Annotated in this window: 115 protein-coding genes, 1 tRNA gene and 1 pseudogene (2 of these 117 cut by a window edge); 62 read left to right on the top strand and 55 right to left on the bottom strand. The window is 65.8% G+C overall.

Translation table 11 applies throughout. From position 1 onward, the window contains the following. Together AAG813_RS06050 and AAG813_RS06045 are read left to right on the top strand one after the other, a co-directional pair. Positions 1-55 (top strand) — tRNA-Ala (locus AAG813_RS06050) (it extends 21 nt beyond the left edge of the window). A 25-nt stretch (positions 56-80) separates the two neighbouring features. Further along, positions 81-746: a GDSL-type esterase/lipase family protein gene (locus AAG813_RS06045; RefSeq protein WP_341912873.1), complete on the top strand. Its 666-nt coding sequence runs from the start codon at positions 81-83 to the stop codon at positions 744-746. 155 nt (positions 747-901) lie between these two features. Here the strand turns inward: AAG813_RS06045 and AAG813_RS06040 are convergent, their stop codons facing one another. The 4 genes from AAG813_RS06040 to AAG813_RS06025 form a co-directional block, all read right to left on the bottom strand. Next, the gene (locus tag AAG813_RS06040) at positions 902-1,504 is read right to left on the bottom strand and encodes a hypothetical protein (protein WP_341912871.1); all 603 of its coding nucleotides are present in this window, start codon (positions 1,502-1,504) and stop codon (positions 902-904) included. Between the two features lie 370 nt (positions 1,505-1,874). Continuing rightward, positions 1,875-2,468 (bottom strand): carboxymuconolactone decarboxylase family protein, encoded by a 594-nt coding sequence (locus AAG813_RS06035; RefSeq protein ID WP_341912869.1) that lies wholly within the window; start codon positions 2,466-2,468, stop codon positions 1,875-1,877. 34 nt (positions 2,469-2,502) lie between these two features. Further along, positions 2,503-3,444, bottom strand: coding sequence for a DHHA1 domain-containing protein (locus AAG813_RS06030; protein ID WP_341912867.1), 942 nt, complete (start codon positions 3,442-3,444; stop codon positions 2,503-2,505). Between the two features lie 45 nt (positions 3,445-3,489). After that, a complete protein-coding gene (locus AAG813_RS06025) occupies positions 3,490-3,885 on the bottom strand; it encodes a hypothetical protein (protein WP_341912865.1) in 396 nt (131 codons plus the stop codon). A 288-nt stretch (positions 3,886-4,173) separates the two neighbouring features. On the opposite strand from AAG813_RS06025, the gene AAG813_RS06020 reads away from it, so the two are divergent. Next, entirely contained in the window at positions 4,174-4,641 is a 468-nt protein-coding gene (locus tag AAG813_RS06020) for a TerB family tellurite resistance protein (RefSeq protein WP_341912863.1), read from the top strand. 167 nt (positions 4,642-4,808) lie between these two features. Here AAG813_RS06020 and AAG813_RS06015 read toward each other — a convergent pair whose 3' ends face one another. Together AAG813_RS06015 and AAG813_RS06010 are read right to left on the bottom strand one after the other, a co-directional pair. Further along, complete coding sequence (locus AAG813_RS06015) at positions 4,809-6,842, bottom strand: ATP-binding protein (protein WP_341912861.1); 2,034 nt, start codon at positions 6,840-6,842, stop codon at positions 4,809-4,811. Positions 6,843-7,168: 326 nt separating this feature from the next. Continuing rightward, positions 7,169-9,508 carry a xanthine dehydrogenase family protein molybdopterin-binding subunit gene (locus AAG813_RS06010; protein WP_341912859.1) on the bottom strand — a complete coding sequence of 780 codons (2,340 nt, stop codon included), beginning with the start codon at positions 9,506-9,508 and terminating at the stop codon, positions 7,169-7,171. A 218-nt stretch (positions 9,509-9,726) separates the two neighbouring features. Here AAG813_RS06010 and AAG813_RS06005 point away from each other — a divergent pair, with 218 nt between their 5' ends. Both AAG813_RS06005 and AAG813_RS06000 read left to right on the top strand, forming a co-directional pair. After that, the gene (locus tag AAG813_RS06005; RefSeq protein ID WP_341912857.1) at positions 9,727-9,927 is read left to right on the top strand and encodes a hypothetical protein; all 201 of its coding nucleotides are present in this window, start codon (positions 9,727-9,729) and stop codon (positions 9,925-9,927) included. A gap of 291 nt (positions 9,928-10,218) precedes the next feature. Next, entirely contained in the window at positions 10,219-10,581 is a 363-nt protein-coding gene (locus tag AAG813_RS06000; RefSeq protein ID WP_341912855.1) for a response regulator, read from the top strand. 13 nt (positions 10,582-10,594) lie between these two features. Here AAG813_RS06000 and AAG813_RS05995 read toward each other — a convergent pair whose 3' ends face one another. From AAG813_RS05995 to ylqF, 3 genes are all read right to left on the bottom strand, one after another. Then, entirely contained in the window at positions 10,595-11,029 is a 435-nt protein-coding gene (locus AAG813_RS05995; RefSeq protein ID WP_341912853.1) for an Hsp20/alpha crystallin family protein, read from the bottom strand. A gap of 36 nt (positions 11,030-11,065) precedes the next feature. Continuing rightward, positions 11,066-11,506, bottom strand: coding sequence for an Hsp20/alpha crystallin family protein (locus AAG813_RS05990; protein WP_341912850.1), 441 nt, complete (start codon positions 11,504-11,506; stop codon positions 11,066-11,068). Positions 11,507-11,774: 268 nt separating this feature from the next. Next, entirely contained in the window at positions 11,775-12,728 is a 954-nt protein-coding gene (gene ylqF / locus AAG813_RS05985) for a ribosome biogenesis GTPase YlqF (protein ID WP_341912848.1), read from the bottom strand. Between the two features lie 221 nt (positions 12,729-12,949). Between ylqF and AAG813_RS05980 the strand changes: the two genes are divergently transcribed. Then, the gene (locus AAG813_RS05980; RefSeq protein WP_341912846.1) at positions 12,950-13,639 is read left to right on the top strand and encodes a type 1 glutamine amidotransferase domain-containing protein; all 690 of its coding nucleotides are present in this window, start codon (positions 12,950-12,952) and stop codon (positions 13,637-13,639) included. Positions 13,640-13,669: 30 nt separating this feature from the next. On the opposite strand, the gene gshA is transcribed toward AAG813_RS05980, so the two are convergent. Then, positions 13,670-15,262: a glutamate--cysteine ligase gene (gene gshA, locus AAG813_RS05975; RefSeq protein WP_341912844.1), complete on the bottom strand. Its 1,593-nt coding sequence runs from the start codon at positions 15,260-15,262 to the stop codon at positions 13,670-13,672. Positions 15,263-15,545: 283 nt separating this feature from the next. Beyond that, positions 15,546-16,208 (bottom strand): alpha/beta hydrolase, encoded by a 663-nt coding sequence (locus AAG813_RS05970; RefSeq protein ID WP_341912842.1) that lies wholly within the window; start codon positions 16,206-16,208, stop codon positions 15,546-15,548. Positions 16,209-16,394: 186 nt separating this feature from the next. Here AAG813_RS05970 and AAG813_RS05965 point away from each other — a divergent pair, with 186 nt between their 5' ends. Then, complete coding sequence (locus tag AAG813_RS05965) at positions 16,395-16,631, top strand: hypothetical protein (protein ID WP_341912840.1); 237 nt, start codon at positions 16,395-16,397, stop codon at positions 16,629-16,631. An 11-nt stretch (positions 16,632-16,642) separates the two neighbouring features. Here AAG813_RS05965 and AAG813_RS05960 read toward each other — a convergent pair whose 3' ends face one another. After that, a complete protein-coding gene (locus tag AAG813_RS05960) occupies positions 16,643-17,389 on the bottom strand; it encodes a GDSL-type esterase/lipase family protein (RefSeq protein ID WP_341912838.1) in 747 nt (248 codons plus the stop codon). Next, entirely contained in the window at positions 17,389-17,799 is a 411-nt protein-coding gene (locus AAG813_RS05955; RefSeq protein ID WP_341912836.1) for a TspO/MBR family protein, read from the bottom strand. The genes AAG813_RS05960 and AAG813_RS05955 overlap by 1 nt, the downstream gene beginning before the upstream one ends. Before the next feature lie 226 nt (positions 17,800-18,025). On the opposite strand from AAG813_RS05955, the gene AAG813_RS05950 reads away from it, so the two are divergent. The 3 genes from AAG813_RS05950 to AAG813_RS05940 all read left to right on the top strand — a co-directional run bounded on the left by AAG813_RS05950 (position 18,026) and on the right by AAG813_RS05940 (position 19,551). Beyond that, positions 18,026-18,241, top strand: coding sequence for an oxidoreductase-like domain-containing protein (locus tag AAG813_RS05950; RefSeq protein ID WP_341912833.1), 216 nt, complete (start codon positions 18,026-18,028; stop codon positions 18,239-18,241). Positions 18,242-18,333: 92 nt separating this feature from the next. After that, positions 18,334-18,987, top strand: a complete 654-nt coding sequence (locus tag AAG813_RS05945; RefSeq protein ID WP_341912831.1) for a hypothetical protein — start codon at positions 18,334-18,336, stop codon at positions 18,985-18,987. Between the two features lie 225 nt (positions 18,988-19,212). Then, entirely contained in the window at positions 19,213-19,551 is a 339-nt protein-coding gene (locus AAG813_RS05940; protein WP_341912829.1) for a hypothetical protein, read from the top strand. A 318-nt stretch (positions 19,552-19,869) separates the two neighbouring features. Here AAG813_RS05940 and AAG813_RS05935 read toward each other — a convergent pair whose 3' ends face one another. The 3 genes from AAG813_RS05935 to AAG813_RS05925 all read right to left on the bottom strand — a co-directional run bounded on the left by AAG813_RS05935 (position 19,870) and on the right by AAG813_RS05925 (position 22,325). Then, entirely contained in the window at positions 19,870-20,589 is a 720-nt protein-coding gene (locus AAG813_RS05935) for a hypothetical protein (RefSeq protein WP_341912827.1), read from the bottom strand. A 99-nt stretch (positions 20,590-20,688) separates the two neighbouring features. After that, positions 20,689-21,000 carry a hypothetical protein gene (locus tag AAG813_RS05930; RefSeq protein WP_341912825.1) on the bottom strand — a complete coding sequence of 104 codons (312 nt, stop codon included), beginning with the start codon at positions 20,998-21,000 and terminating at the stop codon, positions 20,689-20,691. A gap of 410 nt (positions 21,001-21,410) precedes the next feature. Beyond that, positions 21,411-22,325 carry an SDR family NAD(P)-dependent oxidoreductase gene (locus tag AAG813_RS05925; protein WP_341912823.1) on the bottom strand — a complete coding sequence of 305 codons (915 nt, stop codon included), beginning with the start codon at positions 22,323-22,325 and terminating at the stop codon, positions 21,411-21,413. 121 nt (positions 22,326-22,446) lie between these two features. Between AAG813_RS05925 and AAG813_RS05920 the strand changes: the two genes are divergently transcribed. Beyond that, positions 22,447-23,325 carry an NUDIX hydrolase gene (locus AAG813_RS05920; protein WP_341912820.1) on the top strand — a complete coding sequence of 293 codons (879 nt, stop codon included), beginning with the start codon at positions 22,447-22,449 and terminating at the stop codon, positions 23,323-23,325. Here AAG813_RS05920 and AAG813_RS05915 read toward each other — a convergent pair. The 5 genes from AAG813_RS05915 to AAG813_RS05895 form a co-directional block, all read right to left on the bottom strand. Further along, a complete protein-coding gene (locus AAG813_RS05915; protein ID WP_341912818.1) occupies positions 23,317-24,237 on the bottom strand; it encodes a tRNA-dihydrouridine synthase in 921 nt (306 codons plus the stop codon). The two genes, AAG813_RS05920 and AAG813_RS05915, sit on opposite strands and share 9 nt — an antisense overlap. Before the next feature lie 309 nt (positions 24,238-24,546). Further along, complete coding sequence (locus AAG813_RS05910) at positions 24,547-25,938, bottom strand: efflux transporter outer membrane subunit (RefSeq protein WP_341912816.1); 1,392 nt, start codon at positions 25,936-25,938, stop codon at positions 24,547-24,549. Positions 25,939-25,970: 32 nt separating this feature from the next. Next, positions 25,971-29,216 carry a multidrug efflux RND transporter permease subunit gene (locus tag AAG813_RS05905; protein WP_341912814.1) on the bottom strand — a complete coding sequence of 1,082 codons (3,246 nt, stop codon included), beginning with the start codon at positions 29,214-29,216 and terminating at the stop codon, positions 25,971-25,973. Positions 29,217-29,260: 44 nt separating this feature from the next. Then, the gene (locus tag AAG813_RS05900; RefSeq protein ID WP_341912811.1) at positions 29,261-30,496 is read right to left on the bottom strand and encodes an efflux RND transporter periplasmic adaptor subunit; all 1,236 of its coding nucleotides are present in this window, start codon (positions 30,494-30,496) and stop codon (positions 29,261-29,263) included. A gap of 56 nt (positions 30,497-30,552) precedes the next feature. Beyond that, complete coding sequence (locus tag AAG813_RS05895) at positions 30,553-31,434, bottom strand: alpha/beta hydrolase (protein WP_341912809.1); 882 nt, start codon at positions 31,432-31,434, stop codon at positions 30,553-30,555. 172 nt (positions 31,435-31,606) lie between these two features. Between AAG813_RS05895 and AAG813_RS05890 the strand changes: the two genes are divergently transcribed. Then, positions 31,607-32,572 carry a LysR family transcriptional regulator gene (locus tag AAG813_RS05890; protein WP_341912807.1) on the top strand — a complete coding sequence of 322 codons (966 nt, stop codon included), beginning with the start codon at positions 31,607-31,609 and terminating at the stop codon, positions 32,570-32,572. A 430-nt stretch (positions 32,573-33,002) separates the two neighbouring features. Here AAG813_RS05890 and AAG813_RS05885 read toward each other — a convergent pair whose 3' ends face one another. Both AAG813_RS05885 and AAG813_RS05880 read right to left on the bottom strand, forming a co-directional pair. Next, a complete protein-coding gene (locus AAG813_RS05885) occupies positions 33,003-33,512 on the bottom strand; it encodes a DUF1993 domain-containing protein (RefSeq protein ID WP_341912805.1) in 510 nt (169 codons plus the stop codon). Between the two features lie 172 nt (positions 33,513-33,684). Beyond that, positions 33,685-34,614, bottom strand: coding sequence for a DUF808 domain-containing protein (locus AAG813_RS05880; RefSeq protein WP_341912803.1), 930 nt, complete (start codon positions 34,612-34,614; stop codon positions 33,685-33,687). 103 nt (positions 34,615-34,717) lie between these two features. Between AAG813_RS05880 and AAG813_RS05875 the strand changes: the two genes are divergently transcribed. Continuing rightward, positions 34,718-35,131 carry a DUF2177 family protein gene (locus tag AAG813_RS05875; RefSeq protein ID WP_341912801.1) on the top strand — a complete coding sequence of 138 codons (414 nt, stop codon included), beginning with the start codon at positions 34,718-34,720 and terminating at the stop codon, positions 35,129-35,131. A 78-nt stretch (positions 35,132-35,209) separates the two neighbouring features. Continuing rightward, complete coding sequence (locus AAG813_RS05870; protein ID WP_341912799.1) at positions 35,210-36,361, top strand: metallophosphoesterase; 1,152 nt, start codon at positions 35,210-35,212, stop codon at positions 36,359-36,361. 19 nt (positions 36,362-36,380) lie between these two features. Here AAG813_RS05870 and AAG813_RS05865 read toward each other — a convergent pair whose 3' ends face one another. Both AAG813_RS05865 and AAG813_RS05860 read right to left on the bottom strand, forming a co-directional pair. Continuing rightward, positions 36,381-36,743, bottom strand: a complete 363-nt coding sequence (locus AAG813_RS05865) for a hypothetical protein (protein WP_300516272.1) — start codon at positions 36,741-36,743, stop codon at positions 36,381-36,383. 189 nt (positions 36,744-36,932) lie between these two features. Continuing rightward, complete coding sequence (locus AAG813_RS05860) at positions 36,933-37,484, bottom strand: methylated-DNA--[protein]-cysteine S-methyltransferase (protein WP_341912797.1); 552 nt, start codon at positions 37,482-37,484, stop codon at positions 36,933-36,935. A gap of 254 nt (positions 37,485-37,738) precedes the next feature. Here AAG813_RS05860 and AAG813_RS05855 point away from each other — a divergent pair, with 254 nt between their 5' ends. Next, positions 37,739-37,894, top strand: coding sequence for a hypothetical protein (locus AAG813_RS05855; protein WP_300516277.1), 156 nt, complete (start codon positions 37,739-37,741; stop codon positions 37,892-37,894). 17 nt (positions 37,895-37,911) lie between these two features. Here the strand turns inward: AAG813_RS05855 and AAG813_RS05850 are convergent, their stop codons facing one another. Then, entirely contained in the window at positions 37,912-38,430 is a 519-nt protein-coding gene (locus AAG813_RS05850; RefSeq protein ID WP_300516280.1) for a GNAT family N-acetyltransferase, read from the bottom strand. A gap of 134 nt (positions 38,431-38,564) precedes the next feature. Continuing rightward, positions 38,565-39,326, bottom strand: a complete 762-nt coding sequence (locus tag AAG813_RS05845; protein WP_341912791.1) for an SDR family oxidoreductase — start codon at positions 39,324-39,326, stop codon at positions 38,565-38,567. 107 nt (positions 39,327-39,433) lie between these two features. On the opposite strand from AAG813_RS05845, the gene AAG813_RS05840 reads away from it, so the two are divergent. The 4 genes from AAG813_RS05840 (at position 39,434) to AAG813_RS05825 (ending at position 42,268) form a co-directional block, all read left to right on the top strand. Beyond that, a complete protein-coding gene (locus AAG813_RS05840) occupies positions 39,434-39,730 on the top strand; it encodes a 2Fe-2S iron-sulfur cluster-binding protein (protein ID WP_341912789.1) in 297 nt (98 codons plus the stop codon). A 144-nt stretch (positions 39,731-39,874) separates the two neighbouring features. Further along, positions 39,875-40,954 (top strand): M14 family zinc carboxypeptidase, encoded by a 1,080-nt coding sequence (locus AAG813_RS05835; protein ID WP_341912787.1) that lies wholly within the window; start codon positions 39,875-39,877, stop codon positions 40,952-40,954. After that, entirely contained in the window at positions 40,951-41,700 is a 750-nt protein-coding gene (locus AAG813_RS05830) for an alpha/beta hydrolase (protein WP_341912785.1), read from the top strand. Before AAG813_RS05835 ends, AAG813_RS05830 begins: the two co-directional genes overlap by 4 nt. A gap of 163 nt (positions 41,701-41,863) precedes the next feature. Further along, positions 41,864-42,268 carry a hypothetical protein gene (locus tag AAG813_RS05825; RefSeq protein ID WP_341912783.1) on the top strand — a complete coding sequence of 135 codons (405 nt, stop codon included), beginning with the start codon at positions 41,864-41,866 and terminating at the stop codon, positions 42,266-42,268. On the opposite strand, the gene AAG813_RS05820 is transcribed toward AAG813_RS05825, so the two are convergent. Further along, the gene (locus AAG813_RS05820) at positions 42,265-43,707 is read right to left on the bottom strand and encodes a PLP-dependent aminotransferase family protein (protein ID WP_341912781.1); all 1,443 of its coding nucleotides are present in this window, start codon (positions 43,705-43,707) and stop codon (positions 42,265-42,267) included. The two genes, AAG813_RS05825 and AAG813_RS05820, sit on opposite strands and share 4 nt — an antisense overlap. 145 nt (positions 43,708-43,852) lie before the next feature. On the opposite strand from AAG813_RS05820, the gene AAG813_RS05815 reads away from it, so the two are divergent. The 5 genes from AAG813_RS05815 to AAG813_RS05795 all read left to right on the top strand — a co-directional run bounded on the left by AAG813_RS05815 (position 43,853) and on the right by AAG813_RS05795 (position 48,456). Further along, positions 43,853-44,608: a cytochrome C gene (locus AAG813_RS05815; RefSeq protein ID WP_341912921.1), complete on the top strand. Its 756-nt coding sequence runs from the start codon at positions 43,853-43,855 to the stop codon at positions 44,606-44,608. After that, positions 44,605-45,882 (top strand): cytochrome c, encoded by a 1,278-nt coding sequence (locus tag AAG813_RS05810; RefSeq protein ID WP_341912779.1) that lies wholly within the window; start codon positions 44,605-44,607, stop codon positions 45,880-45,882. The genes AAG813_RS05815 and AAG813_RS05810 overlap by 4 nt, the downstream gene beginning before the upstream one ends. Before the next feature lie 782 nt (positions 45,883-46,664). After that, entirely contained in the window at positions 46,665-47,972 is a 1,308-nt protein-coding gene (locus AAG813_RS05805; protein WP_341912777.1) for an NAD(P)/FAD-dependent oxidoreductase, read from the top strand. Between the two features lie 38 nt (positions 47,973-48,010). After that, entirely contained in the window at positions 48,011-48,154 is a 144-nt protein-coding gene (locus AAG813_RS05800) for a hypothetical protein (RefSeq protein WP_293593498.1), read from the top strand. A gap of 8 nt (positions 48,155-48,162) precedes the next feature. Then, a complete protein-coding gene (locus AAG813_RS05795; RefSeq protein WP_300515140.1) occupies positions 48,163-48,456 on the top strand; it encodes a VF530 family protein in 294 nt (97 codons plus the stop codon). Here the strand turns inward: AAG813_RS05795 and atpE are convergent. Beyond that, positions 48,453-48,695, bottom strand: coding sequence for a F0F1 ATP synthase subunit C (gene atpE / locus AAG813_RS05790; RefSeq protein ID WP_293593500.1), 243 nt, complete (start codon positions 48,693-48,695; stop codon positions 48,453-48,455). The genes AAG813_RS05795 and atpE overlap by 4 nt on opposite strands. Before the next feature lie 41 nt (positions 48,696-48,736). Here atpE and AAG813_RS05785 point away from each other — a divergent pair, with 41 nt between their 5' ends. From AAG813_RS05785 to AAG813_RS05775, 3 genes are all read left to right on the top strand, one after another. Continuing rightward, positions 48,737-49,438 carry a pseudouridine synthase gene (locus AAG813_RS05785; protein ID WP_341912771.1) on the top strand — a complete coding sequence of 234 codons (702 nt, stop codon included), beginning with the start codon at positions 48,737-48,739 and terminating at the stop codon, positions 49,436-49,438. A 79-nt stretch (positions 49,439-49,517) separates the two neighbouring features. Further along, positions 49,518-50,165 carry a protocatechuate 3,4-dioxygenase gene (locus AAG813_RS05780; protein ID WP_341912768.1) on the top strand — a complete coding sequence of 216 codons (648 nt, stop codon included), beginning with the start codon at positions 49,518-49,520 and terminating at the stop codon, positions 50,163-50,165. Between the two features lie 50 nt (positions 50,166-50,215). Beyond that, positions 50,216-50,971, top strand: a complete 756-nt coding sequence (locus AAG813_RS05775) for an SDR family NAD(P)-dependent oxidoreductase (protein ID WP_341912766.1) — start codon at positions 50,216-50,218, stop codon at positions 50,969-50,971. 704 nt (positions 50,972-51,675) lie between these two features. Here the strand turns inward: AAG813_RS05775 and AAG813_RS05770 are convergent. From AAG813_RS05770 to AAG813_RS05740, 7 genes are all read right to left on the bottom strand, one after another. Next, positions 51,676-52,113 (bottom strand): universal stress protein, encoded by a 438-nt coding sequence (locus AAG813_RS05770; protein WP_341912764.1) that lies wholly within the window; start codon positions 52,111-52,113, stop codon positions 51,676-51,678. A gap of 39 nt (positions 52,114-52,152) precedes the next feature. Next, on the bottom strand, positions 52,153-52,434 hold the full coding sequence (locus AAG813_RS05765; RefSeq protein ID WP_293593505.1) for a DUF427 domain-containing protein: 282 nt from the start codon (positions 52,432-52,434) through the stop codon (positions 52,153-52,155). A gap of 201 nt (positions 52,435-52,635) precedes the next feature. Then, complete coding sequence (locus AAG813_RS05760) at positions 52,636-53,352, bottom strand: glycine zipper 2TM domain-containing protein (RefSeq protein WP_341912758.1); 717 nt, start codon at positions 53,350-53,352, stop codon at positions 52,636-52,638. A 167-nt stretch (positions 53,353-53,519) separates the two neighbouring features. Continuing rightward, positions 53,520-54,035 (bottom strand): cupin domain-containing protein, encoded by a 516-nt coding sequence (locus tag AAG813_RS05755; protein WP_341912756.1) that lies wholly within the window; start codon positions 54,033-54,035, stop codon positions 53,520-53,522. 28 nt (positions 54,036-54,063) lie between these two features. Further along, on the bottom strand, positions 54,064-55,245 hold the full coding sequence (locus AAG813_RS05750) for a serine hydrolase domain-containing protein (protein ID WP_341912753.1): 1,182 nt from the start codon (positions 55,243-55,245) through the stop codon (positions 54,064-54,066). Positions 55,246-55,256: 11 nt separating this feature from the next. Beyond that, positions 55,257-56,291, bottom strand: coding sequence for a methionine synthase (locus tag AAG813_RS05745; protein ID WP_341912751.1), 1,035 nt, complete (start codon positions 56,289-56,291; stop codon positions 55,257-55,259). A gap of 41 nt (positions 56,292-56,332) precedes the next feature. Beyond that, positions 56,333-57,337 carry an LLM class flavin-dependent oxidoreductase gene (locus AAG813_RS05740; protein ID WP_341912919.1) on the bottom strand — a complete coding sequence of 335 codons (1,005 nt, stop codon included), beginning with the start codon at positions 57,335-57,337 and terminating at the stop codon, positions 56,333-56,335. Between the two features lie 105 nt (positions 57,338-57,442). Here AAG813_RS05740 and AAG813_RS05735 point away from each other — a divergent pair, with 105 nt between their 5' ends. Further along, a complete protein-coding gene (locus tag AAG813_RS05735; RefSeq protein WP_300562038.1) occupies positions 57,443-58,000 on the top strand; it encodes a YaeQ family protein in 558 nt (185 codons plus the stop codon). A gap of 11 nt (positions 58,001-58,011) precedes the next feature. Here the strand turns inward: AAG813_RS05735 and AAG813_RS05730 are convergent, their stop codons facing one another. Continuing rightward, entirely contained in the window at positions 58,012-58,905 is an 894-nt protein-coding gene (locus AAG813_RS05730) for an ion transporter (protein ID WP_341912748.1), read from the bottom strand. A 162-nt stretch (positions 58,906-59,067) separates the two neighbouring features. Continuing rightward, positions 59,068-60,759 carry a long-chain fatty acid--CoA ligase gene (locus AAG813_RS05725; RefSeq protein ID WP_341912917.1) on the bottom strand — a complete coding sequence of 564 codons (1,692 nt, stop codon included), beginning with the start codon at positions 60,757-60,759 and terminating at the stop codon, positions 59,068-59,070. Positions 60,760-61,028: 269 nt separating this feature from the next. Here AAG813_RS05725 and AAG813_RS05720 point away from each other — a divergent pair, with 269 nt between their 5' ends. The 4 genes from AAG813_RS05720 to AAG813_RS05705 all read left to right on the top strand — a co-directional run bounded on the left by AAG813_RS05720 (position 61,029) and on the right by AAG813_RS05705 (position 64,418). Then, the gene (locus tag AAG813_RS05720) at positions 61,029-62,036 is read left to right on the top strand and encodes a tripartite tricarboxylate transporter substrate binding protein (RefSeq protein ID WP_341912746.1); all 1,008 of its coding nucleotides are present in this window, start codon (positions 61,029-61,031) and stop codon (positions 62,034-62,036) included. A gap of 251 nt (positions 62,037-62,287) precedes the next feature. Next, positions 62,288-63,454: an MFS transporter gene (locus tag AAG813_RS05715; RefSeq protein ID WP_341912744.1), complete on the top strand. Its 1,167-nt coding sequence runs from the start codon at positions 62,288-62,290 to the stop codon at positions 63,452-63,454. Next, positions 63,451-63,735 (top strand): hypothetical protein, encoded by a 285-nt coding sequence (locus tag AAG813_RS05710; protein WP_341912742.1) that lies wholly within the window; start codon positions 63,451-63,453, stop codon positions 63,733-63,735. Before AAG813_RS05715 ends, AAG813_RS05710 begins: the two co-directional genes overlap by 4 nt. After that, on the top strand, positions 63,732-64,418 hold the full coding sequence (locus AAG813_RS05705; protein WP_341912740.1) for a DsbA family protein: 687 nt from the start codon (positions 63,732-63,734) through the stop codon (positions 64,416-64,418). Before AAG813_RS05710 ends, AAG813_RS05705 begins: the two co-directional genes overlap by 4 nt. Here AAG813_RS05705 and AAG813_RS05700 read toward each other — a convergent pair. Next, a complete protein-coding gene (locus tag AAG813_RS05700) occupies positions 64,415-64,888 on the bottom strand; it encodes a Cd(II)/Pb(II)-responsive transcriptional regulator (RefSeq protein ID WP_341912738.1) in 474 nt (157 codons plus the stop codon). The genes AAG813_RS05705 and AAG813_RS05700 overlap by 4 nt on opposite strands. Positions 64,889-64,958: 70 nt before the next feature. Here AAG813_RS05700 and AAG813_RS05695 point away from each other — a divergent pair, with 70 nt between their 5' ends. The 13 genes from AAG813_RS05695 (at position 64,959) to AAG813_RS05635 (ending at position 73,358) form a co-directional block, all read left to right on the top strand. Beyond that, positions 64,959-65,603, top strand: coding sequence for a cation transporter (locus AAG813_RS05695; protein WP_341912736.1), 645 nt, complete (start codon positions 64,959-64,961; stop codon positions 65,601-65,603). Between the two features lie 137 nt (positions 65,604-65,740). Further along, entirely contained in the window at positions 65,741-66,187 is a 447-nt protein-coding gene (locus AAG813_RS05690; RefSeq protein WP_341912734.1) for a hypothetical protein, read from the top strand. 111 nt (positions 66,188-66,298) lie between these two features. Then, positions 66,299-66,613, top strand: coding sequence for a hypothetical protein (locus tag AAG813_RS05685; RefSeq protein WP_341912732.1), 315 nt, complete (start codon positions 66,299-66,301; stop codon positions 66,611-66,613). An 8-nt stretch (positions 66,614-66,621) separates the two neighbouring features. Beyond that, positions 66,622-68,040, top strand: coding sequence for a TolC family protein (locus tag AAG813_RS05680; protein ID WP_341912730.1), 1,419 nt, complete (start codon positions 66,622-66,624; stop codon positions 68,038-68,040). A 1-nt stretch (position 68,041) separates the two neighbouring features. Beyond that, a complete protein-coding gene (locus AAG813_RS05675; protein WP_341912727.1) occupies positions 68,042-69,460 on the top strand; it encodes a copper oxidase in 1,419 nt (472 codons plus the stop codon). Positions 69,461-69,474: 14 nt separating this feature from the next. Beyond that, entirely contained in the window at positions 69,475-70,059 is a 585-nt protein-coding gene (locus tag AAG813_RS05670) for a periplasmic heavy metal sensor (protein ID WP_341912725.1), read from the top strand. Between the two features lie 18 nt (positions 70,060-70,077). After that, positions 70,078-70,578 carry a cupredoxin family protein gene (locus AAG813_RS05665; RefSeq protein ID WP_341912723.1) on the top strand — a complete coding sequence of 167 codons (501 nt, stop codon included), beginning with the start codon at positions 70,078-70,080 and terminating at the stop codon, positions 70,576-70,578. Positions 70,579-70,598: 20 nt separating this feature from the next. Continuing rightward, entirely contained in the window at positions 70,599-71,066 is a 468-nt protein-coding gene (locus AAG813_RS05660) for a DUF411 domain-containing protein (protein ID WP_341912720.1), read from the top strand. A 26-nt stretch (positions 71,067-71,092) separates the two neighbouring features. Continuing rightward, positions 71,093-71,386, top strand: coding sequence for a copper-binding protein (locus AAG813_RS05655; RefSeq protein WP_341912915.1), 294 nt, complete (start codon positions 71,093-71,095; stop codon positions 71,384-71,386). A 67-nt stretch (positions 71,387-71,453) separates the two neighbouring features. Continuing rightward, the gene (locus AAG813_RS05650) at positions 71,454-71,822 is read left to right on the top strand and encodes a hypothetical protein (protein WP_341912717.1); all 369 of its coding nucleotides are present in this window, start codon (positions 71,454-71,456) and stop codon (positions 71,820-71,822) included. Positions 71,823-71,908: 86 nt separating this feature from the next. After that, positions 71,909-72,568, top strand: coding sequence for a hypothetical protein (locus AAG813_RS05645; protein WP_341912716.1), 660 nt, complete (start codon positions 71,909-71,911; stop codon positions 72,566-72,568). 86 nt (positions 72,569-72,654) lie between these two features. Then, positions 72,655-72,960, top strand: a complete 306-nt coding sequence (locus tag AAG813_RS05640) for a heavy metal-associated domain-containing protein (protein ID WP_341912713.1) — start codon at positions 72,655-72,657, stop codon at positions 72,958-72,960. Further along, positions 72,960-73,358 carry a hypothetical protein gene (locus AAG813_RS05635; protein WP_341912711.1) on the top strand — a complete coding sequence of 133 codons (399 nt, stop codon included), beginning with the start codon at positions 72,960-72,962 and terminating at the stop codon, positions 73,356-73,358. Before AAG813_RS05640 ends, AAG813_RS05635 begins: the two co-directional genes overlap by 1 nt. A gap of 65 nt (positions 73,359-73,423) precedes the next feature. Here the strand turns inward: AAG813_RS05635 and AAG813_RS05630 are convergent, their stop codons facing one another. Further along, positions 73,424-74,464 carry a cytochrome D1 domain-containing protein gene (locus tag AAG813_RS05630; RefSeq protein WP_341912709.1) on the bottom strand — a complete coding sequence of 347 codons (1,041 nt, stop codon included), beginning with the start codon at positions 74,462-74,464 and terminating at the stop codon, positions 73,424-73,426. A gap of 515 nt (positions 74,465-74,979) precedes the next feature. After that, positions 74,980-75,426, bottom strand: a complete 447-nt coding sequence (locus AAG813_RS05625; RefSeq protein WP_341912707.1) for a hypothetical protein — start codon at positions 75,424-75,426, stop codon at positions 74,980-74,982. A gap of 290 nt (positions 75,427-75,716) precedes the next feature. Here AAG813_RS05625 and AAG813_RS05620 point away from each other — a divergent pair, with 290 nt between their 5' ends. The 3 genes from AAG813_RS05620 (at position 75,717) to AAG813_RS05610 (ending at position 80,880) form a co-directional block, all read left to right on the top strand. After that, positions 75,717-78,422: an HAD-IC family P-type ATPase gene (locus AAG813_RS05620; protein WP_341912705.1), complete on the top strand. Its 2,706-nt coding sequence runs from the start codon at positions 75,717-75,719 to the stop codon at positions 78,420-78,422. Then, positions 78,419-79,426, top strand: a complete 1,008-nt coding sequence (locus AAG813_RS05615; protein WP_341912703.1) for a sodium:calcium antiporter — start codon at positions 78,419-78,421, stop codon at positions 79,424-79,426. The genes AAG813_RS05620 and AAG813_RS05615 overlap by 4 nt, the downstream gene beginning before the upstream one ends. Positions 79,427-79,536: 110 nt before the next feature. Next, positions 79,537-80,880, top strand: coding sequence for a TAXI family TRAP transporter solute-binding subunit (locus tag AAG813_RS05610; protein WP_341912701.1), 1,344 nt, complete (start codon positions 79,537-79,539; stop codon positions 80,878-80,880). Positions 80,881-80,893: 13 nt separating this feature from the next. Here the strand turns inward: AAG813_RS05610 and AAG813_RS05605 are convergent, their stop codons facing one another. From AAG813_RS05605 to ettA, 3 genes are all read right to left on the bottom strand, one after another. Then, the gene (locus AAG813_RS05605; protein ID WP_341912699.1) at positions 80,894-81,106 is read right to left on the bottom strand and encodes a DUF2892 domain-containing protein; all 213 of its coding nucleotides are present in this window, start codon (positions 81,104-81,106) and stop codon (positions 80,894-80,896) included. Positions 81,107-81,244: 138 nt separating this feature from the next. Then, positions 81,245-81,787 (bottom strand): DUF1415 domain-containing protein, encoded by a 543-nt coding sequence (locus AAG813_RS05600; protein WP_341912697.1) that lies wholly within the window; start codon positions 81,785-81,787, stop codon positions 81,245-81,247. Between the two features lie 129 nt (positions 81,788-81,916). Next, complete coding sequence (gene ettA, locus AAG813_RS05595; protein ID WP_341912695.1) at positions 81,917-83,578, bottom strand: energy-dependent translational throttle protein EttA; 1,662 nt, start codon at positions 83,576-83,578, stop codon at positions 81,917-81,919. 337 nt (positions 83,579-83,915) lie between these two features. On the opposite strand from ettA, the gene AAG813_RS05590 reads away from it, so the two are divergent. Continuing rightward, on the top strand, positions 83,916-85,637 hold the full coding sequence (locus AAG813_RS05590; RefSeq protein WP_341912692.1) for a DEAD/DEAH box helicase: 1,722 nt from the start codon (positions 83,916-83,918) through the stop codon (positions 85,635-85,637). Positions 85,638-85,683: 46 nt separating this feature from the next. After that, positions 85,684-86,208 carry an epimerase gene (locus AAG813_RS05585; protein ID WP_341912690.1) on the top strand — a complete coding sequence of 175 codons (525 nt, stop codon included), beginning with the start codon at positions 85,684-85,686 and terminating at the stop codon, positions 86,206-86,208. Positions 86,209-86,298: 90 nt separating this feature from the next. Here AAG813_RS05585 and AAG813_RS05580 read toward each other — a convergent pair whose 3' ends face one another. The 7 genes from AAG813_RS05580 to AAG813_RS05550 all read right to left on the bottom strand — a co-directional run bounded on the left by AAG813_RS05580 (position 86,299) and on the right by AAG813_RS05550 (position 92,223). Further along, entirely contained in the window at positions 86,299-86,682 is a 384-nt protein-coding gene (locus AAG813_RS05580) for a hypothetical protein (protein ID WP_341912688.1), read from the bottom strand. A 33-nt stretch (positions 86,683-86,715) separates the two neighbouring features. Beyond that, the gene (locus tag AAG813_RS05575) at positions 86,716-87,228 is read right to left on the bottom strand and encodes a gluconokinase (RefSeq protein WP_341912686.1); all 513 of its coding nucleotides are present in this window, start codon (positions 87,226-87,228) and stop codon (positions 86,716-86,718) included. 37 nt (positions 87,229-87,265) lie between these two features. Further along, positions 87,266-88,471 carry a mandelate racemase/muconate lactonizing enzyme family protein gene (locus tag AAG813_RS05570; protein WP_341912683.1) on the bottom strand — a complete coding sequence of 402 codons (1,206 nt, stop codon included), beginning with the start codon at positions 88,469-88,471 and terminating at the stop codon, positions 87,266-87,268. 73 nt (positions 88,472-88,544) lie between these two features. Continuing rightward, entirely contained in the window at positions 88,545-89,549 is a 1,005-nt protein-coding gene (locus tag AAG813_RS05565) for a TRAP transporter substrate-binding protein (protein WP_341912681.1), read from the bottom strand. A 44-nt stretch (positions 89,550-89,593) separates the two neighbouring features. Next, a complete protein-coding gene (locus AAG813_RS05560) occupies positions 89,594-90,892 on the bottom strand; it encodes a TRAP transporter large permease subunit (RefSeq protein ID WP_341912679.1) in 1,299 nt (432 codons plus the stop codon). Further along, positions 90,889-91,434: a TRAP transporter small permease gene (locus AAG813_RS05555; RefSeq protein WP_341912677.1), complete on the bottom strand. Its 546-nt coding sequence runs from the start codon at positions 91,432-91,434 to the stop codon at positions 90,889-90,891. Before AAG813_RS05555 ends, AAG813_RS05560 begins: the two co-directional genes overlap by 4 nt. Before the next feature lie 45 nt (positions 91,435-91,479). Next, positions 91,480-92,223 (bottom strand): FadR/GntR family transcriptional regulator, encoded by a 744-nt coding sequence (locus tag AAG813_RS05550; RefSeq protein ID WP_341912675.1) that lies wholly within the window; start codon positions 92,221-92,223, stop codon positions 91,480-91,482. Between the two features lie 82 nt (positions 92,224-92,305). Between AAG813_RS05550 and AAG813_RS05545 the strand changes: the two genes are divergently transcribed. The 10 genes from AAG813_RS05545 to AAG813_RS05500 all read left to right on the top strand — a co-directional run bounded on the left by AAG813_RS05545 (position 92,306) and on the right by AAG813_RS05500 (position 103,097). Next, on the top strand, positions 92,306-94,048 hold the full coding sequence (locus tag AAG813_RS05545; protein ID WP_341912673.1) for an IlvD/Edd family dehydratase: 1,743 nt from the start codon (positions 92,306-92,308) through the stop codon (positions 94,046-94,048). Positions 94,049-94,065: 17 nt separating this feature from the next. After that, positions 94,066-95,067 (top strand): D-erythronate dehydrogenase, encoded by a 1,002-nt coding sequence (denD, locus tag AAG813_RS05540; RefSeq protein WP_341912671.1) that lies wholly within the window; start codon positions 94,066-94,068, stop codon positions 95,065-95,067. A gap of 47 nt (positions 95,068-95,114) precedes the next feature. Beyond that, positions 95,115-96,032, top strand: coding sequence for a 2-dehydro-3-deoxygalactonokinase (locus AAG813_RS05535; protein ID WP_341912669.1), 918 nt, complete (start codon positions 95,115-95,117; stop codon positions 96,030-96,032). Beyond that, positions 96,029-96,667: a 2-dehydro-3-deoxy-6-phosphogalactonate aldolase gene (locus AAG813_RS05530; RefSeq protein WP_341912667.1), complete on the top strand. Its 639-nt coding sequence runs from the start codon at positions 96,029-96,031 to the stop codon at positions 96,665-96,667. The genes AAG813_RS05535 and AAG813_RS05530 overlap by 4 nt, the downstream gene beginning before the upstream one ends. Then, positions 96,664-97,458: an SDR family oxidoreductase gene (locus AAG813_RS05525; RefSeq protein ID WP_341912665.1), complete on the top strand. Its 795-nt coding sequence runs from the start codon at positions 96,664-96,666 to the stop codon at positions 97,456-97,458. The genes AAG813_RS05530 and AAG813_RS05525 overlap by 4 nt, the downstream gene beginning before the upstream one ends. 130 nt (positions 97,459-97,588) lie before the next feature. Further along, entirely contained in the window at positions 97,589-98,065 is a 477-nt protein-coding gene (locus AAG813_RS05520) for a hypothetical protein (protein WP_341912663.1), read from the top strand. 8 nt (positions 98,066-98,073) lie between these two features. Further along, the gene (locus tag AAG813_RS05515) at positions 98,074-98,523 is read left to right on the top strand and encodes a DUF302 domain-containing protein (protein WP_341912661.1); all 450 of its coding nucleotides are present in this window, start codon (positions 98,074-98,076) and stop codon (positions 98,521-98,523) included. Positions 98,524-98,703: 180 nt separating this feature from the next. Beyond that, complete coding sequence (locus tag AAG813_RS05510) at positions 98,704-101,109, top strand: heavy metal translocating P-type ATPase (protein WP_341912659.1); 2,406 nt, start codon at positions 98,704-98,706, stop codon at positions 101,107-101,109. Between the two features lie 69 nt (positions 101,110-101,178). After that, positions 101,179-102,441, top strand: coding sequence for a DUF4010 domain-containing protein (locus tag AAG813_RS05505; RefSeq protein WP_341912656.1), 1,263 nt, complete (start codon positions 101,179-101,181; stop codon positions 102,439-102,441). Positions 102,442-102,452: 11 nt separating this feature from the next. Further along, positions 102,453-103,097 (top strand): DNA-3-methyladenine glycosylase I, encoded by a 645-nt coding sequence (locus AAG813_RS05500; RefSeq protein WP_341912654.1) that lies wholly within the window; start codon positions 102,453-102,455, stop codon positions 103,095-103,097. Between the two features lie 81 nt (positions 103,098-103,178). On the opposite strand, the pseudogene AAG813_RS05495 reads toward AAG813_RS05500, so the two are convergent. The 3 genes and pseudogenes from AAG813_RS05495 to AAG813_RS05485 form a co-directional block, all read right to left on the bottom strand. Further along, a pseudogene (locus AAG813_RS05495) lies at positions 103,179-104,579 on the bottom strand (MATE family efflux transporter); the annotation flags it as partial. A gap of 12 nt (positions 104,580-104,591) precedes the next feature. Continuing rightward, positions 104,592-105,854 (bottom strand): MFS transporter, encoded by a 1,263-nt coding sequence (locus AAG813_RS05490; RefSeq protein ID WP_341912652.1) that lies wholly within the window; start codon positions 105,852-105,854, stop codon positions 104,592-104,594. Next, the gene (locus AAG813_RS05485) at positions 105,844-106,329 is read right to left on the bottom strand and encodes a MarR family winged helix-turn-helix transcriptional regulator (protein WP_341912650.1); all 486 of its coding nucleotides are present in this window, start codon (positions 106,327-106,329) and stop codon (positions 105,844-105,846) included. The genes AAG813_RS05490 and AAG813_RS05485 overlap by 11 nt, the downstream gene beginning before the upstream one ends. Positions 106,330-106,377: 48 nt before the next feature. On the opposite strand from AAG813_RS05485, the gene AAG813_RS05480 reads away from it, so the two are divergent. Beyond that, positions 106,378-106,932, top strand: a complete 555-nt coding sequence (locus tag AAG813_RS05480) for a PaaI family thioesterase (protein WP_341912648.1) — start codon at positions 106,378-106,380, stop codon at positions 106,930-106,932. 21 nt (positions 106,933-106,953) lie between these two features. Here the strand turns inward: AAG813_RS05480 and AAG813_RS05475 are convergent, their stop codons facing one another. Further along, entirely contained in the window at positions 106,954-107,700 is a 747-nt protein-coding gene (locus AAG813_RS05475; RefSeq protein ID WP_341912644.1) for a transglutaminase-like domain-containing protein, read from the bottom strand. A 125-nt stretch (positions 107,701-107,825) separates the two neighbouring features. On the opposite strand from AAG813_RS05475, the gene gloA reads away from it, so the two are divergent. Beyond that, positions 107,826-107,857 carry the 5' portion of a lactoylglutathione lyase gene (gene gloA / locus AAG813_RS05470; protein WP_341912641.1) on the top strand. It continues 382 nt past the right edge of the window, so only the first 32 of its 414 coding nucleotides appear in the window; it begins with the start codon at positions 107,826-107,828; its stop codon lies beyond the right edge, outside the window.

Below are 107,857 nucleotides of genomic sequence, written 5' to 3'. Positions count from 1 at the left end.
GAGCGCTGCGTTCGCAATGCAGAGGTCGGGAGTTCGATCCTCCTCCTCTCCACCACTTTTCTTTCACTCTGTCTGGTTCGATGCACCCCCTGTCATTTCCGGCCGCCACCGCGCGGCGCCAGTTGCTGCTTGGCGGCCTTGTCAGCACCCTGCTGTTGGCCACCGGCTGCTCCAGGTCGGCCAAACCCACAGCCCGGACACTGCCGAAGGACGCCACGCTGCTGTGCCTCGGTGACTCGCTGACCTTCGGGTATGGCGCGCCGGCGGGCACCGCCTACCCGCCCGTGCTTGAGCAGCTGACGGGCCACGTGGCGCAGAACGCCGGTGTCAATGGCGACACGGCCGAAGGGGCGCTGGCGCGGCTGCCGGCGCTGCTGCAGGCCAACACGCCGGGCCTGGTGCTGGTATCGATTGGCGGCAACGACTTTTTGCGCAGGCTGCCGCCGGAGCGCACGCGGGCCGCGCTCACGTCCATCGTGCAGACGGCCGCGGCAAGCGCGCAGGTGGTGCTGATTGCGCAGCCCGAACCGGCGCTGATGGCGCTGGCCACCGGCGCGTTGAAAGACCACGGGCTATATGCGGAAGTTTCCGGCGCCACCGGTGTGCCGCTGTTTGCTGGCGGCTGGTCGCATGTGCTGTCACGGCCCGAGCTGCGCTCGGACCAGATTCACGCCAATGCCGAGGGCTACAAGGTGTTTGCCGAACGCCTCGCCGCCTGGCTGCGCGAACAGAAATACGTGGCCTGAGCTCCCGGTCAAATGCACCGGCCTTGAATTTGCTCCGTTTTTGATAGCACTTAGCGCTCGCCACTGTTGGGCTGGCAATCATTTTGATCATCAAACAAAAAAGCCAGGCAGTGCCTGGCTTTTTTTTGGGGGCGCCGTGAACGCCCGGACCTGCCTTAACCGCGGCCGTTGCGCATCATGCGCTCGACCTCGTCGCGCAGCGCGGTCAGCTCATTGCGCAGTTGCCGGCGCTCCTGCTGGGTCACGACGCCGTCGGCCTTGAAGGCTTGCTCGTGTCGCTCGATGGCGCGCTCACGCTTCTGCAGCCTGCGCGCTTCGCGCTGGGTGATGCGGCCGGAACGTACACCCTCGTCGATGCGCTGGCTGATTTTGTACTCCAGCCTGTCGATGCCGTTGGTGTTGCTGCCAGCGACGGGTGGCGCGTTGTAGACGTTGTTGGCCATCATGCGTTCGACATCGGCGCTCAGGGCGCCCAGGTCGGCGCGCAACTGCTGGCGTTCCTGCGGGTTGGCACTGCCGTTGGCCTTGTAACGCATTTCGCGGGCTTCAATCTCGCGGTCACGCTGGTACAGCGCCTGCGCCTCGGAAGGCGTGATGTGGCCGGACACCAGGCCCTGCTGGATGCGTGCGCTGATCGCCTGCTGCGATTGGTCAATGCCGGGGGTGTTGTTGTTGCCTTGTGCCATCGCCGGGGCCATGCCCAGACCGGCGAACAGGGCGGATGCCAACAAGGAAGCGGTCAACAGTTTCGATTTCATGGGGTTCTCCTGCGATGCGGATGAATAACCAGCAGCCCGGTGGGCAGCTTGCGGTGGCTGGAAGGGTTTCCAGGGTCGGCAAGCGGCGGTGGGAGCTGCTCCTGAATCGCCGCTTTTTAAAGGCTTGTGTGCGATTCAGTGAGGCCATTGTTGGCCTGGCTTTGTGAACGCCGTGTAAGGAAAACGGAGATTTACCGGGTATTTACCGCGCGACTGCAGTGGTATCCAGATGCGCATGCTCCCGGCGTTGCGTTGCGTTGCGTTGCATTGCGCTGCGGCCCGGCGGTTTTGTGTGCAGCGCCAACCACTTGCCCGGCTCCCTTCGTCAGTGCCTGGTCAATGCACCATGTCCCCGGGCCGGGCCGCTGCCTCAGGTGGCGTGTTTGCCCGCCGTCCAGCCCTGGGCGCCCAGGGCCTGCGTGGCCACGGCTGCGGGGCTGGCTTCAAGCGGTGTGGCCATGGTGTCGTTCCAGCGATTCAAAAAAGCAAACATCGCCACCACGCCGAGGATTTCGGTGATTTCGCTGTCGCTCCAGTGCTGCTGCAGCCGTGCAAACTGTTCGTCGGTCACGGCGTTGGGCTGGCTGGCCGCGGCCAGCGCAAAGTCCAGGGCCAGGCGCTCACGCTCGCTGTAATGCGGGCTGCTGGCATAGGTCCAGACATCGGCGAGCTTGGCTTCACTGATGCCGAAGTTTTTGGCGCCCAGCAGGGTGTGAGCCTGGCAATACAGGCAGCCCGCCACCTTGCTCACCACATGGCCGATCAGCCGCCGAAAGCCCAGGTCCACCTCGCCTTCGGGGTCCATCACCGCACCGTTGAGCTGCGCCAGCGCCTGCACGAGTTTGGGCTTGCGCTGCATGGTCAGCACGCTGTTGGGCGTGAACCCCAGCGTGGTCAGGAAGAAGTCGAAATGCGGTTTGAGCGCCGGCGTGGTGTCGGGCGGCAGGGGTGCAAGGCGTGGCATGGCAGGGCGTCCGGTGATGGCGTTTACTGGATGGTTAACGGGCTTCGGTGCCCGGCGCCACGGCCGCGTCGAACACGCCGCTGAGCAGCTCGGGCAGGCGCTCGATGCCCATCTTGAAGCCGCAGGCCTGCGCGTGGCCGCCACCGCCCATGCTTTCGGCCAGCGCGATGCAATCGAAGCCGCGTTGCGAACGCAGCCCGGCCTTGACCACGCCGCCCGGGGCCACCGTCCACATCAGCGCAAAGGTGCCGCTTTGTTTGGAAAGCAGGTCGCCCACCAGGCTGTGAAACACGCCGGGTGCGTTGACCATCAGGCCATGGTGGCCGTTGAAAATGACTGGCTGCGCGTTCTCGGCGATGCCGGCCGCGAGCTTGCTGAATTTTTCGTCCATGGCCTGGCCGCGCGCCATGAAGGCCGCCACCTGTTCGGGGCTGAACGCGGCAATCGCCGCCCAACGTGCAAAGTCGTGGGGCTCCATGTCGAGCGCCGCCAGAAAAGCCGGGCTCTCGGGGTGGCGCCAGACCCAGATGTCGCGGTCCTCGATGTAACGCACCAGGTCGGGCAAGGACGCGGCGGGATGAAAAAACTCCCAGGCCAGGCGGGCGCCGCATTTGTCCATGTCGAAGTGCACCACGCCACAGCGGCAGGCAAACCCGGTGAGTTTTTCCGCGGCGCTTTTGTGGTGGTCCAGCATCACGAGTTTGGCGGCGCGTTCGTCGATGGCGCGCAGGATGTCGGCGGGAAAGGAAAAGTCGAGGATGTACACCGCGCGCCCGGCCAGCGCCGGCAGGTCATCAACCGAGCGGGTGTCGCCGTGGTCCAGCCCCACCAGTTCGGCCCGGCCTTCGTAATACAACCAGGCGGCCAGGGCCGCGGCAAAACCGTCCGGACAGCCACGGCCGTGGTAAAGAATCAGGGGCTGCGGGTCGTTTCTGTCAGGCGCAACCAGCAGTTGCAGGGGAAGAATGGTTTTCATGGCCTCCGATTGTCGCCCGGCGGCGGCACCGGCGTTTCCCGGAGTTCAGTCGCGGCGCGTTGCTTCGGTGGGCGGACGCCGGCTGGCGGCCTCTTCGACACTTTCCATGCCGTCGCGCGGCCGGTCGGTGTGCGACACCCAGAGGCCGTCGGCCACATAACCAGGGCCTTTCATGATCATCACGACCACGCAACCAAAAGCCACCGTGACCACCATGGACCAATGGAAAAGGATGGCGCCCAGCACCATGTAACCCACCATCTGCTCCCAACGCGCCTGCGCGGCACCGGCGGCGGGATCATTGAACAGGTACACCAGCCCCAGGACCAGCAGGGGCAGCAGCGTGCCCACCGCGGCAATCAGCGGCAGCTTGCGCCACAGCGTCCATTCCAGGCCGCTGGCGGCGCGCCGGGAGTTGGGGAGTTTTTTCAACCAGTTCATCGTGGGCACGGCATTCCATGAAAAGCCTGTCGCAGAATAGTCAGTATTCCACGGCAAAAGCCGCCCGGCCATGACATGGATCAGGGGCCAGGCACGATGGGAAGCAAATACGCCTTTTGTTTTTACCCCGGCTTGTCACGTCCTGCAGAAGCGCCCCGTTTATCCCTGTTGAAGGCGTGGAAGCCTGCCGCCCGGCGCCGGGGCGGGAACCAATCTGCGCCCGCCGGCTCCATCGTGCAAGCATTTGCGCGCATGGCCGCAAAACGCTCACAACGATCGAGGAAGCCCATGCTCAGAACACTCAAAGACCTGTTTGACACTTTCACCGCGCCCGCCCGGGCGCAATCCCCCGCCGAGCGCGACCATGCGCTGCAACTGGGCACCGCCGTGCTGCTGGTGGAAGTCATGCGTGCCGACCCCACCATCACCGCCGCCGAAAGGGCGACCGTGCTGGACACGCTGCGCGGAAAATTTTCGCTCGCCGACGACGAGCTGGCCCGGCTGCTGGAGCTGGCCGAAGACACGGCCAGTTCCAGCCACGACTACCACCGTTTCACTTCCGCCATGAACGAGCACTTCACGCAGGCGCAGAAGATCCACATGGTGGAGACCATGTGGCAGGTGGCGTATTCAGACGCCGACCTCGACGCGCACGAAAACCACCTGATCAGCAAGATTGCCGGCCTGCTGCATGTCACGCATGGTGAATACATAGGCGCCAAGATGCGCGCCAAGGAAGCCGCCGGCCATGCCTGAGCGGGCGTCTGGCATCTGAAACTGCTCTGCTATTGATAGCTTCTCACGTCCGTCCCAAAAGGGCTACAGGCACTTTTTGCTCATTTTTTTTCAACCGGTGACTTCGACAAGATCGGGGACACCCGCCATTTTGAAGCGGCGCAGTCCTGGACCAGGTGAACTTCCCCTCAGTCTGCGATCAGCGTTTCGATGATGGAAAACAGCTCCGCGGTCTTGATGGGCTTGGCCAGGTAGTCGTCCATGCCCGCCTCCAGGCAACGCTCGCGGTCACCGCGCATGGCGTTGGCCGTCATGGCCACGATGGGCGTGCGCAGGCGCTCCTGTTTGCGTTCGAGCAGGCGAATCGCCTTGGTCGCCTCAATACCGTCCAGGTCGGGCATCTGGATATCCATCAGGATGACGCAAAAGCGGTGCATCAGGAATTTTTCCACGGCTTCCCGCCCTGTGCCCGCCAGCGTCACGCGGTAGCCGCCACGTTGCAGCAGCGTCATCACCAGGGTCTGGTTGATCAGGTTGTCTTCCACCACCAGCACGGGCAGTTCCTCTTTCGTCCCCGGCGGAAGGGTCGCCGAAAAAACCGGCAAGGCGTCCGGTGCCCGCAGAGGCGCCACATCCTCGCTGAAGGCCATGGTGAAATGAAAACTGCTTCCGGATCCGGGCTTGCTGTCCACCCACAACTCGCCCTGCATCAAGCCGACAAGACGGCGCGAGATCGTCAGCCCCAGGCCTGAACCGCCAAACCTGCGCGTGGTCGACGTATCTTCCTGGCTGAAGGCCTGGAAAATATGCTGCTGCTTTTCAGGGGAAATGCCGATGCCGGTGTCGGTCACGGTGAAGTGCAGCATGGCGCCGCCAGATTCGCCGGGCGCCAGCGTGCAGTGCACGCTCACCTCGCCGCGGTCGGTGAACTTGACGGCATTGCCCATCAGGTTCAGCAGGATCTGCCGAAGGCGAACCTGTTCGCCCACAATCCGCCGGGGCACACCCGGCGCCATGGTACTGCTCAAACTCAGCCCTTTTTCCTGAGCCCTCACGGAAAGCGACTGAACCGCTTCGTCCATCAGCCGGTGCAGGTCGAACGGGATCAGCTCCATGGTGAGCATGCCTGCCTCGATTTTCGAGAGGTCCAGAATGTCGTCGATGATGGTCAGCAAGGCATCTGCCGAAGTCTTCACAATGCCGAGAAACTGCCTCTGCTGCACTGTCAACTCGGTTTTGAGCACCAGGCCGGTCATGCCCAGAATGCCGTTCATGGGGGTGCGGATCTCGTGGCTCATGTTGGCGAGAAATTCGCTTTTGGCCCGGTTGGCTGACTGTGCTGCCGCGACGGCTTCCTGCAGTTCGTCGCGCCGCGCTTCGCGCTCCTGCACCAGGTCGGCGATCGTGCGGGACAACACGGCGATATCGTCGCTGCCGGCGAACCCGTCCGACGCCACATGCGGCAGCAGTTCGGCCAGGGCGCTGCGCAGCGAGCACAGCGCCGCCTCGCGGTTCTCCAGCTCTCTTCTCAGGCTGTTGGCGGTCTGGTCGAGAACCTCGAACGTGGGGCGAAATTCCAGCGGCAGACTCTGCAGCAGCAACGGCCGCATCGCGGGATCGCCATGGTCTGAAAAATCCGCCTTGAAGGTGTTCACGCGCTCCAGCGAACCCAGCCAGTGGCGCAGCGGAAACCAGATCAGCAGCAGCCCGCCGGCAACACCGGCCAACGCAAGCCCCAGAGTGGCCAGCATCAGTTGCCACAAGCCTGCAGCCACCTGGTCCACCGCAAACCCCAGACGCAGCACGCCATAGTCACGCCCGCCCAGGGAAAGGGTCCGGCTGACGTCATGCAGGTTAGCTGCCGCCGCCTCGAGCAGCCATGCGGGGGGAGACAGGGGTGGCGGCTGGGCGTGGTGGCGTTCGATGACCCCGCCTGCTAGATCGATGAACGAGGCGGACGAAAACTGCGATTGCAGGACAGCCTTGTCCAGAATGCGTTTGATGGTGTGATGGTCCCCGATCACGGCGCTGTCGGAAATGGTCTGCACGGCCACCTCGACCAGCATGGTCGCCGAGTCATGGGCGTTCTCAACGGCGACGGAGAACTGGTAATGGTAGAAGAGCCACAGGCCGCTGCAGACAAACAGCAGCCATGTCACCGTGTAGAGGAGGTAGACGCGCGCAACCAGCGATTGCGGAAGGAATCGGGCCAGCGCGATCATGGGTGGCCGCCCGGTGAAGACCGACCGGGACCGGCTCGCTGGACGGTAGAAACAGACCGGATGACCGGATTCCAGCAGGCTGCGGTCAGATGGATGTCGTACGGCTTCACCGGGAAGAAGACATCGAAGGCATCCACTGGTTTTTCGGCATGCGCGAGGGCGCAGCCAGACAGTACGGCCACACAGGCCACAAGGTGACGAAACACGGAGCGCCTTCAAAGCCAAGGTAGCTAAAAAGTTTAACTACCGGCGGGCCGCCCCGGTTGGCCGAAGTGCGGCCAGAACGCCCTTGACTTCGACCGATCGCCGCTCAGGCGCTCAAGGGTTCAACCCACGGGTTGCATCAGCTCCCAGAGCCGCGCCGGTGAGATCGGCATCTGCAGCGCCTTGGCCTGGGCAGCCATGCCGCGGCGGGCCAGTGCGTCGGCCACGGCGTTGACCACGGTGGGGCCGGCGCCAATGGTGCCGAGCTCACCCACCCCCTTGACGCCCAGCGGGTTGTTCAGGCAGGGCGTGGACTCGTCCATCTCGGTCCTGAAGTCGGGCGCGGTGTCGGCGCGCGGCGCAGCGTAATCCATCAAGCTGCCGGTCACCGGCTGGCCGGTCTCGCGGTCGTAGACCATGTGCTCGCACAGCGCCTGGCCGATGCCCTGCACCGCACCACCGTCGAGCTGGCCGCGCACGATCATCGGGTTGACGACACGGCCCACGTCGTTGACCGAGGCGTAGGCCACCACCGCCACCTGGCCGGTCTGCGGGTCGACCTCGACCTCGCTGATGTGGCAGCCGTTGGGCCAGGTGGGCCCGGCCACCTTGGTGGTGGAGTCCACAAAAATCTGCCGGTCGCCCTGCCGCGCAGCCAGATCGAACAGGCCGATGCGCAGGTCGGTGCCGGCGACGGTGAAGTCGCCACCCGCGTAAACCACGTCCTCCGCGGCGGCCTCAAACTCCTTGGCCGCAAGCTGTTTGCCCAGTGCAATCGCCTTGTCGGCACCGGCGCGCACCGCCGAGCCGCCGGTGAACAGCGACCGTGAACCGGCGCTGCCAAACCCATTGCCGCGGTCGGTGTCGCCCATCACGACGCGCACCTGGTCGGCGGGCACGCCAAAGGCATCGACCACCAGCTGGGTCAGTGTGGTGGCAATGCCCTGCCCCATGGCGTTGACGGCGGTGAAGACCTCGATCATGCCGTCGGCCTGCACCGCCACCGTCACGGTTTCTTCCAGCGCGTTGCCGCCGGTCCACTCGAGGAAGGTGGCAATGCCGAGCCCGCGCACCAGGCCGCGCGAGGCCGACTGCGCCGCCCGCGCATCAAACCCTTTCCAGTCGGCCAGCACCAGCGCCTGGTCCATGACCGACTCGAACTTGCCGGTGTCATAGACCTGGCCCATGGGGTTTTTGTAGGGCATCTGCGCGGGCTGGATGAAGTTGCGCCGGCGCAGCTCAATGCGGTCGATGCCGGTCTGGCGCGCAGCCTCGTCCATCAGCCGCTCCATCGTGAAGATGGCCTCGGGCCGGCCCGCGCCGCGGTAGGCGCTGGTGGGCGCGGTGTTGGTCAGCACGGCACTGAAATGAAAGTCAACCGTCTGGATGTCGTAGACGCTGGTCTGCACCCAGGGGCCGATCAGCAACTGGATGGCCACGCCCGCGCCGGTGGCATAGGCCCCCACATTGGCCAGCGAGGCCAGGCGCAGGGCGAGGATCTTCCCGTTCGCGTCGAGCGCCAGTTCGGCATGGCTGGCCACGTCGCGGCCATGGTAGGCGGAGATGAACTCCTCGCTGCGCTCGGCCACCCACTTGACCGGCCGCTGCAGCGCGCGCGCGCAATAGGCGGCGGCAATGTCCTCGGGATAAACGCCGGTCTTCATGCCGAAGCCGCCGCCCACATCGCCGACCACCACCCGCACCTGCTCGGGCGCGATGCCCAGCGCGTCACACACCGAGTTGCGCACACCGGTGGGCATCTGCGTGCTCATGCGTATCGTCAGGCGCTGCGAGGCCTTGTCGAACGCGGCCAGCACCGAGCGCGGCTCCAGGCTCAGCGCATGCAGGCGCTGGTTGACGATGTCCAGCGCCACCACATGGCGGGCTTTGGCAAAGGCGGCTGCGGTGGCTTCCACGCTGCCGTAACGCGTCTCGCAGGCGATGTTGTCCGGCGCTTCCGGCACCAGGGCCGGGGCGCCGGGGGCGGTGGCGTCTTTCATGTCCACCACCATGGGCAGCTCGTCGTAGTCCACCAGCACCGCTTCGGCCGCGTCGCGGGCCTGCTGCAGGGTCTGCGCCACCACGGCGGCGACCGCCTCGCCGACGAAACGCACCCGTTCATGGGCCAGCACACGGCGCACCGGCGACACGCCGGGCGAACCATCGGCCCGTGGAAAGCCGCTGGAGCCGGGAATCGGCTTGACGCCGGCGGCCACCAGGTCGGCGCCGGTCACGATTTTCAGCACGCCCGGCATGGCCAGCGCAGCGGCGCTGTCCACCGCCACGATGCGCGCGTGCGGGTACGGCGAACGCACAAAAAACAGGGCCACCTGCTCCGGCAGGGTCACGTCATCGGTGAACTGGCCGGTGCCGGCCAGCAGGGCGTCGTCTTCGAGGCGGCGCACGGCCTGGCCGCTGCCAAAACGGGTCGGTTGGATGTCTGCTGCGGGCGTGGTGGACACAAGTGGCTCCTGGATGTGGCGAATAGGACCCACGCGCACGCTGGGGCGCAGGCCGGAAAACGGGTAGCAGCCACTATAAGTCCATTGCCGCAATACGTCCGGCGCGAGGCTGGCAAGCCCCCTGGCACAACCTGCCCCCGCATTTGGCCGACAATCAGGCCATGCCCCTACCTCCACCCCCCATCCGCAGGCACAGCAACAAGGCTAACAACGAGCTTTTGGTCAAGGGACTCCTGTGCGTCCTGATCGGCCTGGCCGTGCTGGTGTCGCCTTATTTCATCACCTCGCCGGGCATGCAGGGCATCGTGGCCAATTCTTCACTGGTGGGCTGGTTTGCACTGGTGCTGGGCCTCGGCTTGATCGGCGTGTATGCGCGCCGGCGCCTCGCCGGCAGGACCGGGCCGTCGGGCCCACTGTAGTTTCACCGTCGCTCTTCCCGTCGCAGTAGCTACTTTTTTTGTAGCATCAAGCGCAAGATCCGTATGGGCTGGCGCCTGCATCGGCATGCAGCAAAGGCATCGGACCGGCTGGAACAGCGATCCATCCACGGCCCTGGCACTTGAAGCGCACTGTCCTACAGCGGTGCAGTGCAATACCTTGCGCACCGCCTTCGGTCGCCGGGGCAGACTGGCTACGTGACACCCGCGAACCTTGCCGCCGGAATCCTCCTGGGACCCGGCCCCTCCTCCACCACCCAACGCCCCGCGGCGTTGAAGGCCTATATCGTGGAGGACAACGCGGTCATCCGGGACAACCTGGTTGAAACGTTGACCGAACTGGCGGGCGTGCAGACGGTGGGCTATGCAGAGACCGAGCAAAGCGCCTGCACCTGGCTGGCCCAGCACCCGCGCGACTGGCAACTGCTGGTGGTGGATCTTTTCCTGCAACAGGGCAGCGGGCTGGGCGTGCTCAAGGGCTGCCGGCAGCGCTCGCTTCAACAGCGCGTGGTGGTGTTGTCCAACTACGCCACGGAGGACATCCGCCGGCGCTGCCTGGCGGGCGGTGCAGATGCGGTGTTCGACAAGTCCACCGAACTCGACCAGTTCCTGGCCTACTGCACGCGCCCGCACTGACAGACCCGGGCCCTCAGGCCAGCGCCACCTCGATGCGGCGTGGCTTGGCCTCTTCGGACTTGGGAATGTTCAACCGAAGCACCCCGTTGTCGAGTTTTGCCTCGATTTTTCCGGGATCCAGCTCCCGGCTCAGGGTGAAGGTTCGGCGGTACAGCGGGTTCAGCACCTCGCCGTAGATCAGGGTCATGTCGGCCCCCACCGGCGCCGCCGCGGCCCCTTCAATCACCAGGTTGTCGCCGTCCACCCGCACTGCCAGCCGGTCCTTGGCCACACCGGGCAGGTCGGCGAGCACGGTAAAGCCGGCATCGTCTTCAAAAATATCCACAGGCGGCAGCACCGCCGTCGTACGTTGCGCCAAGGCGCCCTGCGCACTGTCGGGGCCGCTCTGGACGGAAGGCGCCACATCGCGGGCGGGGTTGCTCTGGCTCAAAGCTGTGTTCTGGTTCATCACATGCTCCTTGAAAAAGTAACAGGTTCAGGGGTTTCAGTGAATCTGGATCTGGCGCGGCTTCGACGACTCGCGGCGCGCCACCGTGACGCGCAACAGGCCATCGCGGTAGGTCGCACTGATGGCCGCAGGGTCGGCGTCTTCGGGCAGCGAGATCACGCGCCGGAAAGCGCCCTCGAAACGCTCCTTGGCGTAAACCGCCACCTTGTCATTGGCCGGCTGTTCTGCCTTGCGTTCTCCGGCCATGACCAGCAGGCCCTTGTCGACAGTGAGCTGCAGCGCGGCGGGGTCCAGGCCAGGCGCCAGCGCCAGCACCTCGATCGCCTCGGGCGTGCTGCCCACATTGATCACCGGGAAGGTGTTGCGCGGCATCGCGCGTATGCTGCTGGCGCCGTCGGGCCGGAAAACCTGCTCGAAGCTCTGCTGCAGGCGGTTGAGGTCGGCGAAGATGTCGCCGTACAGGTTCAATCCATTCATGATGACAATCTCCTTTTCTGAAAATTGTGAAGGGACACACACCATCAGGTGGGCTGCCGGGCCGCCGGACGGGCCGTGGCGCCACGGCAAACGCAGCCACCGCACCGCGGCGACCGCCCTGACGGCACTGACGTATTGGCGCTTTGCAGGCTTTCAAGAGGCTGCGGCCAGAAATTTTGGGGGGCGGGTCGCTGCCGTCGGGCAGTGATCGGGCACCTCTGCATCGGCGGTCTGGCCGATGGCAGGTCCGGGCGCGCGGGCCCTGTGCTCAGCCCTCGCGGGGCGGTCTCGGAATTTTCTTGAAACGCACCAGGCGGTCGGTTTCTATCCTGTCCTTCTTGACCTGCCGCTCGGCGTCGAGCAGTTGGCCGGCGGCCAGCCACTGGGCGAACTCTTCGGGCGTTTCCAGCGTGACGCGGCCCAGCGTGGCGGCGCGGAATTCGTAAATCACGATCTCCGCGGCCTTCTGCAGGTTCACACGGCCTTTGCTGAGCACCGCGCCGCGTTTTCGGCCGATCTCCTCGAGCAGTTGCTCGTCGGTGATGCCCGGCGTCAGCTTGAGCTTGTAGCGCGCCTCCAGCAGGGCCGGGTAGGCCTGGATCAGGTAGTCCAGCAGTTCCAGCGCGACCTCTTCCTCGTTGAAGGCATTGCGGCCAATGGCGCCGCTGGCGGCCAGGTTGTAGCCGCTTTTGGCGACGATGATGCGGGGCCACAACATGCCCGGCGTGTCCCACAGGTAAAACCCGTCGGCCAGCACGATGCGCTGCTCGAGCTTGGTGATGCCGGCTTCGTCGCCGGTTTTGGTGGCGCGTTTGCCGGTCAGGGTGTTGATCAGCGTCGACTTGCCGACGTTGGGAATGCCGCAGATCAGCACCCGCATGGGTTTGACCATGCTGCCGCGCGTGGGCGCCAGCGCATGGCAGGCGTCGATCAGCCGACGCGCCGGCGTGGTTTCGCTGGCGTCAAGCGCAATCGCGCTGGTGCCGGGCAGGCTGTTGTAATGCGCGAGCCACAGCGGCGTGCGCGCCGGGTCGGCCAGGTCCTGCTTGTTGAGCACCTTGAGCGCGGGCTTGGCGCCGGTCAGTTCGGCCAGCATGGGGTTGGCACTGGAGCCGGGCAGGCGCGCGTCCAGCAGCTCGATGACCACATCAATCTCCTTGATGCGCTCACTGATCGCCTTCTTGGTCAGGTGCATGTGACCGGGGAACCACTGGATTGCCATTGTCTGGATACGCTTTCTGTTCGTTGCTCGGGCGCGGGCTGCGCGATGCAGCCGGCCAGCAGGGATTGTCACCCACCCGGGCGACCGGGCCTGACAGGCAGACCGTCTCCCCGCCTACGCGGCAACCGGCCCCGGCAGCGCAAGATGACACACCGGCCGCACCCTGCGGCCTTTACCCCATTTTCACCGCACGGCCGCGGCCGCGCTTTCAAGGAGACCCCATGAAGATACTGATGGTTTTGACCTCACACGACCAGCTCGGCGACACCGGCAAAAAAACCGGCTTCTGGCTGGAGGAATTTGCAGCCCCCTACTACGTCTTCAAGGACGCGGGTGCCGAGATCACGCTGGCCTCCCCCCAGGGCGGGCAGCCGCCGCTGGACCCGAAGAGCGACGCCCCGGACGCGCAGACCGACGCCACCCGCCGCTTCAAGGAAGATGCCCAGGCTCAGCAGGCCCTGGCGCACACCGTGAAGCTGGCCGGCCTGAAGGAGGCGGACTTTGACGCCGTGTTCTACCCCGGCGGCCACGGCCCCCTTTGGGACCTGGCCGAAGACAGGGACTCGATCGGGCTGATCGAGCGCATGTTCGCCGCCGGCAAACCGGTGGCGGCGGTCTGCCACGCGCCCGGTGTGTTGCGCCATGTGAAGGCTGCCGACGGCGCGCCGCTGGTGCAGGGCAAAAAGGTCGCGGGTTTTACCAACACCGAGGAAGCCGCGGCGCAGCTTACCGATGTCGTGCCTTTCCTGGTGGAGGACATGCTGCGCAACCACGGCGGCAACTACAGCAAGGGCGCCGACTGGCAGTCTTACGTGGTGAGCGACGCCCATCTGATCACCGGTCAGAACCCGGCGTCCTCCGAAGCGGCGGCGCATGAAGTGCTGCGCCAGCTGGCCACCCGGACGGCCTGAAGCCGCGGGCGGCTTTGCGCAAGCCGCCGGCTACAGCGCGACCGCGGCCTCGCGGCTGGGCAAACCCAGCCGGTCGGGCGAGACATACTGCTGGCGGTAGATCTCGAAGGGCATGGTGTCGGCCGCTTCGATTTTCTTCTGCTCCGCAATGGACTGGCGCGACAGCGCCTCGAACGCGGCCTGCTGCTCGGCGGAAAACGGCAGGCCGAGCAGCGCCTCTTTGGTCAGGGCCGACCGCTCGCGCGCAAACGCCACAAACGAATTCTCGTGGTCCTTCGCCATGGCCGCCAGCACACGGGCCGACGGCAGGGTGGCGGGGTCCAGCAGCGCCGCCTCGGCAGCCCGCAAGGTGTCGCTGTACTGCGTGCCACCACCGTTCGCCGCATCCAGCGCCGCGGCAATCGGAGCGCACTGCGCCACCACCTCGGCACCCCAGCCGGTCAGCGACACCTCGCGCCCGCCGCGCTTGAGCAGCAAGCCGCTCTGGCGTCCGCGCGCTGCCGTGTGGTGCTGGTTGTGCTTGAGTTCGGCAATTTCCTGCGGCGTGTCGGGCGGGCTGTCGCTGAGCAGGCAGTGAAGCAAAAACACATCGAGAAAACGCATGGTCTGGGCGTTGATGCCGACCGGCTCAAACGGGTCCAGGTCCATCAGGCGCACTTCGATGTATTCGACGCCGCGCTCGCGCAGCGCATGCAGTGGACGCTCGCCCGGAAAGATCACCCGTTTGGGCCGGATCGTCCCATAGAACTCGTTTTCAATCTGCAGCAAGGTGGTGGCGAGCTGGTTGTAGTCGCCGCCGGGGTTCTGGATGCCCACCGCTTCATAGGCCGGGTAAGGCCGGGTCAGCGCGTCCTGAAGCGAGGCGCCGTACCCCTCCAGGCTGTTGTAGCTGACGGCCAGCGAGGCCTGCGCATCGCTCTGGTAACCCAGGCGCCCCATGCGCAGCGAGGTGCCGTGCGGCATGTACATGGTGCTGCCCGAGAGCTGCTGCAGCTCGTGCTGGCGCCCGGCCACAAAGGTCGAACAGACGGCCGGCGAAGCTCCGAAAAGGTAAAGCAGCAAAAACGCATGGCGGCGGAAATTGCGGATCAGCGCAAAGTACTGCTCGCTGGTCACGTCGGGCAGCGACCAGTTGTAGTGAATGCCCGAGATGGTCTGCATGCGCCGGCCATAACGGTGCGACAGGCCCATGCGGTAGACGCTTTTGGCGCGTCCGACGTTGGACGAGCCAAAACGCGCGATCGGGATGGTTTCGTCGGTCGGCAGGCCGCAGGGCATGCTGGAGACCCAGAGCATTTCGTCGCCGACGGCCTGCATTGCGCGGTAGGTGAACTGGTGGATCTGCGTAAGCTCACGCAGCGCGGCGTCCGCGCCGTCGCCCAAGCCTTTGTGCGCGGCGGTGACCAGTTCGACCTGGGACTCGCTGAAGTCGGTGGTGATGCAGGGGTGCGTCAGGGCCGAGCCGAGCGCGGCCGGATGCGGCGTCAGTGCCAGCGCGCCGCCGGGCTGGGCGCGCAGGCTTTCCTTCTCGATGCCGCGGCGCATGCCTTTCAGCCTGGCAGGGCCGAGCGCCTGGAGGCGGTCTCCCAGAAGCGCGGCAGATCGCGCATGCAAGCTGGTCATAAAGTTCTTCCCTCTGAATCGTTCGTGGCGTGCAAGGTATCACAGGCCGGGCTTGTTTGCAGGCGGTGCGGCCTGGCGGCACGTCCCTGCGCGTCAGGTTGCCCGGCAGGCCATGCCAGGCACCCGCAGCGCACTATGGTTTTCATAGCTGCTTGCGCCCGCCCTGATTGGGCCAGCACATGATTTCATTTAAAAATACAGCCGGCTGCAGCATGCGGGCCAAAAACCCGGCGCGCCGCCATGTCGGGAAAGCCCTTACGGCTGCCGGATTTCGCGCGGGACGTTAGGACAACACCTTCAGCAGCCACCGGTTCATGTCGGCGATCTCCTCCATGCAGACCGAGTGCTCCATGTCGTACTCGTGCCAGTCCACCGGATAACCCAGCGCCGCCAGCGCGTCGCGCGTGCCGCTGGCTGCCGCCAGCGGCACCACGCCGTCGCGCTTGCCGTGCGCCAGGAAAACCGGCAGACCTTCGTTGGCCGGACTGCGCTCTGCCGCCACGGTATGCGCCAGCGGCAGGTAACCCGACAGGCCCATGATGCCGGCGAGGCGTTCGGGATAACGCAGGCCCGTCATCAGCGCCATCGCGCAGCCCTGGGAAAAACCGGCCACCACGATGCGGCTCGCGGGGATGCCGCGCGAGGTTTCGCGGTCTATCAATGTGTTGATGGCGGCCTGGGTCTGGCGCATGCCGGCTTCGTCCTGGCCCGCCGTCAGGTTGGCGCCCAGGATGTCGTACCACGCCGGCATCTGGTAGCCGGCGTTGATGGTGACGGGAATCACCGGCGCGTGGGGAAACAGGAAGCGCACCGGACCCACGCTGGACAAATCGAGCTGTTCGGCCACAGGAACAAAATCGCGGCCATCGGCGCCCAGGCCGTGCATGATCAGGATGGTGGCGACGGGCTGCTCGCCCGTCTGGGCTTCGGTAACTTCAAGAGACATGGGTGGACCCGGTAGTCGGTGGGAAAGCCACTGATTTTAAGTGCTGGCCGCTTCCCGGGCGCAGCAGCCGGCTTTAGCCGCAATGCCCCGGCCCGCCTCGCGGTCAAACGCTTGTCGCCACGGGACGGTTGTTGCTAGCATCTGGCGTCAGCATTTTCTGACGCGCACTGGACATGGGAGATTCGCATGAAACTCATCCTTGCTGCCGCGGCCCTGGCCGCCTCGTCACTGGCCCTGGCCCACAACTGCCCCAACGAAATGAAGGCGATAGACGCCAAACTCGCCAGCAACCCCAAGCTGTCGGCCGCCGACATGGGCAAGGTCAAGGCCTTGCGCGCCGAAGGGGAGACCTTCCACAAGGCCGGCAAACACGACGAATCGATGAAGGCCCTGGGCGACGCCAAAAAACTGCTGGGCCTGTGAGCCCGCTGTTGTCAGCGCCTGAGCGCGGCCAGCCGCGCTGACAGACCGGCCTGCGCGTTGAGTTCGCCGTACCAGAGACGGTAGCCCGCATCGCTGGGGTGCAGCCCGTCGCTGGCGTTGAGTTCTTTGGGACGTTGCGCGAACGGATCGTCGGCCTTGTTCTTGAACAGGTTGACATACACAGCGCCGTTGTCGGTGGCTGCCTGCCGCACAAAACGGTGCAGGTTTTCCGAGCGGCGTGTCATGAGCCAGGACCAGGGCGCAAAGAAAAACGGCGCGCTGCCGACATTGCCCGCAGGCATGAACACCACCAGCCGGGCGCGCACGCGCGCCAGTTCCGCGGTGCGGGCGATGTCCTGCTCCAGTTGCGCAGCGCCGGTGAAGCGGATCACGTCGTTGCCGCCGCCGAGCACGAGGATGGCGTCAAAGCGCTGCTGGCCTTCGAGCTGGCCGACGATATCGGCAAACCTCGCGCCATCCCGCGCGCGGTTGACGATGGTCAGCTGCGGATGGTCACGCGCAATCAGGCCGGCGATGCTGGTAGCCGGCGACGAGGCGCCCGTGCCCACCGCGGTGCTGTCACCCACCACCAGCAGGCTGGCCGTGGCCTGGGCGGGCGAGACTTCAAACGGCTCGCTTTGCCGGGCCAGTGTCACCGACTGCCCGACGCGCCAGGCGGCGCAGCCGGTGGTGGCCAGCACGGCCAGGGCGGCCAGCACGCCGAGCGCGCCCAGCAGGTGGGGACGGCGCAGCTTCATCAGCCGCCCCGGTTCAGCCAGGTGATGCTGAGCTGCAGCACCGTCGCAAACAGCACCCACAGCAGGTAGGGAATGTTGACCCCCACGACCCAGCGCGCCCGCTGCCGGATGGCCGCCATGGCCCAGACCAGCGTGCCCAGCGCCAGCAGGATGTCGAGGCTGGCCAGTGCGTTGTTTTTGAGGCCGAACTGGATGGGCGTGTAGGCCAGGTTGGCCAGCAGGTTCAGGATGAATGGCAACAACACGCGAAACGGCAGGCGGCGCTTGAGGTATTGCAGCAGCACAAAACCGAAGCTGACGGCGATGATGATGTAAAGAACCGTCCACACCGGGCCGAACACCCCGGCCGGTGGCGCAAAAAAAGGCTTGTCCAACTGGGCGTACCAGGCGGCGCTGCTGCTGCTGTCCATGAAAATCCTTCGAAAAAAAACCGTGGCGCGATCGGGTTGACGACGTGTTGGCGACGCGTTGACATCGCGATGACTGTTTTTAGCACCCGACCCGCCATGGCAAAAGCACCCGGCGCTGATCCTCGGGTAGGACGTGACCGCGAAGCCAGGCGGCCAGAACGTCCACCTGAAGCGGCTACCATGGCAGCTTGACCGCCCTGCCGGTCGCGCACGATTTTTTCCTCTCATGACGACACCTCCTGTCCCTGCCAGCCCCGATGCGGCCCAGGCGATCTTTTCTGCGCTGCAACAGCGGGCCGCCGACGCGGGCATGTTGTTGCGGGCGCCGCCGGCCGAGCCCACCACCTGCTGCGGCCGCGGTTGCAACGGCTGCGTGTGGGAAAGTTACTACGTTGCGGCCGCCTGGTGGCAGGAAGAAGCACTGCACAGGCTGGAGGCTTGACTTGCCTTCCCACATGGACGACCATCAATTGACAAGCCGGCAATGAAAGGCCAGAGCACTCTGGTCACGACCGGCGGCGAAGGGTGCACCACATGAGACAAGTGTTCGAGCGACTGCTGGGACTGAAGAACAAGACGGCGGACAGTCCGGATTCCGGGCCGAAACCGGCGCCCCGCACACCAGCGGCGAACACCCGCGACAGCCAGCACACCATCGAGGACAACTCCGACAACGGCACGCGCCGCCAGCTCGTGCAGATGCTGCTGCGCGACTGCCTGCGCAGGCATGGCATTGCGCCGGACTGGGTGGAGTGCCAGATGCTGGTGGTCAACAGCCGCAGCCGCGGCCCGGGCATGTATGTGCGGCTGGTGCTGCGGCATTGGGACACCCGCCTGATGACCTATGCCTTCGCTTTCCAGAACGAGCTGCTCGCCGCCATCACCCAGTTCGAGCCGCAATCCGCCAACTGGCTGCACGGTATTTCCTGGGAATTCAAGGTCGGGGACAGCTGCCCTTACCCCACCATGCCCGACCCGGCCATCTGGGGGCCGCCGGCCCTGGCTGCTGCTGCAGCCTCCACGGCCGCGCCTGCCGGGCTTCCCGCCGCTGACATTGAAGACGACGTGATGCGCGACCTGAAGGACCTGCAGAACATGTTTGCGGCACGCGACGCCAGCATCGAGCAGGAGGCGGCAGCCGGCGCTCACACCGACTTCCAGCCGACGCAGCCTTCCGGGCTGGGTTAGGGAAGGCCAGGCTCCCGCCAGATGTCTGACCAAGGCGGCCTGCTCGGCCTGTGCATCAAATCGGCCTACAGCCCATATTCCACGTGCGCAAACAGCTATTTATTTGATAGCAAATAACGTGCAACACGGCGCCAGCCAGCGTATCGACTGACACAAGAACCGGCCACCGGCCTGCGCTGCAGGCACGGCGGCCGGCGGACAATGACCTCTTTGAAAGGCCTGCGCATGAACACCGCCCTGAAATACGCCCTCGCTGCCCTGCTGCCTGCCTTGTCCGGCGGCCAGGCGCTGGCCTGCTACACCGTCTACAACCGCGCCAACCAGGTGATCTACCATGCCGCGCAGGCCCCGGTGGACATGCGTTACCAGTTGCACCAGACCCTGCCCGCGATTTTTCCGGGCGGCCACATGGTGTTTTCCATCACGGACACCTCGTGCCCGCCGGTCAACCTGACGCGCAGCAATGTCAGGGATTCGGCAGGTGGCAGCGTGGCTTACGCGGCCGGCCCCGGCGAAGCCATGATGTCGCCGCGAAACCGGCCTTACAAACAAGCCCGGAACTGACGAGAGGCCGCCGGAAGAATTCGCGCGCTGGCCTGTGTCAACAGCCTGAAGTCTTTCGGCCCGGATCGCCGAACCGCGCTCAGGACGGCCGCAGCGGGGCAAGCTGCTCGCCCTTACCGGATGCCCCGGAACTGCCTGTCCAGGTTGCGGTGGCTTGTTGCCGGCACGGCCAGCAAGGCTGAACGCCTTCCCGGCCAGACCGGCCGTGGCAAGGACGCAGGCACCCGAAGCTCGGGATAGTCATGGTCATCATGGACCGCCCTGGCCGCAAAATGCCAGACAACGCCACAAGCGATGCGCCGCAGCGCTATCGCTATATCACTTGGTTCTGGACGCGGGGATCAGGGTCCCAAACACGGACTGCAGGGAGCGCGTTTCCGGCAGCACGTACACCACGCCCGGGTCGGTACCCAAGGCCGGTTTGAGCACCGAGTCGTAGAAAGTCGCAGGCAGGTTGATGCAGCCGAAGGAAATGCGATTGTCAGCGGGCGTCGCCGACGCAAGCCGCTCAAGCCGGCGTTCCTTCTTGTTGTTGGCCCGCACCCGGTGCATGGAAACAGCCGCGTCGTAGTCCACCCAGACGATGTCTTCGCCCGACATGTTCACGCCAGGGCTGGACTCGAAACGTCCGGCCGGCGTGGTGCGCTCGTGCGGAAGAATGGCTGCCATCTGGCGCTCGCCGATGCCCGGGACCGAGTCATCGCCCCGGGCCGATCCCATCAATGCCGGGCTGGCGCCGCTGAGTTTTCCGTCGGGATGGAACACGAACAACTTGGCGTGCTGCTTGTCCACAATCACAAAGTGCATGCCCGCATGATTGCCCGAGGCCATCACCCAGTCCGCCATCTGGCGCACAGGCGGTGCAGCGGCCTCCGAGCCGAAATTCGCCACCTGCAGCGCCCGGGCCAGGGCCGGCACGGCGGTTTTCGACCGCTCGATCGAGATCGCCTGTACAGGCAATAACAAGGCTACCCCGGCGAAAAACAGGCACGCCCCCTTGAGGACGACGTCGGTCCGGAACGGATGCGTGCTGTTCATGCCAGGAGGATAGCAGTTGAAGTTGTCTGCGCGCGGCTGCGGGAAACGAAAGGGCGTTAACCCGGATTCCCCGCAGGAACCCCGCGCAGCAAGCTGGCTTTAGTTGCGGTCAGCGCGCGGCTTGCGAACCACTGCGGTGCGTTTTGCAGGCGCGGGGGTGCTGGCTTGCGCGGTGCTGGTGTCCATGGTCGAAGCCGCAGGCTGAGCCTGAACTTGAACCGGTGCCTGAGGCTGAGCTTGAGCCGCGGGGGTGGTTGGGATTTTCATCTGGGCAGCACCCTGTTTGTTGGTCTCGCCGGGGGCGCCGGGCATAGTGCCCGACTTTGTCTGTGCCTGTGCAAAAGCAAAACCACCGGCGGTCACCAGTGCGATGGCCGTGATGGCGGAAGTCAGCGAGCGATTGAAATTCATGGGGAGTTCCTGGGACAAAAATCCGGTGAAGGATGTTGGGTGGTAGCCGACCGGCTGGCCGACTGCTTCCAGCATAAAAGTCCGGTCTTGATCTGGCAGTGGGCGGCCGTCGTGAGCGCCTGTAGGACATCCGGGCCGCCGGCCGTCAGCGCATGGCGTGCCGGCTCGCACACGCCTGCCAGGACAGGCCGCACCGTCCCTCGCAGGACAAGACTGACACCGGCTGTCAGCATTGGCCTGCACCGGTGTCTGCGCCCGCTGCAAACACTGGCAACGTGCCTGCCGGGTTCGCGTTACCAAGACAGGTATCGGACTTCCGCCCTTCGGCGAAACGTCGGAACATTGTCCAGCGAACCCGGCGGCATCCTTGGCCGCCGCCCCTCGCGTCTTTATCGCGTTCTTCTCGCGTCTCAGGCCGGCGTTCTGCTCGCCATGGCCTTGCCGACCTCGTTGCTGCCTTGCGCAGCCCCGCTTTGCGGCACCATTTCGCCAGCACGTTCGGTCACCTCGGCCAGCCGCGCGGCCAGTGCTTCCGGCACCTGTTCGCCCGTGCTCAGGAAGACGCCCTGGGTCAGCGTGATGTGGGCCGCCTCGAAGGTGCCGGCCCCTGCGCAGAGAATGGTCCGTGTCGGCGCATCCTGCGACGCCAGCACCAGCATGGCCGGCACCACCGCTTCGGGCTGCAGCGCCTGCAGCACCTCTTCGGGCATCAGCCCCTCGGTCATGCGCGTGGCCGCCGTCGGTGCCAGGCAGTTGATACGAATGTCGTTTTTCGCGCCCTCGATGGCGAGTGTCTGCATCAGCCCGACCAGCGCCATCTTGGCCGCACCGTAGTTCGACTGGCCGAAGTTGCCATACAGACCCGACGACGAGGTGGTCATCACGATGCGGCCGTATTTCTGCGCCGCCATGATGTCCCACACGGCCTTGCTGCAATGCACGGCGCCCATCAGGTGCACGTTCATCACCAGCGCGAAGTCGGCCAGGTCCATCTTGGCAAAACTCTTGTCACGCAGGATGCCGGCGTTGTTGACGAGGATGTCGACGCGGCCCCAGGCGTCCATGGCCTGCTGCACCATGGCCTGCACCGCCGCAAAGTCGGTGACCGAGGCGCCGTTGGCAATGGCCTCGCCACCGGCCGCGCGGATCTCGGCCACCACCGCGTCGGCGGCACTGACCGAGCCGCCCGAACCGTCGCGCGCGCCGCCCAGGTCGTTGACCAGCACCTTCGCGCCGCGCCTGGCCAGGGCCAGCGCATGTTGCCGGCCCAGTCCGCCGCCTGCGCCCGTGACGATGGCCACCCGGCCCTTGAAATCAATACCCATTTGCTTGTCCTTGTCGTGTTGGTGATGCCTGGTCTGCCGCAAGTCTGATAGCCTAACCACACTGCACTGGCAAACCAGGTCGTACTGTACTGGACCGTCCCGCCTCCCCCTGAAAGCCGCCATGGAACTGAACCTCGAAACCGTCACCACTCCGCCGCGTCCGGCCGCCACCGTGGTGCTGCTGCGTGATGCGCCCGCGGGTCTGGAAGTGTTCCTCATGAAGCGCCACGGACTGTCCGACGTGCTGGGCGGCGCCTATGTGTTTCCCGGCGGCAAGATCGACGCCGCCGACGCCGAGCTGGACATGGCGGCCCACCTGGACCAGCCGCTGGACCGGCTGCATGCCGGGCTGAACGAGCCCGGCATCGACCTGCGCACGGCCGGCGCCGTGTATGTGGCGGCGCTGCGCGAGGCCTTCGAGGAGTCGGGCGTGTTGTTCGCCCAGGGCCCTGCCCTGCCCGGCCTGGCCGACCAGGCGGCCGCGCTGCTGCGCGAAGGCCACGGCTTCAATGCCGTGCTGGCCCGCATGGCCTTGCGCCTGCAGACACTCAACGTCGTGCCATGGTCACGCTGGATCACCCCCGTCACGCCCTCGGTGACCAACAAGCGTTTCGATGCACGTTTTTTCGTGGCGGCGGTGCCCGGCGGCCAGTTGGCCAGCCACGACAATTTCGAAACCACCGAGAGCATCTGGCTGAGCCCACGCCACGCGCTGCAGCAGTACTGGGACCGCCAGATCGAGCTGGCGCCGCCGCAGATCATGAGTCTGGCGCACCTGTCGCGCCACGCGGGTGTGGAGAGTGTGCTGGCCGAGGCCCGCGGGCGCCGGCCACCGGTGATCCAGCCCGAGCCCTTCGAGCACGAAGGCAGCCGGGTGATCTGTTATCCCGGCGATGCGCGCCACTCAGTGCGCGAGCAGGCCCTGCCCGGCCCCACGCGCCTGAGCTACCGCAACCGGCGCTTCGAACCCGACGCCGGCTTCGAGGCCCTGTTAGGCTAAAGCTGCCGCGAGCCAGCGGGAGATGGCAGCCGGTTGGTTGACGGTGCGCAGCGACTGGAAAGCCAGCTCCGCCTCGGGATAACGGCGGCGCAAAAAATTGAGCCACTGCTTCAGGCGGCCGGCGCGCGAGTGTGCATCGAGTCGGCTGCAGACCAGCTCCCAGAACTGGGCGATCAGCGGCAGCAGCGTGTCCCAGGCCAGGCCCGCGTGCTGGCCGCCGCCGCGGATGGCCAGCGCCAGACCCGGATCGGCCACCGCACCGCGGCCCAGCATCAGCATCTCGCAGCCCGAGGCCTGCCGGCACAGGCGCGCATCGTCGACCGTCCAGATCTCGCCGTTGGCCACCACCGGAATGCGCACCGCCGCGCGGATGTCGGCAATACGTTCCCAGTAGGCCGGCGGCCGGTAGGCCTGCGCCTTGGTGCGCGCATGCACCACCAGCTCGTCGGCGCCGCTGTCGGCAATCGCCAGCGCGCAGTCAATCGCCTTGCTGTCGTCGTTGAAGCCCAGGCGCATCTTGGCCGACACCGGCAGGTGCGCCGGCACCGCGCGCCGCACGGCCGACACGATGGCCGCAATCGTGTCGGGTTCCTCCAGCAGCGCGGCGCCGCCGCCGTGGCGGTTGACCACCTTGGCCGGGCAGCCGAAGTTGAGATCGATGCCGGCCGGTCCCAGCGCGGCGAGCCGGGCAGCGTTCTCGGCCAGGCACACCGGATCGGAGCCCAGCAGTTGCGCACGCACCGGCACACCCGCCAGCGTGCGCCCACCCGTGTGCAACTCGGGCACGATGCGCGTGAAGACGCGTTCGGGCAGCAGCTGGTCGGTGATGCGGATGAACTCGGACACGCAGCGGTCAATGCCGCCGGAACGCGTCAGGATGTCGCGCAGCACGAAGTCGAGCAAGCCCTCCATCGGGGCGAGCAGGATGGTTTTGACTAGGGGAGAATGGGCAGGCGCAGGCTGAAACAAGATGCAGCTGTTTTAACAGATGGCCGGCGCGGAGCGCCCGGAGAGCCGGGTTGCCCTTTTTTTCATAACAAAAAACGCCTCCAGCCCAGCCCCCACGGGCGCAAGAAGCTATGAATTAGATAGCATGAGAACGTCCGGGGTTACTCTTCCCCAGCAGGGGCCGCGGGTCCGGCTCCGCCGGCCCGCAGGCGCCTGTCCCCTGCAAGGGGAAAAGGCGCTCCACGCAGTGAGCGCCGATAAGGGTGTGCCAGGTCAGGCCCAGCCGCCACCCAGGGCGCGTATCAGACCCACCGTGGCCAGGTATTGCGCGGCGCGCACCTGCAGCGCCTGCCGGCGGTTGCGCAATTCGCTGCGCTGGGCATCCAGCACTTCCAGCTGGCTGACCAGCCCGTTGCGGTAACGCGAGTCCGACAGCACGGTGGCGCGGCTGCTTGACGCCACAGAGCGCGACTGCGCTTCGGACTGCTCGGCCAGCAGGCGCAGGGCCGAGAGCTGGTCCTCCACATCCCTGAAGGCGACCAGGATCTGCTCGCGGTAGTTGGCCAGCGCGATATCGAATTCGGCATTCGCGTTCTGCACGCCCGCTTCACGTCGGCCGCCGTCAAAAATCGGCAGCGACAGCAGCGCACCCACACCCCAGGCGCGGGTGGACATCCTGAACAGGTCGCCGATCTCGGGCGCGGCATAACCGCCGCTGGCCGTCAATGAAAAGACGGGAAACCAGGCGGCTTTGGCCACACCGACACGCGCCTGCGCCGCCTGCATGCTGCTCTGCGCGGCCGACACATCGGGCCGGCGCACCAGCACCGTGCTGGGCACACCGGCCGGAATCACCGGCAGCGCTGTGGCCCAGTCGGCCGGCGCGAGCTGGAAGCTGGAGGCCACCGCGCCGACCAGCACGGCCAGCGCATGTTCGAGCTCGGCGCGGCGCCGGTCCAGTGCCAGTGCCTCCGACTCGGTAGCCGCCACTTCGGTGCGCACACGCGCCACGTCCAGCTCGGCCACGTCACCTTCCCTGAAACGCACCTCGGTCAAACGCAGGGTGTCGCGGTAGGCGTGCAAGGTGTCCCGCACCAGCGCGCGTTCGGTGTCGAGGGCGCGCAGGTTGAGGTAGGTCTGCGCGACGTCGGCCTGTACCAGCAGTTGTGTGCTGCGCAGCAGGGCTTCGCGTGACTGCGCATCCAGCGAGGCCGCATCCGAAGCCCCCGCCAGCCTGCCGAACAGGTCCAGCTCGTAGGAAAAATTGGCGCCGATGCTCACCACGGTTTTCGGCCGGTTGGCGGCCGTGGCATCGGTCTGGCGGACCGCGCCTGCCCCCAGGCCGAGCTGGGGCGAACGGTCGGCATCGGCGGAACGTGCGATCGCACGGGCCTGCGCCAGCCGGCCGGCGGCGACCGACAGGCTGTTGTTGTTGCGGCTGGCCTGCGCCACCAGCTGGTCCAGCACCGGGTCGGCAAACACCTTCCACCACTGCGCCTGGTACGGGGCAGCGGGAGCGGCCGCAACCGCCTGGCTCTCCCTGAACAGGGTCGGGGTCACCGGCAGGCTGGAGGGGTCGATGGACGGGGGACGGGTTGCGCAGCCTGCCAGCACCAGCGCAGCCATCAGCGGCAGCACGCGGGCCGTGGAAAAAAAGGGGGTCATGCTCATCACTCCTGGGTCATGTGTAGGTGTTGTCATTCATGGTGTTTCCGGGCTGCGGCGGGCTGGGCCTGCGCCGCCGCACCACCGCCCGTGGCGTGGCTGCTGGCAAAGGCCTCGAGGTGCGGCACTTCGCCATGCAGCTTGAGCGGCCGGTTGCCGGCCATGCGGCGCAGCGCCACATAAAACACCGGCGTGAGGAAGAGACCAAAAGCCGTTACGCCAATCATCCCGGCGAACACCGCCACACCCATGGCCGAACGCATCTCGGCGCCGGCGCCGGTGGACAGCACCAGCGGCAACACACCCATGACAAAAGCCAGCGAAGTCATCAGGATGGGGCGCAGGCGCAGGCGGCTGGCTTCGATCGCGGCCTGCACCGGCGTGCGGCCGGCGAACTCGAGCTCGCGCGCAAACTCCACGATCAGGATGGCGTTTTTCGCCGACAGGCCGACCAGCACCATGAGGCCGATCTGCGTGAAAACGTTGTTGTCGCCGCCGGACAGCCAGACACCGGTCATCGCGGCCAGCAGGCTCATGGGCACGATCAGGATGATCGCAATCGGCAGGGTCAGGCTCTCATACTGCGCGGCCAGCACCAGGAAGACCAGCAGCAGGGCCAGCGGGAACACCAGCACCGCCGAATTGCCGGCCAGAATCTCCTGGTAGGTCAGTTCGGTCCACTCGAAGCCGATGCCCTTGGGCAGCGTTTCCGCCGCAATGCGTTCGATCGCCGCCTGCGCCTGGCCCGACGAGTAGCCTGGTGCGGGCCCGCCGCTGACGTCGGCCGACAGGTAGCCGTTGTAACGCATCGCGCGTTCGGGGCCGAAGCTGGACTGCACCTTCATCAGCGCCGACAGCGGCACCATCTCGCCGGTGGTCGAGCGTACCTGGAGCACGCCCACGTCCTCGGCGCGTGCGCGGTAAGCGGCATCGGCCTGTACGCGGACGCTGTAGGTGCGGCCGAACTTGTTGAAGTCGTTGGCGTACAGGCTGCCCAGGTAGATCTGCATGGTGTCGAAGATGTCGGTCACCGGCACATGCAGCTGCCGCGCCTTGGTACGGTCGATGTCGGCATACAGCTGCGGCACGTTGACCTGCCAGCTGGTGAAGGTGCCGGCGATCTCGGGCGCCTGCGCCACCTTGCCCATGAAGGCCTTCACCGCTGCATCCATCGCGTCGTAACCGAGCGAGGCGCGGTCTTCGAGCTGCAGCTTGAAGCCGCCGGTGGTGCCCAGGCCCTCGACCGGCGGCGGCGGGAACATCACGATGAAGGCGTCCTGGATGCCGGCAAACGCGCCGTTGAGCTGGCCGGCCACCGCGCCGCCGCTCTGGTCGGCTTTCTTGCGCTCGGCAAACGGTTTGAGCGTGGCGAAGACGATGCCGGAGTTCGAGCTGTTGGTGAAGCCATTGATCGACAGGCCGGGAAAGGCAATCGCGTCTTCCACGTTCGGGTTGGCCTTCATGATCTCGCCCATGCGCTGGATCACGTCCTCGGTGCGGTCCAGCGTCGCGCCGTCGGGCAGCTGCGCAAAACCGATCAGGTACTGCTTGTCCTGCGCCGGCACAAAACCGCCGGGCACCAGCTTGAAGACGCCGATCGTTGCCGCCACCAGCACCCCGTACAGCACCAGCATCAGGGTCTTGCGCGAAATGGCGCCCTGGACACCGCTGCTGTAGCCCTGGGCACCGCGGCGGAACAGGCGGTTGAAGCCGGCGAAGAAGCGGCCGAAGACCCGGTCCATGCCGCGCGTCAGCGCATCTTTGGGCGCATCGTGGCTTTTCAGCAGCAACGCGGCTAGCGCCGGCGACAGGGTCAGCGAGTTGATCGCCGAGATGACAGTGGAGATCGCAATCGTGACCGCGAACTGGCGATAGAACTGGCCGGTCAGGCCGCTGATGAAGGCCAGCGGCACAAACACCGCCACCAGCACCAGCGCAATCGCAATGATGGGGCCGGACACCTCGCGCATGGCGCGGTAGGTGGCCTCGCGCGGCGTGAGCCCCGCTTCGATGTTGCGCTCCACGTTTTCCACCACCACGATGGCGTCATCAACCACGATGCCGATCGCCAGCACCAGCCCGAACAGGCTCAGCGCATTGATCGAAAAGCCCAGCAGGTGCAGCACCGCAAAGGTGCCGACCACCGACACCGGCACCGCCAGCAGCGGGATGATGGAGGCGCGCCAGGTCTGCAGGAACAGGATCACCACCAGCACCACCAACGCCACGGCTTCGAGCAAGGTGGTGATCACCGACTGGATGGAGGCGCGCACAAACTGCGTCGGGTCGTAGGCGATGCGGTACTCCACACCTTCGGGCATGTTTTTCGCGAGATCCGCCATGGTCTGGCGCACCGCATCCGAAATCTCCAGCGAGTTGGAGCCAGGCGCCTGGAACACGCCCATGCCGACGGCGGGCTTGTTGTTCAGCAGCGAGCGCAGCGAATAGTCGGCAGCACCCAGCTCCAGGCGGGCGATGTCGCGCAGGCGGGTCACCGCGCCGTCCGCACCGATCTTGACGATGATGTCGCCGAACTCTTCCTCGTTCTGCAGCCGGCCCTGGGCATTGATCGACAGCTGCATGTCCACACCGGCCAGGCCCGGCGAAGCACCGACCACACCTGCCGCCGCCTGTACGTTCTGCCCGCGGATGGCGGCCACCACGTCGCTGGCCGACAGGCCGCGCTGCGCGACTTTCTGCGGATCGAGCCAGACCCGCATCGAGTAGTCGCCGCCGCCGAAAATCTGCACCTGACCCACGCCCTGGATGCGCGCCAGCCGGTCCTTGACATTGAGCACCGCGTAGTTGCGCAGGTAGTTGATGTCGTAGCGGTCGTTGGGCGAGACCAGATGCACCACCATCGTGATGTTGGGCGCGCTCTTGACGGTGGTCACGCCAAGCCGGCGCACTTCCTCGGGCAGGCGCGGCTCGGCCTGCGAGACGCGGTTCTGCACCATCTGCTGCGCCTTGTCGGGGTCGGTGCCGAGCTTGAAGGTCACGGTCAGGGTCATCACACCGTCGGTGGTGGCCTGGCTGCCCATGTAGAGCATGCCCTCGACGCCGTTGATGGCTTCCTCCAGCGGCATGGCCACGGTTTCGGCGATCACTTTCGGATTGGCACCCGGGTACTGGGCACGCACCACCACCGAGGGCGGCGCGACTTCCGGGTACTCGGAGATCGGCAGGCCGCGCAGCGCGACCAGGCCGGCGATCAGCATCAGCAGCGACAACACGCCGGCAAAAATCGGCCGGTCGATAAAAAATCTGGAAAGATTCATGGCAATTCTTCTTGTTCAGGTAAAGGCAGGGGCAGGCGCTGCGCTCAGGACTTCGCCGCCACCTTGACGGGCTTGTCGGCATGCAGCAGCTCCGCCTTGGCCGACATCTCGACCGGCTGCGGCGCCACCAGCGCCCCGGGACGCACGCGCTGCAGCCCGTTGACGACGATGCGTTCGTTGGGCGCCAGTCCGCCCTTGACGACGCGCAGGCCGTTGACCGAGGCGCCCAGCGTGACTTCGCGGTAGGCCGCCTTGTTGTCAGCGCCGACCACCAGCACGAACTTCTTGTTCTGGTCGGTGCCGACCGCGCGCTCGTTGACCAGCAGCGCCGTGGCCCGCGTGGCCTGGCCCATGCGGATGCGCGCGAACTGGCCCGGCATCAGCTGCCCGTCCTTGTTGTCGAACACCGCACGCGCGCGCACCGTGCCGCTTTTCGCATCGACCTGGTTGTCGACCAGCTGCAGCCGGCCCTCGAACGGTGTGTCGGCACTGGCGGCAGTGCCCATCTGCACCGGAATGCGCTCAAGCCTGCGTTCGCCGGCGTTGCTCACGTCCTTGAGCGCTTTGGCCACCACCTGCTCGTCGGCGTCAAAACTCGCGTAGATCGGGCTCACCGACACCAGCGTGGTCAGCACCGGCGCGCCGGGGCCGGCGGCCACCAGGTTGCCCACCGTGACCTCGAGCTTGCCGACGCGGCCGGCCACCGGCGCGCGCACCTGGGTGTAGCCCAGACTCAGCTGGGCGGTCTGCAGCGCGGCCTGCGCGGCACGCAGGTTGGCATCGGCCTCGCCTTTTCCGTTGCTGCGTTCTTCAAACTCGCGCCGGGAAATGGCCTGCTCGTTCCACAGCCGCTGGGAACGCTCGTGTTCGCCCCGCGCCTGGGCCAGACGCGCCTGCGCAGCCGCGACCTGGGCGCCGGCCCGCTCGACGTCCGCCGCATAAGGGGCCGGATCAATGGTCAGCAGCAGTTCGCCCTTTTTGACCAACGCGCCTTCGCGGAAATGCACCGCCTGCACCGTGCCGGCCACACGCGAACGGATGTCCACACGTTCGACGGCTTCCAGGCGGCCCGAAAACTCGTCCCAGGCCGTCACCTCGCTCTGCACGACGGTGGCCACCGAGACCGGCATGGCCGGGGGTGCAGGCTCGGCGCCAGGCTGGGCCTGCGAACTGCGGCTCCCGAGCACCACAACTGCCAGGGTGGTGACGGCCAGCACGGCCAGCGCAGCAGCGAGCAGGCGGCGCTGGTGCTTGTGGTTGTTCAAACGGATCGAAGGCATGAAAACTCCCTGAAAAGAAAAACTGGAAACTGGAGAAATACAAAAAAAAAAGCGGATCAAGTCGCGGACTGCAGGCTGCTTTGCACACTGCGAGCGGCGGCCATGCAGGAGAAAAAATCGCCGAACAGCTTTTGCACCACCGCCGGCCAGCCGGCCTGGCCACAACCGGCCGCCAGATAGCTGCGCGGCCAGCCGGTCGGTCCGGGCAACACGGCCTCGTGGGCAAACAGGCCCGCGGCACGCAAGCGCTCTGCATACGCCTGCGTCTCGTCACGCAGGGGGTCGTCCTCGGCCGTGACCAACAGCGTGGGCGGCAGGTCCGCCAGTCGGAAAGCGGCACCCGGCGCGGCATACGGATGGCTCGCGTCTTCCAGCCGCGGCAAGTAGCTGTGCCAGCCGTCGGCCCAGGTGCAGCCCACCGGGCCGGCATGGACATCGCGCAGCGACGCGGTGGCCAGACAGGGGTCCAGCATCGGGGACAGCAGGATCTGGCCGGCCAGCGGGGGGCCATGCCGGTCCCGGGCGAGCAGGGCCACGGCGGCGGCAAGGTTGCCGCCCGCCTCCTCGCCGGCCACAAACACCGGCGCGTCATGGCCGGCCAGCCTGTGCCTGGCCTTCGAAATCCACAGCAGGGCGTCGTACGCGGCTTCCACCGCATGCGGGAAGGGATGGGCCGGCGCCAGCGGATAGTCCAACGACACCACCACCGCTCCGCTGGCCGCGAGCAGGCCGGCAATGCAGGCGCCCCCTTCGAGCGATCCGCCGACAAAGGCGCCGGCGTGAAAGTGAAGCACCAGCGGCGAGGCCTGGCCGCCCTGCCGGCAGCCGTAAAAACGGGCCGCCAGCGGTTCGCGCTGCCCGATGGCGATCTGCTTTTCCACGCAGGGCGGCGGGGCTTTCGGGGTGGCCGGACTGGAACGCTGCTGGCTTGTCATCATCTTGAACCGCAAGCGGCTCCGGGGTTGTTGCAATGCAGCAGAAGATAGGTGTTATGGGCCCATCCATAAATGGGCAAAACAGGTTTACTTTGTTCCAGAAATGGAACAATGACCCCTTTAACCGCCGGTGTTTCGGGCTATTCTTCGCAGCCCAGCTCAACAGGATTTCCGGATGGACAAGTTTTCTGCCATGCAGGCTTTTGTGCGTGTCGTGGAAGCCGGCACGTTTACCAAGGCCGCCGATTCGATGGCCATGCCCAAGGCCACGGTGACGCGGCTGATCCAGACCCTGGAAAAGGAGCTGGACACCAAACTGCTGAACCGCACGACTCGGCGGGTGACGGTGACGGCCGACGGTGCGGCTTATTTCGAACGCGCCGGCCGCCTGCTGAGCGACATGGAAGAGCTGGAATCGAGCATGTCGCGGGCCAAGGCCAGTCCGCGCGGCCGGCTCAAGGTCGATGTGCCCTCATCGCTGGGCCTCACCGTGATCATTCCGGCCCTGCCCGAGTTCTACGCGCGTTACCCCGACATCCAGCTGGACCTCGGCGTGAGCGACCGGCCTGTCGACCTGCTGGCCGAAAACGTGGACTGCGTGATTCGTGGCGGCGAAATCACCGACCAGTCTCTGGTGGCCCGGCGCATCGGCGAGTTCTACCTCGTGTCCTGCGCCTCGCCGGCCTATCTGAAGCGTCACGGCAAGCCGAAACACCCGACGGAGCTTGAGAACAACCACAAGCTGATCCGTTACGCTTCGCCACGCAACGGCAAGATGTACAGCTTCGAGTATTACCGCGACGGCGAAACCATCACGCTGGACGGCCGCCACCTGCTGTCGGTCAACGATTCGCGCGCCGGCGTGGTCGCCGCGCTGGCCGGCCTGGGCGTGTTGCACACGGCGACGTTCCTGGTACAGGACCACATCAGCAGCGGCGAACTGGAACCGCTGTTCACCGAGTGGTGTGGCGGGGCCGTGCCGCTGCACGTGGTGTATCCGCCGAATCGCCACCTGAGCAACAAGGTGCGCGTCTTCGTGGACTGGATTGCCGAACTGTTTGCCAGACACGACCTGATCCAGCGCAAGAGCACCCTGCCTGTCCACCCGGTCCACGCACAGGCACCGGCCGCCGTGGTTTAACCCGGCCGTCCTCATGCACTCCGGACCTTGTGCGCTTTTGTCCATCGCGCGGTGGCCGGTCCTGGAAGAATGCCGCCACCTCATCCCGGCCTGACGCCGCAGGACGCGTCGTCGCGGCACGCTGGTCCTACAAGGAAAGCGGGCACGTCTTACATGACAGGCGCTCCCGCAAGCCTAAATTGGCTGCTTCACTGAAGGAGACCCCATGGCCCGGCTTGACGCCCCCCGTACTGCGCGCAGCACCCCCCGCACCCTTCCCGCCATACCCCTGAGGGACAAGACCTCTGCGGCGCCCCACAAGGGTTGGCCCTTTGCCGAAGGATCGCAGAACCACCTGGATGAAACCTCGGCACGGTGGCCGCGGCCTTCGGCCAGGCCATCCTTTGTCCCGCCCGCCCAGCCCTCGCCACAAAAATAAACCGTCGCCGGCTCAGTAGCTGCCGATGTAGTCCTTCTTGCCGATCTCCACGCCGCTGTGGCGCAGGATGGCATAGGCGGTGGTGGTGTGGAAAAAGAAATGCGGCAGGCCGTAGTTCAGCAGGTAGGACTGACCGCTGAAAATCTTTTCCTTGGGCGTGCCGGCCTGCGTGACGATTTTGCGTTCTTCGCTGCCGTCGATCTGCGCCGCGCTCAGGCTCTCCAGAAACGCCAGGGTCTTGGCAATACGCGCCTGCAAATCGGCAAAACTTTCTTCCTTGTCCTCAAAGCCCGGCACGTCGACACCGGCGATGCGCGCCGACACGCTTTTTGCAAAATCACAGGCCACCTGCACCTGGCGCAACAAAGGAAACATGTCGGGGTAAAGCCGTGCCTGCAGCAAAGCGGCGGGCGTGATGTTGCGGGCCGTGGCATGTGCCTCGGCCTTGGCCAGAACGCCGCTCAGGCCTCCCAGCATCTGTTTGAAAACGGGAACGGAAGCCTGGTACATCGAGAGGGTCATGGAAAGGGTCCTGGGAGTAAAGCGAAAAAAAACGGGCGGCCCGGCAAGGGGGCCGCAGGGGTTAATGGAGGCCGGAGGTGACCGGCAGACACACCCCGCAGCATGCCCGCCATTATGGCCAATCGGACCCAATAGCGTCGGCGCTGGCAGGCCGGGCACCAGCGCCGGAGATTCAGGCGGGCTTCCGCCCCCGCATGCGCTGGACCAGCGTCACAGCGCCCAGCACCAGCGCACCGGCGACCATGCCCACCAGCGCGTCGGCCAGCAAGGGGGTGATGCTGCCCAGCACGCTGCCGGCGCGCGCGGCCAGCGCTTCAATGGCGTGGTGCAGTGCCGGAACGCCATGCGTGAGGATGCCGCCACCAACCAGAAACATCGCAGCCGTGCCGGCCACCGACAGCGCTTTCATGAGCCAGGGTGCCGTCAGCACAATGCCGCGGCCGAAGCTGCGCCGCAGACGGGCGGCCCCGCTGTCGCCTGGTTTTTGGCTCAGGTAGAGCCCCGCATCGTCGAGCTTGACGATGCCGGCCACCAGGCCATACACCCCCACGGTCATGAGGATCGCAATCCCGCTGAGAACCGTGACCTGGGTGATGAAGGGACTGGCCTGCACCGTGCCCAGGGTGATCGCGATGATTTCAGCCGAGAGGATGAAGTCGGTCCGTATCGCCCCCTTGATTTTGTCCTTCTCGACCGCCACCAGATCCACCGAGGGGTCGGTCAGCGCCTCCAGCAATACTTTTTCATGGGCCTCGTCTTCGGCCCGGCTGTGCAGGAATTTGTGTGCCAGCTTCTCGAAGCCCTCGTAACAGAGGAAGGCGCCACCGACCATCAGCAAAGGCGTGACGGCCCAGGGCGCAAACGCGCTGATGGCCAGCGCCACCGGCACCAGAATGGCCTTGTTGAGCATCGACCCCTTGGCCACCGCCCACACCACCGGCAGCTCGCGGTCCACTTTCACCCCGGAGACCTGCTGGGCGTTCAGTGCCAGGTCGTCACCGAGCACGCCTGCGGTTTTCTTGGCGGCCACCTTGGTCAGCAAGGCGACATCGTCGAGTACGGTGGCAATGTCGTCAATCAGCGCAAACAGGCTACTGGCCATGGAGGTATTCCTGAAAAGTGGGTGAACGAAAAAAACATATTGTCGTCCGGGATGCGCCATCGCGGCGCCGGCCATGGCAAATCCGCGGAGAATGACCGCATCCATGAAAAAAACACTGACCGCCTACCTTGCCGCCCTGCTCTTTCTCCTCGTGGCCGACGGCATCTGGCTCGGGCTGCTGATGCCGCAGCAGTACCAGGCCTGGATAGGCCCGCTGATGCGTGCGCAGCCGCTGCTGCTGCCGGCCGCTGCGTTTTACCTGCTGTACCCGGTAGGCGTGGTGGTGTTTGCCGTGCTGCCTGCCCTGGAGCGGTCCAGCTGGACACATGCGGCGGGCCTGGGCGCGTTGCTGGGACTGCTGGCGTATGGCACCTACGACCTGAGCAACCTGGCCACCCTGCAGGGCTGGCCGCTGCAACTGACGCTGGTGGACATGGCCTGGGGCAGCGCCTTGACGGCAGCCGCCGCCACGGCGGCCTTCTTCGCAACCCGCGCCTGGGGCAGCCCGCGCGTCTAGCGCCTGCCGCTCCCGGGACTCTTGCATTTGGCCGCTTTGCAGCCAGTTGATGCAAGCGCCCCACTTCCAGTCCTGTCCATGCCGCTTTCGCTGTTGCTGTTTTCTTCTTTTCTGCATGCCTACGTGGGCATACGCCTGCTTCCCGACCTGGCCGGCTGGCCGGTCGCCCAGCTGTTGCTGGGGCTGGTGTTGTTCGCCTCCGCAGTGCTGTCGCCGCTGGGGCTGACGGCCCGTCGCTTCAAGTCGCAGCCCCTGTCGGACCGCATGGCCTGGACCGGGCTGCTGGCCATGGGCCTTTTTTCCTCGCTCTTTGTGCTGACGCTGCTGCGCGACGTGGCGCTGCTGGCCGGCCTGGCGATACTGGCCGTGGCGCCGGCGGCTTTTTCGCTCGAGGCCGCGGCCCGGGGTTCGGCCGCGGCGGTACCGCTGGCCGGGTTGTTCATGAGCCTGGTCGGCTTCTTCAATGCCAGGCGCACAGCTGCCGTGGTGCAGATTGACGTGCCGATCGCCGGCCTGCCCGCCGCTCTGCACGGCTTTGCGATCGCGCAGATCAGCGACATCCATGTCGGCCCCACCATCAAACACGGCTACCTGCAGGCCATCGTGCGCGCGGTCAACACGCTGCAGGTGGACATGGTGGCGGTGACCGGCGACCTGGTCGACGGCACGGTGGTCGAACTGGCCCACCACGTGGCGCCGCTGGCCGGGCTGACCTCCACCCACGGCACCTACTTTGTCACCGGCAACCACGAGTACTATTCGGGCGCCCACGCCTGGATTGATGAACTGCAGCGACTCGGCATCCGGGTGCTGATGAATGAACATGTGGTGTTGCAGCATGGGCAGATGCATGAGCAACAGGCGCTGGTGCTGGCCGGCGTGGCCGACTACAGCGCCGCGCATTTCGACGCCAGCCACCGCAGCGACCCGCACGCGGCCATGGCCGGCGCCCCGGCACATGCCCTGGTGCGCGTGTTGCTGGCGCACCAGCCACGCAGCGCGCACGAGGCAGCCAAAGCCGGCTTTGATCTGCAGTTGTCGGGCCACACCCATGGCGGGCAGTTCTGGCCCTGGAATTTTTTCGTGCGCTTCCAGCAGCCTTTCACCGCGGGTCTGCACCGGCTGGAAAAGCTCTGGATCTACACCAGCCGCGGCACCGGCTACTGGGGGCCGCCGAAACGTTTCGGTGCGCCCTCGGAAATCACGCATCTGCGACTGATCGCCGCGTGACATTTGCCGGCGCGGCTGCTCAGTAACGGCGGGCGGTCAGGCGACCCAGCACAAAACCGGCCAGCACCGCAAAACCGACGGCCTGCAGCGGCTTGTCCTTGATGTAGGCCTTGGCATGGTCGACGGCCTGCACGGGAGCGTCAGTCAGGCGATTGGCCTGGTCGCTGAACTTGCCGGCCACCGAATTGGCGCCACTGGCCAGCTTGTCCACCGTGTTATGGGCGGCGCTGGCGGCACGCTCCACCGTGCTGCGGACAGGTTCGGCCACCTTGTCGATCGTGCTGTGCAGCGTGCTGCCGGCTTGGTCCACGCCACGCATCATGGCGCTTTCGTTCGACGGGGAGACGGAACCGGGATAGGCGCTGGTGGTGGTTTTGTCCATGGTGAGGTCCTTTGGTAAATGCAATGGGAATCAGATAATTGGCGTCTCCGCCGTCATGGCGGGGCATGGCTTGGAGCGCACAGTGAACTTTCCCGCATGCAGCACCCGCGCCATGTGCGTTGGGAGAGGCGCTGGCTGTAGGACAAGGGAGCCAGTGCGCCGGCACCGCCTCGCGCGGGAACCGGCGAGTCAGTCGAACAGGCCGGGCGTACCGCGCATGGCACCTTCGATGAGCAGCAGCCTGAGCTTGGTCCGGACGCCGCCGCTGGCAGAAAACCCGCCCGGCTGGTCGCCCGCCGCCAGCACGCGGTGGCAAGGCACCACCGGCGCAAACGGGTTGCGCCCCAGGGCCTGGCCCACCGCGCGCGCCGCGCCGGGTTCGCTCAGGCGGGCCGCCACCTCGCCGTAGGTCAGGGTCTGGCCCGGTGCGATGTTGCGCGCCACGGCATACACACGCTGGGGAAATTCGGGCACGCCGCGCATGTCGAGCACCAGTGCACTGAAGTCATGCGCCTGCCCGCGCAGCATCGCCACCACACCTGCCATCACGGCCTGCACATCGGCGGGCGGCGGCGCCTCCTGCCCATCGGGGAAACGCGCGCGCATGCGGTCACGGGTCTGCGGCGCACTGGCTTCGGGCAGCTGCACACCCCGGATGCCGGCGTCGCCCCAGGCGATGGCGCAGCAGCCGATGGCGGTGTCGAACAGTGCAAAAAAAGAGGTGTCGGTGGCGGGGCTCATGGAAGCAGTCATCGTAATGCAGCGCGGTTGCGCCGGGGGCGTCCTGGCGGTCGAACCTGCTATTCAATGCATAGCTGTCTTCGCAATACCAGCAAGGGCTGGAGGCCAAAATCGCGTATCAAAAATCAGCCCGGCCGCCGCACTGAAACGCCGCACTGTCGGCCTGCGCTGACAGGCAAACAAGGTTTTTCCCAAGCGCCGGTGACGGCAAACGGCGCAACATGGGGCCCCACTACCACCGAGCGGAGTACATCATGACAGCATGGATCAGCAGCGACAGCGGAAGGCGTCACCCGGACAACCCCGAGGAAGCCCTCGGCCAGGACGACACCGACGACCTTCCCTTGAGCCCGGAAGAAGACATGCCGGTGATTCCCGACGACGAACGCGTGATCGACGTGCCGTCTTGAGCCGGCCGCCGGCTGCTTCAGCCCACGTCGCGCTTGAGTCGCAGTTCCTCGAGCTTGACGGTACCAACCACCACGGTCTTGAGCGAAGTCATCTCGCGCTTGAAGCCTGCGCGCTCCAGAAAGCGCAGCGCACGTTCGTTGCGCACCGGCACCCAAGCGGTGACCTTGGTGCAGCCTTCTTCCTTGAGACCGTCATTGGCCGCGTCCCACAGGACGACGCCCACGCCCTTGTCCCAGTGCGCCGGATCGACAAAAATGGCCCAGATCTCGCCGCAGGTGGACGGTGTGCCCTTGTCACGCGAACGGTCAAAGCCGACAAAACCGATCACACGTTCGCCGTCGGTGGCCACATGCACCTGCGGCTCCATGTATTCGATGGCATCGCGCCAGAACTGCTGGCGTTTGTCCACCGCCAGCGTGCCCAGCTGGTCATCGGGCACCAGGCCCTTGTAGGCGGCGCGGGAAGAAGCGTCATTGATTTCGGCGATGGCTTTGGCATCACGCACGGTGGCGGGGCGAACTTGGTAGCTGGACATGAAAAAAGACGCGCTGAGGAATCGTTGTTGGGGGACCCGGATTGTCGCAGCAAAACCATTCGCGCCCTAGGCCTCCCCCCCCGATCCCCCTCCCTGCGGCTTCACCACAGCGCCATCACGCCTTCATGCCGCTTTCATACCGCGGTCAGGCCACCATCGACCGTGTGCGCATGCCCGGTCACAAAAGAGGCCGCGTCCGAGCTGAGCCACAGCACCACGGCCGCCACTTCATCGACCTCGCCCAGGCGCCCCACCGGGTGCATCTGCGCGGCGGCCACGCCGATCTGCGCATCGGCCGCGACGGCGCGTTCATACATGGCGGTGCGGATCACGCCGGGGCACACCGCGTTGACGCGTATGCCCTTGCGCGCGTATTCGATCGCCGCCGATTTGGTCAGGCCCAGCACCGCGTGTTTGCTGGCGCTGTAGGCCGCCATCTTGGGCGCGCCCACCAGGCCGGCCACCGAGGCGGTGTTGACGATGGCTCCGCCGCCCTGCTGCTGCATCTGCGCGAGCTGGTACTTCAGGCACAGCCACACGCCCTTGACGTTGATGCCCATGATGCGATCGAAGGTGGCTTCGCTGCAGTCGGCCAGGCGCAGGTGTTCTTCCTCGATGCCGGCGTTGTTGAAGGCACAGTCGAGCCGGCCAAAGGCGGCCACCGTGTGGGCCACCATGGCGTGCACCTGGTCCGCCTGCGTCACGTCGGTGCGGATGAAACTCGCCGCGCCGCCCGCGGCGTGCACCAGCGCCACCGTCTCCTGGCCGGCGTCGGCGGCGATGTCGGCCACGACAACACGGGCCCCGGCCCGCGCAAACGCCAGCGCGGTGGCGCGTCCGATTCCGCCACCGCCGCCGGTCACGAGGGCGACCTTGTCCTTGAATGATGTTTGCACTGAAGAATCCTTGAAAGACAAAAAGGAAAATCATACGGACGGCCCTGCCAGAACCTGTCCCGCCTGGGACCGGCGGTCGCCTGCGCGGCAGCGCCTAAACTGGCGCCATGCCCGCCACCCCCGCCGACCACGCCGTTTTCCAGGCCCGCCTGGGAGCGGCGGGCCCGCCCTTTGCCGCACCTGCCGACCAGCCCCTGCTGCAGTCGGCGCTGCAAGCCGGCATCGTGCTGGAAAGTTCCTGCCGCAACGGCACCTGCCGCAGCTGCATCTGCCGACTGGCCAGCGGCCGGGTGGTCTACCGCATAGCCTGGCCGGGCCTGAGTGCCGAAGAAAAGGCCGACGGCTACATCCTGCCCTGCGTCGCCTACCCGGTGTCCGACCTGGTGATCACGCTGCCGGTCTGAGCGCTGGCTAAAAAATAAGCAAAATCAGCCTCCAGCCCAACAGAGGTTTGCGTAAGCAGCTATTATTTTCATAGCAAATTCAAGCCAACCGCAACTGGCTGCGCCGCACATCGTTTTGTCACACCGCTGTGCCAGGATGGAGACATGGACTTTCTGCGCCCGCCTGCCGGCGGTTTTGACCTCTCCCGTCTGGCGGCCAGCCCCGACAGCGCCGCCACCTTTGCCGAACAGGAAGAACTCAAGGCCATCCTGCTGGCCGGCAGTGCGCACTTCGACATCGAGGCGGTGGGCGAGGTGGCCACCCGCGGCCCCGCTTTCTCGCTGTACACCGCCAGCATCGGTTCGCGTGACCCGCTGGCGCCCGCGGTCGGTTTTTTTGGCGGCATTCACGGCCTGGAGCGCATCGGCACGCAGCTGATCCTGGCCTGGATGCGGGCGCTGCTGTTCCGCCTGCAATGGGACGAGCTGCTGCACCAGCAGTTGCAGAAGGTGCGGCTGGTGTTCATGCCCATCGTCAACCCGGGCGGCATGTGGGCGCACAAGCGCGCCAACCCGCGCGGCGTGGACCTGATGCGCAACGCTCCGCAACGCGCGGAAAGCCCGGTGCCCTTTCTGGCCGGCGGGCAGACCTTCGGCCCGGCGCTGCCGTGGTACTGCGGCCGACCCGGCGCGCCCATGGAAATCGAAAGCGCGGCCCTGCTGCAGGTGGTGCGCGAGCAGCTGGCCAGCCGGCCCTTCAGCCTGGCGCTTGACTGCCATTCGGGTTACGGCTTTGACGACAGCCTCTGGTTTCCCTATGCCAAGACGCGGCGGCTGATGGCGCACCTGCCCGAGATGTTCGCGCTCAAGACCATGCTCGAGCAATCGCACCCGCACCATGACTACAGCTTCGAGCCGCAAAGCAACCAGTACCTGCTGCACGGTGACCTCTGGGACCACGCCTATGACCAGTCGCCGGCCAGCCACGTGTTTCTGCCGATGACACTCGAGCTCGGCTCCTGGCTGTGGATACGCAAGAACCCGCGCCAGCTGTTCTCGCGGCACGGCATGTTCAACCCGATCAAGGCGCACCGGGTCAAGCGGGTGCTGCGCCGCCATGCCGACCTGCTGGACTTCCTCACACGCGCCGCCTTCTCCGCGCCGAGCTGGCTGCCCGCGGGCGAGCGGCGTGCCCAGCTTGCCCAACTGGCGGTGGCGCACTGGCGGCCGAGGCGGGCGCCATGACCTGGGTCCTGCTGCGCGGCCTGACCCGCGAGGCCAGGCACTGGGGCACCCTGCCGCAGCAACTGGCCGCCCTCCCGGGCGCCGGCCAGGTCGTGACGCTGGACCTGCCGGGCAACGGGGTGTTTCACGCCCAGCCCTCGCCCGCCTGCGTGCGTCACATGGTGGACTTTGCACGCCGGCAGTTGCAGGCGCAAGGCGTGGCGCCGCCCTGGAAACTGCTGGCGATGTCGCTGGGCGGCATGGTGGCGACCGACTGGGCGCAGCAGCATCCGCAAGAGGTCAGCCGATTGGTCCTCATCAACACCAGCATGCGGCCCTTCAGCCCCATCACCCAACGGCTGCGCCCCGGCAACTGGCCGGCCCTGGCGCTGCTGGCCGCGCGCTGGCACAACGCGGACCCCACCGAACGCACCATCCACCGGCTGACCTGCAACAACACCTCATCGCGCGAGGCCGATATCGCGGCCTGGGTCCACATTCGCCAGACGGCCCCGGTGAGCACGGGCAACGCGGGGCGCCAGCTGCTGGCCGCTGCGCGGTTTTCGAGCGGACCCCAGGCGCCGTCCTGCCCCACGCTGCTGTTGTCGTCGAACGCGGACCGGCTCGTGAATCCGCGCTGCTCACAACGGGTGGCAGAGGCCTGGCAGGCGGCCCACCAGCGCCACCCCTGGGCCGGCCACGACCTGCCGCACGATGACGCCGGCTGGGTTTGCCAGCGCATCGGCCACTGGCTGGCCGGTTCATGAATTTGCTCTGTTTTTGATAGCTACCTGCGCTTTACTGACAAGGGCTGATGCCGCCACAGCCGTCAACACCCACGGGCGCGGCACAGGGTCTCGCAGGCGCCGGCCAGCAGGCCCCGGACAAGTCAGGGAAAATTCAGCTTTGCCTGCCAAGCTCAGCACTTCCATGAAGACGCCAACCGCAAACGTTCAACCCCCGGAGACCGTGGCACCCGCTGCCGGGTCGATTCACGTCGCGCCCACACGCGACAAACGCATCTGGGCACTGGCGCTCGGCACGGCGGCGGTCTGGTACCTGGATCCGGCCCTGGCGGAGATGGCCGAACTCGTGGGCGGCATCGCCTGTGCATCCAACAAGTCGCTGGTCAAGGACGATATCTCGGACATGCGCCTCAAGGCCGACGCCATGCGCCAACAGGTCGGGCCGTTGCCGGCCAGCGCCCTGGCCAAGGTGGTGCGGCGCACCGAGGCCGCCAGCGGCGCCGTGCTCGACAAGGGCGCCCGCATGAAGGAGCTGCAGGCCAGCTGGGACCTCTTCCTGGCCTGCCTGCGCTCCAGCCCGAAACGCTAGCCTCCATAGGGGCTTTGCTGGCGGGCCAACACCCCCAGCGTGTGCACCGCGTCCTCCAGCCGCGCATCCCACGGGTGGCCGCCATTGAGCCGCAGGCAATGGCGGAAATCGCGGCGCGCTGAAAAAATCGGCCCCGGCGCCACGCTGATGCCGCGCGCCAGTGCCGCCTCGTGCAGGGCCAGCGCATCAAAACCGGCGTCAAACGCCACCCAGACAAAATAACCGCCGGCCGGCCGGCCCACCCGCACACCGGGCGGAAAATGCCGTGCGATAGCGGCCAGCAGGCTGGCCAGCCGGGCCTCCATCACATGGCGCAGCTTGCGCAGGTGTTTGTCATAACCGCCGTGCGCCAGGTAGTCGGCCAGCGCCAGCTGCGCCGGCAGGCTGGCCGACAGGGTGGTCATGAGCTGCAGCCGCGCAATACGCTCGCCGAAACGTCCGGGCGAGACCCAGCCCACGCGGTAGCCCGGCGCCAGCGTCTTGCTGAAGGAGCTGCAGTGCATCACCAGGCCCTCGCGGTCAAAGGCCTTGGCCGGCCAGGGTGCGCGCTCGCCGAAGTACAGCTCGCCGTAGACATCGTCCTCGATCAGCGGAATGCCGCGCCCGGCCAGCAGCGCCACCAGCGCCTGCTTTTTCTCCCGTGACAGGCTGGTGCCCGTTGGGTTCTGGAACGAGGTCATGAACCAGCAGGCTTTCACCGGGTGCCGCTCCAGCGCCTTGCCCAGCGCGGCCAGGTCCAGCCCGTGCTGCGGGTGCACCGGAATCTCCAGCGCTTTCATGTTCAGGCGTTCCAGCGCCTGCAGACTGGCGTAGAACCCGGGCGATTCGATCGCCACCAGATCGCCCGGCTGCGCGACCGCGGACAGGCACAGGTTCAGGGCCTCGAGCGCACCGTTGGTGATGACCAGCTCATCCATCGGCTGCGCCAGGCCCAGCGCCAGATAACGCAGCGCAATCTGCTGGCGCAGCGCCGGATGGCCCTGGGCCAGATGCGCCACCATCTCCCCACCGTGCAGGCGCGGTGCAACTCGGGCCAACGACTTGCCCAGGCGCTGCAGCGGAAACAGGTCCGCACTGGGAAAGGCCGAACCCAGCTGCACGATGTCCGTGTTCCGGACCTCATCGAGCACCGAAAACACCAACTCGCTGACGTCCAGCCTGGACGACACATGGGCTGATTTTCTTTTCTCCTCCAAGCCCGCCAGCCCGGCCGGCGCTAGGGCCTGTACGGGCGGGCCGATCACGTAATAGCCCGACCGGGGCCGGGCCCGCACCAGGCCTTTTTCTTCCAGTCGGTAGTAGGCCTTGAACGCGGTGGACGCGCTCAGGCCGTGCTGCAGCGTGATGGTCCGTATCGAGGGCAACCGCGCGCCCGGCGCCAGGCGACCGTTGCGGATGTCCGCGGCCAGCAGTTCAACGAGTTGTTCGTAGCGCTTCATGGGCTTGCCCGCTCCTGATTCCCGCGCGGCCCGGGGGTCAAATCTGATATTGTAATTTTTTGGATTTTTTCATCTGATATGGTTTTTTGTGCAGCATCTGAGTCTTACGCCCAGCAGCATCAGGGCCCATGATGCGATCATGCCAATGATTTTTTCGACCTTTTCAGTGATTTTCCCGTGGACGCGCCAGTTGGTGGCGGTAACTGCGGCTTGGTGCGCCCTGGCCCCCGCGCTGGCCACCGCGGCGTTTGAAGACACCATTGCCCAACGCACCCTGGCCTGCACCGCCTGCCACGGTGCCCAGGGGCGCGCCGGCCCCGACGGCTACTACCCGCGGCTGGCCGGCAAACCGGCCGGCTACCTGTACAACCAGCTGCTCAACTTCCGCGACGGCCGGCGCCACTACGCGCTGATGACGCAGCTGGTTGATCCGCTGTCCGACGACTACCTGATGGAAATCGCGCGCTACTTTTCGGCACTCGACCTGCCCTACCCGGCGCCGGGCGCGCCGGCGGCCGCGCCTGACGTGTTGCAGCGCGGGAAGGTGCTCGTCATGCAGGGTGACCCCGGGCGGCGCCTGCCGGCCTGCGTCTCCTGCCATGGCCAGGCCATGACCGGCGTCACGCCCCATGTGCCCGGCCTGCTGGGGCTGCCGCGCGACTACCTGAACGCGCAGCTTGGCGCCTGGCGCACCGGACAGCGGCGCGCCCATGCGCCGGACTGCATGGCCAACATCGTCGCCCGGATGAGCGACGCAGACATCCATGCCGCCACCAGCTGGCTGGCCGCCCAGCCCCTGCCGGCCAGCAGCAAACCGGCGACGGCCCTGCCGGCCGCGCCCGCAGGCCAGGTCGTGCCGGCGTGCGGCAGCGCCGCCGCCCCGCGAGGCACCCGGCCATGAAACGGCTGGCCACCTGGATCCTGGTCAGCGCCGCAGCGGCGCTGGCACTGGCCGCCCTCGTATGGCAGCTCAACCTGCGCGATGAACCCAACGTCACGACGCCGGTGGCCACCGCGGCCGCCCTGCCGGCGCGGATAGCACGTGGTGCCTACCTCGCGCGCGCCGGCAACTGCATGAGTTGCCACACCACACGCGGGGGCACGCCATTTGCCGGCGGCCGCGGCATCGACACGCCGTTCGGCACCGTGTTCTCGAGCAACCTGACACCCGACCGCGCCACCGGCATCGGCCAGTGGTCACCCACCCATTTCTGGCGTGCCATGCACAACGGCCGCTCGCGGGACGGCCGCCTGCTGTACCCGGCCTTCCCCTACACCAACTACACCGAAATCACGCGCGAAGACTCGGACGCGCTCTACGCCTACCTGCACAGCCTGCCGCCGGCCACGCAGCCCAACACGCCCCACACCCTGCGCTGGCCCTTCAGCACGCAGGCCGCGCTGGCGGTCTGGCGCGCGCTGTACTTCAGCCCGGGGCGTTACGAGCCCGATACGAAACAGACGGCCGAATGGAACCGCGGCGCCTACCTGGTGCGCGGCCTGGGCCACTGCAGCGCCTGCCACAGCACGCGCAACGCGCTGGGGGCCAGCAACACCCCGCTGGACCTGGCCGGCGGCCTGATTCCGATGCAGAACTGGTACGCGCCCTCGCTGACCTCGGCGTCGGAGGCCGGCGTGGCCGACTGGAGACCGCAAGACATTGCGGCCCTGCTCAAGACCGGCGTGTCGCCGCGCGGCTCGGTACTCGGTCCCATGGCCGAGGTGGTGCTGCACAGCACCCAGCACCTGAGCGATCAGGACCTGGCTGCCATGGCCGTGTTCCTGAAGTCACTGCCACCTGCGCCCGTGGCACGTGCTTCCACCGCAGCGGCAGGCCGCCTGCCGGCCGCTGGCGCCAAGCTGTACGAGCAGCATTGCGCGCAGTGCCATGGCGACCAGGGCCAGGGCGTGCCGGGGGCCTACCCGCCGCTGGCCGGCAACCGCGCCGTGACCATGGACAGTACCGCCAACCTCGTGCAGATCGTGCTCAACGGCGGTTACGCCCCGGCCACGGCAGGTAACCCGCGCCCCTTCGGCATGCCGCCGTTTGTCCTGGTGCTCAACGACACCGAACTGGCCGAGTTGCTGACTTATCTGCGCAGCGCATGGGGCCACCAGGCAAGCGCGGTGACGCCTACCGAGATCAATCGCATGCGAGGGGAGAATCAGCGGTAAGGGTTGGCGGCCTTTTTTGCTTGCTCGATCTGGAGTGGTGCCTCCAACAAGCCGGGGGTTGCCCGGCGGCAACTCACTTTTCTTTTGTGTCGCCAAAAGAAAAGTAAGCAAAAGAAAAGGCGACCCTGCTGTCTGCGTCCCCCTTCGCTTGCGCTACGGGGGCAACCTGCGGTGCTCGGTCCAGCCGGGGCCGGGCTCGAACTCGCTTCGCTCAGACAATCGCCCGTCCTGATCCGGCTGGACCTGCGCTCCTCGGCGCAGCCAGAAGGGCGGTGGGATCGGGAGCGGGTTCGGATTCGGGTACGCAACCGGGCTCCGGCGAAGACGCGCAAAGCGCGTCCTCGCCTCCCCGCCTTGGTATTGGTTTTCGGTATCCGTTCCCCCAACCCGTCGGGCTGGGCCGAGGAGCGCAGGCAAAAGCGGATCAGGGCTCGCGATTGTCTGAGCCGAAGGCGAGTTCGAGCGAGACCCCGCTTTTGTCGAGCACCGCAGGTTGCCCCGAAGCGCAGCGCAGGGGACCCAGACCATCGGGTCGCCTTCTCTTTGCTTACTTTCTCTTGGCGACGCAAGAGAAAGTGAGTCGCCCGCCGGGGCGAGACCCGGCTTGCAGGCAAACCATCACAGCCTGCAACACCAATCATCCCAAAACAATCGCCCCCCTGAACCAACTTTCCACACGATAGAGTCTCCACCCCAAACCCGCAGCAGAACCAGGCTCCCCCGGCAGTTACCATGTCGCCACAACAACACTGCCGGCAGCCTGATGCCGAGGAGGGAAATTCATGCAACGTATCGTCATCGTCGGCGGGGGCGCAGGCGGGCTGGCGCTGGCCACGCAACTGGGCAAGCGTCTGGGCAAAAAAGGCCAGGCTGAAATCACGCTGGTGGATGCCGCGCGCACCCATGTGTGGAAGCCGCTGCTGCACCAGTTGGCAGCCGGCAGTTTTGACACCCACGCCGAGGAGATCGAGTACCTGGCCCAGGCGCGCTGGAACCATTTCAAGTTCCGCCTCGGCCGCCTGGAAGGTGTGGACCGTGCCGCCAAGACCCTGCAGCTGGCCGCCAGCCACGACGAGGCCGGGCGCGAGATCACGCCCGCGCAGCAGCTCAGTTATGACACGCTGGTGATTGCCGTCGGCAGCCAGACCAACGACTTTGGCACCCTGGGCGCGGCCGAACACACGATCAAGCTGGACAGCCCACAGGCGGCCAAACGTTTCAACAACCGACTGATCAACGCCTGCATACGCGCGCAAACCGTGCCGCGCAGCGCCGGCAGCGGCCGCCTGACGGTGGCCATCGTCGGTGGTGGCGCCACCGGTGTGGAGCTGGCCGCCGAACTGCATGCGTCGGCCAAGGTGCTGGCCAATTTCGGCTTCGACCACATCCACCCGGAAAAGGACCTGCAGATCGTGCTGATTGAAGCGGCCCCGCGCCTGCTGGCGCAACTGCCCGAGCGCCTGAGCGATGCGGCCCTGCGAGAGCTGCGCAAGCTGGCCATCGAGGTGCATACCAATGAAAAAGTGGTGGAGGTCACCGCGGACAGCCTGAAGATGGCCAGCGGCAAGGTGATTTCCTCCAGCCTCTCGGTCTGGGCCGCCGGCGTGAAGGCAGCGGACTTCCTCAAAAGCCTCGGCGGCGATGCGCCCCTGGAGACCAACCGGCTCAACCAGCTCGTCGTCAACGGCAACCTGCAGACCACGGACGCCAGCATCTACGCCTTCGGCGATTGCGCCGCCTGCCAGCAGCCCGACGGCACCTGGGTACCGCCGCGTGCGCAGGCCGCCTACCAGCAGGCCATGTACCTGGTCAAAGCGCTGCCGCGGCTGCAGCGCGGCGAGCCGGTTTCCCCCTTTGTCTTCAGGGACCAGGGTTCGCTGGTGTCGCTGTCGGAGTACTCCTCGGTCGGCAGCCTGATGGGCAGCCTGACCAAGGGCAGCTTTTTCATCGAGGGGCAACTCGCCAAGATCATGTACTGGGCGCTGCACAAGCAGCACCAGCTGGCGCTGGGCGGCTGGAAAAAAACTGCGCTGATCACGCTGTCGGAAATGATTGACCGCACCTATCGTCCGCGCATCAAGTTGCACTGATAATCAATCCACATCCCATCAACCCACCGGAGAACACCATGGCAAAAGGACAGCAAAACAAGGACAAGATGGTCAAGAAGCCGAAGAAGGACACGGCACCTCCGAAAGCGGTGTCGCCCGATGCGGTGCGCCCGACCGTCGTCACGCAAGTTCCCCTGCGCGGCAAGCTGAAAAACAAATAAGCGGGCAAATGACGCAGTCCGACACGCCTGCAGCGACACCGGCCCAGCCCGGTAACCCGCTGCACGGTGTCACGCTGGAAGCCATGGTCACCGCCCTGTCGGAACACTATGGCTGGGAAGGCTTGGGTGAGCGCATCGCGATCCGCTGTTTCACCTTCGAACCCAGCGTCGCGTCCAGCCTGAAGTTCCTGCGCAAAACCCCCTGGGCCCGTGACAAGGTCGAAAGCCTCTACCTCTTCATGCTGCGCGAGCAGCGGCGTGCCGCCCCGACCGTACACAACTTCCCGCCGCCCAAAAGCTAGGCCGCCATCGGGTTGGCGAACAGCAGCATCATGGCCACGCCGACACCGATCAGGAAGTTGGCATCGATCAGGCCCGCCAGCAAAAACATCTTGACCTGCAGCGGCTCCATCAGTTCGGGCTGGCGCACCGAGCCTTCAATGAAGCGGCCGCCCATCACACCAATGCCCAGGCAGGCGCCAATGGCGCCCAGGCCGATCATCAGACCACATGCAATCGAAATGGCACCTGCGTCACTCATGGTTTTCTCCTTCATCAAAGTTACCTGCTGATGGATGAATCATGAGCGCGACGCAACAGCAAAACCATGACCTCGCAGGTCATGGCGTCCCCCACGGTTTTGAACTCGTGTATGCCGATGCCGCCCTGCTGGTGCTGGCCAAACCCGCCGGCCTGCTGGCGGTGCCGGGCAAGGGCGAGGACAAGCAGGACTGCCTGAGCGCACGCGTCCAGGCGAGCTACCCCGACGCGCTGGTGGTGCACCGGCTCGACATGGCCACCTCGGGCCTGATGCTGATGGCGCGCAGCATCGGCATCCAGCGCGCCCTGGGCGCGCTGTTCGAACGCCGCGAGATCCACAAGCGTTATGTCGCGGTGGTGGATGGCCGGCCCGAGGCAGCCCCGGATCCTGGTCCCCGGGGCTGGAACCTGATCGACCTGCCCATCGTGGTGGACTGGCCGCGCCGGCCGCTGCGCATCATCGACGCCGAACGTGGCAAGGCCAGCCAGACGCGCTGGCGGGCGGTGGCGTTTGACGCTTCCAGCCACAGCACCCGCGTGGAGCTCGAACCCGTCACCGGCCGCTCGCACCAGCTGCGTGTGCACCTGCAGGCCCTGGGTCACCCGATTCTGGGCGACAGGCTGTATGCACCCGAGAACGTGCAGGCCCGCGCGCCCCGGCTGCTGCTGCATGCCTGCGCGCTGGGTTTTGCGCACCCGGTCAGCGGCCTGCCCCTGCAGTTCGACAGCCCCGCACCCTTCTGACAGCTTCTGACAAGCCGGGGCGCCAGGCCGGAACTTAGTCGCCTGCTTCGCATCCCAGACTGATCACTGGAGACTGTCAATGCGCCCTGTCCCACCGCCTTTTCCCCCGGCCGCCCTGCTGCGCCGCCGCACCGTGGCCGCCGCCTTGGTGGCAGCCCCTGCGCTGTGGCTGGGTGCCCGCGCCCAGCCCGTCGCTGCTCGCCGCGCCACACCAGCGCAAACCGAAGGGCCGTTTTACCCGGTGGCCCCGCCCCGCGACAGCGACCATGACCTGCTGCGCAACGGTACGCTGACTTATTCCGAGGGGCAAAGCGCCTGGATCGAGGGCAGCGTCAGCGACCTGGCCGGCAAACCCGTGGCCGGCGCCCAAGTGGAGATCTGGCAATGCGACCACGCCGGCCACTACCACCACCCCGGTGACGGTGACAGGGCCGACCGCCGCTTCCAGGGCTTTGGCCGCGTGACGGTGGGCGCCGACGGCCGCTACCGCTTTCGCACCCTGCGCCCCGTGGCCTATGCCGGGCGCACACCGCATATCCACGTCAAGGTCAAGGTCGGCCAGCGCGAACTGCTGACCACCCAGATGTATGTGGCCGGCGACCCCGGCAATTCGCGCGACTTCCTGTGGCGCAGCCTGGGTGAGGCGGACCGGGCGGCCCTGACCGTGCCGTTTGCGCCGGGCAGCGACGGCCTGCAGGCCCGCTTTCCCATCGTGCTGGCCGCCTGATCCGCCGGGAAAAGGCTCGGCGTCACGGTTTGTCGGTAACATTGCCAGCCATGACCCAACATCTTTTTATCCTCACCGGCGCCTCCCGCGGCATGGGCCTGGCGATGGCGCGCAAGCTGCTCAAGCCGGGCAACACCCTGCTGTGCATTTCACGCAAGGCCAATGACACGCTGGCCGCCCAGGCCAAGGTCGCCGGCACGCCGCTGCTGCAGTGGACGCTGGACCTGGCGCGCAGCGCGGACGCCAGCGCGCGGCTCGAACAATGGCTGCGCGAGCAGGCCCACGCCGGCTTCTCCAGCGCCGTGCTGATCAATAATGCCGGCATGATTCCGCGCATCGGCCCGCTCAGCGACGCCGACGCCGACGACCTGCGCCTGGGGCTGCGCGTCGGCCTGGAAGCACCCATGCAGCTGACCGCGGTTTTTTTGCGCGCCACCGAAAACTGGCCGGCGCGGCGCAAGGTGCTCAATATCTCGTCAGGGCTGGGACGCAAGGCCATGGCCTCGCAGTCCATCTATTGCGCAGCCAAGGCCGGCATGGACCACTTCACACGCTGTGTGGCGCTCGAAGAAGCGCTCAAGCCGAACGGCGCGGCCGTCTGCTCGCTCGCGCCCGGCGTGATCGACACCGACATGCAGGTCCAGTTGCGCAGCGCCGACGCGTCGGCGTTTCCCGACCAGCAGAACTTCATCAGCCTCAAGGACAAGGGCCAGCTGACGTCGCCGGACGAAGCCGCCGCACGCATCCTGGCCTACCTGGCCCGGCCCGACTTTGGCAGCCAGCCGGTGGCCGACGTGCGCGACTGAAATCCTGCCTGCAACGTTAGCTCGCTATATTTTTGATAGCTGCTTGCGCTTTCGGGATCTTGGCTGAGGGCCTATTTCGTTCGTAAGCTCTCGGCGAAATCTTTTGCGGCATCGCGCTGCGTCTGTGGTCCGCCGTGGACAGTAGGCGTAACTCCCCACTCCCACCCCTAACCCCTCCCTCGCCCCGCTGGGCGATGGAGGGGAACTTCATTTGGCAACGTGTTCTGCACCCGCGTGCATGAATGGCGGTCTGTTGAGTCCGACATGCCGCGCTTTGCGCGTCATGTCTCCCCGCACCCGAATCCGAACCTGCATTTATTTTTTCCACCCGTCGGGCTGGGCCGAGGAGCGCAGCCGAAAGTGGATCAGGGCGAGCGATTGTTTGAGCCGAAGGCGAGTTCGAGCTCGACCCCACTTTCGGCGAGCACCGCAGGTTGCCCGCAGCGAAGCGGAGGGTCCCAGACCATCGGGTCGCCTTTCTTTTGGGCACTTTTCTTTGGCGACGCAAAGAAAAGTGCCTCGCCCGCCGGGGCGAGACCCGGCTAGTTGGCAAGCTACAGCACTTCAAAAAGAAGCGAGCAGTCAGCAAACATGGATCCCGGATCAAGTCCGGGATGACAGAAAGCGTAGGAGATTGCTATTAATTTAGTAGCAACTCGTGCACGCCAGACATTGGCTAGAGATCTGTTGGATACGCGAAGAACTCAGTCCCGCACCACCAGAATCGGCAAATGCGCATGCGCCAGCACCTGCGCAGCGACGCTGCCGAGCACCAGCTTCTCCAGTCCGCGACGCCCGTGCGAACCCAGCACGATCAGGTCGGCACCGATCGCACTGGCGGTTTCCAGAATGCCGCGGTAAATTGCGTGGCCTTCGATGATGGAGGCCTTGACCGACACACCTGCCGCTTCCAGCACCTGCGTGGCGCCCTTGAGGGCCTCGTTGGCTTCCGCCGTGGCCGCCCCGAGGTACTGCGCCTGGCCATAGGCGAAATCGGTGCCCACCCCGCTGAAGGCGTAGGGATCGATCACGTAGATCACCGTCACCGTGCTTTTGAAAGCCTGGGCCAGCCCGCAGGCCTTGTCGACCGCCATCATCGAGGTGGAGGAGCCGTCAACCGGCAACAGGATGTGTTTGAACATGATCAGGCTTCCTTCACAAAACTCACTCGTGCGAGGCCATCAGGGTTCGATCTTCACACCTTTCCAGAAAGCCACATGGCCCTTGATGTTGTCGGCCTCGGGTTTCGGGTCGGGGTAATACCAGGCGGCGTCGGTGTTCATCTCTCCATTGACCAGCAGCGAGTAGTAGCTGGCCTGCCCTTTCCACGCGCACATGGTGTGGTGGTTGCTGAAGGTGATGTAGTCGCGGTTGAGCGAACTTTCGGGGAAATAGTGGTTGCCTTCGAGCACCACGGTGTCGTCGCTTTGCGCAATCACTGCGCCGTTCCAGATGGCCTTCATATCTTTTCTTTCATGGGTTGCCGGGGTCCGCCACGTGCGGAGGGGAAAAGGAAAAAAGGGGGTTACCTGCCAACAATCTTCGCACACTCTGCAGGGCCTGCGAGGCCAGCCAGGAAAAGCCAAAAAGAAAAGGCGTGATGGTTACCCATCACGCCTTTTTCGAGATTCTGTGTGACATCGCGCCGCCGGGGCGGCGACCGATCAGGCCATGCGCAGGTTGTTGCCTTCAACAATCACGCGGGAACCCACGGGGATCGAGCTGGATACTTCCACGGTGCGGGTCGAACCGTCGTTCATGCGCACGCGCACCTGGTAGACGGTGACCTTCTTCATGTTTTTCTCGATCTGGTTGCCTGCAAACGCACCGCCGGCGGCGCCGAGTACCGTCATGGCCGTCTTGCCGCTGCCGCCACCCACCTGGTTGCCCAACAGGCCGCCGACCACGCCGCCCGCAACGGTGCCCAGGCCGACGGTGGTGTTGCCCACGGCGACACCGTTGACTTCGCCCTGGCGCTGCACGGCAGTCACGGCTTCCACCGTGCCGCAGTCGGCGCAGACCACGGGCCTGGGCGCTACGGGTGCCGGTGCCTGAGCCACCACCACAGGGCGGGGCTGGACGACCGGTTTGGCGGGAGCAGGCCGGGCTGCAGTGCTGTTGGTCGAATTGTCGCTGGCCAGCTTGGCGGCTGTGCTGTTGCTGGCCAGCTTGCTGGAAGTGCTGGACTGTGTCGTTGGGGCCAGGGCCTCGGTGCCACCAGGCTGCGCGTCAGAACGGTTGACCACAAGTGCGGCGGCGAGCGCCATCACGGTGACCCCGAGCACGGCCACAATCGCGATCAGCGATTTGCTGTGCTGCATGCGTTGCGAGAAGGCGGGCTGGTTGCCGGGGGTGGCGGGTGTCTGGTTATTTGTATCCATGATGGGTACTCCTTGGTTGAGCCTCAGTTGTAACCAACTCATGTGAACGCGGATGTAGGACGACGTGACATTCGTAAGGGAAGGTGAGCGCGACCCCTCTCAATGTGTGCTTTATTGCACACTTGCGAACAGCTTCATCCGCCGCTCACCGCCGCTTGACCTGCGCTTTACACACCACCGTGCGGGTGGGTCGGATCAATCCACAACACCTGTTCGGGCTTTTCGGCCGGCGCGATGTCGAGGTTGATGGCCACCGCTTCGCCGTCGCTGCGGCAGAGCACACACTCGAGCAGCTCGGTCGGACTCGCATTGATTTCCTGGTGCGGCACGTAGGGCGGCACATAGATGAAGTCGCCCGGACCCGCCTCGGCCGTGAATTCCAGGTGTTCCCCCCAGCGCATGCGGGCACGGCCCCGGACGACATAGATCACGCTTTCCAGATGACCGTGGTGGTGCGCGCCGGTCTTGGCGTTGGCATGGATGGTGACGGTGCCGGCCCAGAGTTTTTGCGCACCGACGCGGGCGAAATTGATGGCCGCCTTGCGGTCCATGCCGGGCGTGGACGGCACGTTGCCGTCGAGCTGGCCCCCGGGGATCACGCGCACACCGTCGTGTTTCCAGTCGGTGCCTTCGGGCGCATGGCTGTGCCCGTGGGGGTGGCTGTGGCCGCTGTCGTGGCTCATGGTGTGTCTCCGGGGAAAAAACTGATTTCTAGTCCAGCAGGGCAGCGTACACCAGGCTGCGAAACAGCGGCCGGTAGTGGTCGCGCTGGTTGGGCGCCTGGATCATCAGCAGCGCATACAGGTCCTCGGCCGGGTCCACAAAAAACGTGGTGCCGGCGATGCCGCCCCAGTAGTACAGCCCTTTCGAGCCGGGCACGGACGCGATGCCGGTGGCAGTGCGCACGGCAAAGCCGAGGCCGAAACCATAACCGGGCGGCAACACGTCACCCGTGACGGGGATGGCACCCAGATGGTCGGCGGTCATGAAGTCCACGGTGCGCGAACCGAGCAGGCGCACACCATCGAGTTCGCCCCGATTGCGCATGAACTGCAGAAAACGCGCGTAATCCATGGCCGTAGACAACAGGCCCCCGCCACCGCTTTCCATGGCCGCGACGCGGCGCGGCTCCAGCACGCGCATGGGCACGCCGCCGTCCGGGTCGTGGGCAAAGGGCTCGGCAATACGCGCATGCTCGGACGGTTCTACGGCAAAACCGGTGTCGTGCATGCCCAGCGGAAGGAAGATGTGGCGACGCAGGTACTCACCCAGGGTCAACCCGCTGAGCACTTCGACCAACCGCCCCAGCACGTCCGTCGCGCGGCTGTATTCCCAGACGCTGCCGGGCTGGTACATCAGCGGCAAACCGGCCAGCACGCTGGAAAACTCCGCGTTGCTGCGCTCACGCGAACCCATCTGCAGCTTGCCATACTGGCGCTGTACGTCGGCGCTTCCCAGAAACTCATAAGTCAGGCCGGCCGTGTGGCGCAGCAGGTCCTGCACGGTGGCAGCCCGGTGGACATCCTCGAGCGTCACCTGCCCGCCCCGCTCCACCGCGACCTTCTGGTTGGCAAATTCCGGCAGGTGCCTGGCGACCGGGTCACTGAGCAGCAGCCTGCCCTGCTCCACAAGCATCATCACCGCGACCGACACCACGGGTTTGGTCATGGAGTAGATGCGGAAAATCGAATCGCGCGTCATCGGACTGCCTGCAGCCGGGTCCTGCTGGCCCAGGCTTTCGAACAGGGCAACCTTGCCGCGGCGTGCCACCAGCGCCACTGCGCCGGGCAGTCGCTCACGGTCGATGTCGGCCTGCAGCACGGCCAGCAGGCGCTGCAGGCGCTCAGGGCACAGGCCCACTTCGGCGGGCGCGGCAAAAGCCAGTTCGGTCATGGTTGCCCGCCTCAGGCGCCGTAACGCTCACGCGCCAGCGCCGCACCCTGGGCCAGCGCCTGCAGCTTCTTCAGGGCCACCTCGCGGTCCATGGGCGCCAAGCCGCAGTTGGTGCAGGGCAGCAGGCGGTTCTTCGGCACGTACTTGAGGGCTTCGCCGATGGTGTCAGCGATCTGCTCGGGGGTTTCAATCTCGTCGCTCGCCACGTCGATCACACCCACCATCACGTCCTTGCCTTCGAGCAGGGCCATCAGGTGCGGCGGCACATGCGAGTGATAACACTCGAGGCTGACCTGCTGGATGCTGCTTTTGGCCAGCGCGGGAAACACCGCCTCGTACTGGCGCCATTCCTGGCCCAGTGTTTCCTTCCAGTCGGTGTTGGCCTTGATGCCGTAGCCGTAACAGATGTGGACCGCTGTCGTGCAGGTCAGGCCCTGCGCGGCACGCTCGAGCGCCTTCACGCCCCAGTCGGCGGCGTCTTTCATGTAGACGTTGAAGGCCGGTTCGTCGAACTGGATGATGTCCACGCCGTCGGCCTGCAGCGCCAACGCTTCCTGGTTCAGCAGCTCGGCAAACGCCATGGCCATCTTCACGCGGTCGCCATAAAACTGGTCGGCCACGGTATCGACAATCGTCATCGGGCCGGGCAGGGTGAACTTGATCTTTTTCGTCGTGTGGGCGCGCAGCAGTCGCGCCTCGGCCGCATGCACACGCCCCTTGAGTTTGAGCGCGGACACCACCTGCGGCACCATGGCGTCGTAGCGGTTGTTGCGTATGCCCATCTTGACCTTGTGCTCGAAGTCGATGCCCTCGACCTGCTCGAGAAAGCCGTGCACAAAGTGCTGGCGCGACTGCTCGCCATCACCAATGACGTCCAGGCCGGCATCCTCCTGGGCCTTGATCCAGAGCAGCGTGGCATCGGCCTTGGCCTGGGCCAGCTCGGCACCTTCAGCCTTCCACTGCGGCCAGAGTTTGTGGGTTTCCGACAGCCAGGCCGGTTTGGGCAGGCTGCCGGCAATGGTGCTGCTGAAAAGGGGTCGTGTCATGAAAGGTCTCCTGTTGTTCTGTGCAAGTTGTTATTGGAATGTCAGCCCGCAGGAAATTGGGCTGCCAGCAATTCGTAGGAACGGCGGCGCGCCACCGGGTCGTGCGTCCAGGTGATGACCACCAGCTCCTCGACCTGCAGGCTGTCGGAGAGTGCACGCAGCTTCCCGGCGACCTGTTCGGCGCTGCCCACCAGCGCTGTGCGCCGCAGCCGTTCGGCCTCGGCCTGCTCGGCCGCGCTATAAGGCCGCTGCGCGACTTCGGTCGGTGACTGCAGCGGCCCCAGCGCGCCCTGGTGGCGGTCGACTTTCCAGCGCTCGCGGCTGGTGAAAAGTTGCCAGGCTTGGTCCTCGGTGTCAGCGGCCAGCGCCCACACACACAGCGCGGGCTGCGGTTCGGGGTGTTGCGGGCTGGGCCGGTACAGCTCGCGGTAAAGGGCCAGCGCCTCTTCGGCCCCCTGGCCGTCGGTGATGAAGTACGCAAACGCATAAGGCAGGCCGTAATGCGCCGCCAGCTGCGCGCCGTAGTTCGAGCTGCCCAGCATCCACAGGGTGGGCGTGCCCGGCCCGGTCGGGTTGGCGGTCACGCCGCGGCCCGGGTGGCCTTCGGGCAGATCAATACCACCGACCCAGGCCTGCAGTTCACGCACCTGCCGGGGAAAGTCATCGGCCGCGTGACGCGCATTCGGGTTGAGCAGCTGGGCCGTGCGCCCGTCCGAACCCGGCGCACGCCCGACACCGAGGTCGATGCGACCCGGGGCCAGCGCCTCCAGCACGCGGAACTGCTCGGCGACCTTGAGCGCCGAATAATGCGGCAGCATCACGCCGGCACTGCCGATGCGGATGCGCTGCGTGGTGGCGGCGATCGCGGCCATCAGCACCTCGGGCGCGCTGCCCACAATCGTCGGGTGGCTGTGGTGCTCGCTGACCCAGAAGCGGTCGTAGCCGAGCGCCTCGCAGTGCTGCGCCAGCGCCAGCGTTTCGCGGATGGAGGTATCTTCACTGCGGCCGGTGACGGCGACGGACTGGTCGAGAACGGACAAACGGATCATGCGTGAACTATAGCCAGCCTGAGGTGCCCGGACACGCGGCCGGACAAAGGTCTGTTCCAATAGGGGGTTACCACCCGCCCCTCACCCAACCAGCAGACCGCCATGGCACTCAAAGCCACCATCTACAAAGCACAACTGGCCATTGCCGACATGGACCGCGGCGTCTACGCCGACCACAACGTCACGATCGCGCGCCACCCTTCCGAGGCCGACGAACGCATGATGATCCGCCTGCTGGCCTATGCCCTGAACGTGACGGCCGACGACAACAAAGGCAAGCTGGAGTTCGCCAAAGACCTGTGGGATGTCGACGAGGCGGCCCTCTGGCACAAGGACTACACCGACCAGATCCTGCACTGGATCGACGTCGGCCAGCCCGATGACAAGCGCCTGATGCGCGCCGCCGGACGCGCCGAACGTGTCACCGTCTACAGCTTCGCCAGCAGCACGCCGGTGTGGTGGAAGGCCATCGAAAGCAAGCTGACCCGCGCGGCCAACCTGGTGGTCTGGCAGATCGAGGCGGCGCAAAGCCAGGCGCTGGCCAAGCTGGCCAACCGCACCATCCAGCTGCAGGTGACGATCCAGGACGGCACCGTCTGGATGAGCACCGGTAGCGAGTCGGTCGAGATCACGCCGATCCGGCTCACCGCCGGCGGCTAGAACTCACGCCGTCAGGGCGCCTGGCCGCCCTGCTGCTGGTAAGGCGGCAGCCGGGCGCCGCAGTTGAAGCAAAAATTCGCATCGGCGGCGTGGCCTTCGGTCAGGCATTCGTGGCAGGTGCGTGTGGTGGGGGTCTGAAACAGCTGGTGACGTCGCTGTGCGGCCATTTCCGCGGTCACGATGCCGGTCGGCACGGCCAGGATGCCCCAACCCATCAGCATCATGAAAGACGCAATCAACCGGCCCAGGTCGGTCTTGGGCGTGATGTCGCCAAAACCCACGGTTGTCACCGTGCTGATCGCCCAATAGACCGAGGTCGGGATGCTGGTGAAGCCGTTGCCCGGCCCCTCGACCACGTACATCACCGTGCCCATGACCAGCACCACCATCACCACGGCCGAGAGGAACACCAGGATCTTGCGCCCGCTCGCGGCCAGGGCGCGCCCCAGAAACTGGTATTCGGCCACATAGGCGGCCAGCTTGAAGATGCGGAACACGCGCAGCAGGCGCAGCACACGCACATCGATGAGCGCATGCAGCTCGGGGAAAAACAGCGCCAGGTAGGTCGGCAACACGGCGACCAGGTCGATGATGCCGAAGAAGCTGGTGGCGTACTGCAGCGGCCGGCGCACACACAGCAGGCGCGCAATGTATTCGGCGGTGAACAGCAGCGTGAAAATCCACTCCAGGCCGTTGAGCGCACGGCCATGCACCTGGTGGATAGCCTGCACGCTGTCCGCCATCACCACCGCAATGCTGAGCAGGATGACGGCGATCAGGGCCTGGTCGAACAGGCGTCCGGCGCGGGTGTCCGCTTCAAAAATGATGGTGTACAGGCGCAGCCGCCAGCCGGCCAGCGGCTTGTCGAGCAAGGGATCAGAGAGGGGTGGTGAAGGTTTTTCCATGAGCGCAGGCAACGCGTCGGGAGCGTCGCACCTGTTCGAAGTCCGGGAGACGAACCTTAACCGATGTGGGCGGTCGCGCGCCGGCGCCGCCAGAATACTCTTGTTTTGATAGCTGCCTGCGCCCGCCCGACAAGGGCTGCAGGCACTTTTTTATCAAAAACTTCAGGCGGTGGCGACTTCCGCCTCCTGCAGGGTGCGCCACATCACCTTGCCCGAGCCGCTTTTCGGCAGGGCATCGACAAACTGCACCACACGCGGGTACTTGTAGGCCGCCATGTTCTCCTTGCACCAGTCGATGATGTCCGCCTCGCTGACCTGCCCCTTGTGGCTTTGCCGCAGCACCACCACGGCCTTGACGGTCTCGCCGCGGTAGGCGTCGCGCGTGGAGATGATGCAGGCTTCCTGGATGGCCGGGTGCTTGAACATCAGCGCCTCCACCTCGGCCGGCCAGACCTTGAAGCCTGACGCATTGATCATGCGTTTGAGCCGGTCGGTGATGAAGAAGTAGCCCTCTTCGTCGACGCGCCCGAGGTCGCCCGAGCGGAAGAAGCGCTTGCCGTCGATCTCGATGAAGGCTGCCTCGGTGGCCTCGGGCCGCTTCCAGTAGCCGGAGAAATTCTGCGGCCCGCACATGATGATTTCGCCCTGCTCGCCCAGCGGCATTTCTTCCAGCGTCAAGGGGTCGATCACGCGCGCATCGACATTGAGAAAAGGCACACCCAGGCACTGCTGCTTGGTGGCGTCGGGCGGGTTGCTGTGCGAGGGCGCGGCAGTTTCGGTCAGGCCGTAACCCTCGGCAAAACGCAGGCCGTACTGCTCCCACAGGCGCTGGGCCACGGCTTGCGGCATGGCCGCGCCGCCGCCGCCGATGTAGACCAGGCTGCTCAGGTCAAACTCCGCAAAGTTCGGGCTGGCCAGCAGGTCGATCACCATGGTCGGAATGTTGGTCCAGTGGGTCACGCGCCATTTGGAGATCAGCCGGCCCGCCAGTTCGCGGTCCCAGCGCGGCATGATGACCAGCGTTGCGCCGCCGTAGATCGAGGCATGCATGACCGACACCATGCCGGTGATGTGGAACATGGGCACGACCGAGAGCACGGTGTTTTCCGGCGTGCTGTTGCCCCACAGGCTGCTGGCCACCGCGTTGTGCATGATGCTCGCATGGGTGTGCATGCAGCCCTTGGGCAGGCCGGTGGTCCCGCTGGTGTAAGGCAGCACCGCCAGGTCCTGCGGTGTGGCGGTGTGGCCGGGCAGCCGGCCCTGCGCGCCCTGCGCCAGCGCATCGGCCCAGGACGTGACCCGGCAATCACCGGCCGCGGGTGCCGGGTGCTGCGTGCCCAGCCACTCCTGCCAGGCGGGCGGCAAGGCTGCCGCTTCAGCCTGCAGATCAAAAGCGTCGCTGTAATGCGTGACGATCAGGTGTTGCAGCTGCTGCCCGGGCGGCAGCCGGATATTGGCCTTGACCAGCTCCGGCGCCAGGTCCGCCGAAGTGATGGCCACCCGGGCGTCCGGGTCGGTGATGTAGTGCTTGAGTTCTTCCGCGCGGTTCATCGGGTTGACCGGCACCACCACGGCGTTGGCGCGCAGGATGGCAAAGTGGGCAATCACCCATTGCGGACAATTCTGCATGTTCAGCACCACCCGGTCGCCTTTTTGGACACCCATCTCATGCAGCGTCGCCGCCAGCCGCTCGGCTTTGTCCAGCACCTCGGCATAGGTGAAGACACGCCCGAAGAAGACCAGCGCCGCCTTGTTCGGGTAACGCAGCGCGCTGACCGCCAGGTTGTGCCACAGCGAGGTGGCCGGTGCGGAGATGCGATGCGGCAGGCGCTTGGGCCAGACCTTGTAATGCAGGGTGTGCGGGACGGCGCTTGGGCTAGCTGCCGTTGCAGCTGTTTTCGGGTCGGACAAATCGGGCTCCAGATTGCAGGAAATTGAAGCTACAGCCTACTCCACCTGCACCGCCCGTCCATCGGGGAAGCTCCTGATAAAACAGTGTCGCCTGAGCGACCTCGCCTGACTATGATGAAACCCTGCGCGCAGCCAGCGGGCGGGCCGGGGCGCTGTCTCCGCCACCCGCCGCGGCTGCGATTGTCCGGCTGGCCACACCACCAAGAAACACCATGAGCTTTTTTTCCGTCCACGCGTTTTTCCCCACCCTGCGGCCCCGGACGCTGATCACCGCCTGCCTGGCCGCGGCCTCCGCGCTGGCCACGTCCGCAGCGTTCGCCGCCTTTCCCGACAAACCCATCCGCGTGGTGATCGGTTTCCCGGCCGGTGGACCGCTGGACCAGCACGCCCGCCTGCTGACCGAGCGGCTGCAGGCCGTGCTGGGGCAGCCCATCGTCATTGACTACAAGTCGGGCGCAGGCGGTACGGTCGGGGCGCAGGACGTGATGAAGGCCCCGCCCGACGGCTACACCCTGATGCTGGCCAACACCGGCGTGATGGTCATCAACCCGGCGCTGTACACGCGGCTGCCCTACAACACGCTGCGCGACTTCACGCCGATTGCCCGCACCGCCATGCAGCCGCTGGCCCTGCTGGTCAATCCCAAGCTGCCGGTCACGACGCTGAAGGAGTTTGTGGACTACGCCCGTGCGCGTCCGGGCCAGATCAACTACGGCTCGGCCGGCAACGGCGGCATCAGCCACCTGGTGCCCGAGATGTTCAAGAATGCCACCGGGCTGTTCATGGTGCACATTCCCTACCGCGGCAGTGCCCCGGCCTTCACCGACCTGATGGGGGGCCAGGTGCAGTTCATGGGCGAGTCGATTCCGCAGGCGGCCGCGTACCACAAGCAGGGCAAGGTGCGGGCCCTGGCCGTCACCAGCAAGGCGCGCAATCCGGCGCTGCCCGATGTGCCGACCGTCATCGAGTCCGGCATCAAGGATTTCGAAGTGGTCGGCTTCTACGGCTTTCTGGCGCCTGCCGGCTTGCCAGCGGATGTCACCGCGAAACTGAGCGATGCCTTCAAACAGGTCATGACCAGCGCCGAGGTCCGCAACCGCATGATCACGCAGGGCGCCGACCCCGCCTTCATGGGCAGCGAAGAGTTCGGAAAATTCCTCGCCGCGGAAATGCCGCGCTGGGCCCAGGCTGTCAAGGCGTCGGGCGCCAAGCTCGACTGACGGGCGCTCGCCCCGGTCGACTGTGGGCGGGCTGGGGGTCCGTGAATCCTGTGGCCGCGTCAGCCGGCGTGTGGCCGCGCGCGTTTCGCGCCATCCGGGCACAATCAACAAATAGCCGGACGGCAGATACTCTGTTTTTTATAGCAGCCTGCGCCCGCCCGTATTGGGCCAAGACCCTGTTTCAGTGATTATTTCCAGCAACTGCCCCGGCACGCCCAAAGCGTCCGGGTACTGTTTGCCCACCTGCACCCATGCCGCCTGTTCTTTATCTCTTCGCCCTGTGCAACCTGGTCATTGGCAGTGGCGCGTTTGTGCTGGGCGGCATCCTGGTGCCGCTGAGCGAGTCGCTCCACATCAGCCTGGCCGCGGCCGGCCAGGCCATGACGGCCTATGCGGTGTCCACCGCGCTGCTGGCGCCGGTGTTGATCATTGCCACCGCACGCTGGCCGCGCAAACGCGCCGTGCAGCTGGCCTTGGCCCTGTTCACTGCCGGCTGCCTGGTGTGTGCACTGTCGGGCAACCTCGTCATGCTGCTGCTGGGCCGGGTGCTGATGGGCGCCGGCGCGATGTTCAGCGCCGCGGCCTCGGCGCTGGCCGTCAGCCTGGTGGCGCCGGCGCTGCGCGGCCGGGCCCTGTCCATCACCTTTCTGGGCATGAGCATCAGTTACGCGGTGGGTGTGCCGGTCGGTGCCTGGCTCGGCTTTGAATACGGCTGGCGCGTACCGGTCTGGCTCTCGGCCGGCGCCAGCCTCGCGGCTTTGGTGGCGGCCAGCTGGCTGCTGCCCGCCCACATGGCCTCGGCCGGCGCCAATTTTGCCGGCTTCGGCGCGGCGGCGCGGCAACCCGCCGTGCTGCGCACCTGGCTGCGCACCCTGCTTTATTTTGTGGCGATTTTCAGCGTGTTTGCCTACATCGGCCCGGTGCTGCAGGCGCTCAACACCATGAGTTCGACGCAGCTGTCCATCACGCTGGCGGTGTTCGGCCTGGCCGGGGTGGCCGGCACGCTGTCGGGCGGCTGGGCCAACGACCGCTTCGGCTCGCTGCCCACCATGCGCGTGCAACTGGTCGTGCTGGTGGCCACCATGGCCGTGCTGCCGCTCACGCGCGGCCACCTCTACGCGACCATGGCCACACTCGTCGTCTGGGGCATCGCGGGCTTTGGCGTGATGGCGCCGCAGCAAAGTCGCCTGGCCGGCATGGCACCGGCGCAGGCGCCACTGCTGCTGAGCCTGAACGGCTCCATGCTCTATGTGGGCACGGCGCTCGGCGCCGTCATCAGCGGCGCCATGCTGGACCGCCTTCACCTGTCGCAACTCGGCTGGGTCGGCGTGCCCTTCGGCCTGCTGGCGCTGCTGACGCTGGCTTTTGAGCCCGCGCATGTCCGGCCCGTGGCCGGTACCACCGCCGGATCGCCATGACGGCCCGTGACCAGCTCACCAGCCTGACCACTGCCTTGCAGCAGTTGCGCAGCGATGCGCTCGGCATACCGGCGTTTTCCCGGCTCGCGCAAAGCCAGACGGCGCTGCAAGCGGCACTGCCGGCCAGGTATGCCGAGGTGCTGCAGCAGTTGCTCGACAGGCTGGAGTCGAGTGCCCTCTTCAGCGAAGAAAGCTGCTCCTTCAGCCAGAAGGAACTGCTGGACAGCCTGCAGCTCTGGCTGGACAAGGCCCAGACCCTGCTTGACAAGACCAGCCCATGAACATGCCACCTTCAACTCCTCAAACACCGTCTCCTGCGGTCACCCTGATCTACGTCGGCGATCCGATGTGTTCCTGGTGTTATGGTTTTGGCGTGCCGCTGGGGCAACTGCTCGAACGCTTCCCCGAGCTGCCGGTGCAACCGGTGCTGGGCGGCCTGCGCGCCTACAACACGCAGGTGATGGACGCCGCGCTGAAGGACAAGCTGCGCAACGCCTGGGCCGGCGTGGCGCAGCGTTCCGGTCAGCCGTTTTCACAGGCGCTGTTTGAACGCGAGGATTTCATCTACGACACCGAGCCGGCCTGCCGCGCCGTCGTCACGGTGCGCGAGCATGCGCCAGCGCTGGCCCTGCGCATGTACCACGCGATCCAGCAGGCCTTTTATGCGCAGGGACGCGACGTCACCAAGGCGGCGGTGCTCGCTGAAATCTGGGACGAGGTGCACGGCCGCACCAAGGAGGCCTGGGGCCACATTGATTTCCTGCGCGATTTCGAAAGTGAAGCCATGCGCCAGCAGACAAGAGAAGATTTCGCACAGGCGCAGCGCTGGGGCATACGCGGCTTTCCCGCGCTGCTGGCGGTGCGTGATGGCCAGGCCCAGTTGCTGGCCAGCGGCTACACCGAGGCCGATGTGCTCATCGAGCGGCTGGCAGCGCTGACCGGCTCGCGGAACGACACGCCCTAAACGTGGCGTTTTTTCGGTGCAGGCGTCTGCGGCGCTGAAGCCTGCGCATCAGCCAGCTCGTGCAGCGCTTCGATGATGTGGCAGTGCGCGTCGGTTCCGTCGCAGCGGCTGCGCAGGGCCTTGAGGTCCTTCTCCAGCGCCTTCAGTTCCGCCAGCCGCGCGCGCACATGGCCCAGGTGCCCGTCCAGCGCGTCGCGTGCGGCCGCGCAGTCGGTCTTGTTGTTCAGGTCCAGCCCGAGCAGGGTGCGCACCTCGGCCAGCGACATGTCCATGGCCCGGCACAGGCGGATGAAGCGCAGCTGGTGCACGTCGCCTTCGCTATACAAACGATAGCTGTTGTCGCCCCGCCCTTGCGGGCTGAGCAGGCTTTCCTTCTCATAAAAGCGGATGTTCGCGGGGCTCACGCCGCTTTGCCGCGCGGCCTCGCCGATCTGGTAACCCCTGGGAGCTGAGGGACTTGGTGCAGGCATCGCTTGACCTTGAAGTGACTTGAGGGTTTCCAATCATGCCATCACCCCGATGTTTCTGGAGAACCCCTCAATGTCCGCCCACTGCTGCGACCATGATCACGACGCCACCGCCGCCCAGGCCAACAGCCCGCGCTACCGGAAAATCCTCTGGATTGCACTGCTCATCAACTTCGCCATGTTTGCGCTGGAAATCGCGGCGGGTTTTCGCTCCGGCTCGGTCTCGCTGCTGGCCGATGCCATCGACTTCTTTGGCGACGCCGCCAACTACGGCGTGAGCCTGGCGGTGTTGTCCCTGGGCGTGGTCTGGCGTGCCCGCGCCGCGCTGCTGAAGGCTTCCAGCATGCTGGCCTTCGGCGTGTTTGTGCTCGTGCGGGCGGGGTGGGTGGCCAGCCAGGGCGGGACGCCCGAGGCCCTGACCATGGGGGCAATCGGCCTGCTCGCGCTGATTGCCAACGTGTCGGTCGCTGCCCTGTTGTATGCGTACCGGGAAGGCGACGCCAACATGCGCAGCGTCTGGCTGTGCTCGCGCAACGACGCCATCGGCAACCTGGCCGTGATGCTGGCCGCGCTGGGCGTGTTCGGGACCCAGAGCGCCTGGCCCGACCTGGCCGTCGCCGCGGTCATGGCCAGCCTGGCGATCTGGGGCGGCTGGTCGGTGATGCGGCAGGCACGCCGCGAGCTGCGGGCCGGCCGCCTGTCGCAAAAACCGGCATGAACAGCTTCAAGCCAGCGCAGCACCGCCCGGTCTTTACGCAGCGGATCCGCCGTTCCGGCCAGTTGAGCCGGCGGGCTGCTGCGGCACCTTTACCGCCTTCCCTTTGAACTTTCCGCCTGCCGCCGTATCATCTATCTATGCGCCGTCCCCTGTTCATCGCCATGATCTTCCTGCTGCTCCTGCGCGGCTGGGTGGGTGATGCCATGGCCACCGGCATGGCTGCCGGCCATCTGCAACAGGTCTCACCTGCTACAGAATTCATAGCTGCTCACGCTCATCAGTCAATGGCTGATGGTCATTTTGGGCATGACATGGCAGTGGAGCCGGCTGCCTCCATGACGCATTCGGCGACTCCTCCGGATTGCGCAGGACACGCGGCTGGCCAGACTTCCGACCCCACGACCCAGGACGCCACCGGGCACTGCGACTCCTGCGCCGCCTGCCAGGCCTGCAACACGGTTGCGCTGTCACCGCTGACAACCCGTACCGCTTCCCTCGCCGTTCCCCCCGTGCTGGCGCATTCGCCGGCCGCGCGATTTGCCAGCGCCGCCACCGCGCTGGGCCAAAAACCACCCATTTCCTGACTTCCAGGCCCGTAGTGGGTCTGTACTTGCCATCCGGCACGGGCAACTCGCCCTTTTTGCCGGATTCGCGCGATTTTGACGATCGCCCCGCTTGTCCGTCAGGAGATTTTTGTGACCTTCCGTATCCTTTTTTGCATGCTGCTCCTGCCGCTGGGCAGCGCCCATGCACAGGGCGCGCCGGCCTTGCAGCCCAGCGACCCCGCGGCGCCCGTGCCGGCGGTAAGCTACCGCTCCGTGTTTGCCGACCTGCCCACCGGCGTGGAAGCCGGGCGCGAGGACTGGAAAAAAGCCAACAACGAGGTTGGCCGCTTCACGCGCGGCCACGTCGACATCCTCAAGTCGGAGCAGCAGCAGGCAGCGCCAGCGGCGCCTGCAAGCAAGCCGGATGTTGCACCGCCTGCAGCGGCCCATCCCCACAGACATTGAGTTTCACCATGTTTTCATTCCACACATCCGCAACGGCACTGCTGGCAGTCGCGACCCTGGCCGGCTGCGCCAGCCTGTCGCCTGACGGCAACCAGACGGACATCAACACCCTGACCGCCGGCAAAACCGCGGGCATCAACGCGCCGGTCGGGCGCGGCGACAGCGCGGAGACCCGCGAGGCAGTGGCCCGGCTGCTGGCCGAACCCCTGAGCGCTGAATCAGCAGTTCGGATTGCGCTGCTGAACAACCCGGGCATCCACGCCTCCATGGCCTCCCTGGGCATCAGCGATGCCGAGCGCGTGCGCGCCGGCACGCTGCCCAACCCGCATTTCTCGATTGGCCGTTTTGTCGAAGGCAGCAAGGTGGAAATCGAGCGCGGCATCGGCTTCAACGTCATCGGCCTGCTGACCCTGCCCTGGCGCGCCAGGTACCAGAACCAGCAGCATGAGGTGGCCAAACTTCAGGCCGCGCAGGAAGTCGTCAAACTCGCCGCCGACACGCGCAAGGCCTGGATCAACGCCGTCGCCGCCCAGCAGACCGCCAGTTACATGAAGGATGCCAAGGAGGCAGCCGAGGCCAGCGGTGAGCTGGCGCGGCGCCTGGCACGTGTGGGCAACTGGAGCAAGCTGAACCAGGCGCGCGAGCAGGCCTTTGTCGCCGATGCCGCGGCGCAGCTGGCACGCAGCCAGAACGCAGCGTATGCCGCGCGGGAAAAGCTCATACGGCTGATGGGCCTGTGGGGCGCGCAGACGCAGTTCACGCTCAGCGAACGCCTGCCGGATCTGCCGAAATCCATCGCCGACATGCCGGACATCGAGGCTAGAGCCCTGCGTGATCGCCTCGACGTGCGCGCCAGTGTGGCGCAGGCAGGCTACGTCGCCGACAACATGGGCCTGACCCGTGCCACCGGCTTCATCAATGCCCTCGATGCCAAGCATTCCCGCAACACCACGTTCGACAATGCAACGGGTGACAAGGAGATCAAGCGCGGCTGGGAGCTGGAACTGCCGTTGCCGATTTTCGACTGGGGCGGTGCCAGCAACGCGCGCGCGCAGGGCCAGTACATGCAGTCGGTAGCGCGTGTCCGCGAAACGGCCATCCAGGCGCGCTCCGAGGCGCGCGAGAGTTACCACGCCTGGCGCACGGCGCATGACCTGGCGCTGCATTACCGCGACGAGGTCGTGCCGCTGCGCAAGTTCATCAACAACGAACTGCTGCTGCGCTACAACGGCATGCTGACCAGCGTGTTCGACCTGCTGGCCGACACCCGCACCTCCATCGCGGCGGTGAACGCCAGCATCGAAGCGCAGCGCGACTTCTGGCTGGCCGACACCGACCTGCAAACCACACTCACAGGGACCTCCGCCGGCATGGCGCCCCTGGCCGCCGGCACCGCTGCCAGCGGCAGCGACGCCAAAGGACATTGAGATGAGCATCAACAACGAACGCAGACGATTTTTTGCCGGGGCTGCTGCTGCCACAGCGACCGCGGTGGCCGCCAGCGCGGTCAGCCGCGTCGCCATGGCCGCGCTGCCCGAGCCGGTGCTGCAGGCCAAACCCGACACCATGCCGCCGCTGGCGCCCAGCACGGGCCGGCCCTACAACCCGGTGGTCACGCTCAACGGCTGGACCCTGCCCTGGCGCATGAACAATGGCGTGAAGGAGTTTCACCTGGTGGCCGAGCCGGTGGTGCGCGAGATGGCGCCCGGTTTCAAGGCCAACATGTGGGGCTACAACGGGCAAAGCCCCGGACCGACCATCGAGGTGGTGGAGGGCGACCGAGTGCGCATTTTTGTCACCAACAAGCTGCCCGAACACACCAGCGTGCACTGGCACGGCCAGCGCCTGCCCAACGGCATGGACGGCGTGTCGGGCCTGACGCAACCGGCCATTCCGGTCGGCAAAACCTTTGTCTATGAATTTGTCGCGAGGCGTCCCGGCACCTTCATGTACCACCCGCACGCCGACGAGATGACGCAGATGGCGATGGGCATGATGGGTTTCTGGATCACCCACCCCAAGGCAAAACACCCGCTGATCGACGAGGTGGACCGCGACTTCGTGTTCCTGCTCAACGCCTACGACATCGACCCCGGCAGCATGACCCCAAAAATCATGACCATGACGGACTTCAACCTCTGGTCGTGGAACAGCCGGGTCTTTCCGGGCATCGACACGCTCAATGTGCGCAAGGGCGACAAGGTGCGCATACGCATGGGCAACCTGACCATGACCAACCACCCGATCCACCTCCACGGCCATGAGTTTGTGGTGACCGGCACCGACGGTGGACCCACGCCGAAATCGACACGCTGGCACGAGGTCACCACCGATGTAGCGGTGGGCCAGATGCGGCAGATCGAGTTTCTGGCCGACGAGGAAGGCGACTGGGCCTTCCACTGCCACAAGAGCCACCACACCATGAACGCCATGGGCCACGATGTGCCGACCATGATCGGCGTGGACCACCGCGGCCTGATCAAAAAGCTGCAGAAGGCCGTGCCCGACTACATGGTCATGGGCGAACGCGGCATGGCCGACATGGGCGAAATGGAGATGGAGATCCCCGAAAACACCGCCCCCATGATGACCGGCACCGGCCCCTTCGGCCCGGTCGAAATGGGCGGCATGTTCAGCATGCTCAAGGTGCGCAAAAACCAGAAACCCGGTGACTACAAAGACCCGGGTTGGTACAAGCACCCCGCAGGCACAGTCGCCTACGAATGGACCGGTGCATTACCCGACCCGGCGCGGCCACGCGCCGGCAGCAAAGCCATGCCGGCAGTCTCATCCGGCCCCGTGACACAGGTCCAGATCCGCAAACCTTCCGGCCATGCCGGCCACTGATTCAGAGGACACCCATGACCACCCGATTTACTCTCAAATTGATAGCTGCCAGCGCATTATTGATGGGCGCTGGCGGCACATTTAGCCAACATGTTCACGCGCCCGCGCACAATGCCAGCCCCTATGCAGGTAAGCAGACCCGCGAGATCAAGGCCCTCTCGCCTGCCCAGACCGCCGACCTGCTGGCCGGCAAGGGCATGGAGCTGGCGAAGGCCGCCGAACTCAACGGTTACCCCGGGCCCATGCACACGCTGGAGCTGGCCACGCAACTCGAACTCAGCACCGGGCAGAAGCAGGCCAGCGAAACGCTGATGAACCACCACAAGGCGGAGGCCCGGGACCTGGGCGCGCAGCTGGTGCAGGCCGAACGTGCGCTGGATCAGGCTTTTGCGTCGCGCCAGATCGACGCTGCCCGATTGACTGCACATACCGATCGCATCGGCCAGTTGCAGGCACTGCTGCGCAAGTCGCATCTGGACACCCATCTGCAGCAAACCGCGCTGCTGACACCGGCGCAGATCTCCCGTTACGCCCAGTTGCGCGGTTATGCCGGGCCTGCCACCGGAACAGCGCCAGCCGCCCCCACCCACAAGCACTGATTTGAAAGAGACATGTTCATGAAAAAATTCCACCCTCTCCTCGCCACGCTGCTGCTCGCGGGCTTCACCACCTTGAGCCTTGCCCATGGAGACGATCCAAAAACGCACAGGGCAGCTGCAGTCATCAAGGAGCAGAAGGAATGGGGCATCGCCGGTGACGCCAGATCCGTCACCCGCACCGTGACCCTGACCATGGGCGACAACATGCGTTTCACACCCGACAAGCTGGACTTCAAGCAGGGCGAAACCGTGCGTTTTGTCATCCGCAACAAGGGCAAGCTGCTGCACGAGCTGGTGATCGGCACGAAAAAGGAGCTCGATGAACATGCCGCCCTGATGGTCAAATTTCCCGCCATGGAGCACGACGAACCCTACATGGCCCATGTCGGCGCGGGCAAGCGCGGCGACATCATCTGGACCTTCAACCGCGCCGGCGAGTTCGACTTTGCCTGCCTGATTGCAGGCCACTACCAGGCGGGCATGGTCGGCAAGATCAGCGTCGCCGCGGCATCCCGTTAAACCTCACTCAAGGAGAAATCATGCAAAGAAGATTCTTTATTCAAGCCGTCGCCAGCCTCGCTGGCGCTTCCCTGCTGACGCCTGCAGTGATGGCACAGGCCCGGCCACAGGTCGAAGTCTGGAAAGACCCCAACTGCGGTTGCTGCAAGGACTGGGTGACCCACATGGAAGCCAACGGTTTCGATGTCAAGGTGCACGACAGCGGCAACACCGCTGCCCGCAAGCGGCTGGGCGTGCCCGACAAGCTCGGCTCCTGCCACACCGCGCTGGTCGGCGGCTACGCCATCGAAGGCCATGTGCCGGCCCGCGAGGTGCACCGCCTGCTCAAGGAGCGTCCGGTCGCGGTCGGCCTGTCGGTGCCCGGCATGCCGGTCGGCTCGCCGGGCATGGACGGCCCCGAGTACGGCACGCGCAAGGACCCGTATGACGTGGTGCTCATCAGCCGCAATGGCGCGACCCGCGTCTATCAAAGTTATCACCGCGCCTGAGCGCATTCAAGGAAATCGAAATGAACATGAAATACCTCACTCCCCTGGTCGCCACCCTCGTCACTTCGGCCGCGTTCGCGCAGGCCGCCCTGCCCGTTTCTGAAGCCGAGGTCCGCAAGGTCGACAAGGACGCCGGCAAGATCACCCTCAAACACGGCGAGATCAAGAACCTGGACATGCCGCCCATGAGCATGGTGTTCCAGGTCAAGGACAAGGCCTTGCTGGACAAGGTCAAGACCGGTGACAAGATCAGCTTCACGGCCGACAAGGTCAATGGCGCCTATACGGTGATGTCGATCGAGGCAGCCAAACAGCCTTGACCCCGGCGCCGCCGCGCCTTTCGCGTCGTGACATGCAGCTTTCCCGGCGGCGCCCTATCATTCACCCATGCGTTATCTGCTGCTCGCCTTGATGATCACCCTGCTGCCCTTGCGCGGCTGGGTCGGCAATGCGATGGCGGTGGACATGGCGTCGCAGCAGGCGGCGCAGGCGCAGGCCGAAGTGACGCAGGCGTCGGCCATGCCGGAAGATTGCCCCATGCATGCCCAGACCGGTGCCGAAGCAGCCGGTGATCCAGTCGCGGCGGATGGGCAGTGCAATGACTGCAACACCTGCGAGTTGTGTCTGGCGCTGGCGTCTCTCCCCTGGCCGACGGTTGCCATGGGTTCCTTCACGCCTCATGCCGGCCCGCCTTCTGCCGGTCACTCCTTCAGCAGCGCTGAAGGCATCACCCGCCTCAAACCACCCATTTCCTGATCTCCACGCCCAAGGTGCGTCCGCCGCAGACCGGTGGATGCTTTGACAACGGCAGCCGTCCCGCTGGCTGCATTGGTGGAGATCAAATGAAAAAATTCCTGACTGCGCCGCGCACAGCCCTGGCGGCCTGCCTGATGGCCGGCGTGACCGCCGCCGTGCACGCTGGCCCCATGGGTTTCAGGGACAGCACCATGGCCATGGGCGACTTCAGTCCCAACTGGCGCGAGGCCTGGGTCAACCATGCACTGACCGCGCGCGACGCGTTCGGTGTGGGCGGGGTTGCCATGCGCTCGGACGACGGGCGCCTGACCCGCGAGTTTGCGGAGCTGACCTACACCCGGCTGGTGCACCGTGTCAACGGCGAGCATTCTCAGGCCAACTTCTGGTTTGTTGGCGGCGCCGGGCCACTCAGCGGCAATGACTTTGCGGGAAGCAAAACCATGCTGGCCCCCGGCGTCTCGGCCGACTACGAAACCACGCGCTTCTATGTGTCTGGATCACTGCGGCTGTACCGCGCACCGGGCATCAACCATGACGTGGCTTCGGTGCGCACCGGGTTCTCGTTTTATGAAACCGACTATGACGAAGTCCAGCCCTGGCTGATTCTGGAAGCGCGACGCATGCGCGGCCTGTCGGAGAAAACCGAGATCACGCCGATGCTGCGCTTTATCCACAGCCGTTACTTCGTCGAGGTCGGCATCAACAACATGAAGCAGGGCCGCTTCAACTTCATGTACATCTTCTGAACATTCACACCTTCCTGGCTTCCCCCAAGGACTTCATCATGACATCATTCACTCTTAAATTCATAGCAACTTGCGCAGGCACTGTCTTGGCTACCGGCCTTTTTTCCTCGGCGTTTGCAGTCGAAAGCATCAAGGTCACCGTCAACGGCATGGTGTGCGCCTTCTGCGCGCAGGGCATTGAAAAACGCCTGTCCAGCATGCCGGCGACCCAGGCCGTGTTTGTGGACCTGAAGAAAAAAATCGTGGCGGTGCAAGCCAGGGACGGCCAGACGCTGGACGGCGCGGCCATCAGCCATGAAATCAGGGAGGCGGGTTACGACGTTACCAAGCTGGAAACCGTGCCGCAATCGGTAGCCGAACTCAAGGCACAGATGAAGGCCAAAAACAAATGATGGCGCCGCGCCCTGACGAGGCCGGCAAGGCCTCGGCCTGGTCGTCCTGGGCCGCGTTGTTTGCCAGTTCCGGCACGCTGATCTGCTGCGCCTTGCCGGCCTTGCTCGTGGCGATGGGGGCGGGTGCGGCCTTGTCCACGCTGGTTTCCGCCGTTCCGGGTCTGGTCTGGGTCAGCGAGTACAAGGAGGCGGCGTTTGCAACGGCGGGGCTGATGCTGGCGTTCAGTAGCGTGCTGCAATGGCGCAACCGGTCGGCGCCCTGCCCGCTCGATCCGGCGTTGCGCCAGGCCTGCCTGCGCACCCGGAAAACGTCAACACGGGTCTACGGAGTGAGCGTGTTGATTTACCTTGTGGGCGGCTGGATGGCCTTCATTCAGCCGTGGCTAGGCACGTTCTGACCCTGCCACCCGCGAGGCGCTTTCTCGCAGCTCACGCATCAGCCCTGAAATCCGGCCCGGGCTTGTCACGGTCGCACGCTGACGCCGTTGGGCCCTTTGCCAACGGGGATGGTTGCCACCACACTGCGCTTGCTGATGTCGAGCACCGACAGGGAGCCGGCGTAGGTGTTCGTGATGTACGCATACCGTCCTTCCCGGTCCAGCGCCACGCCGTGGGTGCCGGATCCGGTTTCAACCGTCTTGACCACCTCGAAACTCCCCAGATCGATCATGCTGATGGTCTTGCCCGGCCGTTTGCGCGTGCCCTGGTTGGCGACAAGCAGGGTGCGAGAATCCGGCGTCGCGAACAACTGGATGGGGACCGTGCCCACAGCGATCCTGCGCAACACCTTGCGGGTCGCCGGATCGATCACGGCGACAGCGTTTTCTTCAGACAGTGAAACAAAAGCCAGCCGCCCGTCGGGGGTGAAACCCACCTGGGCAGGCCCTTTGCCCACCGGTATCTGTGTCACCTCTTTTTGACTGGCGGTATCCACCACGGACACCGTGCCCCCCTTGAGGTTGGCCACGTAGGCCTGCGTGCCATTCGGGCTGAACCGGATGCCGTGGGGAAATTTCCCCACCGCGATCGTCGATACCCGGCGCTGTGTCGAGGCATCTATCACGCTCAACGTGTTGTCGCCGCCGTTGGTGACGTAGGCGAAGCGGCCATCCGGAGTCAGCACAACATGCGCTGGATGCAAACCTACCGGTACTTTCGCAATCACCGCATCAGTCGTGGTGTCAATCACCCAGACGGCACCAGCGCCTCCCATGGCCTGATGCTCGTCCTTGCCCATGCCTTGATGAGCAGAGGCATCCGCAGTAGCCGGCTCGCCATTGTTGGTCACCCACACCCGCGTGCCGTCCGGTGAAACTTGCACGTTGTGCGGCTTTCCGCCGACACGCACGTGGGCGAGTATCTTGAAAGACGCAGCGTCCAGCACACTGACCGTGTCGGCCTCCTCGTTCGCTACATACACCTTGTCTGCCGCTGAACAGACACCCGCGACACCCCACCCTGACAGCATTGCCGCCATCACCAGCCAGTTCCTGATTCCAGACATGATTACTCCTTGTTAAAAAATCCACTGCATCCCGGGCCACGCGGATCACGCACCAATCTGCGTAGACCTGACCCAGGCGTCGCCCCAGCCAGCGCCCTGCTAAGCCGGCCGGAGGGCTGTAGACAATCCAGACAAGCAAGCGGGCGCCGGTGTCACGCCTCCATCGCTCGTCGATCGCGTAGCGATCGCTTCAGGGCTTGCCTGAGCCATTGCCCCTCGGAGCGCTGTCGCCAGCACAAGGCCGGTGCAGGCTATCGCGCCAGCGAACAGGCTGCGCCGACTCAATGGGTAGTCTCGTGTGTCAACCATGTCGATCTCCTCGGGAATTAATCTGTACTGAAATGCAGCCTGCAGTCAGCGCATGGCCAATGTGTTGAAGGAGGAGAGGGAATGCTGCGTGCCCGGTTAAACGCCGGCGCTGGCGTGATGCCCGGCTCCACCCTCAGACGTTGGACTGGGTAAATGTGGGCGCAGATCCCGAAACGCGAGGTTCCGGAGCAGCTGCCGGAAGGCGGCTAGAGTGCCAGCCGCGAGTAGCGGACCCGGATGGGTCGCTCAGGTAAGGCAGGTTGGACGTCGTCCATTCGCCGGGGCTTCGTGATAGCAGGCGTCACCGCTGTCCAGAGAATTGACATGAGAGGCGCCGGACCGGGATCGGCCTGGGTCGCCTTCAGATGCTGCCTGGACAGGGAATACGCGCCGTCTTCGCAGGCCTTCAGGCACGGGGCCTTGGCGGCGTGCGAGTCGTCGCCGCCGTGGCCAGCCACAACGCCCGCATGACCTGGAGAGACAAGCGAAGCCAGTGCTGTTTCGGACCATTCGACGGGTGCTGCGTGAGCGTGCGTTGCACGCGCTTCCAGCAAGCAGGAATTGGCGACCCCTGAAGCCAGGGCAAACAGCCACCCCAGCAACACCAGGAATGCGGTGTGGCGTTTGTTGCGGGTGCTGAAAGCAAGTTTCATGGACGTGCTGGACGTGCAGGTTTCGAAAGTCCATGCTAACGGCGCCACGCGACGGCGAATTGATATGCATCAAAGGGGATGGTGCCCTTGGGTACATCACGCCGGCCATCCCTGCAGACAGTCATGGACCCCGCGGTGCAGCACCAGCCTCTGATGGCGGCATGATCACCGCGATGGCACCGGGCTTGATGTAACGCAAGCGGCAGGCCCTCCCGTTCGCTGAGGTCGCGGCTTGCGGGCCGGGGTGGCCGATTTTTGCGCTACCCTGCCAAGATCAACCTGCCCTGCCCATGACCGCCAAGACCCTCTCCTCACACAGCGGGCCTGCGCCCGCTCCTCCCCCGTGGCATGCCTTGCCGACCGGCGAGGTCCTGGCCCAACTGGCCTGCGATCCCGACCTGGGGCTCAGCGCAACCGAAGTGGACACCCGCCGCGCGCGCGAAGGCGCCAACGCCCTGCCAGAACCGCCGCGCCGCTCGATGCTGGCCGTGTTCGCGCGCCAGTTCAAGAGCCCGCTGATCTACATCCTGTTTGCCGCCGCGGTCCTGGCGATTGCCATGGCGCATTACGGCGACGCAGTGGTCATCCTGGCCGTGGTGCTGGTCAATGCCGTGGTCGGCACCTTCCAGGAAGGCCGCGCCGAACGATCGATGGCCTCGCTGCGCCGGCTCGCCGCGCTGCGGGTGCGCGTGTTGCGCGATGGGCAGGAGGCCATGATCGAGGCGCGGGAACTGGTGCCGGGCGATCTGCTGCTGCTCGCGGCCGGCGACGCGATTGGTGCCGATGCCCGCCTGATCGAGGAAGCGCAGCTGCAGGTTGCCGAAGCCGCGCTGACCGGCGAGTCGGTCCCGGTCAGCAAGGCGGTGGCACCCCTGGCCGAGTCCACCGGGCTGGCGGACCGCCGCAACATGCTGTTCTCCGGCACCTACGCCACTGCCGGCCGCGCACGGGCGGTGGTCGTGGCCATTGGCAGCCAGACCGAAGTCGGCCGCATCGCCGGGCTGACCGAAGCGGCCGCCGACCCCCAGACGCCGCTGGAGCAGCGCATCGCGCAGTTTGGCCGCGCGCTGGTCGTCGCCGCGCTGGTGCTTTTTGTCGCGGTGGTCGCGCTCGGCATGTTCCGGGATCTGCCGCTGGCCGATGTGTTGATGGTGGCCATCAGCCAGATGGTGTCCATGGTGCCCGAAGGCCTGCCGGTGGCCATGACCATCGCGCTGGCCGTCGGCATGCAGCGCATGGCGGGGCGCGGTGCCATCATCCGCCGCCTGTCGGCCGTCGAGACCCTGGGTTCGACGACCGTGATCTGCACCGACAAGACCGGCACCCTGACACGCAACGAAATGACGGTCAGCGCCTTGTGGCTGCCCGGCGGGCTGGAGGTGTCCGTCAGCGGCACGGGTTACGCCCCCGAGGGCCAACTGAGTTCCGGTGATGCGGCCCTGCTGCCGCTGCTGCAGGCTGCCGCGCTGTGCAACGACGCGCAGCTGCTGCCGCCCGAGGAAGCACGCACGCAGTGGTCGGTGCTGGGCGACCCGACCGAAGGCGCGCTGAAGGTGCTGGCCGCCAAGGCGGGCATGGATCTGGAACAACTTGCCCGCGAAGCGCCGCGTGAAGCCGAACTGGCCTTCGACGCCGACACACGCATGATGGCCACGCGCCATCGTTTTGCCGGTGCACCGCGCCGCGTCTTCATCAAGGGCGCGCCCGAGGTGCTGCTGCACCTGTGCGCGGCCGACGGGACGGCCGTGATTCATGCGGCACGCGCGGCCGCCGACGCCATGGCGGCACGTGCGCTGCGGGTGCTGGCCTTTGCCGTGGTGGAAGACGATGTGCTGGACCCCGAGGCCGGTTTCGACGCGCTGGCCGGGCGCGCCCACCTGCTCGGCCTGGCCGGCCAGATCGACCCGCCGCGCGAGGAGGTCAAGGCCGCTGTCGCCGAATGCCGCGCAGCCGGCATCCGGCCCGTCATGGTGACCGGCGACCACAAGCTCACCGGCCTGGCGATTGCCCGCGAACTCGGCATTGCGCGTGACGGCGACCGTGCGGTGGACGGCACCGAACTCGAACGCATGAACGAGGCAGACCTGCGCGACGGGCTGGCCCACATCTCGGTGTTTGCACGTGTGCATCCGGCGCAGAAGCTGCGCATCGTCGAAGCCCTGCAGGCGCAAGGCGAGGTGGTGGCGATGACCGGCGACGGCGTCAACGACGCACCGGCGCTGGCGCGCGCCGATGTCGGAGTGGCGATGGGCATCACCGGCACCGAGGTGGCCAAAAGCGCGGCCAAGATCATCATCACCGACGACAACTTCGCCACCATCGTCGGTGCGGTCGAGCAGGGGCGCGTGGTGTACGGCAACCTGAAAAAAGTCATCCTCTACCTGTTTGCCACCTCCATCGACGAGGTCGTGGTGCTGCTGCTGGCCTTGCTGGCCGGCTACCCGCTGCCGCTGGCGGCGGTGCAGATCCTGTGGATCAACATCGTCACCGAGGGCACCCTGACGGTGAACCTGGTGATGGACCCGCCCGACGGCGACGAGATGAAACGCACGCCGGTGCCGCGCAACGACAGTCTGGTGGATCGCACCATGCTGGGCCGCGTGCTGCTGATGTCGGCCACCGCCGTGCTGGTCACCTTCGGCTGGTTCGTCTGGCGGCTCGGACAGGGTTTGCCGATTGACCTGGTGCGCACCGAAACCTTCACCGTGCTGGCGATGTGCCAGTGGTTCAATGTGCTCAACTGCCAGTCGGCCACCCGCTCGGCATTCCGGCTGGGGCTGCTGAAAAACCCCTGGCTGCTCGGCGGCCTGGCCCTGAGTGTTGCGCTGCAGCTGCTGGTGCTGTATGCCCCGTTCATGAACACGCTGTTTTACACCGTGCCGCTGGCACCCGCCTCCCTGCTGCCCCTGTTGCTGCTGGCCAGCAGCGTGTTGTGGGCCGAAGAACTGCGCAAGCTGATCGCGCGCCTTGGTCAGAGGCGGACAGCACAAGCATGAACCTGCTCGTGCTCGCCCTCCAGTTCCTGCTGTGCGCGGTGCTGATCGCCGGCGCGGGTTATGTGTTGTGCCGGAGTGCCGACCAGATCGCCAAAGCCACCGGGCTCACGGGCGGCTGGATGGGCCTGGCGCTGCTGGCCACGGTGACCTCGCTGCCCGAGCTGGCCTCGGGCATCAGCGCCGTCACGGTCATCGGTGCACCCAACCTGGCCGTGGGCAATGCGCTCGGCGCCTGCGTGTTCAACCTCGTGTTCCTGGTGGTGATCGATGCCTTGCAGCCGCGCCAGCCGATCTACCGCCACGCCAGCGCGGCGCACCTGCTGTCCGCCGCCTTTGGCGTGGTGATGCTGGGCTTTGTCGCCATGAGCCTGCTGCTGCCTGCCGCCACACCGGCCATGCTGCATCTGGGGCTGTACAGCCCGGTGCTGCTGGCGTTGTACCTGCTGGCGCTGCGCAGCGTCTTCGCACACGAGCAGTCGCTGCGGTCCAAACCCGCCCCCGATGCGACCTCCGGCCCGGCGCCGCCACTGAGGCGGCAGTGGATCCGCTTCGGGCTCGCAGCACTGGTGGTGCTGGCGGCCGGCAGCTGGCTGCCCTCCATCGCCGACCAGCTGGCCCAGGCCATGGGCTGGAGCCGCAGTTTTGTCGGCACGCTGTTCATGGCGCTGGTGACCACGCTGCCTGAAATCGCGGTCACGCTGTCGGCCCTGCGTCTGCGTGCGCTCGACATGGCCATTGGCAACCTGCTCGGCAGCAACCTGTTCAACGTGACCATTCTGGCGATCGACGACATTTTTTACACCCGCGGCCCGCTGCTTGCCGACGCCGCACCCGTGCATGCGGGCACGGCGGTCGCCGCCGTGGTCATGAGCGGGCTGGTGATGATCGGGCTGGTGATGCGGCCCCAGGGGCGCGTATTGCGTTTTGCAAGCTGGGTCAGCGTGGGCCTGCTGGCCACCTACCTGCTCAATGCGGTGCTGGTGTTCCTGCACGGCGGCTCCTGATGCTATCAATAATGTAGCAATCGGTGCATATGGAAATTGGGCTGCAGCCTGTTTTATACTGAGAAAAACATGCCCGCCGTGGTCTGAGCGGTCCATGTTAAGGTGCCGGCATGCCCAAAACCATACGCTACACCCTGCTGTCGCTGCGCGATCTGGCCGTCTCCGCCGGACCCTTCGTGGTGCTGGCCGCCACGCTGCTGGTGCTGGCCTACTGGTGGCTGGACCCCAACCCGCCCAAACGCGTCACGCTGGCCACCGGCCCCGCGCAAAGTGCGTACGAGGAATTCGGCAAACGTTACGCGCGCATCCTGGCCAAGGACGGCATCACCGTGGAGCTGCTGCCCTCCGAAGGTTCGGCGGCCAACCTGCAGTTGCTGCGCGAAGGCAAGGCCGATCTCGGTTTTGTTCAGGGAGGAACCAGCGCCGCCGATGTGGACACCGACGAGGAACTCGAATCGCTGGGCAGCCTGTTTCTGGAGCCGGTCTGGCTGTTCTATCGCGAAGAGGCCGCCCAAAAAGTCGCGGTAGCAACGCCCGGCACCAGCAACCAGGGCGCGGTGCTGGCCTCGCTGACGCAATTGCAGGGCCTGCGCGTCAACGTCGGCACGCCCGGCAGCGGTGTGCCCAACCTGATGAACAAGCTGCTCGAGAGCAACCGCATCGAGCCCGGCGCACTGAAGATTTCCCAGCTCGAACAGACCCCGGCCACCGTCGCCTTTTTGCAGGGCGAGCTGGACGCGATTGTGTTTGCCTCGGCGCCCGAGTCGCTGATGGTGCAGATGCTGCTGCAGACGCCGGGCGTCAAGCTGATGGACTTTGCGCAGAGCGAAGCCTACTCCCGGCGCTTTGCCTTCCTGAGCCCGGCCGTGCTGCCGCGCGGCGTGGTGGACCTGGCCGGCAACATTCCGCCGCAGGACGTGCGCCTGGTCGCGCCCACCACCACCCTGCTCACACGCACCAGCACCCATCCGGCGCTGCTGCAGCTGTTTGCGCTGGCCGGCAACGAGATCCACGGCAGTGCCGGCTGGTTCAAGCGCGCCCGCGAGTACCCCAATGTCAAGAACAACGAACGGCCGGTGGCCAAGGAAGCCGAGCGCAGCATCCAGGCCGGCGCGCCGCTGCTGCAGCGCTACCTGCCGTTCTGGGTGGCCAACCTGGTCGAGCGCATGTGGCTGGTGATGGGCATCATCATTGCGGTGCTGCTGCCGCTGTCACGCATCGTGCCGCCGCTGTACGAGTTTCGCGTGCGCTCGCGCATCTTCCGCTGGTACGGCCAGCTGCGCCATATTGAAATGCGGGCGGAAGAAAACGGAGGCACCGAGGAACTGCTCGAGGAGCTGAACCAGCTCGAAAGCCGTGCTGAAAAGATCAGCGTGCCGCTGTCCTACGCCGACGAGCTTTATGCGCTGCGCAACAACATCCAGCTGGTGCGCCTGAAGCTGCAGAAGCTGTAGCGCTGTCAGGCGCTCAACGGCCCGCGGGCTTGCGGTCCATCGGGCAGGTGCTGAGCCCCAGCAGCGAATAAAGCGGGCAGACACCGAACACCCCGGTGAGCAGCGGCACCAGACCCACCAGCGCCCACCAGCGCGCCTGGCCTTCGAGAACAAAAAACAGCGACAGTACGACCAGCCCGACCACGATGCGCAGCACCTTGTCGATGGTTCCCACATTGGTTTTCATGGCTCGCTCCAAAGCAGACAACAGACGGCCAGCATAAGTACCTGCGCCCGCCGTGCATTGATGCAAATCAATTCCGGCGCGCACGGACTTCACCCCGCAATCACTGCCCCGGCCAGCCGCGGAGCGCCGCCTGCTTCGTCAGGGTTTGTCGAGGAGCGCCTGCCAGCCGGCGTGGCCGAGCTTTTCCAGCGTCTGGATGTTGACGTCGAAAATGGCATCGGCCTCAGGGAAGGCCTCGACCGCGCGTTCCACGCTGTCTTCGCGCAGCAGGTGCAGGATGGGAAACGGCGCGCGGTTGGTGAAGTTGCCGATGTCGTCGGGCTCGGTGCCTTCGAACTGGAACTTCGGGTGAAAACTGGCGAGCTGCACCACGCCCTCGAGGCCATGCTCGTCCACCACCCCTTCGGCAATTTCCAGGAAATCATTGAAGTCCAGGAAGTCATCAAACAGCGTGGGATGGATCAGCAGCGTGGTGTCGATCTCCTCCGCCGGTGTAGCCACCAGCAGGTCGAGCTCCCTGTCGAGCTCTTCAAGCAGATCATCCGCATGACGCGCATGGCTGACCACCAGGCGTACCTGGTTCTTGACATACACCGCCTTGGCAAACGGGCACAGGTTCAGTCCGATTACGGCTTTTTCGAGCCAGTGCTTGGTGGCCGCGAGGACAGCTTCATCAGTCATGTGGAGCAGCAGCCTCCGCGCACCAGCGCTCAAGCCAAGCAGGGGCCGCGGGACTGGCTTTGCCAGACCGCAGGCGCAGCGGCCCCCTCGGGGGGCAAGGAGCTACACGCAGTGAGCGACCGTGGGGGCTCAATGCAATGCCTTGAACCGCATGCGTTTGGGCTTGGCACCCTCTTCGCCCAAGCGCTTTTTCTTGTCGGCTTCGTATTCCTGGTAGTTGCCATCGAAGAAGGTCCACTGGCTGTCGCCTTCGGCCGCCAGGATGTGGGTGGCGATGCGGTCCAGGAACCAGCGGTCATGGCTGATCACCATGATGGAGCCGGCGAATTCGAGCAGCGCGTCCTCGAGTGAACGCAGCGTTTCCACGTCCAGGTCGTTCGACGGTTCATCGAGCATCAGCACGTTGCCGCCGGCAATCAGCGTCTTGGCCAGGTGCAGGCGCCCGCGCTCGCCGCCCGAAAGCATGCCCACGCGTTTTTGCTGGTCGGCGCCGTTGAAGTTGAAGCGGCCGGCATACGCGCGGCTGGGCATGGTGAACTTGCCGACGGTCAGCATGTCGAGGCCGCCGGAGATGTCTTCCCAGACGGTTTTTTCGTTGGCCAGGTCATCGCGGTGCTGGTCGACAAAAGCCATGCGCGCGGTCTTGCCGATCAACACCTCGCCGCTGTCGGGCTGCTCCTTGCCGGCAATCAGCTTGAACAGCGTGGACTTGCCGGCGCCGTTCGGGCCGATGATGCCGACAATGGCGCCGGCCGGGATCTTGAAGCTCAGGTTGTCGATCAGCAGGCGGTCGCCGAAGGACTTGCTGACGTTCTTGAATTCGATGACCTCATTGCCCAGGCGCTCGGCCACCGGAATGAAAATCTCCTGGGTCTCGTTGCGCTGCTGGTATTCAAAGTCGGACAGCTCTTCAAAGCGGGCCAGACGCGATTTGCTCTTGGCCTGGCGCGCTTTCGGGTTCTGGCGTGACCATTCGAGCTCCTTCTTCAGGGCCTTGGCGCGGGCTTCCTCGCCCTTTTGCTCCTGCGCCAGGCGTTCGCCCTTTTGCTCCAGCCAGGTGCTGTAGTTGCCTTTCCAGGGGATGCCGCGACCGCGGTCCAGCTCCAGAATCCACTCGGCGGCGTTGTCCAGGAAGTAGCGGTCATGGGTGATGGCCACCACGGTGCCGGGGTAACGCTGCAGGAACTGCTCGAGCCAGTCCACCGATTCGGCGTCCAGGTGGTTGGTCGGCTCGTCGAGCAGCAGCATGTCGGGCTTGGACAGCAGCAGGCTACACAGGGCCACGCGGCGTTTCTCGCCACCTGACAGTACGCCGACCTTGGCATCCCAGGGCGGCAGGCGCAGGGCGTCGGCGGCGATCTCGAGCTGGTGCTCGGAGTCGCTGCCGGAGGTGGCGATGATGGCTTCCAGGCGTGCCTGCTCGGCGGCCAGCGCGTCAAAGTCGGCATCGGGCTCGCCGTAAGCGGTGTAGACGGCTTCGAGTTGGGCCTTGGCGGCAAACACCGCGCCCATGCCGGCTTCCACGCTCTCGCGCACGGTGTGTTCGGGGTCCAGCTTGGGCTCCTGCGGCAGGTAGCCGATGTTCAGGCCCGGCATCGGCGTGGCTTCGCCTTCGATCTCGTGGTCCAGGCCGGCCATGATCTTGAGCAGCGTGGACTTGCCGGAACCGTTGGTGCCGAGCACGCCGATCTTGGCGCCCGGGAAAAAGCTGAGGGAAACGTCTTTGAGAATCTGACGCTTGGGCGGCACGATCTTGCCGACCTTGTTCATGGTAAATACGTACTGGGCCATCGGGATTAACTTCTCTTAAGGGGAAAACAACGCAGGGAACCTGACCGGACCGGCCTGCAAGGCAGGCTGGCCGGCGGTGATGCTGCAAACAAAAACCACACACCTTAGCTGGGGGGCATGCACCCTGAATCAAGGCGCGTTTCTGGCGTGAACCCCCCGATTATCGTTCCATGCGACAATACACGGGTTGCTGGCTCCAGTTGCCTGCAGCAATTAGGCACACCTTCGGTGACAGTTTGGGTGCCCAGCCTGACTTTTTTACCCGTCTGCCTTTCACTGGCGGAGGCTTCAACAGCCCCCGACTGGCCGATCTTTGGCACCTTCGCGTGCACCATCAATGACTTTTGAAAATCTGAACTTGGCCCCGGCCATTCTTAAAGCCGTGCTTGAGCAGGGCTATACCGTTCCTACCCCGATCCAGGCCCAGGCCATCCCTGCCGTGCTGGCAGGCGGCGACCTGCTCGGCGGCGCCCAGACCGGCACCGGCAAAACCGCGGCCTTCGTGCTGCCCATGCTGCAGCGCCTGTCGTCCGAGCCGTCCCTGAAAAACAAGCGCGGCGTCAATGCCGTGCGCGCCCTGATCATGACCCCGACGCGCGAACTCGCCGCGCAGGTCGAAGAAAGCGTTCGCCTCTACGGCAAATACCTCGAACTCTCCTCCATGGTGATGTTCGGCGGTGTCGGCATGGGCGCGCAGATTGAAAAACTGCGCCGCGGCGTGGACATCCTGGTGGCCACCCCCGGCCGCCTGCTGGACCACGCCAGCCAGGGCACGCTGGACCTGAGCCAGGTGCAGATCCTGGTGCTCGACGAAGCCGATCGCATGCTGGACATGGGCTTCATCCACGACATCAAGAAGGTGCTGGCCCTGGTGCCCAAGCAGAAGCAGACGCTGCTGTTTTCCGCCACCTTCAGCGACGAGATCCGCGACCTGGCCAACGGCCTGCTGCGCGACCCGCTGCACATCCAGGTGACCCCGCGCAACACCACGGTGCAGCGCATCACGCAGACCATCCACCCGGTCGGTCGCGGCAAGAAAAAAGCGCTGCTCACGCACATCATCAACGAGCACAACTGGAGCCAGGTGCTGGTGTTCACGCGCACCAAGTTCGGCGCCAACAACGTGGCCGAACACCTGACGAAAAACGGCATCCCGGCGATGGCGCTGCACGGCAACAAGAGCCAGACCGCCCGCACCCAGGCGCTGCAGGACTTCAAGAGCGGCAGCATCCGCGCGCTGGTGGCCACCGACATTGCCGCCCGCGGCATCGACATCGACGAGCTGCCACACGTCGTGAACTATGAAATCCCCAATGTCAGCGAAGATTACGTGCACCGTATCGGCCGCACCGGCCGCGCCGGCAACAGCGGCGAAGCCGTGAGCCTGGTCTGCCTGGACGAGGAAGGCTTCATGCAGGACATCGAGCGTTTCACCAAGCAGAACATCGAAAAAGTCATCGTGCCCGGCTTTGAAGCCGAGCCCGGCGAAAAGGCCGAGCCGCTGGCCATGGGCCGCCAGACCATCTGGGGCGGCCTGGGCAAACCGCCTAGCCGTGACGTGATGCAGGCCGCCGCCAAGGCAGCTAGATCCGAAATGATGACGCGCATCCGCGAGAACAAGCCCCAGGCGGGCCGAGGCGCCGGCAATGGCGGCGGCGGCAACGGTGGTGGCAATGGCGGTGGTGGTGGCGGACGAGGCCGCAGTGGCGGCGGCGGTGGCCGCAGCCAGCCCCAGGGTGGCCAGCCACGCCAGAACTCGGGTTATTCTTCGCAAGGCGGCCAGCCACAGCAGCAGCAGCAAGCGAGGAATTTCAATGACCAACCCCCACGTCAGCGTGAACCCCAGGAACGCGGCGATGCCCAACCGAGCAGCCATGTCTCTTCCGGCTTCCCCTCCTCCGGCCAGCCCACGGGCGGCAACCGCGGCAACTACCGCGGTGGCGGACGGCCAGCCGGCGGTGGCGGTGGCGGTGGTGGCGGCGGCCGCTCGGGTGGCTCTGGTGGCCGGAGCAACGGGTCTGGTCGGTCGGGAAATTCTGGCTCGTTTACTGGCCGATAAAAGTTATTCGGCGGTCCACTGCGTGGGCCGCCGAAAGCCTGGTCCCGTGCACCCCAAACTGGTGGCGCATCTGAGCGATTCGCTCCCTGAGTTTTCAGCCCCGCCGGTGGACGATGTGTTCATCGCGCTGGGCACCACCCTCAAGGTGGCGGGCAGCCAGCAGGCGTTCCGGGCGGTCGATTTCGACGCTGTCGTGGCCCTGGCCAGATCGGCGCGTGCCGCCGGCGCGACCCGCCTGGGCATCGTCAGCGCCATGGGCGCCGACCCAAAATCCCCTGTTTTTTACAACCGCGTCAAAGGCGAGATGGAAGACGCTGTCAGCCAGCTCGGCTACGACAGTGTGGTGTTCGCACGTCCCTCGGTTTTGGCAGGCGACCGCGCGGCCCTGGCGCAAGCCAGCCGACCCGGCGAACAGCTCGCCCTGGTCGCCATGCGCCTGTTCAAGCCGCTGATTCCGCGCAACTACCGCGCGATTGCAGCGGCCGACGTCGCCGCGGCCCTGGTGAACGCCGTCCAGGCCGGCCAGCCGGGACGCCGCGTGCTGCTCTCGGGTGAGCTGCAGCCCCACTGAAATCAATGGCCTTTTTGGCCTCCAGCCCTTGACAGGTGGTCGCCTCCAGCTACTGATTCAATAGCAATGACCGCACTGCCGGCGCCGCTGTCAGCCCTGCACAAACAGCGTCACCAGCGGGTCCGGCCCGACCTGGCGGCTCCAGTGGCCGTGGATGGCCGCGTCAAACGAGGTGCCCGGCGGGAGCAGATCGGCAGAATAGAAATGCTCCCCGGGCTTGAACACGCGCGATGTGCCATCCTGCAGGCCGATTTCCATCTGGCCGCCGAGAATGACCACCCACTGCGGTGTCACCGTGCAATGAAACTGGCTGCGAAAACCCACCGGGCTGTGGCGCAGCTGGTAACCGGTCGACGGCATCAAGGGCGACAACAGCGCTTGCGGCGACCCCTCGGTCAGCGCAAGCGGCTCCTCGCGGAATCCGGCGCGACCATCGGGGCCGGTGTAAAGCGTGATCTTGGTGAAAACAGTCATGGGCAATCCGTGAAAAGTAAATAAGGGGTGGGCTCAGGCACCGGAGTTTTTCCGCCAGGCCAGCACGGCGGCCACGATGTCCTCGGGCCGGCTGGAAAGGTCGAAGCTTTGCGCATTTTCCCCCGGGTCGGGCGCTTCCAGCGTGCTGAGCTGGCTGGCCAGCAGCGATAGCGGCATGTAATGGCCGGTTCGCGCGGCCATGCGGGCCGCGAGCAAGGGGTAGTCGCCCTGCAAGTGGAGAAAACGGGCGTCGGGCGCACCGCGCCGCAGGATGTCGCGGTAGGCACGCTTGAGCGCGGAGCACGACAGCACCAGCCCCCGCCCGTCCGCCCGCGCCTGTTGCAGCCGCCCGGCCAGCGTTTGCAGCCAACCCTCGCGGTCCGCGTCGCTCAGCGCCACGCCGGCGGCCATGCGCGCCACGTTGGCCGCGGGATGCAGGCTGTCGCCCTCGAGAAACTCCAGGCCCAAGGCGGCCGCCAGCTGGGCGCCCACGGTGCTTTTGCCGCAGCCGCTGACGCCCATGACCACAAAAATATCGGAACTCATCTGCGTCACATTCTGCCTTCTCGATCGACGCTGGCGACTAAGTCGACCAGCGCACGGTGGCGTCAGCGCGCTGGTGCAGATCGGGCAGCAACTCCAGTCCGAGCCCGGGTTTGCCGTTCAGGCTGAGCATGCCCTGGGTTACCGTGGGCAACTCGGTCACGAGCTCCTTGTACCAGCCGGTGTAGAAAGCGCGCACGCTTTCCTGGATCAGGGCATTGGGTGCGTGCAGGGACAGGTGGCTGGACGCCGCCCACACCACCGGTCCGGTGCAGTCGTGCGGCGCCACCGGCAATTGCCAGGCGTCGGCCATGGCTGCGATCTTGCGCGCCTCGGTCAGGCCGCCGCACCAGCTCAGGTCCAGCATGGCGACACCGGCCACGCCGGTCTGCAGGTAGTCCTTGAAGCCCCATTTGTAGCTCAGCGTTTCGCTGGCGCAGATCAGCGCGTCGCAGTCTTTCGAATATTGTTTGAGCAGGTCCAGCGAATCCATGCGGATCGCGTCTTCATGCCAGAAGGTGTTGAAAGGCTTGAGCGCGCGGGCGATTTTCTGCGCCATCGGCAGCCGCCACAAGCTGTGGAATTCGACCATGATGTCCATCTGTTCGCCGACCGCGGAGCGGATCTTGCGAAACGGCTCCAGCGCCAAGTCCAGATCGGCGTTGCTGATGTACTGGCCGTCGCTTTTTTCGGCCGCCGGATCGAAGGGCCAGATCTTCATGGCCGTCACGCCTTCGGAGAGCAGCGACTGCGCCAGTTCATCGGCATGGTGCAAAAAGCCTTCGAGGTCCTCATAAGGTCCGGCGTTGGACTTTTTGGCGTCGCCGATGCCCCAGTTGGCGCTGCTCTGGTTGACGGTGCTGCGCACGTACTGGTAACCGGCGCAGGTGTTGTAGATGCGTATGCTGTCGCGGCTCTTGCCGCCCAGCGCAGTGTATAGCGGCATGTTGGCCGCCTTGCCGAAAATGTCCCACAACGCGATGTCGATGGCCGAGTTGCCGCGCGTTTCCACACCGGAGCCGCGCCAGCCGAGGTAACCGGTGATGTCCTTGTTGCGCGCCTCGATGGCCAGCGGGTCCTTGCCCAGCAGCTTGGGACCGGCCCATTCGTGGATGTAGGCTTCCACGGCTGCAGCCCCCATGAAGGTTTCACCCAGGCCGACCAGACCTTCGTCGGTGTGGATGCGGACCCAGATGATGTTGGGAAACTCGCCCAAGCGCAGGGTTTCGACTTTGGTGATCTTCAATGAAAAAGCTCCGTAAAAAAAGGCCGCAAGAGCAAACCCCTGCGGCCTTGTGACGATCCGGCCGAAGCGCCGTTTAACCGCCGCGCGCCTTCTTCAGCGCGTCCATCACCATCTTGACGGGTTCAGCGCCAATGGTCGGGATGTTTTTGTCATAGACGGGCTTGACCTTGTCGAACATGCGTTTCTGCTCGGCCGCACTGACTTCGTTGACCTGCATCCCTTTGGCCTTGAGGCTGGCCAGGGACTTTTCATTGAGCGCACGGTTGGCCGCGCGCTGGACCTTCTGGCCCTCCATCGCCGCTTCACGCAGCACCGCCTGCTCCTGCGGGTTCAGCTGGTCCCACAGTTTCTTGCTGTAGAGGATCAGGAACGGCGTGTAGGCATGGCGCGTCACCGACAGGTACTTCTGCACTTCATTGAACTTCGACGTCTCAATGGTCACGAAGGGATTTTCCTGGCCGTCGATGGTTTTGGTTTCCAGCGCGGTGAACACCTCGCCGAAAGCCATGGGCACAGCGTTGGTACCCAGGGTCTTGAAGGTGTCGATGAAGATGTTGTTCTGCATCACACGAACCTTGACGCCGTCAAAATCTTCCGCCTTGGCGACCGGCCGCTTGCTGTTGGTCAGGTTGCGGAAACCGTTTTCCCAGTAGGCGAGGTTGATCAGGCCGGCTTCTTCCAGCTTCTTGTTGAAGTAGGCACCAGCCGGGCCGTCGAGCACGGCATCGGCTTCCTTCTCATTGGCGAACAGGAAGGGCAGATCGAAGGCGCCGAGCTCCTTGACGATGCCCACCAGCGGCGAGCTCGAGGTGCACACCATCTCCTGGGTGCCGGCGCGCAGCGCCTGCGTGGCCGGCAGGTCACCGCCCGCGGCTCCACCCCAGAAGGCATTGATCTTCATCTTGCCGCCAGTCTTGGCGGCGAGCACTTCCTGCATCTTCTTGACGCCGACGCCGACCGGGTGGTCTTCGTTGACGCCGTTGGTGAACTTGATCGTGCGTTCGGCAAACTGCGCGAAGCTCGAAGTGGCCACCAGCAAGGCGGCTGCGGCCAGGGCCAGGGTTCTACGTTTGAACATGGTTGTCTCCTTTTATATAAACGACAGGGGTTGGGAAAGGGAAGTCATCGCATCCACCATTTGAGCGGCTCGGTGACGATGGAGGGAAAAAGCACCAGCAGGAAAAGCACGGCCAGTTGCGCCATGAGGAAAGGCAGCACACCCTTGAAGGCCTCATCCATGCTGATCTTGGCGACGCCGCAGACCACGTTAAGTACCGTGCCCACCGGCGGCGTGATCAGGCCGATGGCATTGTTCATGATGAACATGATGCCGAAATACACCGGGTCGATGCCGGCCTTGAGCACCACCGGCATCAGCACCGGCGTGAGGATCAGCACGGTCGGCGTGAAGTCCAGCGCGGTGCCGACAATGATGATCAGCACCATCATCACAAGCATCAGCAGCATCTTGTTGCCCATGAAAGGCGCCATCATGTTGGCGACTTCGGTGGGGATGTTGGCCACCGTGATCAGCCAGGCGCTGACCATGGCCGCAGCCACCAGGAACATCACCACCGCGGTGGTCTTGCCGGCTGCCAGGATCAGGCCGTAGAGCTCGGACCACTTGAGCTCGCGGTAGATGAACATGCCGACGACAAAGCTGTAAACGGCGGCCACCACGGCGGCCTCGGTGGGCGTGAAGATGCCGAACTTCATGCCGCCGATGATGACGATGGGCAGGGTCAGGGCAAAGCCGCCCTGGGCCGTGATGCGCAGGCGCTCCGGCATCGGCAATCTGGGCGCTGCGGGAACGTTTTCCTTCCTGGCCACCCACCACCAGGTGAGCCCGATCGCCGCGCCCATCAGGATGCCGGGAACGATGCCGGCCAGAAACAGCTTGGTGATGGAGACGTTGCCGGCCACGCCGAAAATGATCAGGCCGATCGAAGGCGGTATCACCGGCGCAATGATGCCGCCCGACGCCACCAGCCCCGAGGCCCGGCCCACGTTGTAACCGGCAGCACGCATCATGGGAATCAGCAGGGCGGCCAGCGCGGCGGTGTCGGCAATCGCCGAACCCGACAAGGAAGCCATGATGACCGCGGCAATCACCGTGACGTAACCGAGGCCGCCGCGAAAATGCCCGACCCAGGCCATCGCCAGGTTGACAATGCGGCGGCTGATGCCACCGGCATTCATGAATTCGCCCGCCAGCAAAAAGAAGGGCACGGCCAGCAGCGGGAAGTTGTCGGCACCGTCGACAAAACGCTGAGCCAGGATCTGGCTGTCGAACGTGACGAGGCCGCTGGTGGCCGCCAGGAAAGCCATCAGCGTGACGCCGCAGACCAGCAGCGCATAGGCGATCGGCATGCCGATGGCCATGGCGGCCAGCAGGCTGAGAATGAAAACGCTGACGGTCATGCCTTGCTTCCCTGCATTTGTTTTTCGACGTCGGCCAGGCCTTCGGTTTCGATCACCTGCACCAGTTCGGCCTCGCTGATCTGCCCGGTGACCAGGCGATACAGCACATTGAGGTTGATCAGGCCCATCACCACACTGACAACGTAGCCGATGCCGTAAATCCAGATCATGGAAATGCCGACCACCGGCGACACATTGGTGACCTGCAGCTCGTGCATCTTGAAAGTGCCCATGAAAAAGAGCACATTGCAGAACAGCATCAGTGCTTCGCTGAGAAACAGGCAGACCTTTTTGCCCAATACCGGCAGGTGCTTGATCAGGGTGTCCACGCCCAGATGCCCGCCTTCGTGCATAGCCAGCATCGCGCCGATGTAGGTCAGCCAGATGAAGAAATACCGCGACATCTCGTCGGAGACGGAGATGCCGGAATTGAAGGCATAACGCAACACCACGTTGCCGAACACCATGATGACCATGGCCACCATGCAGACAACCACCAGCAGCTCCAGGAACTTGAAGAACCCGTGAATCGCTGCATCCATTGTTTTTTGCAAATTCATCTTTCGCCTGTGGTCTGATGGGATGGCTCAGGCCGCCTTGAGCTGCCGTGCGGGGCTGCTCAGGACGGGCAGACGGCGGCGCGAGGCCAGCACCTCTTCGATGTCCTCTTTCGCGCCGTCGATCAGCACGCGGATCGCGCGCTCGGCTTCGTCGGGCTGGTGCGCGATCACCGCGTCCAGCACGGCACGGTGCAGCGGCAGGGAGTGGCTCGGGCCATCCTTGCGGCGTGTGGAAATTTCAAAACTGGTGCGTAGCAGCGCCCCCAGCGCCTTGCTCATCTGCACCAGCATGCGATTGCGGCTGGCGCGCAGCAGGCCCTGGTGGAAACGCAGGTCGTACGTGACGTAGTCGCCACCCTCCTCGACGGCATGTTTCATGCCGGCGTAAGCGGCTTCGACCTCGGCAATGTCCTGCGCCGTGGCGCGCTCCGCCGCCAGGCGCATCGCGGCCGGTTCCACCACGCGACGCAGGTCCTGCAGGTCGCGCAGGAATTCGGGGGTCAGTCCCGCCTTGGACTGCCAGATGATGACGTCGGGGTCGAACCAGTTCCAGTGGTCCTCCGACAACACGCGGGTGCCCACCTTGGGCCCGGTGGTCATCAGGCCCTTGGCGATCAGCGACTTCACAGCCTCGCGCACCACCGTGCGGCTGACCCCGAGTTCCTGGCACAACACCGGCTCGGGCGGAATGGACGCGCCCACGGCATACCGGCCCGCAACAATGGCTTCGCCAAGGTGGTCAACCGTGTTGCCGTGAACGTTCTTGATCATTGCCGCCTGTTTAGTGGTTATTACTAGGATTCGCGGCGCAATGGTATGACGATAATATGTTTATCACTTAAGGATTTTCCCTATGACCGACCCCAAGACCCCCCGGAAGAAACCCGAAGAGTTGCGCAGCCAGCAATGGTTTGGCCGCCAGGACCGCGACGGTTTCGCCTACCGCAGCTGGGTCAAGGGCAAGGGTGTGCCGCACGACCAGTTCGACGGCCGGCCCGTCATCGGCATCTGCAACACCTTCAGCGAACTGACGCCCTGCAACAGCCATTTCCGCACGATTGCCGAGCAGGTCAAGATCGGCGTGTACGAGGCCGGCGGCTTCCCGCTCGAGTTCCCCGTCATGTCCTTGGGCGAAACCCTGCTGCGCCCCACCGCCATGCTGTACCGCAACCTCGCCAGCATGGACGTGGAGGAAAGCATTCGCGGCAACCCGATCGACGGCGTGGTGCTGCTGATGGGCTGCGACAAGACCACGCCATCGCTGGTCATGGGCGCGGCCAGCGTGGACCTGCCCACCGTGGGCGTCAGCGGCGGCCCGATGCTCAGCGGCAAATGGCGCGGCCAGGAGCTCGGCTCGGGCACCGGCGTCTGGAGCATGAGCGAGCAGGTGCGTGCCGGCACACTCAAGCTGGCCGACTTTTTTGAAGCTGAAAGCTGCATGCACCGCAGCCACGGCCACTGCATGACCATGGGCACGGCGAGCACCATGGCCAGCATGGTGGAGGCGCTGGGCATCGGCCTGCCGGGCAACGCGGCCTATCCGGCCGTCGATGGCCGACGCAATGTGCTGGCGCGCATGGCCGGGCGCCGTGCGGTTGAAATGGTGCATGAGGACCTGGTGCTCTCGAAAATCCTGACTCGTGAAGCTTTCGAGAACGCCATCAAGACCCTGGCCGCGATTGGCGGATCGACCAACGCGGTGATCCACCTGATTGCCATGGCCGGCCGCATCGGCGTGAAACTCACGGTGGACGACTTCGACCGCCTGGCCAGCGAGTTGCCCTGCCTGGTCAATCTGCAGCCTTCCGGCAAGTTCCTGATGGAAGACTTCTGTTACGCCGGCGGCCTGCCGGTGGTGATGAAGGAAATCGCGCAGCACCTGCACCTGGGCGCCATCACGGCGAACGGCCAGACCATTGGTGCCAATATCGCCGACGCACAGAACTACAACACCGAGGTGATCCGCCCGCTGGCCACACCCTTCAAGGACAAGGCCGGCATTGCCGTGCTGCGCGGCAACCTGTCGCCGCGCGGCGCGGTCATCAAGCCGAGTGCGGCGACGCCCGCGCTGATGGTGCACACCGGACGCGCGGTGGTGTTTGAAAACATTGAGGACTTCCACGCACGCATCGACGACGAGGACCTCGACATCGACGAGACCTGTGTCATGGTGCTGAAAAACTGCGGCCCCAAGGGTTACCCCGGCATGGCCGAGGTCGGCAACATGCCGCTACCGCCCAAGGTGCTGCGCAAGGGCATCACCGACATGGTGCGCATCAGCGACGCCCGCATGAGCGGCACCGCCTACGGCACGGTGGTGCTGCACACCGCGCCCGAAGCGGCCGCCGGCGGCCCGCTGGCGATTGTGCAGAACGGCGACCTGATCGAGCTCAACGTGCCCGAGCGCAAGCTGCATCTGCACATCAGCGACGAGGAGCTGGCGCGCCGCCTGGCCGAATGGAAGGCGCCCCCCCCGCCGCTCTCCTCGGGTTACTGGAAGCTGTATGTCGACCATGTGCTGCAGGCCGACGAAGGTGTGGACCTCGACTTCCTGGTCGGCAAACGCGGCTCCTTCGTGCCGCGCGACAACCACTGATATTCACAAGGCTTGACATGAAATTACTCATCACCGGCGGCGCCGGTTTTGTCGGCGCCAGGCTGGCCCGCACAATTCTTCAAAAGGACAGCCTCGACGGCCAGACCGTTGACGAGCTGCACATTGCCGACATGTTTGCACCGCCCGCCGATCTGGTGGCCGACAAACGGGTGCGGGTGCACACCGGCCCGCTGCTGAACCAGTCGGCCCTGTTTGCCAGCGGCTTCGACGCCGTGTTCCACCTGGCCTCGGCCGTGTCGGGCGAGTGCGAGCTCGACTTCGACCTGGGCCTGCGCTCCAACCTCGACAGCACCCGCCTTCTGCTCGACGGCCTGCGAAAGGCCGGCAACGCCCCGCGGCTGGTGTTCGCCAGTTCGGTGGCGGTTTTCGGCCCGGATGTATCCAACCCGCTGCCCGACCTCGTGAGCGACCACACGCTGCCGTCGCCGCAGACCTCCTACGGCATGCACAAGCTGGTGTGTGAACACCTGATTGCCGACTACACCCGCAAGGGTTTTGTCGATGGCCGCTCGGCACGCCTGATGACGGTCACCGTGCGCCCAGGCAAACCCAACGGCGCAGCGTCCTCGTTTTTCAGCGGCATCATCCGCGAACCACTGGCTGGCGAGGAAACCACCTGCCCGGTGGATGCGAGCGTCACGCATCCGGTGTCATCGCCGTCAAACACAGTGCATGGCCTGATCACCGTGTTCGAAGCCAGCCAGCAGGCCATGGGCGGGCGCTTGGCGCTCAATCTACCGGGCCTCAATGTCAGCGTGGGCGAAATGCTGCAGGCCCTGGAAGAAGTCGCCGGCCCTGCGGTACGCCGGCGGGTGCGTTTCGAACGCGACGAACGTATCGCCGGCATCGTGGCCAACTGGGCACGCGGTGCCAGCGCCGATCGGGCGCATGCGCTGGGCCTGAAGCCCGATGCGTCCTTCAAGGCCATCATTGAACAGTACATCGAGGATTGCCGCAGCCCCGCCTACCCGGCCGATGCCCTGCAGGGCATGTCCTGAACCATGCGCAACTGCAGGCCTGACCCCACCCCTTGCATCCGGTCCGCATGAACGGCCGACGATTGCTGGCGGTGGACTGGGGCACCTCGTCGCTGCGCGGGGCGCTGGTCGCCCCTGACGGGCAGGTGCTGCAGGAACGCGCCCTGGCGCGCGGCATTCTCAGCGTCGCAGCCGGTGGCTTTCCGGCAGTTTTTGAAAACGCATTTGGCGACTGGATGACGAATGGCACCTTGTGCCTGATCTCCGGCATGGCCGGCAGCCAGCAGGGCTGGCAGGAAGCGCCCTATTGCGCCTGTCCGGCCGGTTTCAGCGACATCGCCGCGGGGCTGCAATGGCTGGAGCCCGGCCGCATCGCCATCGTGCCCGGCCTGAGCACCAGCACGGACGGCGTGCCCGATGTCATGCGCGGCGAGGAAACGCAGATCGTCGGCGCCCTGCTGCTGCTGGGCCTCACCGATGCGCGCCTGGTGCTGCCGGGGACGCACAGCAAATGGGTCACGGTCGCAGGTGGCCGCATCACGAATTTCTCGACCTGGATGACCGGCGAGTTTTACGCCTTGCTGCGTCAGCACTCGATTCTGGCGCGCACCCTGCCGGCGGAGGAGCCGCCGGCTGACATGGCCGCTTTCGGGCAGGGCGTGGCCCGCGCGCTGGCCGGCCCCGGCCTGCTGCACACCGCCTTCAGCACCCGCACCCTGTCCCTCTTCAAGCGCATGGCGCCCGAGGCCCTGCCCAGCTACCTGTCGGGGCTGGTCATCGGCGAAGAACTCAAAGCCCAGAACCTGCAGCGCGGCGATGCGGTGGTGCTCATGGGCACAGAGGCGCTGACCGCGCGTTATGAACATGCGCTGGCGCAGCTGGGCGTGACGGTCAGTCGCGTGGGCGCCAGCGCCACCTGGCGCGGCCTGCGTGCCATTGCCGACACCTTGCCTGCCCCTCTCTTCCATGAACCCATGACCCCATGAACGCCTCCCCAAAATTTGCCGCCGCCCTGCAGACCCTGCCGCTGGTCGCCATCCTGCGCGGCCTGCGTCCCGCCGAGGCCGTGCCGGTGGGCCAGGCGCTGCTGTCCACCGGCTGGTCGCTGATCGAGGTCCCGCTCAATTCGCCGCAGCCGCTCGACAGCATTGCGGCCCTGGCCGCCGCCTGTCCCCAAGCCCTGGTCGGCGCCGGTACGGTGCTGAGCGTGGAGGATGTTCGTAATGTGCAGGCGGCGGGCGGCCAGCTCATCGTGTCGCCCAACTTCAACCCGGCCGTCGTGCGCGAAGCCGTGCGGCTGGGCCTGGTCTGCCTGCCCGGCGTGATGACGGCCAGCGAGGCCTTTGCCGCGCTGGAGTGCGGCGCCACCGGCCTGAAAATTTTCCCGGCGGAAATGATCACGCCCGCCGTGCTGAAAGCGCTGCGCGCCGTGTTGCCGGCCGCAACCAGGGTGCTGCCGGTGGGCGGCATCACGCCGGACAACATGGCGGCTTATTTCGCAGCCGGCGCCAGCGGCTTCGGCATCGGATCGGCGCTTTACAAACCCGGCATGGCGGCAACGGAAGTCTCTGAAAATGCTACAAAATTCATAGCTGCCTGCGCTGGTAACATCCGGGCATGAGCACTCTTTCACCCCCTTCTTCCTCAGCTATTTCTTTCGGACTGGCAGGCCGCGTCTGCATCGTCACCGGCGGCGCCCAGGGCATCGGCGAGGCCTGCATCCGGCGTTTTGCGCGCGAGGGCGCGCAGGTCGTGATTGCCGACATTGACGACAGCCGCGGCGCAACCCTGGCCGCCGAACTGGGCGGCTTGTACGTGCACTGCGACGTCGGCGACAAGGTCCAGGTCGATGCGCTGGTGGCGCAAACCCTGGCCGCGCACGGCCGCATCGATGTGCTGGTCAACAACGCCGGCATTTTCCGGGCCGCCGATTTCCTGGAGGTCACCGAAGCAGACTTCGACGCCGTGCTGCGCATCAACCTCAAGGGCTCGTTCCTGGTGGGCCAAGCCGTGGCGCGTGTGATGGCCGGCGCGGGCAAGGGCAGCATCATCAACATGAGTTCGGTCAACGCCGTGCTGACCATTCCGACCATTGCCAGCTACAACGTCAGCAAGGGTGGCATCAACCAGCTCACCCGTGTGATGGCGCTGGCGCTGGCCGACAAGGGCGTGCGTGTCAACGCGGTCGCCCCAGGCACCATTGCCACCGAGCTGGCGGCCAAAGCGGTACTGACCAGCCCGGAGGCCACTGCCCGCATCATGAGCCGCACGCCCATGAAACGCCTGGGCCAACCCTCCGAGATCGCCGACACCGTGGCCTACCTGGCCAGCGATGCCGCCAGCTACATCACCGGCGAGATCGTGGTGGTCGACGGTGGGCGCATGACGCTGAACTACACCGTGGCGGTGTAGACCGCCTGGCCGGACGGGACAAGGCGGCTGATTGCCGCCTCCCGTTGACATGGATCATGGACGCGCGTGGGCGAACTGCCAAAAAATGAGCAGAGTCCATAAACTGGCTGTTCAACTTCTGGAGTCCGCCATGACGCCATCGCTTCGCCTGGTTTCGATCATTGCAGTCACTGCCTCCCTGGGCCTGGCCGGTTGCGCCGGCCCCTACCGCCACATGGCCCACCATGGCACCGCCGGCCCCGGGCAAGCCATGCCCATGGCCGGCCCCGGCGGCCCCATGGCGCGTATGGACGAACACATGATGGCCATGCGGGCCATGCACGACAGAATGTCGCGCGCCAGGACACCGGAGGAGCGCAACGCCCTGATGGCCGAGCACCAGAAACTCATGCAGGAAGGCATGGGCATGATGGGTGGCATGGGTCCAGGTGGAATGGGAGGCATGGGTGGCATGGGTGGCATGGGCGGCATGATGGGACCCGGTGCTGGCCCCGCACCCGCCGATCCGGCAGCGCGCCAGCAATGGATGGAAAAACGCATGGAGATGATGCAGTCCATGATGCAGATGATGATGGACCGACTGCCCCCGCCGCCGGCCAAACCCTGAAAGACACCATGACCGCCCACACCCCGTCCTCCGCTGGCGCCGCCTACGGCTTTTACTGCAAACCCGACGACAAGAGCTTTGCCCATGTGGTGACCCGTGTCACCGAAGCCCTCAAGGCCGAAGGCTTCGGCGTGTTGACCGACATCGACGTGCAGGCGACCATGAAAACCAAGCTCGGGGTCGATGTGCAGCCCTACCGCATCCTGGGTGCCTGCAATCCACCACTGGCGCATCGCGCTCTGACCGCCCAGCCCGACATCGGACTGCTGCTTCCCTGCAACGTCATCGTGCGTGAAGATGACGACGGCAGCTTCACTGTGGGTTTCATGGACCCGGTGGCGGTGATGCAGATGACCGACGACCCCGAGGTGGCCAAGGTGGCCGACGAGGTGCGCAGCCGCCTTGAGCGGGTCCGCTCGGCGCTGACGGCAGCACCCGGCAGCGCCGCGAAAACCTGAGAAGGTCAGCGCATTCCCGGCCTGATCGTGACAGCGGCCGGTCCGCCTGAAGCGCGATCAACGTTGCCGTCCCTCCCGCGGGCAGGGTCAAGGCCGCCGGCGGCTTGACCTTTCCACCATGGGAAGGTTTATCCTTTTCACGAAGCTGTTCAGGCCTTCAACATGAAAGGGATGCTTTCCATGACACACACTTTTCACCCTCACCCTGATGGCGTGGCTGACGGCCCCGCGCACGGCGCCGGACATGACCACAGTCCAACCCACTCTGACGACCCGGCCGGTCTCAGGGACCCCGTCTGCGGCATGACCGTCACCCCAGCGTCAGGGCACCAGCTCGAGCACGAAGGCAGGTCCTGGTATTTCTGCAGCGCCGCCTGCCTGGCAAAATTCGCAGCCCATCCGTCGGCCTGGCTCGACAAACCAACAACTGCACCCGCCCCAAAAACAACAACCGCAGCTGCCGATGGCCAGGCCGGGGCCACCGTCTACACCTGCCCCATGCACCCGGAGATCCGGCAGGATCACCCCGGCAACTGCCCGATCTGCGGCATGACGCTGGAGCCGGTCATGCCGAGTCTCGACGACGACAACCCGGAGCTCCAGTCCTTCACCCGCCGCTTCTGGTGGACGCTGCCGCTGACCGTGGTGGTGACTGTGCTGGCGATGGCCGGCCACCAGTTCGGCTGGTTCGACATGGCCACCCAGAGCTGGATCGAGCTGGTGCTGACTGTGCCGGTGGTGCTGTGGGCAGGCTGGCCGTTTTTCGTGCGGGGCGCGCAGTCGGTCATGCATCGCAGTCCCAACATGTGGACCCTGATCGGCCTCGGGACGGGCGCCGCTTTTGTTTACAGCGTGGTGGCCACCGTGGCGCCCGGCGTGTTCCCTGACTCGTTCGTTTCCATGGGACGCGTGGCCGTCTATTTCGAGGCGGCGGCCGTCATCATTTCGCTGACACTGCTCGGGCAGATGCTGGAGCTGAAGGCGCGCTCGCAGACCTCCGCCGCCATCAAGTCCCTGCTGGGCCTGGCGCCCAGGACCGCGCGACGCATCCGGGCCGACGGCACGGAAGAAGACGTGCCGCTGAGCCATGTGCATGTGGGCGACAGCCTGCGCGTGCGCCCCGGCGAGAAGGTGCCGGTCGACGGTGTCGTCACCGAAGGTAGCAGCGCGGTCGACGAGTCGATGCTCACCGGCGAACCCCTGCCGGTGAGCAAGCGGGCGGGCGACAAACTCATTGGCGCCACACTCAACACCAGCGGCGCCCTGGTCATGCGCTCCGAACGTGTGGGCGCACAGACCATGCTGTCGCAAATCGTGCAGATGGTGGCGCAGGCCCAGCGCTCGAAGGCGCCCATGCAGCGTATGGCCGACCAGGTGGCCGGCTGGTTTGTCATGGCCGTGGTGGCGGTGGCGGTGCTGACCTTTTTCGGCTGGGGGTTTTTCGGCCCGCAGCCCAGCTGGGTGTATGGCCTGATCAACGCGGTGGCGGTGCTGATCATCGCCTGCCCCTGCGCGCTGGGCCTGGCGACGCCGATGTCCATCATGGTGGCCACCGGCAAGGCGGCCGGCCAGGGCATTCTTTTCCGCGATGCGGCAGCGATCGAACATCTGCGCACGGTCGATGTGCTGATCGTTGACAAGACCGGCACGCTGACAGCCGGCAAGCCGGCCTTCGACCGGGCAGTCCCGGCCGCCGGCTTCAGCGCCGACGAGGTATTGCGGCTGGCCGCCAGCCTGGACCAGGGCAGTGAACACCCGCTGGCAGACGCCATCGTCAATGCGGCACGCGAGCGCGGCCTGGCGCTGGACAAACCCGAGAGTTTCGAATCGGCAAGCGGCATCGGTGTCAGCGGGCGTGTCGCCGGCCGCACACTGGCTCTCGGCAACACCGCGCTGATGGCGCAGGCCGGTGTGGCTGTGGACGCCTTGCTGACGCAGGCCGAAGCGCTGCGCGCCGAAGGCGCCAGCGTGATGCACCTCGCCGTGGACGGCCAGCTCGCCGGCCTGCTGGCCGTGGCCGATCCGGTGAAAGCCAGCACGCCCGAGGCGCTGGCGACGCTGAAGGCCGCCGGCCTGCGCGTGATCATGGCCACCGGCGACGGCCTGACCACTGCCAGGGCCGTCGCCACACGCTTGGGGCTAACCGAGGTCCACGGCGGCGTCCAGCCCGCCGACAAGCTGGTGCTGGTCAAGCGCCTGCAGGAGCAAGGCCACATCGTGGCCATGGCAGGCGACGGCATCAATGACGCACCGGCCCTGGCCCAGGCCAATGTGGGCATCGCGATGGGAACGGGGACCGACGTCGCCATGAACAGCGCCCAGGTGACGCTGGTCAAGGGCGACCTGCGCGGCATCGCACAGGCGCGGGCGATCTCGGAGGCCACCATCGCCAACATGAAGCAGAACCTCGGCTTTGCCTTTGTTTACAACGCCCTGGGCGTCCCGCTCGCCGCGGGCCTGCTCTTCCCCTTCACCGGCTGGCTGCTGTCGCCGATGATTGCAGCCCTGGCGATGAGCCTGAGCTCGGTGTCCGTGATCAGCAACGCGCTGAGGCTGCGCAAGGCACGTCTGCCCGCCTCTGCGTGATCGGTTTGCGCGCAACACCCTCAGCCTGTCCGGCCGGGCCAGGTGCCCGCGCGCCCTTACACTGCCGCCATGCCTTCCCTGCCTGACTTCTCCACCCTGCTGGGCCTGAGCGTGGCATTGGGCATCGGCCTGCTGGTCGGCGCTGAACGCGAACGCCGCAAAGGCCGCGGGCCGACGCGCGGCGCGGCCGGCATACGCACGTTTGCGGTGGCCTCGGTGCTGGGCGCCGTCGGGGTGTTGCTGGGCGGCGGCCTGTTGCTGGCGGTGGTCGCCCTGGTCATAGGCGCCCTGGCCGTCGTGTCCTACCAGCGCACCCGGGAGCAGGACCCGGGCATGACCACCGAGATTGCCCTGCTGCTGACCTGCCTGCTCGGCGGGCTGGCAATGCGCAACGCGGCCCTGGCAGCCGGTGTGGGCGCGGCGCTGGCGGCGCTGCTGGCGGCACGCAACCGCCTGCACCATTTTGTGCGCAGCGTGCTGACCGAGCGCGAGCTGCACGATGCGCTGCTGTTTTCAGCGGCGGCCCTGATCGTGCTGCCGCTGGCCCCGGACCGTTTCATGGGGCCCTTCGGCGCTCTCAACCCCCATGCCATCACCCAGCTGGTGGTGCTGGTGATGGCGGTCAGCGCGCTCGGCTACGTGGCGACGCGCGCACTGGGTCCGCGTTACGGCCTGCCGCTGGCCGGGTTTGCGGCAGGCTTCATTTCGAGCACCGCGACCATTCATGCCATGGGCACACGCGCGGCCGGAGCGAAGGCCCAGGCGGACGGGGCCATCGCCGGGGCAGTGCTCTCCAGCCTGGCCACCATGGTGCAGCTGGCCGTCGTGGTTGCGGCGGTGCAACCGGCGCTGCTCGACACTCTGAGATGGCCGCTGATTCTCGGCGGTGTGGCGGCATGCGCCTACAGCCTGCTGTTCTTCCCGCGCGGCGCACCCGCGGCCAACCCGGCAACCAGCCGCCCGGAACAACAGGACCTGGGCCGGGCCTTCGACCTCAAGACCGCGCTGGCGTTTGCCGCCATCGTCGCTGTCGTGCTGGTGGTGTCGGCCGCGCTCAGCGCCTGGCTGGGCGAACGCGGCACGCTGCTGGCGGCCGCAGCCACCGGACTGGTCGATGCCCACGCCACCGCCGCCTCGGTTGCCTCGCTGGTGGCGGCCGGCAAGCTCCCGCTCGACGCCGCCCTGTGGCCCATCCTCGCCGGTCTGAGCACCAATTCGCTGATGAAGGCGGTTGTGGCCTTCCACGCCGGGGGTGCCGCCTACGCGGCGCGCATCGTACCGGGGCTGGTGCTGATGATTGCCGCGGTCGGGCTGGGCGTGTGGCTGGGGTGAAGGAATCGCGCATGCCAGCTGATGTCACCGCCCCCGGGCTGTTTACCGACGAAACCTCCCGCACGCGCTGCGCCTGGTGCGAGGCCACGCCACTGTATCGCCACTACCACGACACCGAATGGGGTTTCCCGGTGGCCGACGAACGCCGGCTGTTTGAAAAAATCTGCCTGGAAGGTTTCCAGGCCGGCCTGAGCTGGCTGACCATCCTGAACAAGCGCGAAGCCTTTCGCAGCGCGTTCGCCAACTTCGATGCCGAACAGGTGGCGCGTTTTGACGCCGCCGATGTCCAGCGCCTGCTAGCCGATGCAGGCATCGTGCGCCACGCCGGCAAGATCGCCTCGACCATCAACAACGCCCGCCGCGTGCTGGCGCTGCGCCGCGAGTTCGGCTCGCTGGCCGCCTATGTCTGGCGGCTCGAACCGGACGCTGCGAGCCGGCCCGAACACATCACGCTGGAAGCCGTGCGCGCCCTGCCCCATTCGCCCGCCTCGGCGGCACTGTCCAGAGACCTGAAAAAACGCGGCTGGACCTTTGTCGGGCCAACCACGATGTACGCCTTCATGCAGGCCATGGGCCTGGTCAACGACCACCTTGAAGGTTGCGCCAGCCGCGAGCTGGCGCTGGCGGCACGCGTGGCCTTCACGCCACCGGTTTGAAGGCCACAGCCAACTGCTACTGAATCCATAGCTGCTTGCGCCCGTGATTAATGGGCTGGAGGCCTTTTTTGCTCCAACCCTGGCGCGTGGCATTCTTTTCAGCAGCCCCGCCGTGCTGCGCGGCCAGCCGAGGCGGCCGAACCAGGCACCGCCGGCCACCGCCCAGGCATTGAGCACGCCGTAGATCACCAGCGCCACCGCCTGCGCCAGAAAAACACCGGCCAGGCCGCCGCCCCAGCGCAGGGCCAGCCAGCCGCCGGCAAGGGCCACCGCCAGCCGCGCCAGGTTGCCGAGCACCGGCCAGAGCAGCCGCCCGGCCCCCTGCGACGCAAAATAAAGAGCCAGGCCAAGTCCGAAAAAACCATACACCGGCCCCACCACCCGCAGGTAGGCGCTGCCGGCTTCGATCATGGCCGGGTCGCTGTTGAACAGTGAGAGCCAGGCCTTGGGAAACGCCGCGGCCCACAGGCCGATGGCCTCGGTCATCACAAAGGCCATGCCCGCGCCAATCCAGGTGGCATGCAGCGCGCGTTCACGCAGGCCGGCGCCCATGCAGGTGCCGACCATGGCGACAAGCGGCGCACCGAAACCGAACACCAGCGGCACCAGCAGATACTCCAGCCGCGAGGCCGTGCCGTAGCCGGCAATCGCCGCGGTGCCGAAGCCGCCGACCAGCGCGGTGGTGATGCCGATCGCCAGGTTGGTGGCGACGGTGGACACCGTGCCGACCAGGCCGACACGCAGGATGTCCTTGAACAACACCCAGCGAAACCGGATGTGCGCGAACGCGGGATGCAGCAGGCTTTTCGGCGACCACAGGTAGGCCGCCAGCACCAGGCTACCGACGAGGTAATAGGCCAGCAGCGCGATGGCCCCGCCGGCGATACCCAGCGCGGGCAGCGGCCCCCAGCCGAAAATCAGCAAGGGTGACAGCGGCAGCAGTACCAGCGCACCCAGCACGGTGACATTGGCCGGCACCGCCATGTTGCCGGTGCCGCGAATCACCGCCGACAAGGTGTTGAAAATCCAGACCAGCACGGCGCCGGCAAACACCCAGTTGGAATACACCATGGCCGCCTCCAGCGCGCCGCCGGTGCCGCCCATGCGGGCATACAGCCAGCGCCCGCCGCCCAACACCGCCACCGTGAACAGCAGCGCAAACACTGCAGCGATGACCAGCGCGTGGAGTACCAGCGCATCGGCATCGTCCCGGCGCCGCGCGCCCAGCGCCCGTGCAATCGCCGAGGCGATGCCGCCGCCCATGGCGCCGGCCGAGGTCATCTGCATCAGCATCACCACCGGAAACACCAGCGCCATGCCGGCCAGCGCGTCGGTGCCGAGTTTGCCGACGAACCAGGTTTCGATCAGGCCGACGGCCGCCTGCGCCAGCATGACCAGCACATTGGGGGCGGCCAGACGCAGCAGGGTCGGAGCGATGGGCGCTTCCAGCAGAAGTCGCGTTCGAGGGTCCAGGGTGGTCATGCTTCACACGCCTTATGCCAGCGTGGCCGCACGCGGTATCGGCGCCTCGCGGATCGGCAGGTTCACGAGCGCGGCGCCCGCGGCCAGCACGATGTCGATGTACCAGACCCAGTCGTAGCTGCCGGTGGCCTGGAACACATAACCGCCGAGGTAGGCGCCGAAAAAACCGCCGATCTGGTGCGCCAGCATCACGATGCCGAACAGCATAGCCATGTTGGCCGTGCCGAACATCTTGGCCACCAGGCCCGCCGTTGGCGGCACGGTCGAGAGAAAGGTCACACCCATGACGGCGGCAAACACCAGCATCACCGCCGGTGTTTTCGGCGCCAGCAAAAAGATCAGCACAGCGATGCCGCGCGTCGCGTACAGCAGCGCCAGCAACGACTTCATGCGCCAGCGGCCCACGGCCCAGCCCATGACCAGGCTGCCGACGATGTTGAACAGGCCGATCATGGCCAGCGCCCAGCCGCCGATCTCAGGCGGCAGGCCGCAGGCGGCCACCACACCCGGCAGGTGCGTGGCCAGAAACGCCACGTGGAACCCGCAGACGAAAAACCCCAGGCTCAGGTATCGGTAACTCGGCGTAGCCAGCGCCTGGCGGATGGCCTGGCGGGCGCTCAGTGCTTTCTTGCCGGAGGCGGCCGCCGCCTGCGCTGCCAGGGCGTTCGAGTTGCCCTGAAGCACCCACACCGCCGGCAGCGCCAGCAAAATCAGCACACCCAGCCACTGCATCGCGTTGGCCCAGCCGACGGCCGCCGTCAGGCCTATCGCAATCGGCGCCATCGCAAACTGGCCGAAGGAGCCACCCGCGTTGACGATGCCGCTGGCGAAGCCGCGTTTTTCCAGCGGCACCAGGCGTGCGGTCGCCGCCATCAGCACCGACGGGCCGGCCATGCCCGCACCACCCGCGGCGAGCACACCAATGGCAAAAATCAGGCCCGCCGTGCTGGTCATCAGCGGCGTGAGGATGGTGCCTGTGGCCACCAGCAACACGCCCAGGAAGATCACGCGGCCGGTTCCGATGCGGTCGGCCACCGCGCCGGCAAACGGCTGGGTCAGCCCCCACCACAACTGGCCGAAGGCAAAGGCCAGGCTGATGCTGCCTATGCCCAGCGCGGTCGAGGTATTGAGCGCCGACAGGAACAGGCCCATGGTCTGGCGCACGCCCATGGTCAGTGCAAAGGTGCCGGCCGCGGCCAGCAGCACCAGCCACAGCGCGACATGCCGCCTGGCAGAAGAGGAAGAGAACGAGGAAGGGGAAGGCTTATTCATCATCGGCTCCGGATCCGGTTTCAACGGGGGACAGCAGCTCCAGCGACTCATTGATCAGGCCATGCAGCGCCAGCACGCGCTGCGCGCCGAGCAGGTGGTTCAGCCCCTCCTGGGCGACCTTCCAGCGATGGCGGGCCTCTTCGCGTTTGGCACGGCCGGCCGCCGTGATGACCACGCTGCGGCTGCGCGCATCGGTGCCAGCGGCCAGCTCGATCCAGCCGGCATCGATCAGGGGTTTGAGGTTGCGCGTCAGGGTGGAGGCGCTGACCTTCATGCTTTGCGCGAGCTCGCCGGGGCGCAAGGGCCCGAGTTTGAGGACATGGGACAGCAGCGAATACTGGGTGGTCTTCAGGCCCGCCTTCGCCATCTCGAGGTCGTAATAGGTGGCGACGCGCCGCATCAGCTGGCGCAACTTCAGGTTGGTGCAACCCAGGGCTTTCAGATCGGCCTGGGTCGCGGCAACAGTTTTTCTGGACATGCGATAATTGTAGCTGCAATTGTTGCAGCTGCAATCAAAGGAGAAGCAATGACCCCGGAAGAAACAATGGCGTTATGGAACGAGGAGCGCAACACCGTCGTCGAACGCATGCTGGCCGGCGGCGGCAAACCAGGCCTGGCCCACCCGTCCATGGTGGCCGGCAAGAGCGGGCTGGAGATCATGCAGGCCATGCTGGCTGGCGAGCTGCCCTTTCCCCACATTGCCGACACGCTGGATTTTTCGCTGGTGGAGGTCGGCCCCGGCAAAGCTGTGTTCCAGGGCACGCCGCAGCTCAAGCACTACAACCCGCTGGGCACGGTGCACGGCGGCTGGTACGCCACGCTGCTGGACTCGGCGCTGGGCTGCGCCGTGCACACCATGATGCCGGCGGGCCGCGCCTACACCACGGCGGAACTCGGCGTCAATATCGTGCGGGCGGCGTCGCACCAGACCGGGCCGCTGCGGGCCATCGGCACGGTCATCCACTGCGGCCGGCAGCTGGCTACCGCCGAAGCCCGCATCGTCGGGCCGGACGGCAAGCTGTATGCCCACGCCACCACCACCTGCCTGGTGTTCGAGGTGCCGCCGCCCAAAGCGGCCTGACGCCCGGACGGGGAGGTTTTCCTAGACGGGCTGCCCCGCCGCCCTGGGCTGGGTCCGGACCTGCTCCACACGCCGGTTCACCAGCGCCGCGGCGAGCATCCATTTGGCGCGCGTCAGCCAACCGAGCGCGAGCTCCGCATGGTCCTTGCTGCTGTAGAAATGCTCGGGGTCGTGCGCCACGCCCCAGTCGTGCAGCGGCAGGCTGGCCGGGTCGGAAACGTTGTACTGCGCATGCGCGGCATGCCGGCCATCCCAGAAATGCATGCCCCGGACATGGATGCCGTAGCCCACCAGACAGCCGGTCTGGCTCAGCAACTGCGCGGCCTGTGCCTCGAGCAGGGAATCCGTCACATAGGTGTCGGTCTGTACCCAGCGCCCGTCCAGGTACACCTCCGCCACGGCATGGGTGATGGTGCTCTGCGGCACATCGATGATGCCCTTGAGAAAAGCGCTGGAGAGGGTCACAAAGCGCAGCCGGGCAGGCACGCCGACCGAACGCAGCATGGCCACCAACAGCGTGCCCTTGGTGTGGCAGTCGCCACGCCCGGCCTTGAGAACAGCCGCCGCCGGCACATGGTCGAAACCGGCCACGCAGCCAAAAGGCAGCGACTTGACGAAGTCGTGAAGGGCCACGGCCTTCCGGGTTGGCGTGGTCGCCAGCTGCGTGATGCGCATGGCCTGGATACGGAGTTTGGGGTCATCAAGATCAAGCAGGCGGGTGGAGCACAGCCAGTCCTGGGGTTGATCGGTCAGGGAAGACAGGGGCATGAATGGGAGGGGCGATGAATTGCCGGCCATTATGCCGCCTGGTAAGCGTGAATTTCCCGCTGTGGCACCGGGTGTTCGGGATTGCCGGACAATGCCAACACCTGTTCACAAGGAAGCGAAACACAATGAGACTCCTGCACACCATGCTGCGCGTTGG

It is taken from the genome of Polaromonas sp. YR568, from assembly GCF_943371715.1.
Taxonomy (GTDB): domain Bacteria; phylum Pseudomonadota; class Gammaproteobacteria; order Burkholderiales; family Burkholderiaceae_C; genus Polaromonas.
Note: the sequence above shows the minus strand (reverse complement) of the source record. Positions and strands in the feature narration are given on the sequence as shown.

What these genes read in the sequence shown, in the direction of transcription:
- AAG813_RS06045 (WP_341912873.1), top strand. Translation starts at nt 81, where the DNA reads ATGCACCCCCTGTCATTTCCGGCCGCCACCGCGCGGCGCCAGTTGCTG.
- AAG813_RS06040 (WP_341912871.1), bottom strand. Translation starts at nt 1,504, where the DNA reads ATGAAATCGAAACTGTTGACCGCTTCCTTGTTGGCATCCGCCCTGTTC.
- AAG813_RS06035 (WP_341912869.1), bottom strand. Translation starts at nt 2,468, where the DNA reads ATGCCACGCCTTGCACCCCTGCCGCCCGACACCACGCCGGCGCTCAAA.
- AAG813_RS06030 (WP_341912867.1), bottom strand. Translation starts at nt 3,444, where the DNA reads ATGAAAACCATTCTTCCCCTGCAACTGCTGGTTGCGCCTGACAGAAAC.
- AAG813_RS06025 (WP_341912865.1), bottom strand. Translation starts at nt 3,885, where the DNA reads ATGAACTGGTTGAAAAAACTCCCCAACTCCCGGCGCGCCGCCAGCGGC.
- AAG813_RS06020 (WP_341912863.1), top strand. Translation starts at nt 4,174, where the DNA reads ATGCTCAGAACACTCAAAGACCTGTTTGACACTTTCACCGCGCCCGCC.
- AAG813_RS06015 (WP_341912861.1), bottom strand. Translation starts at nt 6,842, where the DNA reads ATGATCGCGCTGGCCCGATTCCTTCCGCAATCGCTGGTTGCGCGCGTC.
- AAG813_RS05995 (WP_341912853.1), bottom strand. Translation starts at nt 11,029, where the DNA reads ATGAACCAGAACACAGCTTTGAGCCAGAGCAACCCCGCCCGCGATGTG.
- AAG813_RS05990 (WP_341912850.1), bottom strand. Translation starts at nt 11,506, where the DNA reads ATGAATGGATTGAACCTGTACGGCGACATCTTCGCCGACCTCAACCGC.
- ylqF (WP_341912848.1), bottom strand. Translation starts at nt 12,728, where the DNA reads ATGGCAATCCAGTGGTTCCCCGGTCACATGCACCTGACCAAGAAGGCG.
- AAG813_RS05980 (WP_341912846.1), top strand. Translation starts at nt 12,950, where the DNA reads ATGAAGATACTGATGGTTTTGACCTCACACGACCAGCTCGGCGACACC.
- gshA (WP_341912844.1), bottom strand. Translation starts at nt 15,262, where the DNA reads ATGACCAGCTTGCATGCGCGATCTGCCGCGCTTCTGGGAGACCGCCTC.
- AAG813_RS05970 (WP_341912842.1), bottom strand. Translation starts at nt 16,208, where the DNA reads ATGTCTCTTGAAGTTACCGAAGCCCAGACGGGCGAGCAGCCCGTCGCC.
- AAG813_RS05965 (WP_341912840.1), top strand. Translation starts at nt 16,395, where the DNA reads ATGAAACTCATCCTTGCTGCCGCGGCCCTGGCCGCCTCGTCACTGGCC.
- AAG813_RS05960 (WP_341912838.1), bottom strand. Translation starts at nt 17,389, where the DNA reads ATGAAGCTGCGCCGTCCCCACCTGCTGGGCGCGCTCGGCGTGCTGGCC.
- AAG813_RS05955 (WP_341912836.1), bottom strand. Translation starts at nt 17,799, where the DNA reads ATGGACAGCAGCAGCAGCGCCGCCTGGTACGCCCAGTTGGACAAGCCT.
- AAG813_RS05950 (WP_341912833.1), top strand. Translation starts at nt 18,026, where the DNA reads ATGACGACACCTCCTGTCCCTGCCAGCCCCGATGCGGCCCAGGCGATC.
- AAG813_RS05945 (WP_341912831.1), top strand. Translation starts at nt 18,334, where the DNA reads ATGAGACAAGTGTTCGAGCGACTGCTGGGACTGAAGAACAAGACGGCG.
- AAG813_RS05940 (WP_341912829.1), top strand. Translation starts at nt 19,213, where the DNA reads ATGAACACCGCCCTGAAATACGCCCTCGCTGCCCTGCTGCCTGCCTTG.
- AAG813_RS05935 (WP_341912827.1), bottom strand. Translation starts at nt 20,589, where the DNA reads ATGAACAGCACGCATCCGTTCCGGACCGACGTCGTCCTCAAGGGGGCG.
- AAG813_RS05930 (WP_341912825.1), bottom strand. Translation starts at nt 21,000, where the DNA reads ATGAATTTCAATCGCTCGCTGACTTCCGCCATCACGGCCATCGCACTG.
- AAG813_RS05925 (WP_341912823.1), bottom strand. Translation starts at nt 22,325, where the DNA reads ATGGGTATTGATTTCAAGGGCCGGGTGGCCATCGTCACGGGCGCAGGC.
- AAG813_RS05920 (WP_341912820.1), top strand. Translation starts at nt 22,447, where the DNA reads ATGGAACTGAACCTCGAAACCGTCACCACTCCGCCGCGTCCGGCCGCC.
- AAG813_RS05915 (WP_341912818.1), bottom strand. Translation starts at nt 24,237, where the DNA reads ATGGAGGGCTTGCTCGACTTCGTGCTGCGCGACATCCTGACGCGTTCC.
- AAG813_RS05910 (WP_341912816.1), bottom strand. Translation starts at nt 25,938, where the DNA reads ATGACCCCCTTTTTTTCCACGGCCCGCGTGCTGCCGCTGATGGCTGCG.
- AAG813_RS05905 (WP_341912814.1), bottom strand. Translation starts at nt 29,216, where the DNA reads ATGAATCTTTCCAGATTTTTTATCGACCGGCCGATTTTTGCCGGCGTG.
- AAG813_RS05900 (WP_341912811.1), bottom strand. Translation starts at nt 30,496, where the DNA reads ATGCCTTCGATCCGTTTGAACAACCACAAGCACCAGCGCCGCCTGCTC.
- AAG813_RS05895 (WP_341912809.1), bottom strand. Translation starts at nt 31,434, where the DNA reads ATGATGACAAGCCAGCAGCGTTCCAGTCCGGCCACCCCGAAAGCCCCG.
- AAG813_RS05890 (WP_341912807.1), top strand. Translation starts at nt 31,607, where the DNA reads ATGGACAAGTTTTCTGCCATGCAGGCTTTTGTGCGTGTCGTGGAAGCC.
- AAG813_RS05885 (WP_341912805.1), bottom strand. Translation starts at nt 33,512, where the DNA reads ATGACCCTCTCGATGTACCAGGCTTCCGTTCCCGTTTTCAAACAGATG.
- AAG813_RS05880 (WP_341912803.1), bottom strand. Translation starts at nt 34,614, where the DNA reads ATGGCCAGTAGCCTGTTTGCGCTGATTGACGACATTGCCACCGTACTC.
- AAG813_RS05875 (WP_341912801.1), top strand. Translation starts at nt 34,718, where the DNA reads ATGAAAAAAACACTGACCGCCTACCTTGCCGCCCTGCTCTTTCTCCTC.
- AAG813_RS05870 (WP_341912799.1), top strand. Translation starts at nt 35,210, where the DNA reads ATGCCGCTTTCGCTGTTGCTGTTTTCTTCTTTTCTGCATGCCTACGTG.
- AAG813_RS05865 (WP_300516272.1), bottom strand. Translation starts at nt 36,743, where the DNA reads ATGGACAAAACCACCACCAGCGCCTATCCCGGTTCCGTCTCCCCGTCG.
- AAG813_RS05860 (WP_341912797.1), bottom strand. Translation starts at nt 37,484, where the DNA reads ATGAGCCCCGCCACCGACACCTCTTTTTTTGCACTGTTCGACACCGCC.
- AAG813_RS05855 (WP_300516277.1), top strand. Translation starts at nt 37,739, where the DNA reads ATGACAGCATGGATCAGCAGCGACAGCGGAAGGCGTCACCCGGACAAC.
- AAG813_RS05850 (WP_300516280.1), bottom strand. Translation starts at nt 38,430, where the DNA reads ATGTCCAGCTACCAAGTTCGCCCCGCCACCGTGCGTGATGCCAAAGCC.
- AAG813_RS05840 (WP_341912789.1), top strand. Translation starts at nt 39,434, where the DNA reads ATGCCCGCCACCCCCGCCGACCACGCCGTTTTCCAGGCCCGCCTGGGA.
- AAG813_RS05835 (WP_341912787.1), top strand. Translation starts at nt 39,875, where the DNA reads ATGGACTTTCTGCGCCCGCCTGCCGGCGGTTTTGACCTCTCCCGTCTG.
- AAG813_RS05830 (WP_341912785.1), top strand. Translation starts at nt 40,951, where the DNA reads ATGACCTGGGTCCTGCTGCGCGGCCTGACCCGCGAGGCCAGGCACTGG.
- AAG813_RS05825 (WP_341912783.1), top strand. Translation starts at nt 41,864, where the DNA reads ATGAAGACGCCAACCGCAAACGTTCAACCCCCGGAGACCGTGGCACCC.
- AAG813_RS05820 (WP_341912781.1), bottom strand. Translation starts at nt 43,707, where the DNA reads ATGAAGCGCTACGAACAACTCGTTGAACTGCTGGCCGCGGACATCCGC.
- AAG813_RS05815 (WP_341912921.1), top strand. Translation starts at nt 43,853, where the DNA reads ATGATTTTTTCGACCTTTTCAGTGATTTTCCCGTGGACGCGCCAGTTG.
- AAG813_RS05810 (WP_341912779.1), top strand. Translation starts at nt 44,605, where the DNA reads ATGAAACGGCTGGCCACCTGGATCCTGGTCAGCGCCGCAGCGGCGCTG.
- AAG813_RS05805 (WP_341912777.1), top strand. Translation starts at nt 46,665, where the DNA reads ATGCAACGTATCGTCATCGTCGGCGGGGGCGCAGGCGGGCTGGCGCTG.
- AAG813_RS05800 (WP_293593498.1), top strand. Translation starts at nt 48,011, where the DNA reads ATGGCAAAAGGACAGCAAAACAAGGACAAGATGGTCAAGAAGCCGAAG.
- AAG813_RS05795 (WP_300515140.1), top strand. Translation starts at nt 48,163, where the DNA reads ATGACGCAGTCCGACACGCCTGCAGCGACACCGGCCCAGCCCGGTAAC.
- atpE (WP_293593500.1), bottom strand. Translation starts at nt 48,695, where the DNA reads ATGAGTGACGCAGGTGCCATTTCGATTGCATGTGGTCTGATGATCGGC.
- AAG813_RS05785 (WP_341912771.1), top strand. Translation starts at nt 48,737, where the DNA reads ATGAGCGCGACGCAACAGCAAAACCATGACCTCGCAGGTCATGGCGTC.
- AAG813_RS05780 (WP_341912768.1), top strand. Translation starts at nt 49,518, where the DNA reads ATGCGCCCTGTCCCACCGCCTTTTCCCCCGGCCGCCCTGCTGCGCCGC.
- AAG813_RS05775 (WP_341912766.1), top strand. Translation starts at nt 50,216, where the DNA reads ATGACCCAACATCTTTTTATCCTCACCGGCGCCTCCCGCGGCATGGGC.
- AAG813_RS05770 (WP_341912764.1), bottom strand. Translation starts at nt 52,113, where the DNA reads ATGTTCAAACACATCCTGTTGCCGGTTGACGGCTCCTCCACCTCGATG.
- AAG813_RS05765 (WP_293593505.1), bottom strand. Translation starts at nt 52,434, where the DNA reads ATGAAGGCCATCTGGAACGGCGCAGTGATTGCGCAAAGCGACGACACC.
- AAG813_RS05760 (WP_341912758.1), bottom strand. Translation starts at nt 53,352, where the DNA reads ATGGATACAAATAACCAGACACCCGCCACCCCCGGCAACCAGCCCGCC.
- AAG813_RS05755 (WP_341912756.1), bottom strand. Translation starts at nt 54,035, where the DNA reads ATGAGCCACGACAGCGGCCACAGCCACCCCCACGGGCACAGCCATGCG.
- AAG813_RS05750 (WP_341912753.1), bottom strand. Translation starts at nt 55,245, where the DNA reads ATGACCGAACTGGCTTTTGCCGCGCCCGCCGAAGTGGGCCTGTGCCCT.
- AAG813_RS05745 (WP_341912751.1), bottom strand. Translation starts at nt 56,291, where the DNA reads ATGACACGACCCCTTTTCAGCAGCACCATTGCCGGCAGCCTGCCCAAA.
- AAG813_RS05735 (WP_300562038.1), top strand. Translation starts at nt 57,443, where the DNA reads ATGGCACTCAAAGCCACCATCTACAAAGCACAACTGGCCATTGCCGAC.
- AAG813_RS05730 (WP_341912748.1), bottom strand. Translation starts at nt 58,905, where the DNA reads ATGGAAAAACCTTCACCACCCCTCTCTGATCCCTTGCTCGACAAGCCG.
- AAG813_RS05720 (WP_341912746.1), top strand. Translation starts at nt 61,029, where the DNA reads ATGAGCTTTTTTTCCGTCCACGCGTTTTTCCCCACCCTGCGGCCCCGG.
- AAG813_RS05715 (WP_341912744.1), top strand. Translation starts at nt 62,288, where the DNA reads ATGCCGCCTGTTCTTTATCTCTTCGCCCTGTGCAACCTGGTCATTGGC.
- AAG813_RS05710 (WP_341912742.1), top strand. Translation starts at nt 63,451, where the DNA reads ATGACGGCCCGTGACCAGCTCACCAGCCTGACCACTGCCTTGCAGCAG.
- AAG813_RS05705 (WP_341912740.1), top strand. Translation starts at nt 63,732, where the DNA reads ATGAACATGCCACCTTCAACTCCTCAAACACCGTCTCCTGCGGTCACC.
- AAG813_RS05700 (WP_341912738.1), bottom strand. Translation starts at nt 64,888, where the DNA reads ATGCCTGCACCAAGTCCCTCAGCTCCCAGGGGTTACCAGATCGGCGAG.
- AAG813_RS05695 (WP_341912736.1), top strand. Translation starts at nt 64,959, where the DNA reads ATGTCCGCCCACTGCTGCGACCATGATCACGACGCCACCGCCGCCCAG.
- AAG813_RS05690 (WP_341912734.1), top strand. Translation starts at nt 65,741, where the DNA reads ATGCGCCGTCCCCTGTTCATCGCCATGATCTTCCTGCTGCTCCTGCGC.
- AAG813_RS05680 (WP_341912730.1), top strand. Translation starts at nt 66,622, where the DNA reads ATGTTTTCATTCCACACATCCGCAACGGCACTGCTGGCAGTCGCGACC.
- AAG813_RS05675 (WP_341912727.1), top strand. Translation starts at nt 68,042, where the DNA reads ATGAGCATCAACAACGAACGCAGACGATTTTTTGCCGGGGCTGCTGCT.
- AAG813_RS05670 (WP_341912725.1), top strand. Translation starts at nt 69,475, where the DNA reads ATGACCACCCGATTTACTCTCAAATTGATAGCTGCCAGCGCATTATTG.
- AAG813_RS05665 (WP_341912723.1), top strand. Translation starts at nt 70,078, where the DNA reads ATGAAAAAATTCCACCCTCTCCTCGCCACGCTGCTGCTCGCGGGCTTC.
- AAG813_RS05660 (WP_341912720.1), top strand. Translation starts at nt 70,599, where the DNA reads ATGCAAAGAAGATTCTTTATTCAAGCCGTCGCCAGCCTCGCTGGCGCT.
- AAG813_RS05655 (WP_341912915.1), top strand. Translation starts at nt 71,093, where the DNA reads ATGAAATACCTCACTCCCCTGGTCGCCACCCTCGTCACTTCGGCCGCG.
- AAG813_RS05650 (WP_341912717.1), top strand. Translation starts at nt 71,454, where the DNA reads ATGCGTTATCTGCTGCTCGCCTTGATGATCACCCTGCTGCCCTTGCGC.
- AAG813_RS05645 (WP_341912716.1), top strand. Translation starts at nt 71,909, where the DNA reads ATGAAAAAATTCCTGACTGCGCCGCGCACAGCCCTGGCGGCCTGCCTG.
- AAG813_RS05635 (WP_341912711.1), top strand. Translation starts at nt 72,960, where the DNA reads ATGGCGCCGCGCCCTGACGAGGCCGGCAAGGCCTCGGCCTGGTCGTCC.
- AAG813_RS05630 (WP_341912709.1), bottom strand. Translation starts at nt 74,464, where the DNA reads ATGTCTGGAATCAGGAACTGGCTGGTGATGGCGGCAATGCTGTCAGGG.
- AAG813_RS05625 (WP_341912707.1), bottom strand. Translation starts at nt 75,426, where the DNA reads ATGAAACTTGCTTTCAGCACCCGCAACAAACGCCACACCGCATTCCTG.
- AAG813_RS05620 (WP_341912705.1), top strand. Translation starts at nt 75,717, where the DNA reads ATGACCGCCAAGACCCTCTCCTCACACAGCGGGCCTGCGCCCGCTCCT.
- AAG813_RS05615 (WP_341912703.1), top strand. Translation starts at nt 78,419, where the DNA reads ATGAACCTGCTCGTGCTCGCCCTCCAGTTCCTGCTGTGCGCGGTGCTG.
- AAG813_RS05610 (WP_341912701.1), top strand. Translation starts at nt 79,537, where the DNA reads ATGCCCAAAACCATACGCTACACCCTGCTGTCGCTGCGCGATCTGGCC.
- AAG813_RS05605 (WP_341912699.1), bottom strand. Translation starts at nt 81,106, where the DNA reads ATGAAAACCAATGTGGGAACCATCGACAAGGTGCTGCGCATCGTGGTC.
- AAG813_RS05600 (WP_341912697.1), bottom strand. Translation starts at nt 81,787, where the DNA reads ATGACTGATGAAGCTGTCCTCGCGGCCACCAAGCACTGGCTCGAAAAA.
- ettA (WP_341912695.1), bottom strand. Translation starts at nt 83,578, where the DNA reads ATGGCCCAGTACGTATTTACCATGAACAAGGTCGGCAAGATCGTGCCG.
- AAG813_RS05590 (WP_341912692.1), top strand. Translation starts at nt 83,916, where the DNA reads ATGACTTTTGAAAATCTGAACTTGGCCCCGGCCATTCTTAAAGCCGTG.
- AAG813_RS05580 (WP_341912688.1), bottom strand. Translation starts at nt 86,682, where the DNA reads ATGACTGTTTTCACCAAGATCACGCTTTACACCGGCCCCGATGGTCGC.
- AAG813_RS05575 (WP_341912686.1), bottom strand. Translation starts at nt 87,228, where the DNA reads ATGAGTTCCGATATTTTTGTGGTCATGGGCGTCAGCGGCTGCGGCAAA.
- AAG813_RS05565 (WP_341912681.1), bottom strand. Translation starts at nt 89,549, where the DNA reads ATGTTCAAACGTAGAACCCTGGCCCTGGCCGCAGCCGCCTTGCTGGTG.
- AAG813_RS05560 (WP_341912679.1), bottom strand. Translation starts at nt 90,892, where the DNA reads ATGACCGTCAGCGTTTTCATTCTCAGCCTGCTGGCCGCCATGGCCATC.
- AAG813_RS05555 (WP_341912677.1), bottom strand. Translation starts at nt 91,434, where the DNA reads ATGGATGCAGCGATTCACGGGTTCTTCAAGTTCCTGGAGCTGCTGGTG.
- AAG813_RS05550 (WP_341912675.1), bottom strand. Translation starts at nt 92,223, where the DNA reads ATGATCAAGAACGTTCACGGCAACACGGTTGACCACCTTGGCGAAGCC.
- AAG813_RS05545 (WP_341912673.1), top strand. Translation starts at nt 92,306, where the DNA reads ATGACCGACCCCAAGACCCCCCGGAAGAAACCCGAAGAGTTGCGCAGC.
- denD (WP_341912671.1), top strand. Translation starts at nt 94,066, where the DNA reads ATGAAATTACTCATCACCGGCGGCGCCGGTTTTGTCGGCGCCAGGCTG.
- AAG813_RS05535 (WP_341912669.1), top strand. Translation starts at nt 95,115, where the DNA reads ATGAACGGCCGACGATTGCTGGCGGTGGACTGGGGCACCTCGTCGCTG.
- AAG813_RS05530 (WP_341912667.1), top strand. Translation starts at nt 96,029, where the DNA reads ATGAACGCCTCCCCAAAATTTGCCGCCGCCCTGCAGACCCTGCCGCTG.
- AAG813_RS05525 (WP_341912665.1), top strand. Translation starts at nt 96,664, where the DNA reads ATGAGCACTCTTTCACCCCCTTCTTCCTCAGCTATTTCTTTCGGACTG.
- AAG813_RS05520 (WP_341912663.1), top strand. Translation starts at nt 97,589, where the DNA reads ATGACGCCATCGCTTCGCCTGGTTTCGATCATTGCAGTCACTGCCTCC.
- AAG813_RS05515 (WP_341912661.1), top strand. Translation starts at nt 98,074, where the DNA reads ATGACCGCCCACACCCCGTCCTCCGCTGGCGCCGCCTACGGCTTTTAC.
- AAG813_RS05510 (WP_341912659.1), top strand. Translation starts at nt 98,704, where the DNA reads ATGACACACACTTTTCACCCTCACCCTGATGGCGTGGCTGACGGCCCC.
- AAG813_RS05505 (WP_341912656.1), top strand. Translation starts at nt 101,179, where the DNA reads ATGCCTTCCCTGCCTGACTTCTCCACCCTGCTGGGCCTGAGCGTGGCA.
- AAG813_RS05500 (WP_341912654.1), top strand. Translation starts at nt 102,453, where the DNA reads ATGCCAGCTGATGTCACCGCCCCCGGGCTGTTTACCGACGAAACCTCC.
- AAG813_RS05490 (WP_341912652.1), bottom strand. Translation starts at nt 105,854, where the DNA reads ATGATGAATAAGCCTTCCCCTTCCTCGTTCTCTTCCTCTTCTGCCAGG.
- AAG813_RS05485 (WP_341912650.1), bottom strand. Translation starts at nt 106,329, where the DNA reads ATGTCCAGAAAAACTGTTGCCGCGACCCAGGCCGATCTGAAAGCCCTG.
- AAG813_RS05480 (WP_341912648.1), top strand. Translation starts at nt 106,378, where the DNA reads ATGACCCCGGAAGAAACAATGGCGTTATGGAACGAGGAGCGCAACACC.
- AAG813_RS05475 (WP_341912644.1), bottom strand. Translation starts at nt 107,700, where the DNA reads ATGCCCCTGTCTTCCCTGACCGATCAACCCCAGGACTGGCTGTGCTCC.